This is a genomic window from Streptomyces sp. NPDC014733, from assembly GCF_043083385.1.
In the GTDB taxonomy this organism is placed as follows: Bacteria; Actinomycetota; Actinomycetes; order Streptomycetales; family Streptomycetaceae; genus Streptomyces.
This window is the reverse complement of record NZ_JBIBYO010000009.1, coordinates 135147-245556: the sequence shown is the minus strand read 5'-3', so window position 1 is coordinate 245556 and position 110410 is coordinate 135147. Positions and strand designations below refer to the sequence as shown.

General features: G+C 68.9%; 121 protein-coding genes and 3 pseudogenes (1 of these 124 running past the window's edge). 58 read left to right on the top strand and 66 right to left on the bottom strand.

Translation table 11 applies throughout. The features are described 5' to 3' along the window. Positions 1-497, top strand: the 3' portion of a protein-coding gene (cofD, locus tag ACF1BH_RS21770; RefSeq protein ID WP_391644527.1) for a 2-phospho-L-lactate transferase. The gene continues 493 nt to the left of window position 1, outside the view; only the last 497 of its 990 coding nucleotides appear in the window; its start codon lies off the left edge, out of view; the stop codon is at positions 495-497. Further along, entirely contained in the window at positions 494-1846 is a 1353-nt protein-coding gene (locus tag ACF1BH_RS21765; protein WP_391644525.1) for a coenzyme F420-0:L-glutamate ligase, read from the top strand. The genes cofD and ACF1BH_RS21765 overlap by 4 nt, the downstream gene beginning before the upstream one ends. 123 nt (positions 1847-1969) lie before the next feature. On the opposite strand, the gene ACF1BH_RS21760 is transcribed toward ACF1BH_RS21765, so the two are convergent. Together ACF1BH_RS21760 and ACF1BH_RS21755 are read right to left on the bottom strand one after the other, a co-directional pair. Continuing rightward, positions 1970-2875 carry a DNA-3-methyladenine glycosylase family protein gene (locus ACF1BH_RS21760; RefSeq protein ID WP_391644523.1) on the bottom strand — a complete coding sequence of 302 codons (906 nt, stop codon included), beginning with the start codon at positions 2873-2875 and terminating at the stop codon, positions 1970-1972. Positions 2876-3096: 221 nt separating this feature from the next. Continuing rightward, entirely contained in the window at positions 3097-4179 is a 1083-nt protein-coding gene (locus ACF1BH_RS21755; protein ID WP_391644521.1) for a sugar phosphate nucleotidyltransferase, read from the bottom strand. Between the two features lie 427 nt (positions 4180-4606). Here ACF1BH_RS21755 and ACF1BH_RS21750 point away from each other — a divergent pair, with 427 nt between their 5' ends. The 4 genes from ACF1BH_RS21750 to ACF1BH_RS21735 all read left to right on the top strand — a co-directional run bounded on the left by ACF1BH_RS21750 (position 4607) and on the right by ACF1BH_RS21735 (position 9927). After that, entirely contained in the window at positions 4607-5371 is a 765-nt protein-coding gene (locus ACF1BH_RS21750) for a TIGR03089 family protein (protein ID WP_391644519.1), read from the top strand. Between the two features lie 273 nt (positions 5372-5644). Then, on the top strand, positions 5645-6199 hold the full coding sequence (locus ACF1BH_RS21745; RefSeq protein WP_391644517.1) for a hypothetical protein: 555 nt from the start codon (positions 5645-5647) through the stop codon (positions 6197-6199). Positions 6200-6309: 110 nt separating this feature from the next. After that, positions 6310-8046 carry an LCP family protein gene (locus tag ACF1BH_RS21740; RefSeq protein WP_391644515.1) on the top strand — a complete coding sequence of 579 codons (1737 nt, stop codon included), beginning with the start codon at positions 6310-6312 and terminating at the stop codon, positions 8044-8046. Positions 8047-8115: 69 nt separating this feature from the next. Beyond that, the gene (locus tag ACF1BH_RS21735) at positions 8116-9927 is read left to right on the top strand and encodes an LCP family protein (protein ID WP_391644513.1); all 1812 of its coding nucleotides are present in this window, start codon (positions 8116-8118) and stop codon (positions 9925-9927) included. A 74-nt stretch (positions 9928-10001) separates the two neighbouring features. Here the strand turns inward: ACF1BH_RS21735 and ACF1BH_RS21730 are convergent, their stop codons facing one another. Further along, positions 10002-11024, bottom strand: a complete 1023-nt coding sequence (locus tag ACF1BH_RS21730) for a glycosyltransferase family 2 protein (RefSeq protein WP_391644511.1) — start codon at positions 11022-11024, stop codon at positions 10002-10004. 370 nt (positions 11025-11394) lie between these two features. Between ACF1BH_RS21730 and ACF1BH_RS21725 the strand changes: the two genes are divergently transcribed. Genes ACF1BH_RS21725 through ACF1BH_RS21715 form a run of 3 tightly spaced genes read left to right on the top strand, consistent with a single transcriptional unit; the run spans position 11395 to position 13810 of the window. Next, complete coding sequence (locus ACF1BH_RS21725) at positions 11395-12777, top strand: LCP family protein (RefSeq protein WP_391644579.1); 1383 nt, start codon at positions 11395-11397, stop codon at positions 12775-12777. Next, the gene (locus ACF1BH_RS21720; RefSeq protein ID WP_391644509.1) at positions 12768-13190 is read left to right on the top strand and encodes a hypothetical protein; all 423 of its coding nucleotides are present in this window, start codon (positions 12768-12770) and stop codon (positions 13188-13190) included. The genes ACF1BH_RS21725 and ACF1BH_RS21720 overlap by 10 nt, the downstream gene beginning before the upstream one ends. A 38-nt stretch (positions 13191-13228) precedes the next feature. Further along, positions 13229-13810, top strand: coding sequence for a VanZ family protein (locus ACF1BH_RS21715; RefSeq protein ID WP_391644507.1), 582 nt, complete (start codon positions 13229-13231; stop codon positions 13808-13810). Here ACF1BH_RS21715 and ACF1BH_RS21710 read toward each other — a convergent pair. After that, positions 13761-14315 carry an acyl-CoA thioesterase gene (locus ACF1BH_RS21710; protein WP_391644505.1) on the bottom strand — a complete coding sequence of 185 codons (555 nt, stop codon included), beginning with the start codon at positions 14313-14315 and terminating at the stop codon, positions 13761-13763. The genes ACF1BH_RS21715 and ACF1BH_RS21710 overlap by 50 nt on opposite strands. A 226-nt stretch (positions 14316-14541) precedes the next feature. On the opposite strand from ACF1BH_RS21710, the gene ACF1BH_RS21705 reads away from it, so the two are divergent. After that, positions 14542-15804, top strand: a complete 1263-nt coding sequence (locus ACF1BH_RS21705) for an LCP family protein (protein WP_391644503.1) — start codon at positions 14542-14544, stop codon at positions 15802-15804. A gap of 69 nt (positions 15805-15873) precedes the next feature. On the opposite strand, the gene ACF1BH_RS21700 is transcribed toward ACF1BH_RS21705, so the two are convergent. From ACF1BH_RS21700 to ACF1BH_RS21690, 3 genes are all read right to left on the bottom strand, one after another. After that, complete coding sequence (locus tag ACF1BH_RS21700; protein WP_391644501.1) at positions 15874-16422, bottom strand: MarR family winged helix-turn-helix transcriptional regulator; 549 nt, start codon at positions 16420-16422, stop codon at positions 15874-15876. After that, positions 16419-18392, bottom strand: a complete 1974-nt coding sequence (locus ACF1BH_RS21695; protein ID WP_391644499.1) for an MFS transporter — start codon at positions 18390-18392, stop codon at positions 16419-16421. The genes ACF1BH_RS21700 and ACF1BH_RS21695 overlap by 4 nt, the downstream gene beginning before the upstream one ends. Before the next feature lie 135 nt (positions 18393-18527). Beyond that, on the bottom strand, positions 18528-19700 hold the full coding sequence (locus ACF1BH_RS21690; protein ID WP_391644497.1) for an acyl-CoA dehydrogenase family protein: 1173 nt from the start codon (positions 19698-19700) through the stop codon (positions 18528-18530). A gap of 247 nt (positions 19701-19947) precedes the next feature. Here ACF1BH_RS21690 and ACF1BH_RS21685 point away from each other — a divergent pair, with 247 nt between their 5' ends. Further along, on the top strand, positions 19948-21288 hold the full coding sequence (locus ACF1BH_RS21685) for a UDP-glucose dehydrogenase family protein (RefSeq protein WP_391644495.1): 1341 nt from the start codon (positions 19948-19950) through the stop codon (positions 21286-21288). A gap of 56 nt (positions 21289-21344) precedes the next feature. On the opposite strand, the gene ACF1BH_RS21680 is transcribed toward ACF1BH_RS21685, so the two are convergent. Further along, positions 21345-21908: a CGNR zinc finger domain-containing protein gene (locus ACF1BH_RS21680; RefSeq protein ID WP_391644493.1), complete on the bottom strand. Its 564-nt coding sequence runs from the start codon at positions 21906-21908 to the stop codon at positions 21345-21347. Positions 21909-21982: 74 nt separating this feature from the next. On the opposite strand from ACF1BH_RS21680, the gene ACF1BH_RS21675 reads away from it, so the two are divergent. Continuing rightward, a complete protein-coding gene (locus ACF1BH_RS21675) occupies positions 21983-22351 on the top strand; it encodes a VOC family protein (protein WP_391644491.1) in 369 nt (122 codons plus the stop codon). Positions 22352-22440: 89 nt separating this feature from the next. Here ACF1BH_RS21675 and ACF1BH_RS21670 read toward each other — a convergent pair whose 3' ends face one another. The 3 genes from ACF1BH_RS21670 to ACF1BH_RS21660 are packed head-to-tail and all read right to left on the bottom strand — an operon-like array spanning position 22441 to position 25306. Next, positions 22441-23634 carry a dipeptidase gene (locus ACF1BH_RS21670; RefSeq protein WP_391644489.1) on the bottom strand — a complete coding sequence of 398 codons (1194 nt, stop codon included), beginning with the start codon at positions 23632-23634 and terminating at the stop codon, positions 22441-22443. Beyond that, positions 23634-24179: a 5-(carboxyamino)imidazole ribonucleotide mutase gene (purE, locus tag ACF1BH_RS21665; RefSeq protein ID WP_391644487.1), complete on the bottom strand. Its 546-nt coding sequence runs from the start codon at positions 24177-24179 to the stop codon at positions 23634-23636. The genes ACF1BH_RS21670 and purE overlap by 1 nt, the downstream gene beginning before the upstream one ends. After that, on the bottom strand, positions 24176-25306 hold the full coding sequence (locus ACF1BH_RS21660) for a 5-(carboxyamino)imidazole ribonucleotide synthase (protein ID WP_391644577.1): 1131 nt from the start codon (positions 25304-25306) through the stop codon (positions 24176-24178). The genes purE and ACF1BH_RS21660 overlap by 4 nt, the downstream gene beginning before the upstream one ends. A gap of 256 nt (positions 25307-25562) precedes the next feature. Between ACF1BH_RS21660 and ACF1BH_RS21655 the strand changes: the two genes are divergently transcribed. Next, complete coding sequence (locus ACF1BH_RS21655) at positions 25563-26084, top strand: GtrA family protein (protein ID WP_391644485.1); 522 nt, start codon at positions 25563-25565, stop codon at positions 26082-26084. 52 nt (positions 26085-26136) lie between these two features. Here the strand turns inward: ACF1BH_RS21655 and ACF1BH_RS21650 are convergent, their stop codons facing one another. Beyond that, positions 26137-27384, bottom strand: coding sequence for an ATP-binding protein (locus tag ACF1BH_RS21650; protein ID WP_391644483.1), 1248 nt, complete (start codon positions 27382-27384; stop codon positions 26137-26139). An 88-nt stretch (positions 27385-27472) separates the two neighbouring features. Beyond that, positions 27473-28153: a response regulator transcription factor gene (locus ACF1BH_RS21645; RefSeq protein ID WP_030282226.1), complete on the bottom strand. Its 681-nt coding sequence runs from the start codon at positions 28151-28153 to the stop codon at positions 27473-27475. A gap of 477 nt (positions 28154-28630) precedes the next feature. Here ACF1BH_RS21645 and ACF1BH_RS21640 point away from each other — a divergent pair, with 477 nt between their 5' ends. Beyond that, positions 28631-30160 carry a peptide MFS transporter gene (locus ACF1BH_RS21640; protein WP_391644481.1) on the top strand — a complete coding sequence of 510 codons (1530 nt, stop codon included), beginning with the start codon at positions 28631-28633 and terminating at the stop codon, positions 30158-30160. A gap of 74 nt (positions 30161-30234) precedes the next feature. On the opposite strand, the gene ACF1BH_RS21635 is transcribed toward ACF1BH_RS21640, so the two are convergent. The 6 genes from ACF1BH_RS21635 to ACF1BH_RS21610 all read right to left on the bottom strand — a co-directional run bounded on the left by ACF1BH_RS21635 (position 30235) and on the right by ACF1BH_RS21610 (position 35813). After that, the gene (locus ACF1BH_RS21635; protein ID WP_391644479.1) at positions 30235-31644 is read right to left on the bottom strand and encodes a hypothetical protein; all 1410 of its coding nucleotides are present in this window, start codon (positions 31642-31644) and stop codon (positions 30235-30237) included. 20 nt (positions 31645-31664) lie between these two features. After that, positions 31665-32774, bottom strand: a complete 1110-nt coding sequence (locus ACF1BH_RS21630; protein ID WP_391644477.1) for a hypothetical protein — start codon at positions 32772-32774, stop codon at positions 31665-31667. Further along, positions 32771-33703 (bottom strand): hypothetical protein, encoded by a 933-nt coding sequence (locus ACF1BH_RS21625; RefSeq protein WP_391644475.1) that lies wholly within the window; start codon positions 33701-33703, stop codon positions 32771-32773. The genes ACF1BH_RS21630 and ACF1BH_RS21625 overlap by 4 nt, the downstream gene beginning before the upstream one ends. 85 nt (positions 33704-33788) lie before the next feature. Continuing rightward, positions 33789-34502: an LPXTG cell wall anchor domain-containing protein gene (locus ACF1BH_RS21620; RefSeq protein WP_391644473.1), complete on the bottom strand. Its 714-nt coding sequence runs from the start codon at positions 34500-34502 to the stop codon at positions 33789-33791. A 266-nt stretch (positions 34503-34768) separates the two neighbouring features. Beyond that, complete coding sequence (locus tag ACF1BH_RS21615; protein ID WP_391644471.1) at positions 34769-35269, bottom strand: ATP-binding protein; 501 nt, start codon at positions 35267-35269, stop codon at positions 34769-34771. A 169-nt stretch (positions 35270-35438) separates the two neighbouring features. Next, entirely contained in the window at positions 35439-35813 is a 375-nt protein-coding gene (locus tag ACF1BH_RS21610) for an STAS domain-containing protein (protein ID WP_391644469.1), read from the bottom strand. Positions 35814-36061: 248 nt separating this feature from the next. Between ACF1BH_RS21610 and ACF1BH_RS21605 the strand changes: the two genes are divergently transcribed. Beyond that, a complete protein-coding gene (locus ACF1BH_RS21605; RefSeq protein WP_391644467.1) occupies positions 36062-37012 on the top strand; it encodes an RNA polymerase sigma factor SigF in 951 nt (316 codons plus the stop codon). A gap of 123 nt (positions 37013-37135) precedes the next feature. Here ACF1BH_RS21605 and hutI read toward each other — a convergent pair whose 3' ends face one another. Genes hutI through ACF1BH_RS21590 form a run of 3 tightly spaced genes read right to left on the bottom strand, consistent with a single transcriptional unit; the run spans position 37136 to position 41012 of the window. Next, on the bottom strand, positions 37136-38305 hold the full coding sequence (hutI, locus tag ACF1BH_RS21600; protein WP_391644465.1) for an imidazolonepropionase: 1170 nt from the start codon (positions 38303-38305) through the stop codon (positions 37136-37138). 47 nt (positions 38306-38352) lie between these two features. Beyond that, positions 38353-39765, bottom strand: a complete 1413-nt coding sequence (locus ACF1BH_RS21595) for a formimidoylglutamate deiminase (protein WP_391644463.1) — start codon at positions 39763-39765, stop codon at positions 38353-38355. Then, the gene (locus ACF1BH_RS21590) at positions 39762-41012 is read right to left on the bottom strand and encodes an allantoate amidohydrolase (protein ID WP_391644461.1); all 1251 of its coding nucleotides are present in this window, start codon (positions 41010-41012) and stop codon (positions 39762-39764) included. The genes ACF1BH_RS21595 and ACF1BH_RS21590 overlap by 4 nt, the downstream gene beginning before the upstream one ends. Before the next feature lie 263 nt (positions 41013-41275). On the opposite strand from ACF1BH_RS21590, the gene ACF1BH_RS21585 reads away from it, so the two are divergent. The 5 genes from ACF1BH_RS21585 to ACF1BH_RS21565 all read left to right on the top strand — a co-directional run bounded on the left by ACF1BH_RS21585 (position 41276) and on the right by ACF1BH_RS21565 (position 45656). Further along, the gene (locus tag ACF1BH_RS21585) at positions 41276-41797 is read left to right on the top strand and encodes a hypothetical protein (RefSeq protein ID WP_391644459.1); all 522 of its coding nucleotides are present in this window, start codon (positions 41276-41278) and stop codon (positions 41795-41797) included. A 28-nt stretch (positions 41798-41825) separates the two neighbouring features. Beyond that, entirely contained in the window at positions 41826-42197 is a 372-nt protein-coding gene (locus tag ACF1BH_RS21580; protein WP_391644457.1) for a transcriptional regulator, read from the top strand. Continuing rightward, the gene (locus ACF1BH_RS21575; protein WP_391644455.1) at positions 42194-43156 is read left to right on the top strand and encodes an ABC transporter ATP-binding protein; all 963 of its coding nucleotides are present in this window, start codon (positions 42194-42196) and stop codon (positions 43154-43156) included. The genes ACF1BH_RS21580 and ACF1BH_RS21575 overlap by 4 nt, the downstream gene beginning before the upstream one ends. A 110-nt stretch (positions 43157-43266) precedes the next feature. Beyond that, positions 43267-44229, top strand: coding sequence for an ABC transporter permease (locus tag ACF1BH_RS21570; RefSeq protein ID WP_391644453.1), 963 nt, complete (start codon positions 43267-43269; stop codon positions 44227-44229). Positions 44230-44294: 65 nt separating this feature from the next. Next, the gene (locus ACF1BH_RS21565) at positions 44295-45656 is read left to right on the top strand and encodes a diaminopimelate decarboxylase (protein ID WP_391644451.1); all 1362 of its coding nucleotides are present in this window, start codon (positions 44295-44297) and stop codon (positions 45654-45656) included. A 139-nt stretch (positions 45657-45795) separates the two neighbouring features. On the opposite strand, the gene ACF1BH_RS21560 is transcribed toward ACF1BH_RS21565, so the two are convergent. Together ACF1BH_RS21560 and ACF1BH_RS21555 are read right to left on the bottom strand one after the other, a co-directional pair. Further along, entirely contained in the window at positions 45796-46392 is a 597-nt protein-coding gene (locus tag ACF1BH_RS21560; protein ID WP_391644449.1) for a hypothetical protein, read from the bottom strand. Between the two features lie 271 nt (positions 46393-46663). Beyond that, positions 46664-47710: a MurR/RpiR family transcriptional regulator gene (locus ACF1BH_RS21555; protein ID WP_391644447.1), complete on the bottom strand. Its 1047-nt coding sequence runs from the start codon at positions 47708-47710 to the stop codon at positions 46664-46666. A 304-nt stretch (positions 47711-48014) separates the two neighbouring features. Here ACF1BH_RS21555 and ACF1BH_RS21550 point away from each other — a divergent pair, with 304 nt between their 5' ends. Continuing rightward, a complete protein-coding gene (locus ACF1BH_RS21550) occupies positions 48015-49433 on the top strand; it encodes a purine-cytosine permease family protein (RefSeq protein WP_391644445.1) in 1419 nt (472 codons plus the stop codon). Between the two features lie 307 nt (positions 49434-49740). Here ACF1BH_RS21550 and ACF1BH_RS21545 read toward each other — a convergent pair. Next, positions 49741-50217: pseudogene (locus ACF1BH_RS21545) on the bottom strand (CBS domain-containing protein); the annotation flags it as partial. 57 nt (positions 50218-50274) lie between these two features. Here ACF1BH_RS21545 and ACF1BH_RS21540 point away from each other — a divergent pair. After that, positions 50275-51912, top strand: a complete 1638-nt coding sequence (locus ACF1BH_RS21540; protein ID WP_391644443.1) for a recombinase family protein — start codon at positions 50275-50277, stop codon at positions 51910-51912. Here ACF1BH_RS21540 and ACF1BH_RS21535 read toward each other — a convergent pair. From ACF1BH_RS21535 to ACF1BH_RS21430, 22 genes are all read right to left on the bottom strand, one after another. Continuing rightward, positions 51890-52024 carry a hypothetical protein gene (locus tag ACF1BH_RS21535; RefSeq protein ID WP_391644441.1) on the bottom strand — a complete coding sequence of 45 codons (135 nt, stop codon included), beginning with the start codon at positions 52022-52024 and terminating at the stop codon, positions 51890-51892. The genes ACF1BH_RS21540 and ACF1BH_RS21535 overlap by 23 nt on opposite strands. 69 nt (positions 52025-52093) lie before the next feature. After that, the gene (locus ACF1BH_RS21530; RefSeq protein ID WP_391644575.1) at positions 52094-52486 is read right to left on the bottom strand and encodes a deoxycytidylate deaminase; all 393 of its coding nucleotides are present in this window, start codon (positions 52484-52486) and stop codon (positions 52094-52096) included. 5 nt (positions 52487-52491) lie between these two features. Then, on the bottom strand, positions 52492-52731 hold the full coding sequence (locus tag ACF1BH_RS21525) for a hypothetical protein (protein ID WP_391644439.1): 240 nt from the start codon (positions 52729-52731) through the stop codon (positions 52492-52494). Between the two features lie 35 nt (positions 52732-52766). Further along, entirely contained in the window at positions 52767-54605 is a 1839-nt protein-coding gene (locus ACF1BH_RS21520; protein ID WP_391644437.1) for a DNA polymerase, read from the bottom strand. Positions 54606-54640: 35 nt separating this feature from the next. After that, positions 54641-54859: a hypothetical protein gene (locus ACF1BH_RS21515; protein WP_391644435.1), complete on the bottom strand. Its 219-nt coding sequence runs from the start codon at positions 54857-54859 to the stop codon at positions 54641-54643. Then, positions 54852-55046 carry a hypothetical protein gene (locus ACF1BH_RS21510; protein WP_391644433.1) on the bottom strand — a complete coding sequence of 65 codons (195 nt, stop codon included), beginning with the start codon at positions 55044-55046 and terminating at the stop codon, positions 54852-54854. Before ACF1BH_RS21510 ends, ACF1BH_RS21515 begins: the two co-directional genes overlap by 8 nt. Continuing rightward, positions 55043-55711 carry an FAD-dependent thymidylate synthase gene (thyX, locus tag ACF1BH_RS21505; protein WP_391644573.1) on the bottom strand — a complete coding sequence of 223 codons (669 nt, stop codon included), beginning with the start codon at positions 55709-55711 and terminating at the stop codon, positions 55043-55045. Before thyX ends, ACF1BH_RS21510 begins: the two co-directional genes overlap by 4 nt. 108 nt (positions 55712-55819) lie before the next feature. Then, complete coding sequence (locus tag ACF1BH_RS21500) at positions 55820-56230, bottom strand: hypothetical protein (RefSeq protein ID WP_391644431.1); 411 nt, start codon at positions 56228-56230, stop codon at positions 55820-55822. Positions 56231-56405: 175 nt separating this feature from the next. Next, a complete protein-coding gene (nrdJ, locus tag ACF1BH_RS21495; RefSeq protein WP_391644429.1) occupies positions 56406-58448 on the bottom strand; it encodes a ribonucleoside-triphosphate reductase, adenosylcobalamin-dependent in 2043 nt (680 codons plus the stop codon). Between the two features lie 16 nt (positions 58449-58464). Further along, positions 58465-59022, bottom strand: a complete 558-nt coding sequence (locus ACF1BH_RS21490) for a hypothetical protein (protein WP_391644427.1) — start codon at positions 59020-59022, stop codon at positions 58465-58467. Continuing rightward, positions 59019-59834, bottom strand: coding sequence for a metallophosphoesterase (locus tag ACF1BH_RS21485; protein WP_391644425.1), 816 nt, complete (start codon positions 59832-59834; stop codon positions 59019-59021). The genes ACF1BH_RS21490 and ACF1BH_RS21485 overlap by 4 nt, the downstream gene beginning before the upstream one ends. Further along, positions 59831-60049: a hypothetical protein gene (locus ACF1BH_RS21480; protein ID WP_391644423.1), complete on the bottom strand. Its 219-nt coding sequence runs from the start codon at positions 60047-60049 to the stop codon at positions 59831-59833. The genes ACF1BH_RS21485 and ACF1BH_RS21480 overlap by 4 nt, the downstream gene beginning before the upstream one ends. Then, positions 60046-60519: a DUF3310 domain-containing protein gene (locus ACF1BH_RS21475; protein WP_391644421.1), complete on the bottom strand. Its 474-nt coding sequence runs from the start codon at positions 60517-60519 to the stop codon at positions 60046-60048. The genes ACF1BH_RS21480 and ACF1BH_RS21475 overlap by 4 nt, the downstream gene beginning before the upstream one ends. Further along, positions 60516-60710: a hypothetical protein gene (locus ACF1BH_RS21470; protein WP_391644419.1), complete on the bottom strand. Its 195-nt coding sequence runs from the start codon at positions 60708-60710 to the stop codon at positions 60516-60518. Before ACF1BH_RS21470 ends, ACF1BH_RS21475 begins: the two co-directional genes overlap by 4 nt. After that, positions 60707-61291: a toprim domain-containing protein gene (locus tag ACF1BH_RS21465; RefSeq protein ID WP_391644417.1), complete on the bottom strand. Its 585-nt coding sequence runs from the start codon at positions 61289-61291 to the stop codon at positions 60707-60709. The genes ACF1BH_RS21470 and ACF1BH_RS21465 overlap by 4 nt, the downstream gene beginning before the upstream one ends. Further along, the gene (locus ACF1BH_RS21460; protein ID WP_391644415.1) at positions 61188-61580 is read right to left on the bottom strand and encodes a CHC2 zinc finger domain-containing protein; all 393 of its coding nucleotides are present in this window, start codon (positions 61578-61580) and stop codon (positions 61188-61190) included. Before ACF1BH_RS21460 ends, ACF1BH_RS21465 begins: the two co-directional genes overlap by 104 nt. Then, complete coding sequence (locus tag ACF1BH_RS21455; RefSeq protein ID WP_391644413.1) at positions 61549-61698, bottom strand: hypothetical protein; 150 nt, start codon at positions 61696-61698, stop codon at positions 61549-61551. The genes ACF1BH_RS21460 and ACF1BH_RS21455 overlap by 32 nt, the downstream gene beginning before the upstream one ends. Beyond that, positions 61695-62123, bottom strand: a complete 429-nt coding sequence (locus tag ACF1BH_RS21450; protein ID WP_391644411.1) for an endonuclease VII domain-containing protein — start codon at positions 62121-62123, stop codon at positions 61695-61697. Before ACF1BH_RS21450 ends, ACF1BH_RS21455 begins: the two co-directional genes overlap by 4 nt. A gap of 45 nt (positions 62124-62168) precedes the next feature. Then, positions 62169-62960: an AAA family ATPase gene (locus ACF1BH_RS21445; protein ID WP_391644409.1), complete on the bottom strand. Its 792-nt coding sequence runs from the start codon at positions 62958-62960 to the stop codon at positions 62169-62171. 121 nt (positions 62961-63081) lie between these two features. Continuing rightward, on the bottom strand, positions 63082-63870 hold the full coding sequence (locus ACF1BH_RS21440; RefSeq protein ID WP_391644407.1) for a RecB family exonuclease: 789 nt from the start codon (positions 63868-63870) through the stop codon (positions 63082-63084). Further along, the gene (locus ACF1BH_RS21435; RefSeq protein WP_391644405.1) at positions 63867-64217 is read right to left on the bottom strand and encodes a hypothetical protein; all 351 of its coding nucleotides are present in this window, start codon (positions 64215-64217) and stop codon (positions 63867-63869) included. The genes ACF1BH_RS21440 and ACF1BH_RS21435 overlap by 4 nt, the downstream gene beginning before the upstream one ends. A 213-nt stretch (positions 64218-64430) precedes the next feature. Continuing rightward, positions 64431-64943: a hypothetical protein gene (locus tag ACF1BH_RS21430; protein ID WP_391644403.1), complete on the bottom strand. Its 513-nt coding sequence runs from the start codon at positions 64941-64943 to the stop codon at positions 64431-64433. A 420-nt stretch (positions 64944-65363) separates the two neighbouring features. Between ACF1BH_RS21430 and ACF1BH_RS21425 the strand changes: the two genes are divergently transcribed. The 26 genes and pseudogenes from ACF1BH_RS21425 (at position 65364) to ACF1BH_RS21300 (ending at position 88166) form a co-directional block, all read left to right on the top strand. Beyond that, complete coding sequence (locus ACF1BH_RS21425) at positions 65364-65687, top strand: HNH endonuclease (protein WP_391644401.1); 324 nt, start codon at positions 65364-65366, stop codon at positions 65685-65687. A 226-nt stretch (positions 65688-65913) separates the two neighbouring features. Beyond that, positions 65914-66333, top strand: coding sequence for a hypothetical protein (locus tag ACF1BH_RS21420; protein WP_391644399.1), 420 nt, complete (start codon positions 65914-65916; stop codon positions 66331-66333). Positions 66334-66350: 17 nt separating this feature from the next. Further along, positions 66351-67019, top strand: coding sequence for a hypothetical protein (locus ACF1BH_RS21415; protein ID WP_391644397.1), 669 nt, complete (start codon positions 66351-66353; stop codon positions 67017-67019). Positions 67020-67032: 13 nt separating this feature from the next. After that, positions 67033-68025 (top strand): terminase TerL endonuclease subunit, encoded by a 993-nt coding sequence (locus ACF1BH_RS21410; RefSeq protein WP_391644395.1) that lies wholly within the window; start codon positions 67033-67035, stop codon positions 68023-68025. A 9-nt stretch (positions 68026-68034) separates the two neighbouring features. Then, positions 68035-69486: a phage portal protein gene (locus ACF1BH_RS21405; protein ID WP_391644393.1), complete on the top strand. Its 1452-nt coding sequence runs from the start codon at positions 68035-68037 to the stop codon at positions 69484-69486. Positions 69487-69529: 43 nt separating this feature from the next. Continuing rightward, a complete protein-coding gene (locus ACF1BH_RS21400) occupies positions 69530-70063 on the top strand; it encodes a hypothetical protein (RefSeq protein WP_391644391.1) in 534 nt (177 codons plus the stop codon). Positions 70064-70133: 70 nt separating this feature from the next. Then, complete coding sequence (locus ACF1BH_RS21395) at positions 70134-71252, top strand: hypothetical protein (RefSeq protein ID WP_391644389.1); 1119 nt, start codon at positions 70134-70136, stop codon at positions 71250-71252. 35 nt (positions 71253-71287) lie between these two features. Then, entirely contained in the window at positions 71288-71818 is a 531-nt protein-coding gene (locus tag ACF1BH_RS21390; RefSeq protein ID WP_391644387.1) for a phage gp6-like head-tail connector protein, read from the top strand. Between the two features lie 11 nt (positions 71819-71829). Then, on the top strand, positions 71830-72156 hold the full coding sequence (locus tag ACF1BH_RS21385) for a hypothetical protein (RefSeq protein ID WP_391644385.1): 327 nt from the start codon (positions 71830-71832) through the stop codon (positions 72154-72156). Beyond that, positions 72153-72497 carry a hypothetical protein gene (locus ACF1BH_RS21380; protein ID WP_391644383.1) on the top strand — a complete coding sequence of 115 codons (345 nt, stop codon included), beginning with the start codon at positions 72153-72155 and terminating at the stop codon, positions 72495-72497. Before ACF1BH_RS21385 ends, ACF1BH_RS21380 begins: the two co-directional genes overlap by 4 nt. Beyond that, positions 72494-72880, top strand: a complete 387-nt coding sequence (locus ACF1BH_RS21375) for a hypothetical protein (protein ID WP_391644381.1) — start codon at positions 72494-72496, stop codon at positions 72878-72880. The genes ACF1BH_RS21380 and ACF1BH_RS21375 overlap by 4 nt, the downstream gene beginning before the upstream one ends. A gap of 81 nt (positions 72881-72961) precedes the next feature. Continuing rightward, a complete protein-coding gene (locus ACF1BH_RS21370) occupies positions 72962-73621 on the top strand; it encodes a hypothetical protein (RefSeq protein ID WP_391644379.1) in 660 nt (219 codons plus the stop codon). A gap of 82 nt (positions 73622-73703) precedes the next feature. Continuing rightward, positions 73704-73979, top strand: coding sequence for a hypothetical protein (locus tag ACF1BH_RS21365; protein ID WP_391644377.1), 276 nt, complete (start codon positions 73704-73706; stop codon positions 73977-73979). A gap of 125 nt (positions 73980-74104) precedes the next feature. Beyond that, positions 74105-74389, top strand: coding sequence for a hypothetical protein (locus tag ACF1BH_RS21360; RefSeq protein ID WP_391644375.1), 285 nt, complete (start codon positions 74105-74107; stop codon positions 74387-74389). 8 nt (positions 74390-74397) lie between these two features. Beyond that, positions 74398-79965, top strand: a complete 5568-nt coding sequence (locus ACF1BH_RS21355) for a transglycosylase SLT domain-containing protein (protein ID WP_391644373.1) — start codon at positions 74398-74400, stop codon at positions 79963-79965. 91 nt (positions 79966-80056) lie between these two features. Beyond that, complete coding sequence (locus ACF1BH_RS21350; RefSeq protein ID WP_391644371.1) at positions 80057-80980, top strand: phage tail domain-containing protein; 924 nt, start codon at positions 80057-80059, stop codon at positions 80978-80980. A 12-nt stretch (positions 80981-80992) separates the two neighbouring features. Next, positions 80993-82219, top strand: a complete 1227-nt coding sequence (locus ACF1BH_RS21345; RefSeq protein WP_391644369.1) for a siphovirus ReqiPepy6 Gp37-like family protein — start codon at positions 80993-80995, stop codon at positions 82217-82219. A gap of 1 nt (position 82220) precedes the next feature. Further along, a complete protein-coding gene (locus tag ACF1BH_RS21340; RefSeq protein ID WP_391644367.1) occupies positions 82221-83294 on the top strand; it encodes a hypothetical protein in 1074 nt (357 codons plus the stop codon). A 26-nt stretch (positions 83295-83320) separates the two neighbouring features. Next, positions 83321-84085 carry a hypothetical protein gene (locus ACF1BH_RS21335; protein WP_391644365.1) on the top strand — a complete coding sequence of 255 codons (765 nt, stop codon included), beginning with the start codon at positions 83321-83323 and terminating at the stop codon, positions 84083-84085. Next, on the top strand, positions 84078-84908 hold the full coding sequence (locus tag ACF1BH_RS21330; RefSeq protein ID WP_391644363.1) for a hypothetical protein: 831 nt from the start codon (positions 84078-84080) through the stop codon (positions 84906-84908). The genes ACF1BH_RS21335 and ACF1BH_RS21330 overlap by 8 nt, the downstream gene beginning before the upstream one ends. Positions 84909-84949: 41 nt before the next feature. Next, positions 84950-85438 carry a hypothetical protein gene (locus ACF1BH_RS21325; RefSeq protein ID WP_391644361.1) on the top strand — a complete coding sequence of 163 codons (489 nt, stop codon included), beginning with the start codon at positions 84950-84952 and terminating at the stop codon, positions 85436-85438. Next, the gene (locus tag ACF1BH_RS21320; RefSeq protein ID WP_391644359.1) at positions 85438-86520 is read left to right on the top strand and encodes a hypothetical protein; all 1083 of its coding nucleotides are present in this window, start codon (positions 85438-85440) and stop codon (positions 86518-86520) included. Before ACF1BH_RS21325 ends, ACF1BH_RS21320 begins: the two co-directional genes overlap by 1 nt. Beyond that, on the top strand, positions 86520-86786 hold the full coding sequence (locus ACF1BH_RS21315; protein WP_391644357.1) for a hypothetical protein: 267 nt from the start codon (positions 86520-86522) through the stop codon (positions 86784-86786). Before ACF1BH_RS21320 ends, ACF1BH_RS21315 begins: the two co-directional genes overlap by 1 nt. Before the next feature lie 63 nt (positions 86787-86849). Beyond that, a pseudogene (locus ACF1BH_RS21310) lies at positions 86850-87563 on the top strand (CHAP domain-containing protein); the annotation flags it as partial. A gap of 54 nt (positions 87564-87617) precedes the next feature. Next, a pseudogene (locus ACF1BH_RS21305) lies at positions 87618-87854 on the top strand (peptidoglycan-binding protein); the annotation flags it as partial. A gap of 45 nt (positions 87855-87899) precedes the next feature. Then, a complete protein-coding gene (locus ACF1BH_RS21300) occupies positions 87900-88166 on the top strand; it encodes a hypothetical protein (RefSeq protein WP_391644355.1) in 267 nt (88 codons plus the stop codon). A 149-nt stretch (positions 88167-88315) separates the two neighbouring features. Here ACF1BH_RS21300 and ACF1BH_RS21295 read toward each other — a convergent pair whose 3' ends face one another. The 16 genes from ACF1BH_RS21295 to ACF1BH_RS21220 form a co-directional block, all read right to left on the bottom strand. After that, the gene (locus ACF1BH_RS21295; RefSeq protein ID WP_391644353.1) at positions 88316-88552 is read right to left on the bottom strand and encodes a hypothetical protein; all 237 of its coding nucleotides are present in this window, start codon (positions 88550-88552) and stop codon (positions 88316-88318) included. Between the two features lie 196 nt (positions 88553-88748). Continuing rightward, complete coding sequence (locus ACF1BH_RS21290; protein WP_391644351.1) at positions 88749-89762, bottom strand: hypothetical protein; 1014 nt, start codon at positions 89760-89762, stop codon at positions 88749-88751. A 175-nt stretch (positions 89763-89937) separates the two neighbouring features. Next, positions 89938-91338 (bottom strand): DUF3987 domain-containing protein, encoded by a 1401-nt coding sequence (locus ACF1BH_RS21285; protein WP_391644349.1) that lies wholly within the window; start codon positions 91336-91338, stop codon positions 89938-89940. 10 nt (positions 91339-91348) lie between these two features. Then, on the bottom strand, positions 91349-91855 hold the full coding sequence (locus ACF1BH_RS21280) for a hypothetical protein (RefSeq protein WP_391644347.1): 507 nt from the start codon (positions 91853-91855) through the stop codon (positions 91349-91351). Positions 91856-91961: 106 nt separating this feature from the next. Further along, positions 91962-92186 (bottom strand): hypothetical protein, encoded by a 225-nt coding sequence (locus tag ACF1BH_RS21275; RefSeq protein WP_391644345.1) that lies wholly within the window; start codon positions 92184-92186, stop codon positions 91962-91964. Continuing rightward, on the bottom strand, positions 92183-92515 hold the full coding sequence (locus ACF1BH_RS21270) for a hypothetical protein (RefSeq protein WP_391644343.1): 333 nt from the start codon (positions 92513-92515) through the stop codon (positions 92183-92185). The genes ACF1BH_RS21275 and ACF1BH_RS21270 overlap by 4 nt, the downstream gene beginning before the upstream one ends. An 11-nt stretch (positions 92516-92526) precedes the next feature. Next, positions 92527-92910 (bottom strand): hypothetical protein, encoded by a 384-nt coding sequence (locus ACF1BH_RS21265; protein ID WP_391644341.1) that lies wholly within the window; start codon positions 92908-92910, stop codon positions 92527-92529. After that, on the bottom strand, positions 92910-93371 hold the full coding sequence (locus ACF1BH_RS21260; protein WP_391644339.1) for a hypothetical protein: 462 nt from the start codon (positions 93369-93371) through the stop codon (positions 92910-92912). Before ACF1BH_RS21260 ends, ACF1BH_RS21265 begins: the two co-directional genes overlap by 1 nt. A 135-nt stretch (positions 93372-93506) precedes the next feature. Beyond that, positions 93507-93743 (bottom strand): hypothetical protein, encoded by a 237-nt coding sequence (locus ACF1BH_RS21255; RefSeq protein ID WP_391644337.1) that lies wholly within the window; start codon positions 93741-93743, stop codon positions 93507-93509. A gap of 118 nt (positions 93744-93861) precedes the next feature. Then, positions 93862-94215 (bottom strand): hypothetical protein, encoded by a 354-nt coding sequence (locus ACF1BH_RS21250; RefSeq protein WP_391644335.1) that lies wholly within the window; start codon positions 94213-94215, stop codon positions 93862-93864. 104 nt (positions 94216-94319) lie between these two features. Continuing rightward, entirely contained in the window at positions 94320-94877 is a 558-nt protein-coding gene (locus ACF1BH_RS21245) for an antirestriction protein ArdA (RefSeq protein ID WP_391644333.1), read from the bottom strand. Positions 94878-95110: 233 nt separating this feature from the next. Continuing rightward, complete coding sequence (locus tag ACF1BH_RS21240; RefSeq protein ID WP_391644331.1) at positions 95111-95341, bottom strand: hypothetical protein; 231 nt, start codon at positions 95339-95341, stop codon at positions 95111-95113. Between the two features lie 83 nt (positions 95342-95424). Next, positions 95425-96087: a hypothetical protein gene (locus ACF1BH_RS21235; protein ID WP_391644329.1), complete on the bottom strand. Its 663-nt coding sequence runs from the start codon at positions 96085-96087 to the stop codon at positions 95425-95427. A gap of 2021 nt (positions 96088-98108) precedes the next feature. Beyond that, positions 98109-98441: an Lsr2 family protein gene (locus ACF1BH_RS21230; RefSeq protein ID WP_391644327.1), complete on the bottom strand. Its 333-nt coding sequence runs from the start codon at positions 98439-98441 to the stop codon at positions 98109-98111. 83 nt (positions 98442-98524) lie between these two features. Then, positions 98525-98746, bottom strand: a complete 222-nt coding sequence (locus tag ACF1BH_RS21225; RefSeq protein ID WP_391644325.1) for a DUF397 domain-containing protein — start codon at positions 98744-98746, stop codon at positions 98525-98527. Positions 98747-98749: 3 nt separating this feature from the next. After that, entirely contained in the window at positions 98750-99607 is an 858-nt protein-coding gene (locus tag ACF1BH_RS21220) for a helix-turn-helix domain-containing protein (protein WP_391644323.1), read from the bottom strand. Positions 99608-99997: 390 nt separating this feature from the next. On the opposite strand from ACF1BH_RS21220, the gene ACF1BH_RS21215 reads away from it, so the two are divergent. The 8 genes from ACF1BH_RS21215 (at position 99998) to ACF1BH_RS21180 (ending at position 104979) form a co-directional block, all read left to right on the top strand. Then, positions 99998-100372 carry a DUF6415 family natural product biosynthesis protein gene (locus ACF1BH_RS21215; protein ID WP_391644571.1) on the top strand — a complete coding sequence of 125 codons (375 nt, stop codon included), beginning with the start codon at positions 99998-100000 and terminating at the stop codon, positions 100370-100372. Then, positions 100369-100902 (top strand): NUDIX hydrolase, encoded by a 534-nt coding sequence (locus ACF1BH_RS21210; protein WP_391644321.1) that lies wholly within the window; start codon positions 100369-100371, stop codon positions 100900-100902. Before ACF1BH_RS21215 ends, ACF1BH_RS21210 begins: the two co-directional genes overlap by 4 nt. A 12-nt stretch (positions 100903-100914) precedes the next feature. Then, positions 100915-101109, top strand: a complete 195-nt coding sequence (locus tag ACF1BH_RS21205) for a hypothetical protein (protein WP_391644319.1) — start codon at positions 100915-100917, stop codon at positions 101107-101109. 93 nt (positions 101110-101202) lie between these two features. Continuing rightward, complete coding sequence (locus ACF1BH_RS21200) at positions 101203-101568, top strand: hypothetical protein (protein ID WP_391644317.1); 366 nt, start codon at positions 101203-101205, stop codon at positions 101566-101568. A 346-nt stretch (positions 101569-101914) separates the two neighbouring features. After that, the gene (locus tag ACF1BH_RS21195) at positions 101915-102052 is read left to right on the top strand and encodes a hypothetical protein (RefSeq protein ID WP_391644315.1); all 138 of its coding nucleotides are present in this window, start codon (positions 101915-101917) and stop codon (positions 102050-102052) included. An 11-nt stretch (positions 102053-102063) separates the two neighbouring features. Further along, complete coding sequence (locus ACF1BH_RS21190) at positions 102064-103251, top strand: cupin domain-containing protein (RefSeq protein ID WP_391644313.1); 1188 nt, start codon at positions 102064-102066, stop codon at positions 103249-103251. Next, positions 103248-104138, top strand: coding sequence for an aldo/keto reductase (locus ACF1BH_RS21185; RefSeq protein WP_391644311.1), 891 nt, complete (start codon positions 103248-103250; stop codon positions 104136-104138). Before ACF1BH_RS21190 ends, ACF1BH_RS21185 begins: the two co-directional genes overlap by 4 nt. Next, entirely contained in the window at positions 104122-104979 is an 858-nt protein-coding gene (locus ACF1BH_RS21180) for a hypothetical protein (protein WP_391644309.1), read from the top strand. The genes ACF1BH_RS21185 and ACF1BH_RS21180 overlap by 17 nt, the downstream gene beginning before the upstream one ends. 128 nt (positions 104980-105107) lie before the next feature. Here ACF1BH_RS21180 and ACF1BH_RS21175 read toward each other — a convergent pair whose 3' ends face one another. The 3 genes from ACF1BH_RS21175 to ACF1BH_RS21165 all read right to left on the bottom strand — a co-directional run bounded on the left by ACF1BH_RS21175 (position 105108) and on the right by ACF1BH_RS21165 (position 107772). Continuing rightward, positions 105108-105845, bottom strand: a complete 738-nt coding sequence (locus tag ACF1BH_RS21175; RefSeq protein WP_391644307.1) for a hypothetical protein — start codon at positions 105843-105845, stop codon at positions 105108-105110. A gap of 298 nt (positions 105846-106143) precedes the next feature. Next, positions 106144-106299: a hypothetical protein gene (locus ACF1BH_RS21170; protein ID WP_391644305.1), complete on the bottom strand. Its 156-nt coding sequence runs from the start codon at positions 106297-106299 to the stop codon at positions 106144-106146. 69 nt (positions 106300-106368) lie between these two features. Further along, entirely contained in the window at positions 106369-107772 is a 1404-nt protein-coding gene (locus ACF1BH_RS21165) for a cystathionine beta-synthase (protein ID WP_391644303.1), read from the bottom strand. 200 nt (positions 107773-107972) lie between these two features. Between ACF1BH_RS21165 and ACF1BH_RS21160 the strand changes: the two genes are divergently transcribed. Both ACF1BH_RS21160 and ACF1BH_RS21155 read left to right on the top strand, forming a co-directional pair. Beyond that, entirely contained in the window at positions 107973-109022 is a 1050-nt protein-coding gene (locus ACF1BH_RS21160; protein ID WP_391644301.1) for an SGNH/GDSL hydrolase family protein, read from the top strand. Positions 109023-109173: 151 nt separating this feature from the next. Then, positions 109174-110394, top strand: a complete 1221-nt coding sequence (locus tag ACF1BH_RS21155; RefSeq protein WP_391644299.1) for an acetyl-CoA C-acetyltransferase — start codon at positions 109174-109176, stop codon at positions 110392-110394. Positions 110395-110410 lie beyond the last annotated feature (16 nt).

The following is a 110410-nucleotide window of genomic DNA, read 5'->3' as shown; positions in this document are numbered from 1 at the left end:
TCGACGCGCTCGCGGTGGTGCCGGTCGGCGCCGAGCAGTCCGCCCCGGCGCCCGGCGTGCTGGAGGCGATCGCCGCGGCGGACGTCATCCTCCTCCCGCCGTCCAACCCGGTGGTGAGCGTCGGCACGATCCTCGCGGTGCCCGGCATCCGGGACGCCGTCGCGGCGGCGGACGCCCCGGTGGTCGGCCTCTCCCCCCTCGTCGGCGGCGCGCCGGTGCGCGGGATGGCCGACAAGGTGCTGGCCGCGATCGGCGTCGAGGCCACGGCCGCGGCGGTCGCCCGGCACTACGGCGCGAAGGGCGGCGCGGCGGCCGACGACGCACCCGCCGGGCTGCTGGACGGCTGGCTGGTCGACGAGGTGGACGCCGCGGCGGTCGCCGACGTGGAGGCGGCGGGGATCCGCTGCCGGGCGGTGCCGCTGATGATGACGGACCTCGACGCCACGGCCGCCATGGCCCGCGCGGCGCTGACGCTCGCCGGGGAGGTACGGGCATGAGCACCGCCCCCGGGGCCACCGTTCCGGGCTACCGCGTCTGGGCGCTGCCCGGCATCCCCGAGGTGCGCCCCGGTGACGACCTGGTGAAGCTCATCGCGGACGCCGCGACCGCCGACGGGATGCCCGGGCTCGCCGACGGCGACGTCCTGCTCGTCACCTCCAAGATCGTCAGCAAGGCCGAGGGCCGGATCATCGAGGCCACCGACCGGGAGGAGGCCATCGACCGGGAGACGGTCCGCGTGGTGGCGCGCCGCGGCACGCTGCGCATCGTGCAGAACCGGCAGGGCCTGGTCATGGCCGCCGCCGGGGTCGACGCCTCCAACACCCCCTACGGGACGGTGCTGTTGCTCCCCGAGGACCCGGACGCCTCGGCCCGCGCCGTCCGCGCCGGGCTGCGCACCGCGCTCGGCGTCGACGTCGGCGTCGTCATCAGCGACACCTTCGGACGGCCGTGGCGGTCGGGCCTGACGGATGTGGCGATCGGCGCCGCGGGCGTCCGTGTCCTGGACGATCTGCGGGGCGGCACCGACGCGTACGGCAATCCGCTCAGCGCGACGGTGGTGGCCACCGCCGATGAACTCACCGCCGCGGGCGACCTGGTGAAGGGCAAGGCGGCGGCGCTGCCGGTCGCGGTGGTGCGCGGACTGCCACACCTCGTGAACGCGGTCACGGGGCCGGACGACGCGGACGACGCGGGCGCGCGGGCGCTGGTGCGCGGCGGCGACGACGACATGTTCCGGCTCGGCACCTCCGAGGCGGTGCGGGAGGCGGTGACGCTGCGGCGCACGGTCCGGGAGTTCACCGACGATCCGGTGGACGGCGGCGCGGTGCGCCGGGCGGTCGCGGCCGCGCTGACCGCCCCGGCGCCGCACCACACCACGCCGTGGCGGTTCGTGCTGCTGGAGTCGGCGGAATCCCGGATCCGGCTGCTGGACGCGATGCGGGACGCCTGGGCCGCGGATCTGCAGGCCGACGGTTTCTCCGAGGAGTCCGTCGCCCGCCGGCTGCGCCGCGGCGACGTGCTGCGCAACGCGCCGTACCTGGCCGTGCCGTGCCTGGTCGCGGACGGTGCGCACCGCTACCCGGACGCGCGCCGGGCGGCGGCCGAGCGGGAGATGTTCGTCGTCGCCAACGGCGCCGGCATCCAGAACTTCCTGGTCGCCCTGGCCGGGGAGCGGCTGGGCTCGGCCTGGGTGTCGTCGACGATGTTCTGCCGCGACGTGGTCCGCGAGGTCCTGGAGCTGCCCGCGGACTGGGACCCGATGGGCGCGGTCGCCATCGGCCGCCCCGCGGCCCCGCCGCGGGAACGCCCGGCACGGGACGGCGCGGACTTCATCGAGGTGCGGTGAGCGGGAAGGGCCTTCCCGCTCACCCGTAGGGGCCGTCTTCGGCCCGTGGGGAAGCGTGTCCGTCCGTACGGGCCCGCGGGCGGCCCTTACGGGTTCACCGTCGGTCCGTGCGCCGGCCGCCGGTCACAGGCGGGCGATGTCGCCGACGGGGAAGCGCGGGGCGCGGCGTGGCGGGACCGTGCCGGAGAGCAGGATCAGCCGGGCCGCGCGGTGGCGCTGGCCCGCGTACGGCGCGAGGAGATCGAGCATCTCCGCGTCGGTGGTGCCCCGGCGGCCGGTGAGCGCATAGCCGATGATCTTCGGCAGATGGAGGTCGCCGAGGGTGAGCGCGTCCGGGGCGCCGAGGACGCGTTGCAGGGTCTCGGCGGCGGTCCACGGACCGATGCCGGGGACCGCGCAGAGCCTGCGGGTGGCGTCGGCCGGCTCCATCGCGGCGGCCTCCTCCAGCCGCCGGGCGACCCGCGCGGCACGCACGATCGTGTCCGAGCGCTTGGCGTCGACGCCCGCGCGGTGCCACTCCCAGGACGGGATCAGGGCCCAGCCACGCGGATCGGGCATCACCCGCAGCCGGTCCCAGGGGCCGGGGGCCGGCTCGCCGTGCCGCCGGAGCAGCAGCCGCCAGGCGCGGTACGCCTCGTCGCTGGTGACCTTCTGCTCCAGGACGGAGGGGATCAACGACTCCAGGACCAGCCCCGTACGACCGAGCCGGACGCCGCGGTGGCGGCGGTGCGCGGCGTGGACGAGGCGGTGGCGCGGGGTGAACGCCTCCGGGTCGTCGGCGGCGCCGAGGAGGGCGGGCAGCTGCTCCAGCAGCCAGTCGGCGCCGGGCCCCCATGCCTCGGCCTCGACGGCGCCGTCGGCGGGCCGGACCGCCAGCCGGAGGGTGCCGGGCCCCTGCGGGGTGCGGCTGGCCCGCCAGATCTCGCCGCCGCGCACCGCGAACGCGGGATCACCGGGCCCGCGCCCCAGCACGCCGAGCGTGCGGTGCAGATCGTAGGGGCCGGGCGGCACCCAGGTACGGGTGGGCATCTCGCCAGCGTAGGCGATGGGGGTGACAGCGGGGGCGGACGTGGTGCGGGCGGGGGCGGGCGGCCTGCCCGGGCCCGGCCCGGCGGAAGCTCCGTGCGGCCGGACCTCGGCGCTCCCGGTAAGCCCCGGCGGGCCCGCACGCCCCGTACGGGTCCGGCCCGGTGCCCGTACGGGTCCGGACCCGAGCCCTTACGTGAGCGGGCCCGGCCCCGGGGTGTCCCCTACTGGTCCGAGGAGAACCGCACCGACCCGTCCGGGAGGTGGGCGTCGCACCAGACGCGGATGCCGTCGCGGAGCTCGTTGTCCGCGCCGATGACCGCGCCGTCGCCGATGACCGCGCCGTCCAGCACCGTCCGGGCGCCGATCCGGGCGCCCGCGCCGATCAGGGAGTCCCGCACCACCGCGCCCTCCTCGATCACCGCGTCGCGCAGCACCGTGCTGCCCTCGACCCGCGCCCCGGCGCCGATCCGGCTGCCGGGACCGGCGACGGTACCGCCGGCCAGCTTGGCGTCCGCGGCGACCTGCGCGGTGTCCAGGACCAGCTGCTCACCGCAGCGGCCGGGGACCGCCGGGGACGGGGCGCGGCCCAGGACGAGGTCGGCGGAGCCGCGGACGAACGCCTGCGGGGTGCCCAGGTCGAGCCAGTAGGTGGAGTCCACCATGCCCTGGAGGTGCGCGCCGTCGGCGAGCAGCCCGGGGAAGGTCTCGCGCTCGACGGAGACCGGGCGGCCCGCCGGGATGGTGTCGATGACCGAGCGGTTGAAGACGTACGCCCCGGCGTTGATCTGGTCGGTGACGATCTCCTCGGGCGTCTGCGGCTTCTCCAGGAAGGCGGTGACGCGGCCGGAGCCGTCGGTGGGCACCAGCCCGTAGGCGCGCGGGTCCTCGACCCGCGACAGGTGCAGCGAGACATCGGCGCCGCTGGTGCGGTGGGTGTCGACGAGCGCCGGGATGTCGAGCCCGGTGAGGATGTCGCCGTTGAAGATGAGGACCGGGTCGCCGGGGGCGGAGTGCAGCCGGGAGGCGACGTTGCGGATGGCGCCGCCGGTGCCCAGCGGCTCCTCCTCCGTCACGTACTCCAGGTGGAGGCCCAGGTCGGAGCCGTCGCCGAAGTGCGGTTCGAAGACCTCGGCCAGATAGGACGTGGCGAGGACGATGTGCTCGACGCCCGCGGCGCGGGCCCGCGCCAACTGGTGGGTCAGGAACGGCACACCGGCCGCCGGCACCATCGGTTTGGGCGTATGCACCGTCAGCGGGCGCAACCTCGTGCCCTTGCCGCCGACCAGGAGGATCGCTTCAGTCACCTTGTCGTCTCTGCTTCCTGCTGGGGTCGGCCGATCGGCGGACCAGTGTAGGCAGACGGTTCCGCGCCCCGGCCCGGGGGCGGCGTCCGCGGTGACGTGCGGCGTTACCGGGCGGGGCACCGGCGGCGCGGCGGCGGGACGGTTCCGCCCCGGGCCCGCGCCCCGCGTCCGGGCGCCCCGGCCGCCCGCCTCCGGCGGGAACTCCGTCACCACCGCGGCGCCCCGCACCGGCTGACGCCACGTCGGCACCCCGTACGGGGCGCCGGCCGCCCCGTAGGGGTCCGCGCCCGTCCCCTACGGGATGACGGCCCGTCCCCCACGGGCCCGTGGCTCCACCCGTACGGGGCCGCTCCCCCGCCCCCGCGGGTTCACGCCCCGTCCCTCGCGGGCCCGGCCCCCGTCCGGCCGGGTCCCGTACCCTGCGACCGTGAACGCCACCGAACGCACCCCCGCCGGCCTGCTGCGTTCCGCGCTCGCCGCGGATCCGGCCCGCCCCCTCGTGACCTTCTACGACGACGCCACCGGTGAGCGCGTGGAGCTGTCCGTCGCGACCTTCGCCAACTGGGTGGCGAAGACCGCCAACTACCTCCAGGGCGATCTGGCCGCCGGCCCCGGCGACCGTCTCGCGCTGCTGCTGCCCGCCCACTGGCAGACCGCGGTGTGGCTGGTGGCCGCCTCGTCCGTGGGGGTGCTGGTCGACGTCGACGGCGACCCGGCCGCCGCCGATGTGGTGGTCAGCGGCCCGGACCGGCTGGAGACCGCGCGCGCCTGCACCGGCGAGCGGGTGGCGCTGGCCCTGCGGCCCCTGGGCGGCCGGTTCCCGCAGGCCCCGGCGGGGTTCGCCGACTACGCGGTGGAGGTCCCGTCCCAGGGCGACCGCTTCGCGCCGTTCGCCCCGGTGGCCGCGGACGATGCGGCGCTGTCCGTGGACGGCGAGGAGCTGACCGGCGCCGAGGTCGTCGACCGTGCGCTGGCCGACGCCCGCGCCGCCGGGATGCCGGCCGCGCCCCGGGTGCTGTCGAGCCTGGCGTACGACGGCTGGCCGGGCCTGTCCTACGGGCTGTACGCACCGCTGGCCACCGGCGGCTCGGTGGTGCTCTGCCGCCACGCGGAGCGGCTGGACGAGACCGCCGCCGCGGCCCGCGTGCAGAGCGAACAGGTCACCTTCCAGGCGCCGTCCGCCGCGCTCTGACCGCGGCGTCCCGACCGCTGCCCGCCGGGCGCCGGAGCACGCCCCGCCGCGCGCTCCGGCACGCCCCCCTGCGTGCGCCGCGGCCCGGCCGAGCCGCGGCTCCGGCCGTTCCCCGCGGCCTTCGCGTCCGCCGCCCACACCGTCCGTACCGTCAAGAAGTCCGCCGACAGGCGCGGCTCGATCTCCCGGCCGGGCGGCAGATCCCGCGCGGCGAAGAAGCCCCGGGTTTTTCCGCGCCGCAAGAGTCCCGGTAACGGAAGTGCCACGCAGCGTATGGAACGCGTACAGCAGTTCCTTGACCCCCGTGTGAAGAAAGTGCAGAGCAATGGTGTGGTGCGCAATCCGGCCCGCCGCTATCCGTTGCCGGATGCCGCAACGAGTTCCCGCACCACCGACAAGGCGTCGGCTTCCCTCACCGGTCTCCGCGAATTGGTCCGCGACATGCGCGCCATTCCCGCCGGACATGTGCGGTTCATGACCGTGCCGCGTACCGGGTACCGCGCCGACGCCCCTCCCGGCCGGTTGCCGCACCCCGCCGCCGACCAGCTCTTCCGTGCGCCCGGCGGCCCGGACGGCTTCGGCAACTCCGGCCGTACCCCTTCACCGAACGCCTCGGATACGGCATCCTCCGGTGAGAAGACGGCCAGTTCCCCTGCGCCGCCGACTCCTTCGTGGCCGCCCATTCCGGAACCACCGCAGCGCGCGGGATCTGCGAATAAAAATGCCGCAAAGGTCCTGCCAACGACTCGAATGGATTGGGCGGATTGCCCAGTTGTAGGGAAGTGGAATTTGTCACGGGCGGCGTTCCACGCTGAACTTGGCGGATAGTGTGAGTGATCCGGTCCGCAGACCAGCCGGACGAACGAACGTGAAACACAGGTCCGACCGTGCGCCCGAGGGGAGGCGCCGCGTGGCACCGACGGAGGATGCAGGGCACCGTGGACGCGCAAGGCCGTGGGCGGGCGGGGGACAACGTCGACCCCGCCGATCAGTGGGTACTCAACCCCAGCACCGGTAAGTACGAGCTGCGGCTCGACGCCGCACCCGAACCGGCAGCACCCGATCCCGCACCCAGACGCTCCCGGCGCGCCCCCACCGCGCCGCGGGACGACACCGACACCCGCGAACTCCCCACGCAGCGCGACCGCCGCTCCTCCGCCGCGGCGAAGGACGCGCCGCGCCCCGGTGGCCGCGCCGCAGCCCGTAAGGCCGCCCGCGGCGGCGCCGGGCCCGCCACCTCCGGCCGCCGCAAGGCCAAGCCGAAGAAGTCCGGGAAGCGCAAGGCCCTCCTGTGGACGTCCGGGGTGCTCGGCTTCGTGGTGCTGGCGGGCGGCGGCGGGGTGTTCTACCTCTACCAGCAGCTCAACGGGAACATCGCCAAGGTCGACGTCGGCATCGAGAACGACGCGGTCTCCGACGGCCCGGTGAACATCCTGATCATCGGCACCGACGCCCGCTCGGGTAAGGGCAACGAGGGCTACGGCGACAACGGCAGCGTCGGGCACGCGGACACCACGATCCTGATGCACGTCTCCAAGGACCGTACGAACGCCACCGCGTTGAGCATTCCGCGCGACATGATCACCAACATCCCGGCGTGCCCGACGAAGCAGAAGGACGGGTCGACGAAGACCATCCCCGGCGAGAGCGGGGTGCGGTTCAACACCAGCCTCGGACAGGAGGGCCGGGACCCCGGCTGCACCTGGCGGACCGTCGAGCAGCTGACCGGTCTGAAGATCAATCACTTCATGATGGCGGACTTCAACGCCGTCAAGGAGCTTTCCGAGGCGGTCAACGGCGTGGAGGTCTGCGCCGCGAAGGACATCAACGACCCCAAGTCGCACCTGAAGTTGAAGGCCGGCCGGCACATCGTCAAGGGCGAGCAGGCGCTGGCGTTCGTCCGTACCCGGCACACCGTCGGCTTCGGCAGCGACCTCAGCCGGATCGAACTGCAGCAGCAGTTCCTCAGTTCGATGATCCGGAAGATCAAGTCGGACGCGTTCAGCAGCCCGTCCAAGCTCTACGACATCAGCCAGGCGGCGACCAAGGCGCTGACCGTCGACACCGGTATCGGCAGCGCGAAGAAGCTGCTCGACCTGGGCACCGACCTCAAGCAGGTCGACATCGACAAAATTACCTTCGCCACTGTGCCCGTCCTGGACAACCCACAGGACGCCGCCACCGTCATACTCGACAAGAGCAAGGCCGAACCCCTGTTCAAGATGGTTCAGGCCGACCACATGCTCGCGAAGAAGGGCAAGGGGAAGGGGAAGAAGAAGGCACCGGTGAAGAAGGCGCCGCCGGAGCTGGTCCGTGTCGACGTCACCAACGGCGGCGGGCCACTGGGCGCGGCGCAGGAGACCGTGGACTGGCTGCAGAACGCGAAGGCCGCCAAGCTCTCCACCAACGCGGGCAACGCACCGGCGAAGCTGGCCACCACCCGCCTTGAGTACGCCCCCAACCAGGCCGACCAGGCCGCCACTTTGGCCGACTGGCTGGGTCTGCCGAAGAGCGCACTCAAGGAGTCCACCACGGACGCCGGTGACCGGGTGCCGATGAAACTGACCCTCGGCAAGGACTTCACCGCCCCCGGAACCCCTATTGAGGCGCCGACCGAAACCCCGGACGGCGTGCAGAACGTCAATGCAGATGACAAGAACGTCTGCGCCAAGTGACCTGAACGAGCAGCGGCCGCCCCGCACAGGCGCCGAGCGCACCATTTACCGACCCGGGGAGAGGGCCCGATGCGGCAGAGCAGTGTGCGCGGCGAGCGACCGCGCCGACGCCGGTCCGGAAACCGACAAGAGCAACAGCAGCCGGAGGCAGAGCAGTTGGGCTGGGACGACAGCCTCTACGAGGACGCCGGCCCGCCGCCGGACGCCCCCGGCTGGATAGCCGGCGCCGACGCCGTGTCCGCGGACGGCGCCGGCGAGGGCAAGAGCGACAAGACCGACGGCAAGACGGACGCCAAGAGCGACGGCAGAAGCATCACGGCCGCCAAAGGCGGCAAGGGGGGACGCGGCGGCCGGCGCAGAGCCGCCGAAACCTCCGCGCACGGCGGACGCCGACGCCGCCGTAAGGGCCGTGCACTGCGCTGGACCGCGCTGGGCCTGGGCTTCCTGCTCGTCGGCGGTGCCGGGGCGGGGTACCTCTACTACCAGCACCTCACCGCCAACATCCGTAAGGACAAGCTGGACCTCGGCGACAGCGGGCTGCGCAAGCCGGAGCCGAACGCCTTCGGGCAGACGCCGCTGAACATCCTGCTGATCGGCTCCGACGGCCGGAACAACGACAAGAACATCGAGCTGGGCGGCGCCGCGGAGGACCGCGACCGCAAGCCGCTGGGCGATGTCCAGATGCTGCTGCACGTCTCGGCGGACCGCAGCAACATGTCGGTGATGTCGATCCCGCGCGACACCCGCGTGCCGATCCCCAAGTGCACCGACCCGGACGACGGCCACGTCTATCCGCAGACCACCGCGGCCATCAACCAGTCACTCCAGCACGGCGGTCCGGGCTGCACCGTCGCCACCTGGAAAGAGCTGACCGGCGTCTACATCGACCACTTCATGATGGTCGACTTCGGCGGCGTGGTGGACATGGCCGACGCCATCGGCGGCGTCCCCGTCTGCGTGGACAACAACATCTACTCGCACAACCGCAGCGACGGTCACGGCAGCGGGCTGAAGCTCACCAAGGGCACCCACTCCATCAAGGGCGTCCAGGCGCTCCAGTGGCTCCGGACCCGCTACGGCTTCGAGGACAACACCGACATCGCGCGGGCCAAGGCCCAGCACATGTACATGAACTCGATGGTCCGTCAGCTCAAGGCGGGCACCAAGCTCACCGACCCGGGCAAGCTCCGCGACCTCGCCGAGGCCGCCACCAAGGCGCTCACCGTCGACGACGAGCTGGGCACCCCCATGAAGCTCTACGACCTGGCGGGCCAGCTCCGGGAGGTGCCCACCAAGCGGATCACGATGATCACCATGCCGTGGGAGTACGGCCCCGGTGAGAAGTACGTGATCCCGAAGCCGGTCGAGGCGGAGCAGACCTTCGCGCTGCTGCGCAACGACACCGGGCTGGACGGCAAGGACACCGGCAAGAAGAAGAAGGCCCCGGACCCGAAGCCGTCGATGTCCAAGGACCAGCTGCACGTCACCGTCCAGAACGGCACCCAGAGCACCGTCCTCGGCCCGGCCCCCGGCCGCGCCGCCGTGGTGCAGCAGCATCTCGCGCAGCTCGGCTACACCGCCGCGGGTACCGACTCCCAGCTGATCAGCCAGGCGGACACCACCGTCGAGTACAGCGACAAGAAGCTGCGCGGCGATGCGCTGGCGCTGGCGAAGGAGATCGGGCTGCCGAAGAGCGCGGTGCGGGAGAGCAGTTCGGCCGGCGGGCTGCGTCTGATCGTCGGCGGCGACTGGCGCACCGGCACCGCCTACCCGAAGGCCGCCGGCGACGACGGTTCCAGCAAGGCGCCGAAGAACGACAGCACGCTCAACGGCGAGGACGACAAGGCCTGCATGAAGGTCAACCCGAATTACACCTTCTGACGCCCCCCGGGCGCACACATGAGAGGGGCGGGCCGCCGTGGCCCGCCCCTCTCATGTGCGTCAGGTCCGTACCGCTACGGCGTCGCGGGCTTCACCGCCGGGCGGCGGCTGGCGATGACCTTGCGGGCCAGCGAGCGGGGGCTGGTCAGGAAGCCGACGCCCCAGGCCATGTGCATGGTGGCGAGCGCGACCGGGATCTGGGCGCGCGCCTTCAGGGAGAGGCCCTTGCCCGCCGGGACGGAGCCCGCGGTGATGGCGGCCAGATATCCGGCCGGGACGACGAAGCCCCAGGGGGTGACGGCGGCGCCGACGACGACGCCGGCGGCGATGGCGCAGACCGCGGTCGGCGGGGCGAGGTAGCGCAGGTTGATCGAGCCGGAGTGGTAGCGCGCGACGACGTGGCGCCACTTGCCGTAGTCCTTGTACTGCTTGGCCAGCGCCCTGACGCTGGGCCGGGGGCGGTACTGAACCTTCAGCTCGGGCGAGAACCACACGCCGCCGCCGGCCTCGCGGATGCGGTAGTTCAGCTCCCAGTCCTGGGCGCGGATGAACTCCTCGTTGTAGCCGCCCTGTTGCTCCAGCGCCTCGCGGCGGAAGACGCCGAGGTAGACGGTGTCGGCGGGACCGGCCTGGCCGCCGGTGTGGAAGGCGGCGTTGCCGACGCCGATCTTCGAGGTCATCGCGGCGGCGACCGCGTCCTCCCAGGCGTTCTCGCCCTCGGCGTGCATGATGCCGCCGACGTTCTGCGCGCCGGTCTCCTCCAGGAGCCGGACGGCGGTGGCGATGTAGTTCGGCGAGAGCATGCCGTGGCCGTCGACGCGGACCACGATCGGGTGGCTCGACGCCTTGATCGCGGCGTTCAGCGCGGCGGGGGTGCGGCCCGTGGGGTTCGCGACGGTCTGCACCCGCGGGTCCTCGGCCGCGAGCTCGGCGGCGATCTCCTCCGTACGGTCCGCGGACGGGCCGACGGCGATCACCACCTCCATCTCGCCGGCGTACTCCTGCTCCAGGATGTGCCGGACCGAGTTGCGCAGGTGACGTTCCTCATTGAGCACCGGCATGATCACGGAGACGGCCGGGGGCTGCTGCTGGGGCATGGTTCCTCGGGGGGACGGCCCGCGGCGGAGCCGCCGTCGCGGACGGCAGCGCTCGCCGGGAGAGTGCGATATCCCGGCTCACGTTACCGCTTATGAGTGACGGCAACGGACGGCAGGCGGGTGGTGGGGCGGCCGGGGCCCGGCGTGTAGGACTTTGCAGTAGATCGTATCGACTTACTGTGTTCCCGCAGTTTCCGCCGGATCGCTCCGCCCGCCCCGCCCGCCGTGGCAGGGCCGCGGCGGGCGGCCACCGCTCACATCCGTCCCGCCGCGGAGGTGTCCCCCGTTGACCGTTCCGTCCCGCCCCGCCCGTTCCGCAGTGCGCCGCACCGCCCGGGAGCGCGGGCGCTCACCGCGCAGGCGCTGGGGGCTGCGGATCGCCTCCGTCGCCTCGGTGCTGCTGATGACCGCGAGCGGCGTCGGGCACGCCATGGTCACCGGCGTGGAGGAGGGCATCGGGCGGGTCCACCCGTTCCAGGGGATGCCGGAGCAGGAGCGGCCGACCGGCGGGGACGGGCTGAACTTCCTGGTCGTCGGCACCGACGGCCGGGACAAGATCACGCCGGCGGAGAAGCGGAAGTACCACCTCGGCGGGGCGCCCTGTCACTGCACGGACACCCTGATGCTGGTGCACCTCTCCGCCGGGCGGGACCGCGCCAGCGTCGTCAGCCTGCCGCGCGACTCGTACGCCGAGGTGCCCGCCCACAAGGACGAGGCGACCGGGCGGCAGCGGCCCCGGCACGCCGTCAAGCTGAACGCGGCGTACGCCGAGGGCGGGCCGGGGCTGACCGTCCGCACCGTCGAGCACATGACGGGTGTGCACATCGACCACTATCTGGAGGTCGACTTCACCAGCTTCATGCGGAGCGTGGACGCCGTCGGCGGGGTGGACATCTGCACCGTACGGCCGCTGAAGGACAGCTACACCGGTCTCGATCTGCCCGCCGGGAAGGCGACGCTCAACGGCGGGCAGGCCCTCCAGTACGTCCGCTCCCGCCATATCGACGGCTCCGCGGACCTCGGCCGGATGCAGCGCCAGCAGCGGTTCCTGGCGTCGCTGATCCACAAGGTGACCTCGTCCGGGGTGCTGCTGAACCCGGTGCGGTTCCGGCAGGTCGCCGAGGCGATGCTGACGTCGGTCCGCGCCGACTCCGACTTCACCGCCGACGACCTGGTCGACCTGGGACAGGCGATGCGCGGCTTCACGCCCGCGTCGTCGGAGTTCCTGTCGGTACCGCTCGCCCGCGAGGGGGTGCGGCTGCCGGGCGGCGGGACGACGGTGCGCTGGGACCCGGTCGCCGCCGAGAAGGTCTTCCGGGCGCTGCGGGACGACAAGCCGCTCACCGCGCCGAAGAAGGCGGCGAGCGGGCCGCGGCCGACCGTGGTGGACGTCCCGCCGGACCAGATCCGGGTCCGGGTCGACAACGGCACCGACCGGCACGGACTGGCCAAGGCCGTCGCCAAGGCGCTGGGGTCGGCCGGATTCGTCCCGACGGGCGTCCCCGCGGACGCGCCGGACGGCCCGCACCCGAAGACGCTCATCTCGTACGATCCGCGCTGGGACCGCTCGGCGCAGACCCTGGCCGCCGCGCTGCCCGGCGCCGAGCTGCGCAAGGTGCCGGGGCAGGGCCCGGTGCTGCGGGTGACGGCCGGGCAGGACTACACCGGGGTGCACCCGGTGCGGGCCGAGGAACCGACGCCCGGTGCCCCGGGCATCGCGGCGGTCACCGGCGACGAGGCCGCGTGCCCGTGACCGGGCCGGTGCGGCCCCGTCGCCCGTACGCCCGGCGGGCGGGGCTGACGGCCGCGCTCTGCCTGGTGGCGACGGTGGCGGCGGCCGCCCCGCCGGCTCCGGCGGCGCCGGTCGGCTGCGGCGGTCCGACGGGCGGGCTGCTGTGTCTGCGCGGCCCGGTGGGCCGCCCCGGCGTCTACACCGCGCACTACCGGCGCGGGCGCGCGACCGCCCCCGGCGAGATCGCGGTACGCCTGGGCTACCAGCGCAAGGACTCCCGGATCACCGCGTTCCCCGGGTGGTTCGGCACCGTCCGCACCTCCGGCGGCGCGGCCACCCTGCGCGGCCGGGTGGGGATGGCGGCCGGGGAGTGCATCCGCGGAGTGATGGAGCACGGGGAGCGGGTCTACGTCACCAAGTGGAGCTGCGGCTGACCCGGAGGTCGGCGGCGGCGGGTTCCGGAGGGCGCATCGTGTGGCAGCTGATCTGGGGCATCACGCCCACGACCGTGGCGCTCCACCTGCTGGGGGCGCTGGCCCTGGGCACCGGGCTGGCGCTGTGGGAGGGCCGCGACGCGGCGGACCCGTGGCCGCGCCGGACGGCCGGGGTGCTGCTCGCCGGGTGGCTGGCGCTGCTGCTGGTGGCGACGCTGGCGCCGGTGCAGCCGGTCGGTTCGGGCGATGCGACGGTGTGGTGGCTGCCCGGCGCGGAGCTGTTCGACCCGGGCGCGCCGCTGCTGCCGGACGAGGCGCCGGTACTGGTCCGGGAGCAGCTGGCGGGCGCGGCGCTCTATCTGCCGGTGCCGCTGCTGCTGCGGTTCGCGGCGGGGCGGCGCTCGGCGGCGGGGGCGTTCGGGCTGAGCGTGGCGCTGTGTGTGGTGGTCGAGGCGGCGCAGGCGGTGATGCGGGCGGGCCGGATCGCGGATGTGAACGATGTGCTGAGCGGGGCGGCGGGGGCGGGCCTGGGCCTGGGGCTGGCGGCGCTGGCCCGGTGGGCCGCCGCCGTCATGCGTCGTTCAGGCCCTCGGCGGCGTGCCGTGCGCGCAGCTCCATGATCGCGCGACGCCGGGCGAGGCGGTGGGTGCGGCGGATCTGCGCCTCCTGGTAGCGGCGGCGGTCACGCTCGGTCTCGGTGATCACCGGCGGCACCGGGCGGGGCTTGCCCTCGGCGTCGACGGCGGCGAAGACGAGGTAGGCGGAGCCGACCTGGGTGGCCGGGGTGGACTCGTTCCACCGCTCGGCCATGACCCGGACGCCGACCTCCATGGAGGACCGGCCGGTCCAGTTGATCTGCGCCTTCACATGCACCAGGTCGCCGACGCGGACCGGCTCCAGGAAGGCCATCTCGTCCATGGAGGCGGTGACGGCGGGGCCGCCGGAGTGCCGTCCCGCGACCGCGCCCGCCGCGTCGTCGACCAGTTTCATGATCACGCCACCGTGCACCGTGCCCAGCAGGTTGGTGTCCGCGGCGGTCATGATGTGCGACAGCGTGGTGCGGGAGACGTGGGTGGGCTTGCCCGCGGGGGCGCCCTCCTCGTCGTCGGTCACGAGTTCGGTCATGCGTCCACCCTAAGCGGTGGCGGTGGCGGGCCCGCCGGGAGGACGGGCCTTCGGCTGCCGTGCGGCGCCGTCGCGGGCGTCCGTCATGCGGTTTTCCTCCGCCACGTCGGAATGGTCACATCCGTTCGGGGTCTGCGGGCCCGCTTTGCATCAGCTCTGCAACAGCCGCGCCCCGATTCCACCCCCGCCCTGTAAGACCCCGCACCGCGGCAGGCACACTCCTCGTATGAATGAGTGGCACGGGAACGGACCCTCCCGCGACCAGCGCGGGTACGGACGCGGCAGTGGCGGCGCCCGGCCGGAAGGCGCACGCGCCATGCCGCAGGTGCGGCGGGACGCCGGGCCCGGCTACGGCCGCCCGGGGACGGGAGCGGGCCCGTACCGCGGCTCCGTACCTCCGCAGCAGGCGCAGGGCTACGACGACTACGACGGCTACAACACCGGCCAGGTCTACGGCGGTGGCGGGCCCGGCGGCCCGCAGCAGGGCGGCCGGGGCTCCCGGCCGCGTCCGAACTGGGGCCGCCGCATCAAGTGGACGGTGCTGACCGTCGTGGTGGTCGTCGCGGTCGCCTCCGTCGCCACCTACTTCTGGGCCGACGGCAAGCTGCGCCGCGAGGTGGACCTGAGCAAGGTCATCGACCGGCCCGAGGCGGGCGACGGCACCAACTACCTGATCGTGGGCTCGGACAGCCGCGAGGGCATGACCTCCGAGCAGAAGAAGAACCTCCACACCGGGTCCGTCGAGGGCAAGCGCACCGACTCGATGATGATCCTGCACGACGGCAGCAACGGCCCCACGCTGATCTCGCTGCCGCGCGACTCCGGCGTGGAGATACCCTCCTTCGTCGGCTCCGAGTCCGGGAAGAAGTACCCGGGCACCGGCCGCCGCACCAAGCTGAACGCGGCGTACGCCGAGGACGGCCCCGAGCTGCTGGTGCGGACCGTCGAGTACAACACCAAGCTGCACATCGACCACTACGTCGAGATCGGCTTCGCCGGCTTCGCCAACATCGTGGACGCGATCGGCGGCGTGGAGCTGGACATCCCCAAGGCGTTCAAGGACAAGGACTCCGGCTCCGACTTCCAGGCGGGCAAGCAGACGCTCAACGGCTCGCAGGCGCTCGCCTTCGTCCGCGCCCGTAAGGCGTTCGCCACCAGCGACCTGGCGCGCACCAAGAACCAGCAGAAGTTCCTCGCCGCGCTCGCCAACCAGGCGGCGTCGCCGGGCACGGTGCTCAACCCCTTCCAGCTCTACCCGACGCTCGGCGCGGGCCTGGACACCCTCATCGTCGACAAGGACATGAGCCTGTGGAGCCTGGGCAACATGTTCTTCGCGATGAAGGGCGTCAACAGCGGTGAGGGCACCTCGCTGAACATGCCGATGTCCGGCATCAGGGACGGCTTCGTCATCTGGGACAAGCCCAAGGTCCAGCAGCTCGTCCAGCAGCTCAACAACGACGAGAAGGTCACCGTCGCGGACGGCAACTGACCGCTCCGTCCCCGTACGGCACGACGGCCCCCGGCACCGCGCCGGGGGCCGTCGCCGTACACGGAACGGTCAGCGGTCCGGGGCGGGCCGGGCACCCCGGCGCGGCGCGCGGGACCGCTCGGCCAGTTCCTCCAGCGCCGGGAGCGCCTCGCACAGCAGGCGGCGCCGGTCGGGCGGCAGGGCGGCGATCTCCAGGGCGAGGCGGCTGGTGCTCTCCCGGCGTACGGAGTGCAGCAGCGCGCGCCCGGCGTCGCTGAGGGCGAGCAGGCTGGCCCGCTGGTCCTCGGGGTCGGGGCGGCGCACGAGCCAGCCGGAGCAGTCGAGCAGGTCGGCCATGCGGGAGGTCGTGGAGAGCGCGATGTCCATCCGCGCCGCCAGCTCACCGATCCGCAGCGGCGCGTACGCGTCGAGCACCGCGAGCGCCGCGAGACGGCTCGGGGTGAGGTCGGGGTGGGCCCGGTCGCCCCGCACGAGGGGGAGCAGCCGCAACAGGGCGGCGCGGAGCCGGCCCGCGGCCTCGGCGGTGCCGGCCGGTGCGGCGGGGGACGGCGTACGCGGGGCTTCCGGTCCGCCGCCCGCCGCCGGGAGCGGCCGGTCGGCCGGATCGGCGGTAGTCATCCGGGGCCTCCCGAGGTCGGGGGCGGGGGCGTGCCACCGCCGGGCGGTGCCGCGCCCCGGCCGGGGCGCGGTGCGGGGCCGGTCGGGCGGCCGGGCGCCGAGGATCCGGCCGCCGGGGCCGGGCCGGGCGGACCGGCCGGGCCCCCGGAGCGTACGGCGGCGGGCCGCCGGGCCCCGGCCGCCGCCCCGGCCCCGGACGCCTCCCCGGCCGGGGCCGCGACCGCCCCGCGGCGCCCGGCTCCTCCCCCGGCCCGCTCGTCGTGCACATACCGCCCGCCGCGCAGCAGCGAGGCCACCGCGGCGATCAGGCAGGCGACCAGAGCGAAACCGAACGCCACCGACAGCCCCTGGGAGAACGGGCCGGAGATCAGCTGCGGGAAGAACTCCCGGCCGGTCAGATAGGCGGCGTGGCCGTGCGGCAGCCCGTCGAGGACCTGCGGGCCGAGCAGCGTACGGATCGGGTTGTAGCCCAGCAGCGAGGCGAAGAGCACGCCGACCGGTGGCAGGGCGGCGACCTTGGCGGCGTCCGCGGCCGGTACGCCCTGCGCGGTCAGGCCGTCGGTCAGGGCGTGCGGCAGGGAGGCGGCCAGCCCCGTGATCATCAGGGAGAAGAAGATGCCGATGGAGAGGACCATCGCGGAGTTCTGGAACGTGGTGGAGATCCCGGCGCCGACGCCACGCTGGTCGGGCGGCAGGCTGTTCATCACCGCGGCCCGGTTGGGCGCGGCGAACAGGCCCATGCCGACGCCGTTGAGCAGCAGGATCACGGCGAAGACGCGGTAGTCGAAGTCGACCGGCAGCCGGTCCAGCGCCACGAACGTCGCGGCCGCCAGCAGCATCCCGCCGGTGGCGAAGGTCCGGGCCCCGAACCGGTCCGAGGCCCATCCGGAGACCGGCCCCGCCACCAGGAACCCGAGCGTCAGCGGCAGCATGTAGATACCGGCCCACAGCGGGGTCTCGGTGAAGCCGTAGCCGTGCCGGGGCAGCCAGATGCCCTGGAGCCAGATGATCAGCAGGAACATCAGACCGCCGCGGCCCAGCGAGGCGAGCAGGCTGGCGAGGTTGCCCGCGGTGAACGCCCGGATCCGGAACAGCCCGAGCCGGAACATCGGCTCGGCCACCTTCGACTCGACGACACAGAAGACGACGAGCAGCGCCACCCCGCCGGCCAGCGCGCCCAGCACCCCGGGGTTGGTCCACCCCATGGTGTGCCCGGCGTAGGGCTGGATCCCGTAGGTGATCCCGGCGAGGACGGCGATGAGTCCGGCGGCGAAGAGGACGTTGCCCCACCAGTCGGGCCGGGCGGGGGTGCGGATGCCGGTGTCGCGCAGCTTCAGATACGCCCAGACCGTCCCGAAGACGCCGAACGGCACCGAGACGAGGAAGACCAGCCGCCAGTTGACCGGCCCGAGCAGTCCGCCGAGCACCAGCCCGACGAAGGAGCCCGCGATCCCGGCGACCTGGTTGAGCCCGAGGGCGAGACCGCGCTGCCGGGCGGGGAAGGCGTCAGTGAGGATCGCGTTGGAATTCGCCATCAGCAGCGCCCCGCCGACGCCCTGGAGCACCCGCATCCCGATCAGCCACAGCGCCCCGGCCGTGCCGTGCAGCCAGGTCACGGAGAGCAGCACCGAGAAGACCGTGAAGACGGCGAAGCCGAGGTTGTACATCCGGGTGCGCCCGTACATGTCGCCGAGCCGCCCGAAGCTGACCACCAGCACGGCGGTCACCACGAGATAGCTCATGATCAGCCAGAGCAGCAGCCCGGTGTTGCCCGGGCGCAGCGGATCGACGCCGATGCCGCGGAAGATGTCGGGCAGCGCGATGAGCATGATCGACATGTTGATCGAGGCGATCAGCACCCCGAGGGTCGTGTTCGACAGCGCGACCCACTTGTGGCGTGGCCCGGGAACCCACCGCGGCTCACGGCCCGCGGCGGCGCGAGGCACCGGATCGTCAGCGGAATTTCCCACGGGGACCACTCCCACCGGGACGTTCACTTGCTTGACATCAACCAATTTAGTCCCGGCCGCCGCGCACGGCCAGAGACACGGAACGGCCCCCGGGCGGGAACGCCGGGGGCCGTCATTTCCGAGTGGGGTACCGCCTTACGGCAGGTTCCGCGCCATGACGATGCGCTGCACCTGGTTGGTGCCCTCGTAAATCTGCGTGATCTTGGCGTCGCGCATCATGCGCTCGACCGGGTAGTCGCGGGTGTAGCCGTAGCCGCCGAGGAGCTGGACGGCGTCGGTGGTGATCTCCATCGCGGCGTCGGAGGCGTAGCACTTGGCGGCGGCGCCGAAGAAGGTGAGGTCCTCGTCCTTGCCGCCGGCCGAGATGCGCTCGGAGCGGGCGGCGGCGGCGTAGGTCAGCTGGCGGGCGGCCTCGACCTTCATCGCCATGTCGGCGAGCATGAACTGCACGCCCTGGAAGTCGCCGATCGGCTTGCCGAACTGCTTGCGCTCGCGGACGTAGCCCTTGGCGTAGTCCAGCGCGCCCTGGGCGATGCCCAGCGCCTGCGCGGCGATGGTGATGCGGGTGTGGTCGAGGGTCTTCATCGCGGTGGCGAAGCCGGTGCCCTCGGCGCCGATCATGCGGTCGGCAGGGATGCGGACGTTGTCGAGGTAGACCTCGCGGGTCGGCGAGCCCTTGATGCCGAGCTTCTTCTCGGGGGCGCCGAAGGACACGCCCTCGTCGCCCTTCTCGACGACGAAGGCGGAGATGCCCTTGGACCGCTTCTCCGGGTCGGTGACGGCCATGACCGTGTAGTACTCGGAGACACCGGCGTTGGTGATCCAGCGCTTCACGCCGTTGAGGACCCAGTAGTCACCGTCGCGGACGGCCTTGGTCTTCATGCCCGCCGCGTCCGAACCGGCGTCCGGCTCGCTCAGGCAGTACGAGAACATCGCGTCGCCCTTGGCCAGCGGGCCCAGGTACTTCGCCTTCAGCTCCTCCGAGCCGGAGAGGATCACCGGGAGCGAGCCGAGCTTGTTGACCGCCGGGATCAGCGAGGACGAACCGCAGACCCGGGCGACCTCCTCGATGACGATCACGGTGGCGAGCGCGTCGGCGCCGGCGCCGCCGTAGGTCTCCGGTACGTGGACGGCGTGCAGGTCGTTGGCGACCAGCGCGTCGAGCGCCTCCTGCGGGAAGCGCGCCTCCTCGTCGACGGCGGCGGCGAACGGTGCGATCTTCGCCTCGGCGAGGGCACGCACCGACTCACGGAGCATGTCGTGCTCCTCCGACGGCCGGTACAGATCGAAATCAGCGGTTCCCGCCAAGGTTTCTCACTCCCCTGAGAGCTGAGCTAACTACCGTTAAGTAACCCGTTCCGCTCCGGATTCTAGGCGCCCCGGGCCCGACGGGATACGTGAGGTTGCCGACAGACCATCCGTTCCCCGGTGGCCGGTGCCCGACGCCCGTCCACAGGGGCCCGACTATGCTCGGTCAGCGCCTTTTCGCCCGTCCGTCACCGATCCCGCACACCGCACACCGGCGCGCCGCGCCGAAAACTGGTTTGGAGCATCCATGGCCCTCAAGATCACCGTGATCGGCACCGGCTACCTCGGCGCCACCCACGCCGCCGCCATGGCCGAGCTCGGCTTCGAGGTCCTGGGGCTGGACGTCGTCCCCGAGAAGATCGAGATGCTGCGGCGCGGCGAGGTCCCGATGTACGAACCGGGACTGGAGGAGCTGCTGCGGCGCCACATCGACGGGATCGAGGGCTCCACCGGCCGGCTGCGCTTCACCACCTCCTACGAGGAGGCCGGGGCCTTCGGCGATGTGCACTTCGTCTGCGTGAACACCCCGCAGAAGCACGGCGAGTACGCCTGCGACATGTCGTACGTCGAGAGCGCCTTCACCTCGCTCGCCCCGCATCTGACCCGTCCGGCGCTGGTCGTCGGCAAGTCGACGGTGCCGGTGGGCAGCGCGGCGCGGCTGTCGCGGCTGCTGGCCGCGGCGGCACCGGCGGGCGAGGCGGCGGAGCTGGCGTGGAACCCGGAGTTCCTGCGCGAGGGGTTCGCGGTGAACGACACCCTGCACCCGGACCGGATCGTCGTCGGCGTCGAGAGCGAGCGGGCCGAGGCGCTGCTGCGGGAGATCTACGAGAAGCCGGTCGCCGAGGGCTCGCCGTTCGTCGTCATGGACTACCCGACCGCCGAGCTGGTGAAGACCGCCGCCAACTCCTTCCTGGCGACGAAGATCTCGTTCATCAACGCCATGGCGGAGGTGTGCGAGGCGGCCGACGGCGATGTGATGAAGCTGGCCGAGGCGATCGGGCACGACGAGCGGATCGGCAAGAAGTTCCTCCGCGCCGGCGTCGGCTTCGGCGGCGGCTGCCTGCCCAAGGACATCCGGGCGTTCATGGCCCGCGCCGGTGAGCTGGGCGCGGACCAGGCCCTGACCTTCCTGCGCGAGGTCGACTCGATCAACATGCGGCGCCGCGGCCACATGGTCGAGCTGACCCGGGACGCAGTCGGCGGCAGCTTCCTCGGCAAGCGGATCGCCGTCCTCGGCGCCACCTTCAAGCCGGACTCCGACGACGTCCGCGACTCCCCCGCCCTCAACGTCGCGGGCCAGATCCACCTCCAGGGCGGCCAGGTCACCGTCTACGACCCGAAGGGCATGGAGAACGCCCGGCGGCTGTTCCCGACGCTGGGCTACGCGGCCGGCGCGCTGGAGGCGGTCCGCGGTGCGGACGCGGTGCTGCATCTGACCGAGTGGCGGGAGTTCCGGGAGCTGGACCCGGCGGTGCTGGGCGAGGTGGCCGCCGAACGCCGCATCCTGGACGGCCGCAACGCCCTCGACCCGGAGCTGTGGCGGAAGGCCGGCTGGAGCTACCGGGCGCTGGGGCGTCCGCAGGCGTAACCCCGTCTTCTCCGTTCCGCCCGGCCGGGCCCGCTCCGGCCGGGCGGTCGTGCGTTTCAGCCGGATTCCGCGCGGCGGGCGCGGTAGCTGCGCATCTTCGCCCGGCTGCCGCAGACCGCCATGGAACACCAGCGGCTGCGCCCGGCCGGACTCCGGTCGTAGAACACCCACCGGCAGTCGTGGGCCTCGCACGCCTTCAGACGCGGCCAGGTGCCGTCGGCGGCGGCCGTGGCCACAGCGGCGGCCAGCAGTGCGACGAGCCGGTCGGCACCGCGCAGCCCGGCGGCCGGGCGGAGCGCGGGGGCGCCGTCGGGGGCGAGCGCGAGGACGAGCGGGCCGCGGGCCAGCAGCCGGTCCAGGGCCCGGGCGTCGGCGGGCGGCGGGGGGCCGCCCGCGGTGTGCGCGAGGCAGACGGTGCGCAGCGCCTCCCGCAGCTCGGTCAGGGCGCGCAGGGCCGCCGGGCCGCCGTCCGCGGGGGCGAGCGGGGGCAGGCCGTGGGCGGCGAGGAAGGCGTCGAGCCCGCCGTCCGCGGTCAGCGCGTCCGTGCCGGTCTCGATGTCGAGGGTGTTCACCAGGTCCTGCACCGGAAGGAGGGACGCCGGCGCTGTTCGGTCCGCCACCCTTGCCACGTTACCGGCCGACCGCCATCATGCAGTAACGCAGTTACCCGTAAACGGCTTGAGGAGGTAACGACATGGCGCTGATCGAGCTGGGTGTCGTCGCGCTGGACTGTCCCGACCCGCGGGCGCTCGCCGGTTTCTACGCCGAGCTGCTCGACTGGCGGGTGACGGGCGAGGGGGACTGGTTCGAGGCCGTCGGACCGCAGGGCCGCCGGCTCGCGTTCCAGGAGGTGCCGGACCACCGGCCACCCCAGTGGCCGGGCCAGGAGCAGCCCCAGCAGTGCCACCTCGACTTCAACGTACGGCGCGCGGACGCCGAGGCGGCGCAGGAGAAGGCCCTCGCCCTCGGCGCGAAGCTGGTCCAGCAGGACGACGCCCGGCAGAGCTGGCGGGTCTACCTGGACCCGGCCGGCCACCCGTTCTGCCTCTGCTTCGTCGGCTGACGGCGGCGCGGCCCCGCCGGCCCGGAGGCACGAAGCGCACCGGCGGGCCCCGTCCGTGACAGGGCCCGCCGGTGCGTGAGGGGGTGCGCTCAGCCGTCCAGCTGCTCGATCGTGGCGATCGACTCCGGGCGGCGGGCCTGCTCCGCGCGGGCCACGTCCTCCGCGTCCCGCAGCGTGCGGACCGCGTTGCGCCAGGTCAGCTTGGCGAGATCGGCGGTGGACCACTTACGGTCCAGCAGCTCGCCGAGCAGGTTCGGGTAGCTCGCCACATCCGCCAGGTCGGTCGGGGTGAAGGCGGTGCCGTCGTAGTCGCCGCCGAGCCCGATGTGGTCGACGCCGGCGACCTCCCGCATGTGGTCGAGGTGGTCGGCGACAATCGCCGCGGTCGCCTCCGGCATCGGGTGCGCCGCCCGGAACTCCCGCTGCACCGCCATCGCCTCGGGCGTGGTGTCGAGGTGGTGGAAGCCGTGGGCCCGCATGTTCTCGTCGGCCCGCAGCACCCAGGGGCCGACCTCCTGGTGCACGAACTTCGGCACGAAGGTCGCCATCGCGGTGCCGCCGTTGGCGGGCAGCTGCTCCAGGACGTCGTCGGGGATGTTCCGCGGGTGGTCGCAGACCGCGCGGGACGAGGAGTGCGAGAAGATCACCGGCGCGGTGGAGACCCGCAGCGCGTCCCGCATCGTCGTGGCGGCGACGTGCGAGAGGTCGACGAGCATGCCGAGGCGGTTCATCTCCCGCACGACCTCCTCGCCGAAGGCGCTGAGGCCACCGGCGCGGGGCTCGTCCGTCGCGGAGTCCGCCCAGGCGAGGCTGTCGTTGTGGGTGAGCGTCAGGTAGCGGACGCCCAGCCGGTGCAGGGCCCGCAGGGTGGCCAGCGAGTTGTTGATGGAGTGGCCGCCCTCGGCGCCCATCAGCGAGGCGATGACGCCGTCGGCGCGCGCCGCCTCCATGTCGTCGGCGGTGAAGGCGAGCCGCAGCGCCTCGGGGTGGCGGGCGGCCATCCGCCGCACCACGTCGATCTGTTCGAGGGTGGCGCTGACCGCCGTGTCACCCGCGAAGTCGGCGCGGACGTACACCGACCAGAACTGCGCGCCGACGCCGCCGGCCCGCAGCCGCGGGATGTCGGTGTGCAGGAACTCCGACTGGTCACCGGCGATGTCGCGGCGGTCCAGGTCGTAGCCGACCTGTGTACGCAGCGCCCAGGGCAGGTCGTTGTGGCCGTCGACGACGGGGTGTTCGGCGAGCAGAGCGGCGATGCGCGGGTCCACCGCGGCGGCCGTCATCACTTGCTCCCGAAGCCGAAGCCGGCCGGGGAGGCGACCTTGTTCCGCAGCCGCTTGCCCTTCTCGGTGGCCTGGTCGTTCAGCTCCTGCTGGAACTCCCGCATCCGGCCGAGCAGTTCCTCGTCGTGCGCGGCGAGCATCCGCGCGGCGAGCAGCCCGGCGTTGCGGGCGCCGCCGACGGAGACCGTCGCGACCGGCACCCCGGCGGGCATCTGCACGATGGAGAGCAGCGAGTCCATGCCGTCCAGGTACTTCAGCGGCACCGGCACCCCGATCACCGGCAGCGGCGTGACGGAGGCGAGCATGCCCGGCAGATGGGCGGCTCCCCCGGCGCCCGCGATGATCGCCTTGAGACCGCGCCCGGCGGCCTCCTCGCCGTACGCGATCATCTCGTGCGGCATCCGGTGCGCGGAGACGACGTCGACCTCGTAGGGGATCTCGAACTCGTCGAGCGCCTTGGCGGCGGCTTCCATCACGGGCCAGTCGGAGTCGGAGCCCATGACGATGCCGACGAGCGGCGCGGTGCCGGGGGAGCTGTTGGTCATTCGGTGATCGTTCCTCGCAGGTAGCCGGCGGCGTGCGCGGCGCGCTCGCGCACGTCGGCAAGGTCGTCGCCGTAGGTGTTGACGTGACCGACCTTCCGGCCGGGCTTCACGTCCTTTCCGTACATGTGGATCTTCAGCTGCGGATCGCGTGCCAGGCAATGGAGGTACGCGGAATACATGTCCGGGTAGTCGCCGCCGAGGACGTTGGCCATCACCGTCCACGGGGCGCGCGGGCGCGGGTCGCCGAGCGGGAGGTCGAGCACGGCGCGGACGTGGTTGGCGAACTGCGAGGTGATCGCGCCGTCCTGGGTCCAGTGGCCGGAGTTGTGCGGGCGCATCGCCAGTTCGTTGACGAGCACCCGCGGCTCGCCGTCGGGACCGGGGACCTCGAACAGCTCGACCGCGAGGTGACCGACGACGCCCAGCTCCGCCGCGATCCGCAGCGCCATCTCCTGGGCGTGCGCCGCGAGATCGGGGTCCAGACCGGGCGCCGGGGCGATGACCGTGTCGCAGACGCCGTCGACCTGGATGGACTCCACGACGGGGTAGGCGACGGCCTGGCCGTGCGGTGAGCGGACGACGTTGGCGGCCAGTTCGCGGGTGAAGGGGACCTTCTCCTCGGCCAGCACGGGCACCCCGGCCCGGAACGGCTCGGCCGCCTCCTTGGAGGAACGTACGACCCAGACGCCCTTGCCGTCGTAGCCGCCGCGGACCGTCTTGAGGATCACCGGGAACCCGTCGCCCTCCCCGGCGAACGCCTCCACGTCCTCGGGACCGGAGACGATGCGGTGCCGGGGACAGGGCACGCCCAGCGCGTCCAGTCTCGCCCGCATCACCCCCTTGTCCTGGGCGTGCACCAGCGCCTCGGGGCCGGGGCGGACGGGGATGCCGTCCGCCTCCAGCGCCTTCAGGTGCTCGGTGGGTACGTGCTCGTGATCGAAGGTGATCACATCGCAGCCACGCGCGAAGGAGCGCAGCGTGTCCAGGTCGCGGTAGTCGCCGATGACGACTTCGCTGACCACCTGGGCCGCCGAATCCTGCGGGGTGTCGCTGAGGAGCTTGAACTTGATGCCGAGGGGGATGCCCGCCTCGTGGGTCATACGGGCGAGCTGACCGCCACCGACCATGCCGACTACCGGGAACGTCACGCCCCCAGCGTATCCGTACGGGCGTGCCACTCCGAAGGGTGGTGTTTGGAGGATCGTCCGAGAGTGGCCGTACGGCGGGGGCAGTGTGCGGAGCGTGATCTTCCGTATCACCTCGGGCGGGCGTCGCTGCGCGCGCCCGCGCGCGGCGACGTCCGGGAAACGCTGGTTAGCATGAGGGGCGGTCCGGGACGACCGGCCGGGCCGGCCGCCACCGACAGGGAGCAAGACGATCACCATGAGTGAACGGAGCGCGCTGCGGTCGCGGCTGGAGCAGCTCCTGCGGGAGGTCGCCAAGTTCGGTGCCGTCGGCGGCGCCGGGGTGATCGTGAACTTCGCGGTCTTCAACCTCGTACGGCATCTGACGGAGCTGCCGGTCGTGCGGGCCAGCGTCATCGCGACGGTCGTGGCCACCGGCACCAACTACCTCGGCTACCGCTACTTCACCTACCGCGACCGCGACAAGCAGGGCCGCACCCGCGAACTCTCGCTCTTCCTGCTGTTCAGCATCGCCGGACTGATCATCGAGAACGGCATGCTCTACGCGGCGACGTACGGCTTCGGCTGGGACTCCCCGCTGCAGAGCAACGTCTTCAAGTTCCTCGGCATCGGCGTCGCCACCCTCTTCCGCTTCTGGTCGTACCGCACCTGGGTCTTCCGCACACCGGACGGCACCGAGCCGCTGCCGGACGCGCTGCCCCGCGAGCCCGAGCAGGCGCGGGAGCGGCAGCCGCAGGCGCACGGCGCCCCGCGCGGGTAACGGGCCGGACCCGGGCGGTCAGCGGGCCCCGGACCCGCGACGAGGCGCGCGCTCACGCCTCCGGCGGCTCCGCCTCGCGGGCCAGGAAGAGGGCGAAGACCGGCGGGCGTTGCTGGAGCAGTTCCAGCCGTCCGCCGTCCGCCTCCGCCAGATCGCGGGCGACGGCGAGGCCGAGCCCGGTGGAGTTGCGGCCGGAGACGGTCCGCTCGAAGACCCGTGAGCCGAGGTCGGCGGAGACGCCGGGGCCCGCGTCGGTGACCTCCACCACCGCCTGGTTGCCGGTGACCCGGGTGCGCAGCGCGACCGTGCCGTCGCCGTGCATCAGCGAGTTCTCGATCAGGGTGGCGAGCACCTGCGCCACCGCGCCCGGCGTGCCGACGGCCCGCAGCCCCTTCTTCCCCGAGCGGACGATGGAGCGGGCGGCGCTGCGGTAGGCGGGCCGCCACTCCTCGACCTGCTGTTTGACGATCTCGTCGAGGTCGAAGGCGACGGCGGAGCCGGACCGCGGGTCACGGGAGTTGGTGAGCAGCCGCTGGACCACGTCGGTCAACCGCTCGACCTGGGCCAGCGCGATGGTGGCCTCTTCCTTGACGGTGTCCGGGTCGTCGGTGAGCGTGATCTCCTCCAGCCGCATGGAGAGCGCGGTCAGCGGGGTGCGCAGCTGGTGGGAGGCGTCGGCGGCGAGGCGGCGCTCGGCGGTGAGCATCCGGGCGATCCGCTCGGCGCTGGAGTCCAGCACATCGGCGACCCGGTCCAGCTCCTGGACGCCGTAGCGGCGGTGGCGGGGGCGGGGGTCGCCGGAGCCGAGGCGTTCGGCGGTCTCGGCGAGGTCGGTGAGCGGCGCGGTGAGCCGGTGGGCCTGGCGGATCGCGAGCCCCACCGCGGCGACGATCGCCAGCAGCGCCACCGCCAGGATGACCAGCAGGGTGCGGCCGATCTCCTCGTTGACGGCGGCGCGCGACTCCTGGACGGTGACCTGCTCCCCGCGGTCGCCCGAGACCTGCGACTGGATGACGTCACCGGTGGGCCGGGTGCCGATCTCGATCGGCGCCTTGCCGGGCACCTTGATCCGGGCGTAGCGGTGGACGGTGATCTGTTCGGAGAGGGCGTCCGGCGTGACCTTCTCGCCGCTGCCGATCCGGCTCTCGACGATGCCGACCAGCCGCACCGCCTCGGACGCCACGCTCTCCTGGGCGCCCGCCTGGATGGTGCGGGTCTCGACGACGACGAGCGAGAGGCCGAAGACGGCGATCACGACGAGCACCACCGCGAGGGTGGAGTTGATCAGGCGGCGGCGCACGGTGCCCTCCGGGCGGGGGTTGCGGTGGTCTGTCTCGGCGTCCCGCCCGGCAGGGCCTGCCCGCGGCCGCGGCCGGGCCCCGGGTGCGTCAGCTCTTCTCGAAGCGGAAGCCGACGCCCCGGACGGTGGCGATGTAGCGCGGGTTGGCGGCGTCGTCGCCGAGCTTCTTGCGGAGCCAGGAGATGTGCATGTCGAGGGTCTTCGTCGACGACCACCAAGTGGTGTCCCAGACCTCACGCATCAACTGGTCACGGGTGACGACCCGGCCCGCGTCCCGCACCAGCACCCGCAGCAGGTCGAACTCCTTGGCGGTGAGCTGCAGCTCCTCGTCGCCCATCCACGCACGGTGCGATTCGACGTCGATCCGCACGCCGTGGGTGGCCGGCGGCTGCTGCGGTTCGGCGGTGGAACCGCGCCGCAGCAGCGCCCGGACGCGGGCGAGCAGTTCGGCGAGGCGGAAGGGCTTGGTGACGTAGTCGTCGGCGCCGGCGTCCAGACCGACGACGGTGTCCACCTCGTCGGCGCGGGCGGTCAGCACCAGGATGGGGAAGGAATGACCTTCGTTGCGCAGCCTGCGCGCGACCTCCAGGCCGTCCATGCCGGGCAGTCCCAGGTCGAGTACGACCAGATCGATGTGGTCCTGGAGGCCGGCGTCGAGCGCCGTGGGGCCGTCCTCGCGCACCTCGACTTCGTAACCCTCGCGGCGCAGTGCGCGGGCGAGCGGCTCCGAGATGGACGCGTCATCCTCGGCGAGCAGTACACGGGTCATGGCCCGATGGTAGTCCGATGCACCGTGGCCAGGGGGCGAGCGGGGCGGGCGGGACGACATATGCGACAGGGGGGCGGCGAGCTTTGCCGACCCGCCGGAATGGTTCCCTGCAACGAATGTGAGCGTTGTCTCACCCCTCCCAACGCCGGTCGAACGGGACGTATGGTGGGCCGAACGTCCATCGCACAACCGCCGGGGCCCTCGGCACCTCACGGGTGTCCGCGGTCCCCAGTTGTGTGCAGGGTGCGGTACACCGTGCCCGGTGCACAGCGATTGACCTGTCGACCGGGTCCGCCGCGCCAAGAATGACGGGGGGCGTGGATGGCGGTGTACGACCGTCCCGCCGGCTCCCCCTCGGGTGGCGTCGATCCCCTCGGACGTGGGGTTCGCGGGCAGGTCTACGCCGGTGCCGGTCATCGACCCCCATCCGGGCGTGACGTTCGACCCTCGCGTCCCGAGCAGACCAAGGAAGCACCCATGGCGTCCAGCCTGACGAAGGACACCGCCGCGCAGGGGAACCCTGCATCCGGCGGCAAGACCTTCTTCGGCCACCCCCGCGGACTGGCCACTCTCTTCATGACCGAGATGTGGGAGCGTTTCAGCTTCTACGGCATGCGGGCCCTTCTCGTTCTGTACCTGATCTCGGGCGGCACGGATGCCAAGCCCGGGGCCCAGGGCGGCGGTCTCGCGATGACGATGGCCACGGCGTCGGCGATCTACGCGGTCTACCTCGCGATGGTCTACCTGCTGGCCATGCCCGGCGGCTGGTTCGCCGACCGCGTCTGGGGCCCGCGCAAGACGGTGATCATCGGCGGTTGCGTCGTGATCCTCGGTCACCTCACGCTGGCGGTGCCCGGCACCGCGATGTTCTTCGCCGGTATGGCACTGGTCGCGCTCGGCTCCGGCCTGCTGAAGGCCAACATCTCGACGATGGTCGGTCACCTCTACGACGGTCCGCAGGACCCGCGCCGTGACGGTGGCTTCACGATCTTCTACATCGGCATCAACGTCGGTGGCTTCGCCGCCCCGCTGGTCGTCGGCACCATCGGCCAGAGCGTCAACTGGCACCTCGGCTTCGCGACCGCCGCGGTCGGTATGGCCCTGGGTCTGATCCAGTTCGCCATCGGCACCCGTCACCTCTCGCCGATCAGCAGCACCGTGCCGACCCCGCTCTCCGTCCAGGAGCGCAACTCCTGGCTGCGCAAGGGCCTGATCTGGCTGGCCGTGGCCGCGGTCTTCTACGGCATCGTCGTCGGCACCGGCACCTTCACCCTGAACTGGGCGCTGATCCCGATCGCGCTGCTCGGCCTGATCATCCCGGTCTCGGTGCTGGCGCGGATCAAGCGCGACAAGGATCTGTCCGCCGAGGAGCAGACGAAGGTCAGCGGCTACATCTGGTTCTTCGCCGCCGCCGCCGTCTTCTGGATGATCTTCGACCAGGCCGGCTCCACGCTGAGCGGCTTCGCGGAGAAGAACACCGCCGACACCGTCTTCGGCCTGCACTTCCCGTCGACGTGGTTCCAGTCCGTCAACCCGCTCTGGGTGATGGCGCTGGCCCCGGTCTTCGCCTGGATGTGGCTGGCGCTGGCCAAGCGCCTCAAGGAGCCGAGCACCACGGTCAAGTTCGCCATCGGCATGCTGATGATCGGCGTCTCGTACTTCGTCTTCATCGTCCCGATGGGGATGTCGTCGGACGGCACCAAGGTCAGCCCGATGTGGCTGCTCATGGTCTACATGATCCAGACCATGGGTGAGCTGTGCCTCTCCCCCGTCGGCCTGTCGGTCACCACCAAGCTGGCGCCGGAGAAGTACGCCAGCCAGATGCTGGGCGTCTGGTTCCTCGCCGTCACCGCGGGCGACTGCATCGTCAGCCTGCTCTCCACGGCCGGTGCCGACCTGAGCGGTACGGGCGTCCTCGCCGCGGAGGCCACCCTGGCCGTCCTGGCGGGTGTGGCGATCTGGCTGAACCGCAGGAAGATCCTCGGGCTGATGGGCGACGTGCGCTGACGCGTCCCCCGGCCCACCACGAGGGCCCGGCACACCACGCTCGGTGTGCCGGGCCCTCGTGCATGCGGGGCCGGTCAGCGGCGGGCCCGGCGCCAGGGGGTGCCGAGCAGGAGGGCGCCGCCGAGCAGCAGCACGGTGCCGGCGAAGAGGCCGAGGGCGGTCAGCCCGCCGTGGTCGCTCGCGCCGGTGTCGGCGAGACCGCCCGCCGCGCCCCCCGTGGAGCCCGAACCGCCCGTGGAGCCGGACGTGCCGCCCGCCGCGGCCGTCCCGCCGGAGGCGCCGCCGGGCCGGGCCGCGGTGTCGAGGGTCAGGGAGGCGCCCGGGTCCTTCTCCGGGGTGCAGGTGGTGGTCGTGCCCAGGGCGTTGACGGTCAGGACGCCGGGGGTCAACGTGGTGCGGCCGGTGGCGCCCGGGGTGTAGGCGCCCTTGAGGTCGGGGATCTCGATGGGCTGCCCGGACTTGATGGGCGCGGCGTTGGGCGGGCCCTCGACCTTGACGGTGCCCTTGTCCGCGCCGCCCAGCGCGACCGCCATCGACGGCTTGACCGAGCCCTTGGGGATGTCCGCGGGGCTGTCCATCACGGACTTGGCGAACTTCACCGTCAGGTCGTAGCCACCGCCCTTCGCCACCGCGTCGATCCGCACCGGCGAGGTGGCCTTCTTGTCCCCGATCGGCGTCTTGCAGGCGTACGGGACCTGCACCTGCTTCCCCTGGTGCGCGGTGCCGTCGGGCTCACCGCCGGAGCCGCCGGTGCTGCTGCCGCCTGAGCTGCCGCCGGTGCCGCCTCCGGAATCGGAGCCTCCGGTGCCGGTGCCGCCGTCCGTACCGCCGGTGGACGTCCCGCCCGCGGCCGCACCGCCGGAGCCGCCGGAGCCGCCGGACGAGGTGCCGCCCGCCGCCGTCCCTCCGGAGTCGCCGCCCCCGGTCGTACCGCCGCCGTCGGTCACCTTGATCGTGACGGCCGGTTTCACCTGCTCCTTCGGGACGCACTTGGTGTCGGTGGAGATCGGCTTGTTGACGTTGATCGTGTACGCGCCGGGGGTCAGCGTCACCTCCCCCGGCTTCTCCAGCTTCAGCGTGCCCTTCATGTCCGCCAGCACCATCGGGCTGTTCTTCGGGATCGGCGGATTGCTCCGCGGCCCCTTCATCGCCAGCTCACCGGCCTGCGCCCCGGCGAGCTGCACCACGCCGGAGGGCTGCACGGTGTCCTTGTCCAGGTCGAGGACGTCCGGGTTCTTCGAGGCGGCGGTGACCGTCTTCCACACCACCTCGATCTCCTCGCCGACCTTCGCGGTGGCCGGTGCGCTCAGCGCCACCGTGGTGGTGCCCTCGATCGGCGGCAGCCCCGAGATCGGTGGCGGGGTGCACTCCGTCCGGTACGCGGTGTCCGCCGCCTGCGCGATCGGGGCCGTGGCCACCAGCCCCGCGCCCGCGAGCAGCAGCGCCGCCCCGGCGGCCACCCCCGCTCTCCTCCGTTGCCCCATCACGCTCCTCCGTTTCCTCATCACGATGGCCCTTCCCCTGTCGGTGGTGCGGTGGATGTGGTCGCGGACGGTGCGGTGTCCGGGGTGTACCAGGGCAGTGCGGCCGGGTGGTCCGCCGCTGCGGTCCCCCCGTCCGTACCGCCACGAAGAGTGCGCAGCCGGGCGCGCCACCGGCCCGGCGCCCGGGGCCCGGTGGCCCCGCGGGCGGACCCGGCGGCGCGCGGCGCCGGTGCGGTCCGCGGCCGTACCCGGTCGACGACAGCCATCCCGGCGCGGAAGACGGCGACGGGCACCACCACGCAGAGCAGCACCCAGAACAGCGTCACGCCCCAGGGCCGCCCGACGCCCCATGCCTGTTCGACCAGCAGCTTGCCGCCGTACCTGGCCGAGACCCGGTAGTCGCCGTGGGCGCCGGCCGCCAGTTCCACGTCCAGCGCGACGCGGGCCTTCTTCCCGGCGGGCACGGTGCCGCGCCACTGCCGGTCCTCCCACTGGGGCGCGAACACGCCGTGCGCGGTGCCCACCGTGAAGACCGGGTCCTTCGCCGGTACCGCCCCGGTGTTGCCGACCGTGAAGGTCAGCCGCCGCCGCGGGGGCGCGCCGAACCAGGTGAGCAGGTTGTCGCCGCCGGTCAGTTCGGGCCCGGAGACCACGGCGAGGCGGGCGCCGGTCTCCTTCGGCAGCGGCGCGACGGGGAGCCCGGCGACCGCGAACGGCACGTCGTCGGCGGCCGCCGGGCCGGTCACCGTCGCCACGTGCACCACACAGGGACAGGGCTTGGGCGGCTCGGCCACCGGCAGCGCGGTCCGGAACGCGCCGGAGGCATCGGTGGTGACCGCCCGTCCGTCGCCGTTGGCGCAGGAGTTGGTGCCGCCGATCATGTTCTGGCCGCAGATCAGCAGGGTGAGCAGCGCCTTGGGCCGCCAGCCGCGCCCGGAGACGGTCACCGTGCCGCCGGTCCCGGCCTGTGCGGTACCGACCTCGGCGGTGGGCGCTCCCGCGGCGCTGCTTCCCGGGGCCGCGGCCGCGGCCGGCGCGTACGGCAGCAGCGCCGCGCCCAGGACGAGGACGGCGGCGGCCGCGCGGCGCAGCCGGGCCCGTACCGTACGGCGTGCCGCTCCCCGGCTCACGGTCGGTCTCCCACGCGCGTCAACTCCCTTGTCTCCGAGGTGTGTTGGTCCGGTGGTGCGGTGCGTCCGGCGCGGCGTCGGCGGCGCCACAGCGCGCCGCCCGCGCCCGCGGCGACGGCGAGCGCCCCGGCGCCGAGCGCGCCCCGGGAGAGGGGTGCGTACCCGGCGCGCGCCAAGGCGTGTGCGCCCCCGGCGGCGGTGACGGTGAGGGTCACGTCGACGGCATCCAGGGCGGGCGGATCGGACCAGGTCTCGGTACGCCGGACGCGCTGTCCGGGGGCGAGCGTCAGCGGCAGCGCGCGGGCCGGGCGGCGCAGCGCGGTCCCGAGGACGCCGTCGGCGCGGACCGCGAGGCGGGGCCGGAGCACCGTGGTGCCGCGGTTGACCAGCGTGTAGCGGATCTCCGCGCCCTCGTCGCCCCGGGCCACCGTGACATCCTCGACGGCCAGCGCGGCGAGCGCGGGCCCGGTCACCCGCAGATGGACGGGGACGCTCCGCCCGCCCCCGGGGCCGTCGGCGCGCAGTACGGCGGTGCGCTCTCCGGGTGCGGCGTCCCGGGGCACCCGGACGGTGAACGGCACGGCCGCCCGGGTCCGCGCCGGGACGCGCACCCGGTCCGCGGCGGGCGCGAGCCAGGCGGAGGCGTCCGTACCGCCCGGGGCCGGGGCGCCGCGCAGCCGGACGGTGACGGGGTGTCCGGCCGGGTTGGTCACCGCGAGCCGGTCGGCCAGGACGGTGCCGGGCGCGCCCTCCAGGTAGAAGAACGGCCGGTCGTCGCCGGTCGGGCGGCTCCCGGCGCCGGGCGCGGGCGCGGCCGACCAGCCGGGCCGGGCATCGGCCGCCGCGGCGCCCGGGGGCCGGCACACCGGCGCGGCGAGCGTCGCGAGCGTCGCGAGGGCCACGGACGCGCCACGGGTACGGAACGGCATCGACTGCTCCTGGTGCTCGTGCTCGTACGCGTACGGAAGGGGCGGCGCGGTGCGGGCGCGCGCCCCGGGGAGGTGCGACGGCGGGTCAGGCGGCGCGGCGGCGACCGAGCCAGAGGGCGCCGGCCGCCCCGGCGAGCAGCACGGTGCCGCCGAAGGTGCCGAGGGCGACGGCGGAGTCCGCGGGCCCGGTCTGCGGCAGCTGCCCGCCGGAGCCGGACGCGCCCCCGCCCGAGGAGCCGCCGGACGCGCCGCCCGACCCGCCGGAGCCGCCCTTGACGTCCAGGCTGAGCGACGGCTTGGGGCTGTTGGCGGGGGTGCAGGTGGTCGTGGTGCCGAGCGCCTTGATGGTCAGCTCGCCCGCGGTGAACGTCACCTTGCCGCTGGCCTTGGGGGTGTACGTACCGCTCAGGTCACTGATCTTGATGGGGGTGTTGGCGGGGATCGCCTGGTCGTTGGGCGGACCGGTCACCGGCACCGTCCCCTTGTCCGCGCCGCCCAGTTCGATGACGGCGGAGGGTTTCATGGCGCCCTTGCCCAGCTCGACGGGGCTGGACGAGACGCCCTTCCGGAACGACATGACGAGCTGGTACCCGCCGCCGCTCGGGGTGGACCTGATGTCGATGGGCGAGACGGCGCCCTTGTTGCCGATCGGGGTCTTGCACTGGTAGTTGACGTCGACGACCTCGGCGTGCGCGGCCGGTGCGGACAGCAGCACCGCAGCTCCGGTCAGCGCGACGGCGACGGCGGGCCGGGCCGCGCGGCGGGGGCGGCGGATCTGCGGTGCGTGGAAGCGGGCCACCTCTCGTTCCCTTCTCCCGGGTCCAGGGGCGCGGCGGGGCCCGTGCGGGCCGCGGGCCCGGCGGCCCCGTACCGTCCCTGGGCGCCGCCCGTTTTACTGACGGCGCATCAGATGGGTGGCTCAAGGTACGCCGGGGACCGCGAAGGGGGAAGGCACTGCGCGGGGCGGATCGGGGCGGAACGCACGGAGGGCGCGGACCCTCCGGTCCACGCCCTCATCTCCCGGCCGCGCCGGGCTCCCGGGCGGCGCGCGCCGCCCGTCACCGCTCAGGACGGAGCGGCCAGTTCGGCCCAGACGGTCTTGCCGGGGCCGTCGGGGTTGCGGACGACACCCCAGTCGAGGCAGAGCCGCTGCACGATGAACATGCCGTGCCCGCCGGGGCGTCCGGCGCGGTGCGGGGTGCGCGGGGCGGGCGATCCGGCGCCGAGGTCGCCGACCTCCAGTCGCAGCACCTTGGCGGTGCAGCGCAGCCGCAGCTCCTCGGGGCCCTCGGCGTGCAGGCAGGCGTTGGTGACCAGCTCGGAGACGACCAGCAGGACGTCCTCGGCGGCCGCGCGCTGATCGGCGGTGGCGGCCGGCAGCCAGCCCCAGTCCTGGAGGGCCTCACGGGCGAAGTCCCGGGCGCGCGCGACGGCCCCTCGGGTGCCGCTCAGGCGCAGCCTGCGGACCTGGCCGACCGGGGCGGCGGCCGGGGCCACGGCGGAAGCGCCGGCGCTGCCCGACTCCGGGCCGAGGTCGCCCGGCGGGTACGGCCGGGTGGTGCTCATCAGCGCTTCACCTCACCGATTCGCCTTTTCACGGAAAACGGATAACTGACAGATTCAACGGATTCAGATGTCTCCTGCCCGACCGGACCGTGAGAACACCCACTTCTTGGGAACGGAAGATGTGACGCGGACTACGCGTCCGGAATGCCGCCCCCCGGAGCATCCTCCGTCACCCTTCGCCGGCCAGTGCCGCGTCGAGTGAGTCGTGCACCGTGAAAACCGCCTCCGCGCCGGTGATCTCGAAGACGCGGGCCACCACGGGCTGCATCGCGACGAGATGGACCCCGCCCCCCGCGGCCTCCGCCTTGAGCCGGGCGCCGAGCAGGACGTTGAGTCCGGTGGAGTCCATGAATTCCAGGGGTTCACAGTCGACCACCAGGCGGGCGCGCCCCTCCGCCACGCACCCCTCCAGCGCGTCACGCAACAGATCGGCGGTGTGGTGATCCAGCTCACCCGCCGCCGTCACGACCGCGCTGGCGCCGTGATGCCGGATCGCGACGTGAAGCCGGCCCCGGCTCGCACTGCCGACCGTCCCGCGGTCCATGCGCGCGCACCCCTCTTGCTGTCTCGACGTCGTTTGCCTATGACTGCGCTCATCGAACCCTACGCCTTCGCTTCACACAGGGGTAGCTGAACAATCCGCATATAACACCAAATACGGACATCGCACACTTGCCATCTTCCAGCAAAGCCAGGTAGGCGTAGATGCAGACACATTCGCCACGGCCGGCTTTGGAGGCGCCGCACACCGCAGCTTCACGTAGAGGCATCGGCAGCCATATGCCGAGAACGATGGAGGAGACCATGTCACCCCGGCTCGACGAAATGCGCACCGACGACACCCGGCAGCACACCTCGTCGACACCCCCGTCCGACCCGACCGGACAGATCCCTTCCCAGCCGGCCGCCGCCGAACCCGAATTGCCGGTGGTGCCCGGAATCGACGGACTGCCCGAGATCCCGCCGTTCGACGAGGTGGGTCCGGTCGATGCGAGGGCCCTGTCCAAAACCCTCTTCGAGCGCCTCGAATCGCTCGAGGAAGGCACCCACGAATACGCCTACGTCCGTAACACCCTGGTCGAACTCAACCTCGCCCTGGTCAAGTTCGCAGCCTCCCGGTTCCGCTCCCGCAGCGAGCCGATGGAGGACATCGTCCAGGTCGGCACGATCGGTCTGATCAAGGCGATCGACCGGTTCGAACTGAGCCGCGGCGTCGAGTTCCCGACGTTCGCGATGCCGACGATCGTCGGCGAGATCAAGCGTTTCTTCCGCGACACCAGCTGGTCGGTGCGTGTGCCGCGGCGGCTGCAGGAGCTCCGCCTCGACCTCGCCAAGGCCGGTGACGAACTGGCCCAGAAGCTGGACCGTGCACCCACGGTCGGCGAGTTGGCCGAACGTCTCGGCATCACCCGGGACGAGGTCGTGGAGGGCATGGCGGCGAGCAACGCGTACACCGCGAGTTCGCTCGACGCCCAGCCCGAGGAGGACGACAGCGAAGGCGCGCTGGCGGACCGTATCGGCTACGAGGACCACGGACTCGAAGGCATCGAGTACGTCGAATCCCTCAAGCCGCTGATCGCCGAACTCCCGCCGCGCGACCGCAAGATCCTGTCGCTCCGTTTCGTCGCCAACATGACCCAGTCCGAGATCGGCGAGGAGTTGGGCATCTCCCAGATGCACGTCTCCCGGCTGCTCTCGCGCACCCTGGCACGGTTGCGCAAGGGTCTGATGATCGACGAGTGAGATTCCGCGGTCGCCACCGGTCCACCGGCCGGTGTCCGCCCGCGCGAAGGAGGGCCTGCCCCGGGCGACTCGGGGCGGGCCCTCCTCCGTGTCCGGGGCCCGTGCGGGCCCCTGTGTCGCGGCTCAGGCCACCCGGACGCCCTTGCGCCAGACGCCCGACACCAGCGGGACGCCGGGCCGGTAGGCGAGGTGGACGTGCGAGGGCGCGTCCAGCAGCGTGAGGTCGGCGCGCGCGCCGGGGGCGATCCGGCCCACGTCGGTACGGCGCAGCGCCCGCGCACCGCCCGCCGTCGCCGCCCACACCGCCTCGTCCGGCGTCATCCGCATGTCCCGTACGGCGAGGGCGATGCAGAACGGCATCGACGAGGTGAACGACGAACCGGGGTTGCAGTCCGTGGAGAGCGCGACGGTCGCCCCCGCGTCCAGCAGGCGGCGCGCGTCGGGCCAGGTGGCGCGGGTGGAGAACTCCGCGCCGGGCAGCAGCGTCGCGACGGTGGCGGAGTTGGCCAGCGCGTCGACATCGGCGTCGGTCAGATGGGTGCAGTGGTCGGCGGAGGCCGCGTCCAGCTCCACGCCGAGCTGTACACCGGGCCCGTAGGACAGCTGGTTGGCGTGGATGCGGGGCAGCAGGCCGCGCCGCTTGCCCGCGGTGAGGATGGCGCGGGCCTGATCGCCGTCGAAGGCGCCCTTCTCGCAGAAGACGTCGATCCACCGGGCGTGCGGGGCACAGGCGTCCAGCATCGGGCCGGTGACGAGGTCGACGTAGCCGGCCGGGTCGTCGGCGTAGTCGGGCGAGACGATGTGCGCGCCGAGGTAGGTGACCTCGTCGGTGTGCTCCCCGGCGATGCGCAGCGCGCGGGCCTCGTCCTCGACGGTCAGGCCGTAGCCGGACTTGGTCTCGAAGGTGGTGGTGCCCTGGCGCAGCGCCTCGGCGAGGTAGTGGGCGACGTTGGCGGAGAGCTGGTCGTCGGTGGCGGCGCGGGTGGCGGCGACGGTGGTGCGGATGCCGCCCGCCTCGTAGGCGCGGCCGGACATCCGGGCGTTGAACTCCTGGGTGCGGTCGCCGCCGAAGACCAGGTGGGAGTGGGAGTCGACGAAGCCGGGCAGGGCGGAGCGGCCGCCGGCGTCGACGGCGTTGTCAGTGGCGGGTGTTTTGCTGGACGGACCGACCCAGGCGATGCGGTCGCCGTCGATGACGACGGCCGCGTCCTGGATCAGACCGAGGGGGCCTTCGCCGAGGGAGGGGTCGTTGGTGACGAGCTGGGTGAGATGGGTCAGTGCGGTGGTGGTCATCGCGGTGGTGTTCTCCTTCGTCCGCTGGTTCGTCCGCTGGGGGCGCGTCAGTCGCTGGTGCGCACGGCGGCGATGGCCGCGGCGAGTTCGGTGGGCACGTCCGGCACCAGCGTGTGCACGCCGTCGCGGACGATCTGCCGGCCGCCGACGACGGTGTGCCGTACGTCGGCCGCCGTCGCGGCGAATACCGCGGTCTCCGCGGCGAGCCGGGGCGGCGGGCCCGCGGTCCGTACGGAGTCCAGCGCGATCGTGGTGAAGTCCGCGAGGGCGCCGGTGGTCAGGGTGCCCGCACCCTCCCAGCCGAGGGCGGCGTGGCCGTCGGCGGTGGCGGCGCGCAGCAGCGCGGCGGCGGTCCAGTGGCCGCGGGCGCGGGTGCGCAGCCGCTCGTTCAGCTCCATCGCGCGGGCCTCTTCGAAGAGGTCGATGACGGCGTGGCTGTCGCTGCCCAGGGAGAGCGGGCTGCCGCTCTCCTGGACGCGGACGGCGGGGCCGATGCCGTCGGCGAGGTCGCGTTCGGTGGTCGGACACATGCACACACCGCTCCCGGCGCCGCCGAGCAGGCCGATGTCCTCCTGGGTGAGGTGGGTGGCGTGCACCGCGGTGGTGGCGCGGCCGAGGGCGCCGTGGTCGGCGAGGAGGCGGGTGGGCGTGCAGCCGTGGGCCTCCTGGCAGGCGTCGTTCTCCGCGGTCTGCTCGGAGAGGTGGACGTGCAGCGGGGCGTCGCGCTCGCGGGCCCAGTCGGCGACGGTGCCCAGCTGCGCGGCGGGCACCGCGCGGACGGAGTGGATCGCCGCGCCGATGCGGGCGTGTTCCGCGCCCTTGAGGGCGGCGGCGCGCTCGGCCCAGGCGTCGGCGGTGCCGTCGGAGAAGCGCTGCTGGTGCGGGGCGGGCGGGGTGCCGAAGCCCGCGGAGAGGTAGGCGGTGTCGAGGAGGGTGATGCGGATACCGGCGTCGGCGGCGGCCGCGATCAGTGCCTCCCCCATGGCGTTGGGGTCGGCGTAGGCGCCGCCGCCGGGCCGGTGGTGGAGATAGTGGAACTCGCCGACGCAGGTGATGCCGGCCAGCGCCATCTCGGCGTAGACGGCCCGCGCGAGGGCGTGGTAGCTGTCCGGGTCGAGGCGGGCGGCGGTGTCGTACATGACCTCGCGCCAGGTCCAGAAGGTGCCGGAGCCCACCTGCACGGTGGAGCGCAGCGCCCGGTGGAAGGCGTGCGAGTGGGCGTTGGCCAGGCCGGGCAGCGTCAGTCCGCGCAGGACGACGGCGCCGGGCGGCGGGGTGGCGGTGCCGGTGCGGACGGCCGTGATCCGCCCCTGCGCGGTCTCGACGGTCACACCGGGCTCGGTGTGGGTGCCGAGCCAGGCGTGTTCGAGCCAGTAGACGACCGCGCCCCGCGGGGTGGGGCGTTCGGGGGCGGTGTCCTGCGGTGCCGTTCCGTGCGGCGTCGTGTCCTGCGGCGTCATGCGCACGCGAGCCCCTCCAGTACGTCGGCGAGTGCGGTGACCCCGGCGACGCAGTCGTCCTCGGCCGCGGTTTCGGCGGGCGAGTGCGAGACGCCGGTGGGGTTGCGTACGAACAGCATGGCGGTCGGCACGGTCGCCGAGAGGATGCCGGCGTCGTGTCCGGCGCCGGTGCCGAGGACGGGGACGGGCCGTCCGTCGCCGGCGCGGGCGAGCAGGGTGCCCAGCTCGTCGCGGAGGGCGTGGCCGAATTCCACGACGGGGGTGAAGGATTCCCGGACGACGCGCAGGTCGACGCCGTCGCGGGCGGCGCTCTCCGCGGCGGCGCGCTCGATCTCCTTGACGACGGTGTCCAGGATGTCCTGGTCGGCGGCGCGGGAGTCGAGCCAGCCGCGGACGAGCGAGGGGATCGCGTTGACGCCGTTCGGCTCGACGCTGATCTTCCCGAAGGTGGCCAGGGCGCCCGCGGTCCGGGCGGCCTCCCGGGCGGCGAGGACGGTCCGGGCGTAGCTGAGCATGGGGTCGTGGCGGTCCTCCAGGCGGGTGGTGCCCGCGTGGTTGGCCTCGCCGTGGAAGTCGAACCGCCAGCGGCCGTGCGGCCAGATGGCGGAGGCGATGCCGACCGGGTCGCCGGTCAGGTCGAGGGCGCGGCCCTGCTCGATGTGGAGCTCCACGAAGGCACCGATCCGGTCCAGCCGGTCGCGGTCGGGGCCGATCGCGTCGGGGTCGTATCCGGCGCGCTCCATGGCCTGCGGGAGGGTGACGCCGTCGCCGTCGCGCAGCTCACGCGCGTCCTCGGGGGTGAGGGCGCCGGCGCTGAGCCGGGAGCCGACGCAGGCGAGCCCGAAGCGGGCGCCCTCCTCGTCGCCGAAGTTGACGAGGGCCAGCGGCGCGCGGAACTCCGCTCCCCGGCGGCGGAGCTCGTCCAGCGCGGCGAAGGAGGAGACGACGCCCAGCGGGCCGTCGAAGGCGCCGCCGTCCGGGACGGAGTCCAGGTGGGAGCCGGTGACGACGGCCGAGCCGGGGGCGACCTCGGTGTACGAGCGGACACCGAGCCAGGCCCACTGGTTGCCGTTGCGGTCCAGCTCGTAGGCGAGACCGCGGGACTCGGCCTGGGCGCGGAACCACGCACGGCAGTCGGCGTCGGCGGGGGTCCAGGCGTGCCGGCGGTAGCCGCCGGAGGAGGTGTCGCGGCCGAGGGGCTGCAACTCCCGCCACATGGTGTGGAACGACGCGGGCCGGCCGGTCATGCGCGCACCCCCGTCGTGGGTGCGGCAGCGCCTTCGGTCGGAACGGGACGAGGTCCTGGCACAGGTGCCTCCCGGCAGCGATTGGATCGGGATATTCACATATTGACTTCGCTGAATATGCCTAGTCAACAGGACGAAGAGGGCGGCGACCGCCGCGACCGGACCGGGTGCCCGCCAGGATTCACCCCGTTTTTGACTTGCCCGCCGGGAAAGCCGGTGTTAGCTTTCCCAGTAGGCAAGTAACTCACGGGGAGGGGACGACCATGACCACACCGGTCGATGCGGAGCGCGCCTGGCAGGACCTGCAGCGCATCCGGGTGCCGCAGGAGCGGGTCTACGACGAGGTGGAGCGCTGCGCCTCCGGCGACCCGGCCACCACCTCCACCACGGCCGCACTCATGTGGCTCTTCGTCGCCAGCTGGGGCCTGGCCCTGCCCCACTGGACCTTCTGGCTGGTGACGGTGGCCTACGTCGCGCTGCTCGGCACGCTGATCGCCCTGCGCACCCGCCGCGCCCGGGTGCGGCTGCACCGCTCGCGCCACACCTGGCGCTCCGGCGTCTCCGCCCTGCTCGGCGCCGTGGTGACGCTCACCACCCTCCTGCTCTCGGGGTACCTCGCCGAGACCCTGCGGCTGCCGCTGCCCACCGTCGTCCAGGCCACCGTCTCCGCGGGCGTCTTCCTGCTCTGCGCCGGCCCGATGAACCGCTGGACGCTGACCGCACTGCGCGGCCACGGCGCCCGCCCCGCCCCGAGCGGCACCCCTGCCGCGCCGCCCGCCCGATGATCCGCCCCCGTGGTGAGGAGTACGCCCGATGAGCACCCCGACAGGCTTCGACGAACTGATCCATCCGGCGACCCGGCTGTCCGTGGTGGCGCTGCTCGCGGCCACCGAATGGGCCGACTTCCCGTTCATCCGGGACAGCCTCTCGCTCAGCGACTCGGCGCTCTCCAAGCAGCTGCACACCTTGGAGGAGGCCGGGTATCTGGAGATCCGCAAGGAGGGCGGCGGCCGTCGGCGCCGCACCAAGGTCCGGCTCACCGGCCGGGGCAGGTCCGCGTTCGAGGGCCATGTGGCGGCGCTCCGGGCCATCGTGGAGAACGCCCCGACCGCCTCCCCCGCGGCCGCCGCACCCACCGGGGAGAGCGCCGCCCCGGCGCCCGCCACCGCCGAGGCGACCCGATGACCGCGTCCACGGTGCCCGCGCGCCCCGGCGGCGCCCCGGTGATCCGGGTGCGTGAGCTGCGGATGAGCTACGGCTCCCGGGAGGTGCTGCGCGGGGTGGACCTGGAGGTGCACCGCGGCGAGATCCTCGCCCTGCTCGGCCCGAACGGCGCCGGCAAGACCACCATCGTGGAGATCCTGGAGGGCTTCCGGCGGCGCTCGGCGGGCGAGGTCGAGGTGCTGGGCACGGATCCGGCCCACGGCGACGAGACCTGGCGCGCCCGGCTCGGCCTGGTCCTGCAGACCTGGCGGGACCACGGACGCTGGCGGGTCGGCGAGCTTCTGGCCCACTTCGCGTGCTACTACCGCGCGCCGCGCGACCCGGAGGCGTTGCTGCGCCTCGTCGGCCTCAGCGACCAGGCCGGTCAGCAGGTGGCCCGGCTCTCGGGCGGCCAGCGACGGCGCCTCGACGTGGCACTCGGCATCGTCGGCCGCCCCGAACTCCTCTTCCTGGACGAGCCGACCACCGGTTTCGACCCCGAGGCGCGCCGCGATTTCCACACCCTGGTCGAACGGCTGGCCCGGGAGGAAGGGGTGACGGTCCTGCTCACCACCCACGACCTCATGGAGGCCGAGCGGCTGGCCGACCGCATGGCGATGCTGGTCAAGGGCCGGATACGGGCCTGCGGTACGCCCCGGGAGCTGGCCCGGCGGGCGGCCGCGCGGGCGGAGGTCCGCTGGACGGCCCCGGACGGCACACCGCGCCGGGAGCGGACCGCCGACCCCTCCCGGCTGGTCTGGGAGCTGCACCGGTCGGCCGACGGCCCCCTCCCCGATCTGGAGGTCCGCCGCCCGACGCTGGAGGACACCTACCTCCACATGCTGCACGGGAAGGACGGTGCAGCCGGTGCGGCCGGTGCGGCCGATCCGGCGACGGACGGGGCGCGGGGCGCCACGGACGAGGCGGCGCACGCGGCCTGATCCTGCGGCACCGCACAGACGCGCGCACGGACACGGCCACAGACGCAGACACGGCCACAGGCACGGCCGCAGACACGGACGACGAGGAACAGCACGGGGGGAATGACGCCATGACAGCTACAGGGGCGGACACAGAAGCAGGCGCGGAGACGGCTGCGGCGGGAGCGGTCGGCTGTGCTCCGGGCGGGGTTCGGGGGACCGGCCCGGGGGATGCCGGTGCGCGAGGGCGGATCCGGCGCGCCGGATGGGCGCGAGGTGTCATCGAGATACGGCATCTGCTGCGCAGCCGTAAGGAGATGGGCGGGCATCTGCTCAACGTCGTGGTCGCGCTGGTGATCGCGGGGACGCTGAGCGGCACCGTCCCCGGCACCCGGACCCCGATGGGGCATCTCACCCTCGCCGGGTTCGCCGCGTATCTGCTCTTCCAGGTGGGGCTGATCAACCTGCCGCAGATGATGGTGACCGAGCGCGAGGAGGGCACGCTGCTGCGGCTGCGGGCCACGCCGGGCGGCATACCGGCCTATCTGCTGGCCAAGTCGCTGCTGATGGTCGCGGTGGCCGTGGGCACGCTGGTGGTGCTGCTCGGGGCGGGTGCGTTGCTGGTGGACGGGCCGCTGCCGCACGGGCCGGGCGACTGGCTGACGCTGCTGTGGGTGACCACGCTGGGCCTGCTCGCCGTCATACCGCTGGGCGCCGCCATCGGCGCCGTCCTCCCCAACCCGCGGGAGGCGCTGGCGCTGCTGACGCTGCCGGTGATGGCGCTGCTGGTGACGTCGGGGGCGATGTTTCCGCTGAGCGCGCTGCCCGAGGCGGTCCAGCGGGTGGCGTCCTGTTTCCCGCTGCGGTGGATGGCGCAGGGCATACGGTCGGCGCTGCTGCCGGACGCGGCGCGGGCGGCGAAGCCCGCCGGGTCCTGGGAGCTGCCGTGGGTCGCGCTGGTGCTGGCGGCGTGGGCGGTTCTCGGGTTCCTGCTGGCCGTACCGCTGCTGCGGCGGGCCACCCGGCGGGAGTCCGGGTCGCGGCTGTCCGCACGGCGGCGGAAGGCGGAGCTGAGCGGCGCCGGGGTGGCGTAACAGCTCGGTGACCGGTCCCTGGACACCTGTGGCGTCGCACGGCAGAGCGATGATGGAGTGACGACATGACTGGCCTCACCACTGGTTCTCCGACCGTTCCGGGCCTCACGGACCGGGACCGTGCCGTACGGGCAGCCGTCGAGCAGGGGCTCGTGAGCCCCGCCGCACCCGTCGCCGGGCTGCTGGATGTCGCGGGGGTGCGGCGCTCGGCGGCCGAACTCCGTTCCGCGTTCGCCGAGTTCACCGATGCCGGGGTCCCCGTGCTGCACGCGTTCGCGGTGAAGGCGGCGTCGCTGGTGCCGGTGCTGCGGCTGCTCACCGACGAGGGGCTGGGCTGCGAGGTGGCCAGCCCCGGGGAGTTGGCGCTGGCCCGCGCGGCGCGCGTCCCGGTGCGGCGCACGGTGCTGGACTCCCCCGCCAAGACCCCCGCCGAGCTGCGGGAGGCCCTGGCGCTCGGCATCGCGGTCAACATCGACAATCCGGAGGAGCTGGCCCGGGTCGACGCGCTGGTGTCGTCGGCACCGACCGGCGCGCCACTGGGGCTGCGGGTCAATCCGCAGCTCGGCGGCGGCAGCATCGGCGCGATGAGCACCGCCACGGACACCTCCAAGTTCGGGGTGGCGCTGCGGGACGAGGGGGCCCGCGAGTGGGTGGTGTGGGCCTACCAGGACCGCCCGTGGCTGACCCGGCTGCACGGCCATGTCGGTTCGCAGGGCATGGCGTTGCCGCTGATGGCCGACGGGGTCCGGGCGCTGTTCGACCTCGCCGAGGAGATCAACGCGCGGGTGGGGCGGACGCAGGTCGACACCCTCGACATCGGCGGCGGGCTGCCGGTGAACTTCACGTCCGACCGGGTCACGCCCACGTACCGGGAGTATGTGGAACTGCTGCGGGAGCGGGTGCCGGGGCTGTTCCGGGGGCGGTACGGGCTGGTGACCGAGTTCGGCCGGTCACTGCTGGCCAAGCACGGCACCGTCGTGGCGCGGGTGGAGTACGCGAAGTCGGCGGGCGGGCGGCCGATCGCGGTCACCCACGCGGGGGCGCAGGTCGCCACCCGGACGGTGTTCGTGCCGGACGCCTGGCCGCTGCGGGTCGCCGCGTACGACGCGCGGGGGCTCCCCAAGGAGGGGCCGGCGGTCGCCCAGGACATCGCCGGGCCGTGCTGCTTCGCAGGCGATCTGGTCGCCGAGAACCGCCCGCTGCCCCTCCTGGAGTCCGGCGACCACACCGCGCTCCTGGACACCGGCGCCTACTACTTCTCCACCCACTTCGCCTACAACTCCCTGCCCCGGCCCGGGGTGTACGGCTACACGGCGGACCCGTCGGGCGAGGTCCGCTTCGCGACCGTCCGTACGCCGCAGACCCTGGAGGAGCTGACGGCGGAGAGCGGCGGGGCACACGGGGAGGGGTTGCGCACGCTGCGGTGAGCTGAGGGGCTCGGGCGGTCGGCCGAGGCGCTGCGGGCACGTATGGCGCGAGCCACCGGGCCAGGCCACGGCGGCGCGAGCCGGCGCGGCCACCCGGGACCGGCCGCCCGCAGGCGTCCCGCCCGTCCCGCCCGCCGCGCTACCGCCGCGGCGTCCCCGAGCCCGTACGGCGGCGCGGGGTGCGGGCGCCGCCCGGGGCGGCGTCGCCCGCGGCCAGGCCGGTGGTCCGGTGGCCGGGGACGGTGCGCCCCGCGGCGCCACCGCGTACCGCCGCTTCGGTACGGACCCAGAGCAGGGCGTCGTGCTCCCGTTCCCAGCGGCCGAGCCACAGGGCCTTGGCCCACAGTCCGAGTGCGGCGCCCGCCAGCAGCAGACCACCGGCCGCCGGCAGGGCGAACGACGAGGCGACGGCGGCCGGGAAGGCGAGCAGCAGCCATCGGCGGTGGGCCCGGCGCCAGGCGCGGAGGGTGACCGCCCGGTCCTGGAGGACGACGGCACGGTCGGCCCGTTCCGCGGCTCCCAGCAGGGCGTTCCAGCGGCGGCGGCGCGCGGCGTACACCGCGAACGCGACGATCAGGCCGCCCGCGATCCCGGCGAGCACCCCGATCCGCCGCCCGGTCAGCCCCGGCGGCAGCGCCCCGATTCCGGCCGCGAGCAGTCCGGACCACCACAGCCACCCGGCCGGCGCCCGGACGATCACCGCCACCCGCGCCAGCCCATAAGCCCCACGCCCCACACCGGACCTCCTCACCTCGACCACGCCGCACGGACGGCCCGGCGCGGCCTCATCCGCGTGCCGGCACGCCCGTACCGTCACGTCTGCACCGACACCCCCGTACCGGCCGCGGATCGTAGTAAGTCCGGATGAGGATTCCCTGAGACGGGAGACAGGAGGCGGGCGGCGGAGGACGGGCGGCGAGAGACGGCGAACGGCCACGACGGACCGGCCCGGAACCGCAGGCCCGGGCCCAGACCAGAGGTCCCCCGAGGCACCCGTCCCCGGGGCCTCACTCCACGAACAGCCCCCGTGCCGCCGCCTTCGCGTCGAACTCCTCCAGGCTGGCTTGGGCCCCGGGCAGGGCGTCGCACATCGCCTCCAACAGGACGCGGCCCAGGAGCATCGGGGCGCAGACCGTGTCGAAGGTCAGGCCGGTGCCGACGGGGGCGGGCAGCAGCAGGTCGGTGTGGTGGGCGACGGGGGCGAAAGCGCTGTCGGCGACGGTGACGACGGTGAGCCCGACGGCGCGCGCGTACTCCAGCGCCTCGACGACCTCGCGCGGATGACGCGGCAGCGCGAAGCAGAGCAGGGCGCTCGCCCCGGCGCGTACGGCGGCGTCGATGCGGTCGGCGAGGAGCGAGCCGCCCTCGTCGAGGAGGCGGACGTCGGGGTGGACCTTGCGGGCGAAGTAGACGAACCCGGCGGCCTGGGCGGTGGCCGCGCGCAGGCCGAGGACGGGCAGCGGGCGGGAGGCGGCGAAGAGCCGGCCCGCCCGGACGACCGGTTCCGGGTCGGCGAGGACGGCGGCGAGATGGCGGAGGTTGTCGATCTCCGCCTGGACCGCCTGCTGGTACTCGTTGGCCACGGCGGTGGCGTCCGGGGAGGTCGGGGCGGTGTCGCGCAAATGGCGGCGGAGCGCCGGGTAGCCGTCGAAGCCGAGGGCGACCGCGAAGCGGGTCACGGAGGGCTGGCTGACCCCGGCGAGTTCGGCGAGTTCGACGCTGGAGAGGAACGGCGCGTCGGCGGCGCGGCGCACCATGCAGTGGGCGATCCGCCGCTGGGTGGGCGTCAGCCGCCGCCCCTCGAAGAGCCGCTGCAACCGGGCGGCCGCCGCATCGCCACCGGCCGCACCGGCCACCGGGGCCCCGGCCGCCGCACCACCGTCTGCCGGCACCTCGACCGCACCGGCCGCCGCACCACCCTCCGCCGAGGCCCCGGCCAGACCGGCCTCCCCCGTACGCGTCGTGCCCGTCGTGCCCGTCGTCCGCATCGCACCCGTCACACCCGTGGCGCCGGCCGCACCGCCGCCGTCGTGCCCGTCCCCGTCCCCGCTCATCGCCTCTTCCTCCCGGCCCGGTCGGGGGCCATGTCGTCTACCGATCGACTCTACGGAAACTCCGGCCCCGCGACGCACCTCCGATCCCGCCGCAAGCCCGCCCTGACACCCCCGCCGTACGCCCGCCCGGGGGCCGGCGCCGGCCGGGCGCCCGAATCGGACCGCACCGGACCAGACCTCACCGAACCGGGCTCCCTTCCACCCCGTCCGGCACAGATGCCCCACTCCCACCTATTGACCTTCCATTCACTCCACCCTAATTCTGAATGAATTCATACAGGAGTCCCCCAAGGAGGTGGTGTCCATGGCCGGTGTGGTGGAAAAACGCTCGATCGATGTCGTCCCGGACGAGGAGCGGCACGGCAGCGCGTTCAACCAGTTCACGCTCTGGCTGGGCGCCAACCTGCAGATCACCGCGGTGGTCACCGGGGCGCTGGCCGTCGTCTTCGGCGCGACGCCCTTCTGGGCGCTGGCCGGACTGCTGGTCGGCAATCTGCTCGGCGGCGCCGTGATGGCGCTGCACTCCGCGCAGGGCCCCCGGCTCGGACTACCGCAGATGATCACCTCGCGGGCCCAGTTCGGGGTGCGCGGCGCCATCGTCCCGCTGCTGCTGGTCATCGTGATGTACATCGGCTTCTTCGCCAGCGGCACGGTGCTGGCCGGACAGGCGGTCGGTGAGCTGACGCATCTCGGCGACACCACCGGAATCATCGTGTTCGCGCTGGTCACAGGTGTCGCCACGGCCGTCGGCTACCGCCTGATCCACCTCCTCGGCAAGGTCGCCGGGCTGGTGTGCGCGCTCGCCTTCGTCTACCTCGGCGCCCGCCTCCTCCACCAGGCCGACCTCGGCGCGCTGCTGCATCCGCACGGTTTCGGGCTGCCCGTCTTCCTGCTCGCCGTCTCCCTGTCGGCCTCCTGGCAGCTGGCGTTCGGCCCGTACGTCGCCGACTACTCGCGCTATCTGCCGCGCCACACCTCGACCCGGGCGACGTTCTGGTGGACGCTGTCCGGCTCGGTGCTCGGCTCGCAGTGGTCGATGACGTTCGGCGCGCTGGCCGCCGCGGCCGCGCCCGCCGCCTTCGTCGGCCACGAGGTGACGTACGTCGTGGGCCTCGGTGGCACCGGGCTGATCGCCTCGCTGCTCTACCTCGTCATCGCGCTCGGCAAGCTCACCATCAACATCCTCAACACCTACGGTGGCTTCATGTCGCTGGTGACCGGCGTCAGCGGCTTCCGCGGCCGGCGAACCCTGTCGCCGCGCGCCCGGATCGCGTACATCGCCGGGATCATGGTGGCGGGCACCGTCGTCGCGCTGCTGGGGAAGGATTCCTTCCTCACCGCGTTCAAGGACTTCCTGCTGTTCCTGCTGACGTTCTTCACACCGTGGTCGGCGATCAACCTCGTCGACTACTACCTGATCTCCAAGGAGCGGTACGACATCCCCGCGCTCACCGACCCGCGCGGCCGCTACGGCGCCTGGAACGGCACGGCGCTCTCGGTCTACGCGGTCGGCGTCCTGGCCCAACTGCCGTTCCTGGCCACCGCGTTCTACACCGGCCCGCTGGTCGGCCCGCTCGGGGGCGCCGATGTCTCCTGGATCGTCGGCCTGCTGGTACCGGCCGTGCTGTACGGGATCTTCGCCCGGCGTGACACGGGGCGGCTGGTGCCGCCGGAGCCGGCCGCGGCCGTCGCCGAGGGGCCCGAACCGGCCACGCCCCGCTGAGCCCACCGCACCCAGGGAAGAGGAGCGGGGACCGCCGCACCCCGGCCGTGGCCGGGGTCGGGACGACGGCGGTCCCCGCGGGGGACGCGTTCCGGGCCAGGACCGGAGGCGGCGTCCCGGCGAAGCTGGAGGTCCGGGAGCCGCTCCGGAGTTCCGATCGCCGTGACCGACAATCTGCCGGACCCGTGTTAAGCGCGTGCTGCGTCCACATGACACATGTGCACATCTTGCGCGGCGGGGCGGCGGGTGCCGCGCGCCGGGACGGCCGGGCCCCCGCCGGCCGCCCCGCCTCACACCGGAAGGGCCGTCACTTCCCCGCTTCGCGCGCCAGGTACGCCAGCAGGTCCTGCCGGCTGACGACGCCCTTCGGCTTGCCCTCGACCAGGACGATGGCGGCGTCCGCGCCCTCCAGGACGGCCATCAGGTCGGCGACCGGTTCGCCGGAGCCGACCTGCGGCAGCGGCGCCGACATGTGCTTCTCCAGCGGGTCCGACAGCGAGGCGCGCTGGGCGAAGAGCGCGTCGAGCAGCTCCCGCTCGACGACGGAGCCGACGACCTCGGCGGCCATCACGTCCGGGTGTCCGGCGCCCGGCTTGACGATCGGCATCTGGGAGACGCCGTACTCGCGCAGCACCTCGATCGCCTGGCCGACGGTCTCCTCCGGGTGCATGTGCACCAGCGACGGCAGCGCGCCCTCCTTGTGGGCCAGCACCTCGCCGACGGCGGCGGCGCCGCCCTCCTCCAGGAAGCCGTAGTCGGCCATCCACTCGTCTGAGTCAATCCGCCAACATGTGTATAGTTTCCGACTAGCAAGTTCCGACTAGCAACTTTATCGGAGGGCATGGTGGCCGGTTCCTCGCGCAGCTTCCTCAACCCGGAGCTGGTGAGCGCCCTGAAGGAGGGACACACCTTCGAAGAGTGGCTGGATGGCCGAATACCGGGCGTGGACTACTCCCGGATCAGCGGCGACCATGCCCTCCGCTCCTCGACGCGGGCGAAGACGAGGGAGGTCGGCACCGGCGTCCGGCACCAGCACGAGGAGAACGCGGAGACGGCCGTCGAGCACGGCATCGCGATCGTCAAGTTCTTCGAGGACAACAACATCACCGCCGCCGACCCGGAGGTGGTGAGGCCGAGCTTCATCGACATGACCCGCTCGCTGCACTATCGGAAGACCTCCGAGGGTTACCCGGTGTGCGCGGTGATCTCGGTCGAGCACGAGCGGGTATGGCGCCTCCCGGAGGACTACATCAAGTTCCGGCGGGCGGTGATCGTCAAGGGCGACGGGCTCTTCATAGAGCGGCGGAAGCCCTATGACCTAGCGAGCGTCGGCGGGAACATCCTGGGCCTGGTCAACTCTGGCGTGTCCGAGGGCGAGGTCACCAAGACCAAGGAGCGGACCGAGCGCAACCTGCGCCGCAGGGCCCAGGACGGGACCTCGCCTGGCGGCCGGCGCCGGTTCGGGTGGCTCGCCCAGGATGTGCGCGAAGGCCGCGGGATGAACATGAAGCTCCACCCCGAGGAGTCGATCATCCTGCGCCACATGATCGACAAGGCCCTGGAGGGTCGAGCGTGGAACTCGATCGCTCGGGACCTCAACGAGTTCGGGATCGTCGGGGCGAGCGGGAAGCCGTGGTCAGGGGCTACGGTGCGGCAGCTCTTGATCAACCCGGTGCTGTGCGGTCAACGAGCCGTGGGTGGCAAGTTGGTGCTCGACAAGAGCGGGAACCCCGTCATGGGCAAGTGGGAGACGATCTGCACGGTCGAGGAGTCGGAGGCTCTGCGGCAGCTCTCCGTTCGCCGGGGGGCCCAGGCGGGTGGCCTCCGGAAGACGAGCCCCGGCCTCGCAGTGCCGGGCTCCCCGGAGTCGCGGACGCGGAAGTACCTGTTCTCAGGCTTCCTGCGCTGCGGCGCCCCGCGCAAGGACGACCCGTCCAAGATCTGCAACTCCAAGATGGGGGGCAATCCGCGCCCGACAAAGGCGAAGCCCGACAACTGCGTCTACGTGTGCGCGAGGCTCGACTGCGCTGGGACCTCTCGTCAGATGGCACCCGTGGACGAGTTCCTGGAGGAGCTGATCGTGCGCGCCCTTGAAGCCCGGTACAAGATGACGCAGCCCAAGAAGGTGGAGTGGGCCGGGGCGGCCATGCTCGCCGATGTCCAGGCACGACGAAGCACCCTCGAAACCAAGTGGGCCGAGGGCGCCGTGTCGGACGACTCGTTCTACCGGCTGCTTCCGGGGCTGGATGAGAAGATCGCCGGCCTGGAAGCGGACCGGCGGGACTTCCTGGATGAGCAGGCGGCGAAGAATGCTTTCTCTGGGTGGGACCGGTCGAAGTGGAAGGACATGGATCTGACGCAGAAGCGCGCGGCCATCGGCCGCATCATTCATGCGGTGATCGTCTCGCCGATCCCGAAGGGGCGGTCGCGTAGCGCTCCGTTCGATCCGGATCTGCTCAGGGTCGTTCCCCGGTCGTAGCCGGGTCTGCGAGGCCGAGGATCTGGCGAAGTTCGCGGTCGGTCTCCTCGGTCCAGGCGGGGATCTTGGCCAGTTCGCGGGTGACCCACTCTTCCTTGCTGATGAACTTCATGCGTGACGCCTCCCGGCACCGGCAGGGCCCCCGAGTTCCCTCGGGGGCCCAATTTACGACTAGCAAGTTTCAGGGCAGGAGAATGCTGCCCTGGGGCCAGATGACCCGGCTGATACCGGCGGAGCCGATCAGCTTCGAGCAGTCCCGGCAGGGGGCCCGGGTGATGTAGAGCGTCGAACCCTGGCAGTCCGCCCAGTCCGCGTACAGGAGACAGTTAGCCTCCGCGTGCGTCTCGATGCAGGCTCCGTAACCGGTTCCCGTGGGAGCGTCGGAGCGACAGCGAAGGCACCCGCCACCAAGGCACGACGGTCCCCCCGGAGGGGCACCGTTGTACCCCGTAGCCGCGATTCGCCGATCTGGGCGAACCAGGACGGCCCCCACACGCGCACGTAGGCAGTCACCGCGGACCGCAACCGCTTCTGCAATGCCGAGGAAGTACTCATCCCATCCGGGCCTGTCCACCGCGCTCACTCGTCGTCCGCGTCGGCGATGACGTACGTCGGCCCGCCGACTTCGTTGCCCCAGTAGTCCTGGGCCATCTCCTGGGCGAGGACGTGAGGGACGCCGGCCTGGATCGCTTCGAGGTAGACGAGGCCGGTGATCCGTGCGGCTGCGACCGCGAACGAGCCGCGCTTCTCCAGCCGGGCCGCGTTGAACTCGGCCTCCAGGTTCTCCATCATCTCGTTCAGACCATTTTCTTCATTCATTCATGCTCCTCGTAGGTAAGGCGTCATTCCGGCCGTCAGTGCTTGGAGTTCTCCAGCTCAAGCACGCTGCCCCAGCTCTGCTCGCCGATCTCCCCGTCCGCGGGGATGAGGAGACCCTTGAAGGTCATCTCCATGATTCGGGCCGCCTGTTCGGTCAGCTCGGCAGCCCGCTCGCGCGGGAAGCTGAATACGATCTCGTCGTGAATCGGTAGCCGCATCCATTGCGTGAAGTCAGCTCGATCCAGCTCTATGAGGGCCCGAGCCGTGATGTCGCGAGCGCTGCTTTGGATGTAGTAATTCAGGGCGGCGTATGCCCGGTCGCGGTCCACGGGGAGGCGCCGGCCGGTGGCGGTGTAGACGTATCCGGTACGCCGCGCCTCGCGTTGCAGCTTCTCGGAGAATCGCTTGACTCCCGTGTAGGTTTCCCAGAACGCCTTCACGGCCTTCTTGGCATCTGCGGGGGCGATGCCCCACTGTTCGGAGACGGCTTTCCAGCCGCCGCCGAAACACACCGTGAAGTTCGTGCCCTTGCCCGCTTTCCTCATGGGGTGCTTCTCCGCACCTTCCGGCATGGGGCCGAAGGCCGCGATGGCGGTCAAGTTGTGGAGGTCGTCACCGTTCCGGAACGCTTCCAGCATGACTGGGTCTCCGGAGGCCGCAGCCATGACCCGGAGTTCCATGTTTCCGTAGTCGATGCTGACGCTGACCTCACCTTCGTCAGCGAGGAACATTCCGCGTACGTAGCCGTCCCCTGCGGGGAAGGTCTGGGCGGGGATGGCCCCGGTGATCGACATCCGGGCCGTCCTGGCCTGGCAGCTATTGATGCTTCCGTGCACCCGGCCGTTGGCGTCCTGGCCGTTAAGGGCCCGCTCGAACCATGTCTTCCTCCACTTCCCTGCCTTCTTGGCCTTGGTCACCGCATCGGCCAAGGGATGCTTGAGGGACGACAACACGTCGTCGTCCATCGCGAATTGCCCCTGCGGATGGTTCTTGCTCGGCTTCGTCCGTTTGGTGAGGCGAATGCCGAACCCGGTGAACGCGGTGATGAGTTGCTGATTGCTGTTGACGTTCTCGACGCCGTACTTCGCTGCCTCTACTTCCCAGCGTCGCTGGTCTGCCAGCAGCTCCTTCGTCCGCTCCTGGGCGTACCGCTCGTGGAGCAGGTAGCCCGTGCGTTCCATCTTCGAGGTGACGTAGCCGAGGCGGTGTTCCCAGCTCACCAGGCCGGCCTTGCGGGACCTCGTCGGCACCTTGGGCCACAGGATGTGGAAGAGCCGGAAGGCCCAGACCGGGTCCATGCCCGCGTAGAGGAGGAAGTCCGGGTCGAAGAGTTCGACCACGGGCCATATCTCTTCCTTCTTGACCTTGTACTTCTTCGCCAGGGAGGTCATGGAGCCTTTGACCTCTTCCGCGGCCCGCTGGTCCACGTAGTACTTCAGAAGCTCTTCGAGCTTGAGACCGGGCCCGCCTTCCTTGACGGCGCGGGGATCCACGAGGTGTGCCAGGTACTTTGTGTCGAGGAGTTTGGGCGCCAACTCCTCAATGGTCGGCCCTATTCGAGCCTCGGCTACGTGCACGTCGTAGGTGCCGTTGTGGGCGATCAGGCGTTCCGCCTGCTCCAGGGCCCAGCGTGCGGCCTGCGTGAAATCTGGCCCCAGTTCTACCGGGAGCACCCACGACTCGGTTGCGTTCCCGAATTGTGCGAGGCGGCAGCGGAAGCCGTTTGCCCACCAGTCGAGTCCGGTTGTCTCGGTGTCGAAGCCGAGCACGGGGTTGTTGGTCACGAAGGTGCGGAACGGGGTGAGGTCGTCGGTGGTCTCGGCGATGTTGATGGTGATCGGCGTCCCCTTGAGGACGTAGCCGATGGTCTTCACCGATTCCCCGCTTTCGAGTTGTGGCGGGTCAGGCTCTACTCCTCCGAGGGCTCGTGGGACGCGATAGCGGCGTCCAGTGAATTCCGCAGCAGCTTCGCGGCGTCCAGACTGATTTGCCAGGAGTTCCAGCCCCGGTATCCGCTGACGACGAATGCCGCGTCGATGGTCACGGTGGGGGCCCCTTCGAAGGAGAGGCTGGGATGCGCGTCGGCTTCGACGTGGACGAAGGAGTAGTTGCGCTCGAATTCATTCATTGCCGCGCTCCACTTCGGGGGGACAGGTGTGGGCGTCTGCCGCCCTGATCAGGTCCGAGATCCGGACTTCCTGGTCTTTGCAGCAGGAGCAGCCACCCCCGCCGGCCCACTCTTCGCAGTCCAGGCAGACGACATCGACTCCGCCGTTTTCCATGCCGATGACTTCGAAGTTTTCGTAATCGTTCACGGGGCGATCCGGCCGTTCTTGTCGAAGGCGGCCATGGCGTCTGGTGCCACTGTTCGCGCGAACTGGTCGATCTGCATGGCCACGTCTTCGATCTCGGCGAGGGGGAAGGTCGGGACGGTGCTGTCCGGGTGTGCCCATCGCAGCGAGAGGAAGTTCAGGAGCGACCGGAGGTTGAGGGTCACGTAGAACGAGGTGTAGAGGTTCAGCGGCAGGACGTTGCGGGCGACTTCGCGTGCCACGCCTTCCTTCAGCAGCCAGCGGTAGTGCTCCCACGACCATCCGGCGGCGGACTTGTGCGCGGTGCTCGTCAGGCTGTGCTGCTCGGGAGTGCCGGCCTCGAAGTGGTAGGCGCCGGGCTTTCCGGTCTGACGTAGGGGGCGGTGCTCGTCGGGGGCGTAGAAGACTGGCTGCATCTCCTGGTAGCGGCCGGAGACCTCGTTATAGGAGGCCATGCGGTGCCGGAGGAATTCGCGGGCCACGAAAATGGGGCACTCGACGCGGAGTTGGAGAACGACGGCCTCAAAGGGGCTGCCGTGCCGGTCGCGCATCAGCATGTTGATCAGGCCGCGGTTCCGCTCCGGGGTTCCGGTGGTGCCTGACGAGACGCGGGCCGCGCGGGCGATGCTGTGATCGTCGCCCATGGAGTCGATCAGTTCGACGGTCATGCGGGAACGGAACTCGATGTCCACTGCACTCCTTCGGGAGGGCGGGGGGCCGGGTTCACCGACCCCCCATTTCCGACTAGCAAGTTTCAGGTCACGAAAAGGACAGAGTTAGCCCTTCACCGCGAACTTCCCGGTCTTCTTGTCCTTCCAGGCCGGAGGACACTGCTCCGACTTCTCTCGCGCGGGGCAGAACATCGCCTCCCAGGTGGCGCCGGTGCGGTGCACACGGTCACCATGGACGCAGGTGACGTCGCCCTGCGGGTCACCGCCGCCCGCGCCGGCCGAGACGACTCGACCGCCCTCGAACTTCTTCGGGCCGGAACCGGCAGCCGGAGGCTTGCCGGTGGAAGCGAAGTACCTGCCGGCCTTCGCTGCGGCGTCGATGAGCCCCTTGATCAGCTCCTTCTCATCGAGCTGGGCGAGGGCGTCTGCGACGTTCACACCGTCGATGGTGATCCAGGGGGCGTCATAGCCGGTGCCACCCTTGAGGGTCACGCGAACCTTATTGCCGTCAGTCATAGGCATATCCACCTTGCTCGGGGTATTGAGGGTCTCACTGGAGGGCCGCGGGGCCTCCGATTCCCACGGGGACTTATCCTCGAAGGGGTCCGGGTAGCTCATTCGCATTCCTTTCCTGCACTTTCAGTATGCGCAGCATTTTTACGACTAGCAAGTTTTGAAGTGGTGCCCTATTTCACACGGGGCAAGCTCCTGATGCACATATCTCGTCGTAGGAAGTGTCGGACGACTCGATGCCGAGGTCTGCCACCTGGCGCTCGTACTCATCCTTCGAGACCCGCTCGTACGGCGGCTGCTCGAACGACATCTCTGGGAAGACCGTCGTGCCCTTCAGGTGCGGCAGCCACCGCTTGAGCATCTGCGCCAGCTCCAGCGGCTCGTACTTCGCCGGGTCCACGTTGACCGTGTAGGACACGGCCTGGTCGGCCCAGAACTCCTGGTAGAGGGCCTGCACGGACAGCATGTCTTCGATCGACAACATGCCCGCGTGCTGGACGTACGAGGGGTCCATGACCCGATCGACCAGCGGGTCCTTCGTCGGGATGGCCACGACCATGGTGTTCGCCGCGTACGCGCACGGCTCTACGTGGTAGCCGGCCTGCTTGTACTCCTCGATCTTCGCGGCCTCGGTCGGCTCCAGCGCCGAGAAGCGGATCCGGCGGACGAAGAAGTCCGCGAAGGGGGCGTGGATGCCTTCACCGCTCGCGCCGGCCAGCTTGGAGATGGTGCCGGTCGGCGCGATCACCCGGGTCTTGATCGGTACGGGGATGCGCAGCTCGTTGGCGTACTCCAGGGCCGCCTTCTCCACGACCTTTGCCATGGCCGCCAGGTCCTTGCGGACGCTCGGGGTCTCGGCGGCCTCCGAGTAGAGGATGCCCTGCGTGGCCAGGTAGTCCGCGAAGCCGAGGTGTCCGACGCCGATGCGGCGGTACTTACGGATGGCCTCCGCGGACTTCTGGTCGGCCACCTCGGCGAAGGTGGCTCGGACCAGGTACCGGGTCATGAAGCGGTGGGCCCGGTGGAGCGCCTTCTTGTCCACGATGCCCAGCTCATTGACGAACCGGCCCAGGTTGATTGAGCCGAGGTTGCACGGCTCCCAGGGGGTCAAGGTCGCCTCACCGCAGGGGTTCGTGGTGTAGGTGCCGTCCACCTCTCCCATGGCCGTGAGCGAGCTGTTCCACAGGCCCGGCTCGCCGTTGCGGAGCATCCCCTTGGCGATCCGCATGAGCACCGGCCAGGAGGAGCCGTCGAACTTCCCGAGCTGCTTGAGGAAGTGCTCGTCCACCTCCACGGAGATGTTGGTCGTCCAGTGGCCTCCGTGCGCCTTGACGTCGATGAATTCATTAATGAGGGGGTCGTCCCAGCGCATGATGCTCATGCGGGCGGAGCGGCGGACGCCGCCGCTGACGATGCAGCGGGCGATCTCGTGATCGATCTCCATAGCGTCCAGGCCGTCAAGGCGGCCGGGTACGTAGGAGACCGGGGTCAGGACGCTCGACAGGCTGACCTTGGCGGCCAGGATCTCGCCGACGTTGATCAGCATCTCGGCGAACGGGGCCGGGCCGGAGGCGGTCCCGCCGAAGTTGCGCAGCGGGGCTCCCTTGGGTCGGACGCGGGAGACGTCGTAGACGCGCTGAACATGGCGAGTGTCGCCGTTGTGTGAGGTGCGGATCAGGTCGCCCAGTGCTTCGGCCCAGCCCTCACGGCTGTCCTCGACCGGGTAGGCCCCGGCCCAGTCGTGGGAGTAGTCCTCGGAGAGGAGTCCCGCGGCCTTGAGGTCGTCGTGGTCCTGGTGGGCCGGGTCGCAGACGATGTGGACGACGACGGGGATCTTGATCTCGGGGAAGTCCTTGAAGAACCGGGAGCTGTAGTTCGCTCCGACTCCCCCGCCCTCCGCCAGGCGGAGGAGGGTGAAGGTGAAGTGCTCGGCGGGATCGTCCGGGGTCCAGCCGGCGGCCCAGCAGTTGTTGAGCGCGAACGGGTTCACGCCGCTGCTCTTGATGTGGCGGCCGGCGGGCAGCATGGCGAAGGAGCTGATGAGGTTGATCAGGGCCTCGCGCTCGCCCTTCTCGATGTAGCGCTCGGGGACCAGGGCGAGGTTGCCGTCCACGACGCGCTCAACGGTCTCGGCCCACTCTTCCTGGGTGCCGTCCGGCTTGGTGCGGCTGTAGGTCCGCTGGTAGACGGTCTCGGCGGTCTCGGTGGTGAAGTCAGTCAAATGCTTTTTCCTTCGGTTACTTGGTACGGAGAACCCGGTTCATCTGCCGGGCCAGAGCTACGACCGCCCGCGAGAGCGCCACCTCGTCGGCGTTGGTCTCGATGGGCAGGCCGTAGACGTAACGGCGCAGGAGTAGGGCCTGCTGCCGCTGGGACAAGCGCTTCAGGGCGCTCTGCGCGTCCATGCGGGCCGACAGCAAGGCGTCGGTGACATCGCACCGAAGCAGGTCGTCACGGCGCCCCAGGAGTTCGGCCAGCTCCTCGTCGGTGTAAAGGAAGGTCGCCAGCGCACGCTTGGCCTCGTCGGGGGTGTAGTAGTACCGGTCGTCCATGAGGTCGCGGTAGTCGCGCTCGCGGGAGGCGTACTGCACGCCGGCCTTCTTGAAGAGCTTCCACAGGAAGTCCTCGTGCGCGTAGTACTCCTCGACCGTCGAGCGGAACTCGTATGCGTGCTTGAGGATTTCCTGCTTGACGTCGTCCTTCTCGACGATCGCCCAACTGGACGCGATGCTGCCCGCCACCTTGTCCGCGAGCTTGGAGAGATACGCCCAGTCCAGTTCCACGGTGGTGCTCATGCTGCTGCGGCCCCTTCCTTCGAGGCGAACCGGCCGCCCTTTCCTCGCTTGATCTCTCCGAACCACTCGCCCTCCACGACGAAGGAGCCGTCGTCCTCGACCGGGATGGCGTGCGGGGTGGCGCCGTACTGGCCGACGTAGAACAGGCCAAAGCCCTTCTGCCAGTTCGCGGGCCCGCCCTTGAGGTAGCTGGCCTTGCGCACGTCCATCAGGTGCCCGCACTCGAACCCGTAGATGGTGCGGAGCTTCCCGCCGTAGCCGGTGGACTCCGGGGAGATCGCGAGGCGGTGGGTGTGACCCATGACGAGCGACGTGCCGGCCTTCTTGGCCTTGGCCGCGGCCGTGCGGCCGGCGATGCCGTTCAGGCCCGGCGACTCGTGCCCGTGGATGGCGACCCATCCCGGTGCGAAGCGGTAGTACGGCTCGACCTTCCTGACTCCGAACCCGTCGAAGTCGAGCAGCACTTCGAAGTCGAAGGCGTTCGACTCGGCCAGGGCCGGGGCGTTCTTGGTCAGGTACTTCCGCGGCCTCTCGTCGTGGTTGCCCTCCAGGACGTTCACGGGCCCGTCGTAGACGGCTCGAAGGGGCTCCAGGAAGTTCCGCTTGGCGTAGTCGGAGTCCGCCAGGACGCCGCCTTCGAACTCGGCCCGGGTGCCGGCCGTCCACCGGGACGGGGCTGGGTAGTCCACGAGGTCGCCGATCTGGATCACCTCGTCGGGCTGGTAGTCGCCCACGAAGGTGATGACGTTCCGCAGGGCCCGCCGGTCTTCGTACGGAAGCTGTGTGTCACTGATAACGACTATTCGCTTCACGCAGTCTCCTCGATCTCGATGAAGTAGATCCGGTGGGCCGGAATGAACCGGGTGAGACCGGGGGTGGTGTCGTCGTAGATCCCGTTCTCCGCAGCGCTCTCGTAGAGCGGTCGGGAAACCTCGTCCAGGGAAGCGGCCACCTCGAAGGTGAAGTCCAGCTCGTCCGGGATGATCTGGCCACCGTCGCAGGTGACGGTCATGTGGAACTGCTTCACGCGAACTCCCGAATGCGCTCGATCTCGATTTCGATGTACTGCTTTGCTTTTTCCAGATCCGTGATGGCGTCGGGGTGCTTGAGTCCAGCGCGCCAGATGTATTTCATGGCGTTCCCGAGTGGGAAGTTCATGTGCTGGGTAATCTCGATGCACTCGATGCCGGACGGGTGGCTGGTGTAGTGCTCAGGGCTGACGACGGTCCGACTAGCAAGTTCAGGGGCAGCAGGAAGCCGGGGCTCGACCACGCCCTGCCCCTCCGGCCGAACGGGGGTCAGCTCGGTCTCCGCGAAGCCGAGCGGGCCACCGTTGTCGAAGGTGACCTCGTAGGGGTAGGGGTAGCCGTCCTCGGTGATGACGTTGGTGACGGTGCCCTGGCGACCCCGGTAGAGGGCATTGGCCACGGCCTGGGGCTCGTAGCCGCCGGCCTCACCGATGACCACCCGGTCCCCGGCCTTGAAGTTCGCGGTCATCCCGTCACCTCTTCCAGCTCGTCATCATGAAAATGCGCGCCCAGTTGGTACGCGTCCTCGTCCAGCAGGATCGAGGTTTCCTGGCTCCAGGAGGCGTAGCTGACCTCCTCGACGGTGCCGAGCATGTCCCCGCAGTCCTCGACTTCCGACTTGACCCGTACACGGGTGCCGGGCTTCCACTTGCTGTTCAAAGTCCGAGCTTTCCTCTCAGGGCATCGGGCCCGTATTCCTGCATGAATGAATTGGAGTCGTGGTTGTCGCCGAGGAGGATCACCTTCGCGTTGGTGAGTCGTTCGGCCAGCGTGTCCGCGAACTTGACTCCCGGCTCGTCCCCGTCGGCAACGACGTACACGACCTCGTATCCGGCGAACGCCGGGTCCCAGTGGTCCCGCCAGGCCCCCACGCCGGGGATGCCCACAGCGGGGACTCCCGCGGCTTCGAGGGTCATGGCGTCGATCTCGCCTTCGCATATCGCCACGTACGGCGACGGCACGATGAGGGCCTGGGTGTTGAACAGGCGGGGCGGGTCTGCGGGGAGGGACTTGTACTTGTTGCCGCCATGGGACTTGCAGTCGTGGTCCTCGATGCACCGGAACCGCAGAGTCGCCACGGCGTACTCGCCGCCGGCCGGGCGGAGGTAGGGGATCGCGAGCCGGCCGCCCATCCGTTCATGCCCGGTTCTCGCCGAACCGGCGAATCCCAGGCCGAACTTCTCGGCTACGGATCCCAAACCTCGGCGCCTGATGTATTCCTCGGCGGGGCTTCCACTCATCTGCGAGAAGTAGTCCCTCGCCGAGGGAACCGAATCGGCTACTGGCCCATTCTTGAGCTTGGCGGAAGCCAATCTCCCTCTCTCTCATGATTACGTCGTAGGAGTCTTCCGAGAGGCAGCACACGAAGCATTTCCAGCGGTTCAGCTCAAGGTTGACGCTGGCGCTCGGGTTGCTCTCCCGGTGGACCGGGCAGCAGATCTTTCGCCACTGGCCGGCCTTCGGTATGTGCACCTCGGGGTAGAACTCTGCGAAGAGTTCAGCGATTGGAGGCTTCGGCGTGGGACACATCGCCGACCTTCCGTACCTTGACGGGGAATTCGTAGCGGCGATGGGAGTCCACCCATGTCTTGTGATTGCCGCGCCACTCGCGGGCGGTGGAGATGGCCGTCGTCTTCTCATCGTTCACTGTGGATCCCTGTCATGGGTGAATCGGGGGCCCAGGACTTCCCAGGCCGGGTAGTGCTCCAGGTAGTCCGCTGCGCGGCGCAGTACGTCCGGTCTGTCCCTCGCCCCTCGGGCGAGCAGGTGGCCGTTGCAGCGCTGACAGAGCAGGCCGCGGATGGCTTCGGTCTTGTGGCAGTGATCGACCGCCAGGTTCTTGGTCCGGGTCTCCCGGCAGATGGCGCATCGGCCGCCCTGGTGGTCGAAGAGCAGCTGGTACTCCTCGGCGGTCAGGCCGTAGGTGGCCTGCAAGCGGGCATTGCGGGCCGAGGCCCGGCGAGTGGCCGTGCGGCAGGTGGAACAGACCTTGCCGCGCGGGGTGAAGAACCGCTCCTGCCGGTTCTTCTGGCACTTCGCGCACTTCCGGTAGCCCTTGCGGGGCTCAGCCACAGACCGACCGCCACTCTCGACTAGCAAGTTTGTGGGTAAATGAAATCACCCGAACTCAGCTTCCATGTCGGTAAGTCGCATGGTCCTTCGGTCGAAGTCGAGTGAGGCGAAGGTCTCGCCTGACGAGTCTTCAAATCCCTCGCGGTTCTTCACGGGGCTGACGTTCAGAGTCCGGCTGTCCATGCCGTCGATCTCTTTATGGATCGTCAGGATGAGGCTCGGGACGCGCGAGACCTTCCCCTTGAGGCCGGACTGCGGGATGGGCTTGAGGCCGTCTGCATATTCCCCGACGACGTGATGCATCGCCATGACATGGGATTTGGTTTCCCGAGCCATTTCGTTCAGGTATTCACACATGCCTTCCAGGCCGAACGTGTAGCTCTCGGCGTCTTTTACGTCCCCTCCGTCGAGATCGGAGAGGTTGTCGGCGACGGCCAGGTGCGGGTAGATCCCGAAGACTTCGCGGTAGCTCTCCAGGTCCCGTTCCATGTCGGCCGGCGTGGGCCGCGCCGAGTAGTTGAAGCGGAGCCACCACCGCCGACTGACGGCCTGTTCGTAGGCATCGAACCGGTCTTCCCGCAGGGCCTTCTTGATATCCCGAATGTCATCCCCGGTGAGGATGGCGGTTGCCCTGGTGAGCTGGGTGGCGGCATTGCTGTCCGCGCTCCAATAGAGGGTCGGCACGTTGCTCTGCACGGCCAGATTGGAGGCGAGGAGGCTCTTCCCGGTACCGGCCGCTGCCGCCACGATCGACAGTTCCCCTCGACGGAACTCGACTTCGAGCTTCGAGAGTCCGCGGAACGGGTGGGGTATCGGCTCTCCCGCCGAACCCTTCATTCGTGCGGACTGCGCTAGCGAGTAGACGACCCTACCTCTTTCCGACTAGCAAGTTTCTCGACTGAAAAATAGCCCGCCGAGCGGGCCCGTCCTTCAGTTCCACTTTACCACAATCTTCCGTCTAGCAAGTTTTTGAGCGGAAAGAGCAGGCGTGGGATACGTCGCAGAAGCGGCAGGAGAAGCCGGGCTTGGCGGGGAAGTCTCCTCGCTTCACGCCTTCGTCCGTGGCGGCGAACCGGGCTCCCACTTCGGCCTCGGTGACCTTGTCGAGCTTGACTGTGCGAGACAGGCCGCCACTCTTCGCGAGGTACCAGTCCCCTCGATTCACCGGCACGTCGTAGATCTTCTCAACGGCCACCTTGTACGCCTCCAACTGGAACTTGCTCTTGGTCGTACCGGTCTTCAGGTCGCGCACGCGCAACGAGTCGTCCGGCTCGACGGTGAGCTGGTCGATGAAGCCTCGCACCTTCACCCCGCCGATCTCGACGGAGAAGGCCAGCTCCAGGGCGAGCTTGTTCGCGGGGACGGTCCAGATGACAGGGCCGGCCCCCTGCGACCATTCCACGTACCGCGCCGTCTGCTCCTGGCCGAGGGCATAGCGCCTCTCAATGTCCTCACCGCCGGACACGCCGGCCGCCAGCCAGCGGTCCGTGTCCGGCTCCTGGTCCAAGGACGCGTTCACCAGGGCGGAGTACCTGTCACTGAAGCACTGGACGACTTCCTCGGCCTCCATGGTCCGGGCCGAGTTCTCGTAGTCTTCAGCCGCAGCATGGAATGCCGTGCCATGGTGCGACCAGGCCGCGGGGCGGGGGGTCACCTTCTCGACCCGCTGAAGGTAGTACCGCCAAGCGCACTTCTCGTACTGCTCGACCTGGGAAACAGATCGGGGCATTGTTGCAAGGTCACTCACGAATGAGCCTCCGGGTGAACGGTGTAAAGAATGCTATAGGTGGATCCGGGCAGCAGTCGGTTTGGGCGGCTGCACATTTCAGCTTCCAGGATTCTTCGATTCCAGGGGGCTTTCAACTCGGCGCTGAGATCATCGAGTTCTCCCCAGTCATCCTCGGTCATGACATCCGATATGACGACGTACCAGAAATCGCCAACACCTGTCCCGCGCTGCCGCGCGACGATAATTCCGTTTCCCGTTATCTGCTTGACCGTCAGAGGCTCGCAACCCCCAAGTCGCTGGATGGCCTCAATCAGATCTGCGTTACGGGCAGTGGGGACTTGGGTCCCACTGACGGACAGGTTCATGCTCCCCCTCCGGACTAGCGGTGTTGCTCCATTTCGAGCTTAGACCGGTTTCCGACGTGCAACTGCGAATTACCTGGTGAGGTAGTTCACAGGGCATCCACCTCAGGTATGACAACCAAGGGCGCAGACTACTCCGCTGGATGTAAAAATGGGCCCCTCTCACGCAAGGGGCCCGTCAGTCGCGGTAGTGATCTTCAGGTGTGTGATTTTGGATCATGAAGAACTTCCGTCGCTCTCACTTGGGTCTGGCATCTTGAACAGGTCCAAGACCTCGGCGGAAGGTGTCTCGACCTCTGCCGGCCACCGGATGATCGAGCCACCGTCCGCAGGCTGCCGATCCACCCACTTGAAGCCCTTCTCCGACTCCCTGTCGTAGTCGAGCACCAGGCTGGGGTACTTGAGGAGCCTGCGGTTGAACCGGGCGACATTGTCCTTCTGCCTCTGCGACAGCGACTCATCGTCCAGTCGGGAGCGCAGGAACAGCTTCAGACTCTCAAGCGCGTGCGCGGTGTGGTGCGTCCCCTTGCCGTATTGGAGGGTCTTCACGCTCCAGGGGATGAGGCTGCCGACATAGGTGGTCAGCTCGGCCTTCCTGCGGATACCCAGCAGGATTCTCCGGTCACACACAGCTTGGCGCGAGACTTCGTAAGTAGCGGCAATCTCGTCATCCGAGAAACCCTTAAGAATCAACTTCTTCAGAACGCTATTCTCTGGCAGCTTCGCCATGGAGCGTGCGCCCCCTTTTTCGGTGAATACCCTCAATCCGACTGACTGACACGGTACCCCCAGGGGTTTCCGACTGTCAACTTTTTACCTACTTACTCACACCTTGTGTGACCTGCCCCTCACTTAGATGCCGCACCGTAAGACTCTCTCCTACTTGCACCTACATACATAGTAGAGAACGACCAAAGGGAGTTCGAACACTTGATCTATTCACTTCCAAAATGAAAGCTTCATTAAGATTTCAACGAAGTGGGTGCCTGGAGCAACCGGTACCGTTTTCCCCCGTTCGTCTCCTCAGAATCTCTCTGCTTGTTGACCCCCCGTCGATCACCAATCCGGGGAGCGGGCCAAGCAGGGACCATGGCCCCGGCCGCCAGACCAGCAACCGGCCGGGGCCTCCGTCGTGCTTGGAGGTGCACCGTGCCCAGAGCCGCATCCATCTGTCTGAGAGACGGCTGCACCTCCAAGACCGTCCGCGACGGCCGGTGCAAGGAACACCAGCTGCGTCGGGGCTGGAACCGCCCCTCTGCCCGGAACAGGAACCGCCCCGGCGACTGGAACAGCCGAAGGGCCCGCGTCCTCGCCCGGGACCGGTTCGCCTGCCAGATGTGCAGCTCTCGGACGGAGCTGGAAGTCGATCACATCGTCCCTGTGGCCCGTGGTGGCTCGTGGGAGCTGGACAACCTCTGGGCGCTGTGCCGCCCCTGCCACCGCAGGAAGACCTACCACCACGACAGAACGTGATCCCCAGCCCCGCTCCTGCGGTGGGGGCTAATTAATTCAATCGGGAGGCCCCCATGTCCGCCGACTGCAACGGCCGCTGCGAGGACTGCCCGTGCACCTGGAGTGCCCCAGTGGCCCGCGTGCAGCCCCCCAGGGCGGCAGCTCGGCAGAACTGGAGGCAGGCCGCCCGCGCCGAGCTGGAGGAGCTGGCCGACCTGTACGGCATCGATCCGAGCGCGGTGAGGCTGTGACTCGCGGCCCCCGCCCGAAGGACAACGCCGTACGGCGCAACACGCACGAGCACGCGCAGAAGCTCACCGACACCGCCAGGGAAGGCCGGGCCCTCCCGAAGGCGCTTGGGATCACGACGGCCGGCGCGAAGAGGTTCTGGAAGACGTGGGCGTGCGCCCCGCAGACCTCCGGCTGGTCGGAGACCGACTGGGCCGAGCTGGAGATCACCACTCGGCTGGTGGACGCCTTCTACCAGGGCGACATGAAGCACGCCTCCGAGATCCGCATGAGGACCGCGAAGTGGGGCGGGACGGTCGAGGACCGGGCCAGGCTCCGAATGAGCTTCGAGCAGCAGTCTGAACGAGAAGCAGCTCAGTTTTCCCAGGAGGCTGCCGTGGACCTCGACGAGGAACTTTTCAAGATGCTCTCAGAATAGCGAAAGGCGGGTGAGCGATGCCGCTGACGGGAAACTTGCCGACCAGCATCCCCGCCCGTTCCCGAAGTCTTGGCTACGAGATCATGCGCTGGGCTGAGCGATACATCGTCCAGCCTGACGGCGAGCACGCCGGCCGCCCGTGGAGCTTCAGCCCCGAGCAGTTGCGCTTCCTGGTGTGGCTCTACGCGATCGATGACAACGGCCGGTGGGTCTACCGCACGGCGGCCCTGCGCCGCGCCAAGGGATGGGGGAAGACCCCCTTGTTGGCGGCCATCGCGATCATCGAGTTCATCGGCCCTGCTCGCTTTTCCCACTGGGCGCAGCAGGGCGAGCCCTGCTACACCTGCGGCGGCGGTGCCGGCAAGAAGCCGCACTCCGGTCCGGAGAAGCACCCCATCGCCAAGCGGGTCCCGCTGCCGCTTGTGCAGATCGCCGCGACGTCCCTGGATCAGACCGCCAACACCAGGGACATGATCCGCGGCATGCTGGCCGAGAGTCCGGCCGAGCGCGAGTTCCGGCTCGACATCGGCAAGGGCATCATCCAGTTCAAGGACGGCCGCCCCGGGCGCATCGAGCCGGTCACCTCCAGCAGTCGGGGCCTTGAGGGGGCGAGGCCCACCTTTGCCCGGCCCCGGCAGAGAAGTTTCTGCCGGGGCCGGCCCATGCCGATTTGTTGTTTGCGATGAGGTCCACCACTGGGTGGATAGCAACCAGGGCACCTACGTCTGGGAGACCCTGGACCGTAACGTCCAGAAGACAGCCGGTGCCGGCAGTCGCCTGCTGGAGACCACCAACGCGTTCAACCCGAACGAGGGCAGCATCGCCCAGCGGACCTACGAGGCCGCCATCGAGTTCGGTGCCAAGCGCATCCTGTACGACTGCCGCGAGGCGCAGCGGGACGTCGACCTCAAGGACGAGGAGGCCGTCCGGGCCGCTGTCATCGACGCCTACGGCGACTCCCATTGGGTCGATGTCGACGGCATCGTAGAAGCGGTCATGGACCCGCGCACCAGCGCGGCCATCGCCTACCGCTTCTACTTGAACAACATCCAGGAGAACGCGGACGGTTGGCTAGCCAAGGCCGCGTGGGACGCCTGCCTGGACGAGGGCGATCCGATCAAGCCGGGCGACCAGATATCCATCGGCTTCGACGGCTCCCTCCGCGGAGACGCCACAGGGCTCGTTGGCTGCCGCCTCCGGGACGGCAAGCTCTTCCTCCTGGGCCTGTGGGAGAACCCCCGCGACCCGAAGCAGCCCGAATGGGAAGTCGATGTCCTCGCGGTCGAGGCCGCAGTGAAACGTGCCTTCGAGACGTACAAGGTCGCGTGGTTCTACGGAGATCCACCGTACTGGCAGGAAGCCATTGGGCGTTGGTCCATCACCTACGGAGACGATTACGTCTTCGAGTACTGGACCAACAAGCCTATGAGGATGTGCCAGGCCACTGAAAGGCTCCATTCTGCCGTCGCAGTAGGCGACATCAAGCATGACGGGAACACGGATCTAACCCGTCACATGCTGAACGCAGTAACAAGGGAAGTCCCCCAAGGTCTCCTGATAACTAAAGACTCTCCCCGTTCCAAGAGAAAAATCGACCTGGCCGTGTGCGCCATTCTCGCCTTTGAGGCCAGGGCTGATGCTATCGCTGACGGTCGACTCAATGCGCGGAGAGGGCGCGTGGTCGGCTTTTAGCGAGGCCCCATGATAGTTCCCCCCAACGGCTATACCGCCGTAGGCCCCCCGGAAACACCCGCCGATTGGCTGGCCTATCTGCATGGCAAGCTGATGGACCAACTCCCGGACATGTTCCGGTATGCGCAGTACTACGAGGGCGAGCACCAACGGCTGGCCTTTTCTCAGGCCCGGTTCAAGGCAGAGTTCCGCGAAGTCTTCGATGCGTGGCGGGACAACTTCTGCGGGTTGATCATCGACTCGGCAACCGAGCGCATGACGGTGGACGCCTTCCGCCTGCGGGGCGTGAAGGGTACCGACACGGATGCCTGGGAGTTCTGGCAGCGCTCCAGCATGGACGTGCTCTCGAACGCCGTGCACATCGACGCCATGGTGCAGGGTCGGGCGTACGTGCTTGTCTGGGCCGACAAGGACGGTGAGCCGTCGATCCAGCCGGTGTCCGCCGAGAACATGGTCGTCCAGTACAAGCCCGGCAGCAGGACCGAGCTGGAGGCCGCAGCGCGGTTCTTCACCGACGACTGGGGCCGGCAGTGGGTCACGCTGTGGACCGAGGACTACGTCTACGAGACCAAGCGCGGCGAGACCGAGTGGGAGAACGGCGACAAAAGCCCGAATCACTTGGGTGTCGTTCCCGTCGTCCCTTTCCACAACCGGTCCCGCCTTTCCGGCGATCCTTACTCGGATCTCGCGAACGTCATACCGATCCAGGACGCGATCAACAAAACCGTCACCGACGCGCTTACCGCATCCGAGTTCGCGGCATTCCCCCAGCGCTATGTCACCGGCCTCGAAATCATTGAGGACGACCAGGGGAACCCGGTCGAGCCATTCAAGATAGCCGTGGACAAGCTCCTTCAGGCCGAGGACCCGCAGGCGAAGTTCGGGCAGTTTGAAGCCGCCAGCCTCAGTAACTATTGCGACCTGGTGGGCCTACTCCTTCAGCACATGAGTTCCATATCCCGGACCCCGAGCCACTATTTCCTGGTGAACGGCGGGACCGCGCCTTCCGGTGAGGCCATCATCAGCGCGGAAGCGGGTCTGGTCGCCAAGGTGCGTGAGCGAATGCTGCACTTCGGTGAGGCATGGGAGAAGGTAATTCGGCTGTGCTTTGCGGTGAAGCTCGACAAGCGCGCTACGGATTTCACCATGGAGACCGTGTGGCGAGATCCGGAATACCGGACAGAGGCACAGCACATTGATGCGCTCCTGAAACTCAAGCAGCTCAATGTCCCCGAGGAGCAGCTGTGGAGCGACGCCGGTTACACGCCTTCACAAATCAGTGCTTTCCGTGAAATGCGGAAGGATGACGCCCGAGCGGCGGCAGAAGTCCAGAAGCTTGGTCCGCAGCCGGAGCAGCCTGGTGCGGACGCACCGAGCGACGGGAAGGCGGCGCGCATGGCCGCGAAGACCCCGCAAGGGAATTCCGGAAACGCGAACCGGAAGCTCAGCGAAATAAATTAATCGACCGCCGTAATGGCGTGTCCCATCCGGAATGGATTGAAGTATGGAAGAGACTCGGAACACCTCTGTGCAGGATTCGGCCCACGAGGTCGAGCAGCCCGAAACGGCTGACCAGGCCAACGACGCCGGCCCCGCCGATGATGTGGAGAAGTGGCGGCGCCTGTCTCGCGAGAACGAGAAGCGCTGGAAGCAGGCATCGAAGGAGCTGGATGAGATGCGCCGCTCCCAGATGACCGAGCAGGAGAAGGCCATCGAGGCCGCCAAGGAGCAGGCCCGCAAGGCCACTCTCTCCGAGGTCGGCACCTCCCTGGTCGAGGCGGAGATCCGCGTGCAGGCGGCGTCGGCCGGCGTCACCGCGCCGACTGACTACCTCGACCTCGCGCGCTTCGTGGCCGACGACGGCCGCGCGGACCAGGAGAAGGTCAAGGAGTTCATCGCGTCCCTTCCCAAGCCGCAGGAGACGCCCGAGTTCCCTCAGCTCATGGGAGCCGGTTACCACCGGGGCGGTAACAGCCGGTTTTCCTCTATGGACCCGAATGAGCTGGCCAACTTCATTGCTGGCGATTCCTTCATCTAAGCGGGTCCTGGCCACTCTTCGTTAGCCCTCCAGCTCTGGGGGGCTTTTTTCATGCCCTCTTGGAGGCAGTATGGCGCTTACGACGCATCACTTTAACCTTGACCCGAAGCAGGTCACGATCGCCGCTCTCGGCCTTCTGGACCGACAGCTCACCCTCGGCGGAATTCCGGCCCGGTATTCGCAGCTAAATTTCACGGGCGGCCTTGGTGACGTGATCAACGTCAACCGTGAATCGCGAGGCATCCCGGTCCAGTCGGCGGGCATCACGGCCCCGATCGAGAACCCGGTCAAGGGCGACAGGAACAAGCTCGCCGCCGCGTCGGACCGGCCGCTGCCGACCGACCCGCGCCTGGCCCCGCAGGGCTTCATCAACGAGTCCCGCTTCCCGGTCCGCCTGGACACCCTTGCCCAGAACGCGACCACGCTCAGCATGGAGCAGGTCGCCTTCGACCTGAAGCAGTTCGGCTCCCAGGTGCTCAGCAAGCTCACCCGAGGCTTCGCCGAGTACTTCGACGACACCACCGCGGAGTTCATCAAGGCGAACATCACCCGCAGCGGCCTGTCCTCCGCCCAGAAGAAGGTCGTCGGCGGCGACGTCGAGGTCACCATCCCGACTGCGGACGGCACCGGCGAGAACATGAAGGCCCGCGCCCTGGGCCTGCGTACCGCACTGGTCGATGCCCGCATGGCCATGAACGTCGCCAACATCCCCGCGAGCGAACGGTACCTGATCGCCGGCCCCGAGGTCGAGGCGATCCTCCTCAAGGACCCCGAATTCGTCGCGGTCGACTACAGCGGCGACACCAACGCCCTGCGGCGCGCGGTGGTCGGCCGCATCTACGGCTTCGACATCGTGATCCATAACTCGTTCGGGCTGGAGATGTACCTCTTCCACAAGAGCGCGATGCTCCTGGTCTCGGCCTGCCCGGCGATCCCGATGGGCGCGGTGAACGGCTCGATCCAGAACATCAACGGCATCGCGACCCGGATGCTCATCGACTACGACTACGCCAAGAAGGCCGACACCATCGGCCTCGACACCATGTACGGCCTGTCCACCGTCAAGGAGGACCCGGACTACAAGGTGCGCGGCGTCTCGATCGGCGAGTCGTTCGTGCGCGGCCTGAAGGTGGCGATCACCGAGAAGGCCGTCGATCCGGCCAAGGCCGACTTCGCCCTCGCTGCGTAGGGGAGGGCACCTTGCCTCTGGCAACCGTCGGTGACGTGGCCGCCCGTCTGGGCCGCCCCATCCCCGAAGAGGAGAGGCCTCGAGTCGAAGCGTTTCTGGCTGATGCGACCGCCTTCGTGGAGGACTACTGCGGCCGGACCTTCGAGCAGCACCAGGACGAGACGTTCGCCCTGGTGCCGGTCGATGACCAGCAGCTCGTGATCCCGCCCCGCTACCTGCCGAACCTGGTGATCGGCTCCGTGCGCTTCGACCAGGACGAGCCCCTGACGGATTGGTCCTTCCGGGGGCAGTCCCTCTGGCGGTCGGCGGGCTGGGGGCGCGGCCAGGCCGTGAACGTCACCGGCTCGTGGGGCTACGTCACACCCCCGGCCGGCCTCAAGGCCGTGGTGTGTGCAGAGGTCATTCGCTGGCTCGCGGTCAGCCCCGGCGTCGTTTCGGAACGGGTCGGCGACATCGAGGTGGAGTTCGGCGCCTCTTCCGCGGCGCAGGCGCTCTCGCCGACCGCGATGACCTCGCTACGCCGCTACCGACGCAAGGCCGGGTCTCTCACTCTCCGTCGTACGTAAGGGGGTCTCCCATGCGCGCTTTCAAGGTGCGGGTTGAAGTGCACCGCGCAGAGAATGTTGCGGGTGCCTACACCAGCCATCGCGACTGGGAGAACGCTCGGGTGGTCTGGTCGGGCTGGGCATCGGTCCAGCCCGACCGGGCCTTTGAGTACCGCTCTCCCGAGCGGGAGACCTCGCAGATCCGGCAGGTGGTCTTTCTGCCACCGGACGCCGACGTTGAGGCGGTTGACCGGCTGCTGATCCGCGGCGAGATGTTCGAGGTCGAGGGCGAGCCGTTGCCCTGGCGTACCGGTGCCCTGTCCCACATCTACATCAAGGCGTGGAGGGTGAGGCGATGAGTAGGGCCGACTTCAGCTTGGAACTGGGCTGGGAGGCTCGGATGTTCCGGCAGCAGGGGATGAAGAGGGCCGTCACCGCTCCCGCGGTCAAGATCGCCGAGTATGCGAAGAGCACAGCGCCTCACCGCCGTACTTCGAAGACGTACTGGAACGAGATCAGGAAGCACATCGACGTCACCGTGGCCGCCGACGAGTTCGGGTGGAGGGCTAACGTCACGATCGAGGGTGACCCGAGGGTCCGGCACGCGATGCTCCAGGAAGCGGGCTTCACTGCACAGGGCCGCCGAGTCGAGGGCCGTCACTACCTGAAGGCCGCCTTGGCGAAGGCGAGGGCCGAATGAGGGTCGATCCTGTCGAGGTGCTGACGGCGTACCTCCGGGCCCAGCCCGATATCCCGGTCGGCAGCCCGACCGGCGACATGGCGAGCCGGGAAGCCGGGGACACCACGGTGTACCTGGAGCACAGCGGGGGGTACCGGCTCGTGCGGGACCGGATGGACCGCTTCGACATCGAGTACGACGTCTATCACCAGGACCGCGAGAAGGCCGTACAGCTCGCCTTCCGCTGCCGGGAGTTGTTCCTTGAGGAGCTGCCCGGCGAGATGGTAGGGCCAGCCGAAGTCCTCGACGTGGCCGAGATCTCCAGCCCCCGGTACTACCCGGATGCCACCTCCCGCGAGCACATGTACGGCGGAGAGATTTCGGTGTTCATCGCGGAGTCCTAATCCGCGACCTCTCCCCATCCAGGCCCTTCACGGGGCCTTCTTTTTTACCCCAAAACTTGCTAGTCGAAAGTGGGAGTCTGTATGGCGAACGATGCCGCGAAGATTCGCTTTGCCCCCAACGGGGGTCTGTTCATGGCGCCGGCCCCTGGCACGGCCGGTGCAACCACCGTCCTCCCCAGCGATGTTGGCGATGGCAAGGCGGCCCCGGAGGGCTACCAGGGCCTCGGCTACGTGGACGAGGGCGGCGTCACCATCACCCCGTCCATCGAGACGGACCCGGTGAACGTGTGGCAGAGCGCCGTGCCCGTTCTTTACAACGTGAAGTCGGCAGCCTTCCAGGTGAAGGCCACGCTGATGGAATTCAACCAGCTGACGACTGAACTCTTCTTCGGTGCGAAGTGGGTTCCCGTCAAGGACGAACAGGGCCAGACCACCGGCTCTTACCGACTGGACCTTTCGTCCACTCCGGAGCTTTCGGAGCTTTCCCTTGTCGTGGACTGGTCGCAGAAGGGCATCCTTTACCGCTGTGTTGTGCCTCGCGCAATGGTGTCCGACCGTGGAGCAATTCAGCTTCAGCGCGCGGAAAACGGAAAGTTCGAGCTGACCATTGACGCGCTCGACTCCGCCGGCCGACTCGGCTACGTCCTCACGAACGACGACGTCCTCGGCCTCGGCATCGCCCCGCCCACCGAGGGCGGTTCGGGCTCTGGACCCGAATCCGACTTCGCCCTCGCCGCGTAATTCAAAGCCTCTGCCGGGGAGGGCGAAAGTCCCCGGCTCCTCTCTCACCCCACCCCCTGCCTTCACTCATTCTGGAGTACCCATGGCTTCTGCGAAGACCAAGACCACTGCCAAGCAGGCCGAGACCGACAAGGCCCCGATCACCTTCGAGCACCGCGGAGTTGAGTTCACGGTTCCGCACCCGCTGGACATGCCTGTCGGCCTCCTTGAGTGCGAGGACGAGATCGACGCCGTGAAGCTGATTCTCGGCCTCGAACAGTGGGAGGCGTACAAGGCTTCCGGTGCCACCATCCGTGACTTCCAGGAACTCTCCCAGAAGCTCTCCGAGGCACAGGGGTTTGACGACGCGGGAAACTGATCGGAACCGTCCACGTCATTCGGGATTTCGGGGATCCACTCGAAGCGGATCTCCTCGAATTCTTCGGGGTTGATCTTCTCGACCTCTGGCGTGGACGGCTTTCCTTCCGCAGGGTTCACACCCTGATGAAGTCGTTGCTGAAGAAGCCGGGCCGCTCAACACTAATGGCCGCCATGGACGAATCTACGTCATGGTCCCCCGGCGAATACCTGATGGCTCGCGTCTCGGACGCCATGGAGCTGTCCAACTTCCTGTTCCTCAAGGCCAATTCTCCTGAGGCTGACGGGCTAGATCCGCCTTCTCCGATTCCCAGGCCCGGTGAACCCGAGCCCGAGGAACGCAAGGTCGATCACGAATTCGCTACAGGCGAGGAGTTGGCGAGCTTCTTTTCTCGCATGAGCAGTATGTAGGAGGCCACATGGCTGGTACTGATCGCAGCGCTATCAAGGTCGGTAGCGGCTATGTGGAAATCGCTCCTCGCATTGCGCGGGAAGCCCTGGCCAAGTTCCGTACGGATCTGAAGACCACCCTCGTGAAGGCGGGCGAGGAGGCCGGCAAGGGCTTCTCGCAGGCCGCGACGAAGGGCCTGTCCTCTCTACCCAAGGCCGCCGCCGCAGCGGCGAAGAAGGCCACGGCCGAGATCGAAGCCTCCGCCAAGAAGACGGCACAGTCCGTTCTCCGTGTCGAGCAGGGCCTGACGAAGCAGCTCGGCAAGGAGACCACGAAGCGGCTCCGCGACGACAAGCAGCTCGCCACGGAGCGGGGGCAACTCCACAACCAGGTGGCGCGGACCGCCAAGGAGGCCCTGGATCGCACGATGCGTGCGGAGACCCAGGCCGGGGAGCACGCCACCCGCACCCAGCAGAAGACCGAACAGGCGCGTATCCGGGAGATCGGCCAGCGCGAGCAGCGTGCCGTCGCCGCAGAGCGGGCACAGCAGACCGCCCAGCGCCAGGCCCGCGAGGAAGGCACCCGTGGTGACCGCCTGGCCGCCGACTCCAGCCGCACCATGCAGCGGCAACGGGTTCAGTCGGCCCGCGAGGCAGAGCGGGAGATCCGCGAGGAGGCCCGGCGTACCGGGCTGGCGATGCAGGCCGCCCGGCGGGCCGACCTCGAAAACCAGATCCACGCCCAGACTCAGATCTCGGCGAACCTCCGCCAGCAGATCGCGGGGTACAACCAGCACGTCCAGCGGCTTGAGGCCAACACCAATCAGTCGATCCTCCGAGTCCGCGACTCACTGAGGAAGACCGGCTCTGGGATTGACGAGGTGGGCTCATCCGCCAGTGAGGCCGGTCGCCTCATCACTCACAACCTCCTGGCCCCCCTCACCCTCGTCTCCTCGGTGCTAACCACGATCGGCGTCAAGGCCGCCGACTCGTTCAAGACCCTGGAACTCGGCCTCCAGGGCATGAAGCTGAATCAGCGCGACATCAACAACCTGTCGCGCAACATGACCAACTATGCGGTCGCCACTCCCTATTCGCTGGAGGACATGCAGAACTACTCGACGCGATTTGCGCGAGTGTTCACGTCCCATGGCTCCTCCTCCAAGGGGGCCGCGCAGAAGACCGAGCACGTCATCAAGGCGGTCGGTGACAATGCGGCAGCCTCCGGAATCCTCGACCCTCAGATGGTCGCGCGAGGTCTCTACGCCCTGACCATCATGGGTGACACGGACCGCGTGAACATGCGGAACCTGAAGCAGTTCGAGGCGTCCACCGGTATGCCGGCCGAAGAGCTGGCGACGATGATGGGCTTCGAGTCCGACAAGAAGCACAAGACGGCCTTCGCCGCGATGGCCGCTGCCATGCAGGACCCGAAGAAGTCCGGCGGTGTCTCCGGCGTCGAGTTCATCGACAAGATCATCGAGCACTGGCAGGGAAGCGACCGCGAGGGCGCCGCCGCGAAGATCGGCGCGCAAACCATCACCGGCCGTGTGCAGTCCCTTCAGGAGCGGGCGAGGCTCGGCCTCTCCGACCTGTTCATCAACCGCGGTGAGGGCGACAAGCCCAGCCAGTACACCGAACTCGGCCAGAAGCTCATGGGCGACGACGGAGTTCTGGACCAGGTCACGAAGCTCGGCTCGTCCGTCGCCAAATCAGGTGTCGCTGAAGACACGCTGAAAGCTTTCTTCGATGTGATCTCCGAGCTGACGAGCTGGGCCCAGGAGACGGTGGACTTCGTCCGGCAGCACCCGGCCATCAAGGACGCCCTCCTCATCTTCGCGAAGATCGCTGCCGTCGCGGCTCCTCTGCTCATCGGCATGGGCGTCCTGACGAAGACGGTCGGAAAGCTCACCAAGCTCGCCGGCTCCGGCCTGCGCCCTGCCGCCGCCGGGGCACGAGGTGCCCGTGGTGGTGTCCGTGCCGGGCGCCAGTTCTTCGCCGGTACGCGGTCCTGGGCGGAGGGCGGCACGTTCCGCGAGGGGTACCGCGCCAAGCGGACCGAGCTGCGGGGCGGAGACGAGCGAGGGCCGGTTCGCCGGGCCACTGACCGTGTCCGAGGCCGCAACTCGCAGGTCGAGCAGATCCAGGTGCAGACCGGTGAAGCCGAGCGTGCGCTTCGTCAGTCCGAGCAGCGCACGCAGGCGCTGCGTGACGCGCTCCAGCAGGTCAACCGGACCTCGCTCGACGGCATCGTGAACCAGCTCGCGGGCTCAGCTGGCGGCCGGTCGGTCTCGGCCGCCGCCAGCTCGGCGCAGCGTGAGGTGCGATCGGTCATCACGCAGGGCACGACTCCGCTGAACAACGAGGGCCTGGGCCGCCTCCAGGGCGAGTTCCGGCAGACGGGTACGACGGCCGAGGGCCTGAAGGGCAAGGTCTCTTCGGCGGCCCGTGAGGTGAGCCAGCTCAACGACCGGAAGCTGGTGTCCCTGCGGCTCCAGTTCGACACGACCGAGGGCACCGTCCAGGACCTCAAGGACAAGGTCCAGAATGCCGCGCTCGCGGTCTCCTCCCTCAACAAGAAGACAACCGGCGCCCTCAAGGGCCAGTTCTCGTCGCTGCGAGACGAGGTGAGCAGCACCAAGCGCTCTGTGGACTCCGCCTCCGGGCGCGTGTCCGCGCTGAACGGCAAGACCCTGTCGGGAGTCCGGTCCCAGTTCAAGGGCCTGGACAGCTCGGTCTCCGACGTGTCGAAGTCGATCGGTACGGCGAAGTCGCCCGGCTCGGTGTCCGGCCGGATCACGAACCTCAACGCCCGGTCCTTGTCCACGGTCACGGGGAAGGTCAACACGCTCAAGGCGGCCTTGAACGAGGCTGCCGAGAAGGCTGACAGGCTCGGCCGGAACATCAAGGACGTCAACGTCGCCACCGGTGTCGGTGGAGGCAGCGGCAAGGGCAAGAGCAAGGGCAAGAAGTTCGCCCAGGGCGGTGTGCTTCCCGGTTACGCACCGGGTGTGGACAACATCCCGGCGGTCCTCTCCCCCGGCGAGGCGATCCTTCGTCCGGAGGTCACGGCCCACCTGGGCGAGCACACGATCCACGCCTGGAACCAGGCCGCAGTCCGCGGCCGGCTCTCCCGCTTCGCGAAGGGCGGTGTCGCCGGAGGCCGGGGACGCGGCGGCGGCCGACGCTGGCCGTTCTCGATCCTCGACGAGCTGACCAGCAGCATCGACCTGTCCTCCGGGTTCGCGGCATTCGGGGGCGGCATCGACATGGCCGCCGCCGGTTCGAAGATCGGCGGGCAGTCCGGGTCGAACGTCCGGCGATGGGGTGCACATGCCGGCGGTGACGCGTCGGGCCGAGCAGCGAACGACCGGTTCGCGAACCTGCGCCAGTTCATGTTCTCCCGCCTTCCTGATTTCCTGAAGGCAACTCCGACAGGAATCGGAAATGTCATCGGCCTTGCGGCCGGCGCCGTTGCCCCGACTGCGGGTCAGCTCTTCTGGGATGACGTCTGGAAGGGCCAGGGGAACATCCTCCAGCGCGGAGCGAAGTTCACCAAGGACTTGCTCAGCCCGTCGAACCTCCTGGAGATGATCAAGGATCTTTTCTCGGGCGTCGCCGACATGGTGAAGGGCCTTGGCTCCCTAGCTAAGGATCTCATCACCAATCCGAAGAAGGTTCTGGACGAGGCCATATCGACCTTCACCGACCTCTTCAACGGCGTCATCGACTCTGTGAAGTCCATGATCGATCTCGTGGGCAAGATCTTGGGTAACCCATCCGAGTTCGCAGGGGAAGTCTGGGATTCTTTCTACGAGCGGGCGAAGGAAAGCCTTCCCAACACGGAGGGGCTTTTCAAGTTCGCCAGCGGCGGCATCGTCCCCGGCTATTCACCGGACGACGACCGGGTGAGGGCACTCCTCTCTCCTGGTGAGGCAGTTCTGCGCCCCGAAGCCGTAAGGGCTCTCGGAGTTCAGACCGTGATGGACCTTAACCGGAATGCGAAGCGGGGAAATCTCGGCACTTCCAAGAAGAACGAGACCTCGAAGGCGATCATCCCGGCTCCGGACGCTGAGGCGTTCGAAGACGCGGTGGACCGTATCGAGGTGTCCTTGGGGGACGGCGGCGAGGCCGTCAAGGCCATGCAGTCCCAGTTGAATTCGTCGTGGAAGGACACGGCCTCGAAGGTGCGGTCGTCGGTGGACTCCTCCATCAGGCCGGCGCTCAACCGGATGCAGCGGGAGATGGCGGGCCCCACGGCCAGCTCGCTCAAGTCCCTGACGAACACCAGCCGTTCGTCGTGGTCGTCCATTCAGGGCCAGGCGTCCACTTCTTCGCGGAACGCCATCGGGTCGATGTCGAGCTTGCAGAAGGGTGCCTCGACGGCTTCCCGGCAGGTCCGCGGATCCTTCTCCGAGATGCAGTCGGGCCTGTCCTCGCTGGAGCGGTCCTTCGATACCTCCCGCCGGAACATCGGCACGTCGATGAACAAGGTCCCCACGGCCGTGAAGTCGAACGTCCGCGAGGCGGTCAACTTCATCCAGCGGGCTATGATCAGCCCGGTCAACTCCAAGCTGCTGGCGCCCGCCAAGCTGGACAAGATCGCTGACCTGCCGAAGTACGCCGAGGGTGGAGTCCTGCCGGGCTTCGCGCCCGGACGGGACTCCATTCTTGCGGTGCTCTCGCCGGGAGAATCAATCCTGCGGCCCGAGGTGACGCGGGCTCTGGGCGCGGAGACCATCCACAGCCTCAACGGGGCTGCGATGGCCGGGCGCCTGCCTCGCTTCGCGACCGGCGGCGTCCTCTCCGCCTGGGGCAAGGCCGACGAGTCCTTCCCCGGCATGTTCGCCGACACCGCCAATCCGATCCTGAAGAAGGTGCTCGACGCCTTCTTGGATGGGATCGGTCAGGGCGACTGGGCCGGAGCGATCGGCGGAGCCGGCGCCAAGAAGAGCAAATCTGCGATATCGAAGATTCTTGAGAATCAGGACGAAAGCTTCGTCGGTGACCTGTCTGCATTTGACAGTCTTCCGGGGAATGCGGTCACCCGCTGGACTCCGCTCGTGCAGCGGGCACTCAAGGAACTCGGACTGTCCCTCAAGTACACCAACCTGATTCTTCACCGAATCCGAGTGGAGTCCGGGGGAAATCCGAAGGCCATCAACAACTGGGACATCAATGCCATCAACGGCGTTCCCAGTCAGGGCCTTATGCAGACCATTCCGCCCACGTTCGCGGCGTACGCCGGCCCGTACCGGAAGCTTGGGATCACGAATCCCCTGGCTTCCATCTACGCGGGCATCAACTACGCCACCCACCGATACGGGAAGAACTGGACCAGGGCGCTTTCGGGAACGAGTGGCTATTGGACAGGAACACTCTCTGCCTCTCCTGGTCTCAGCCTTGTCGGAGAGAACGGGCCGGAACTCATTGATTTCCGTGGAGGCGAGCGAGTCTATTCGGACCGCCGAACCCGTGACCTGCTCTCCGATCAGGACAAGCGGTACGAGATTCATATTCACGAGGCCAAATCTGAGGACACCACTCAGGCCGTTCTCCGTGCCATGCAGTACGCGGAGGCGATGTACGGCAGGTAATTGAAAAGGGAGGTTTCCTATGCCGATTCCGGCAACACGGGATCAAGTCCAAGAGGACGTGCCGAGTCCTCGGCCCATACCTCCCAAGCCGATGGACTGGGGCCTCACCTACGTTTCGATTACCGGAAGCAACGGTCAGGGGGAGGAAATCCCCCTGACCGGCTTCACCAATCGAGAGTGGCCCGCGATCTTCATGCAGGCCGGTGCGACTGGACTCGACGCGCCGCCGGTCGAGATATACACCGACGAGTCCCCCAACCTGGACGGCAGCATGTACCGCTCGTCCCGGACGGCTGCCCGCGAGGTCATGCTGCCGCTCTACCTCTACGGTATCGACCGCCGGACCCTCCGGGACCTGAAGCACAGACTGATCTCTGCGGTGAGTCCGCAGAACGGCCCCTGCATCTTGAAGTTTGTGGAAGCGGACGGCCAGCCCCGCTACCTGTCCTGCTACTACAAAGGCGGCCTCGAAGGAAATGAGGGAGGGGACAACTCTGGATTCCGCTGGATCAAGTACGGGCTCCAACTCGACGCGCTCGACCCGTATTTCTATTCCCGCAACATCCAGGTCGCCGAGTGGAGCTTCAGCGAAGGCCAAGCGTTCCTCGCCCACGGCAAGGCCCTTTACCCGCTCAGGATCTCGAAAGGCTCCCTCTCCAACTCCAAGATTCCGGTGGTGAATCCGGGAGACGTACGGGCCTGGCCAGTGTGGGAGATCAAGGGCCCGGTGAAAGCATTCCGCTTCACCAGTCCGGCCGGAGAGTCCTTCGGCATCAGCGCCCGCCCGGACGGCTCCGATGCGGTCGCCGACGGTCGGGTCCTCACCGTGGACACCCGACCCGGCTTCAAGACCCTCAAGGACGATCAAGGAATTAATTACTGGCCGCTGCTCGACGCCAACCCCTCGCTGTGGTCGATCCCTTCGGGGAAGTCCACGGCCGGTGTCGAGCTGGTGGCGGGTGCCGGCTCGGCCTCCCTCCGGTTGTCGCTGCGGCCTCGCTACGAGACGTACTGAGGCGAGGTGCGCATGGGATACCGAGTGGAGGTTCGTGACCGGAACCTGAACCGAATCGGGGAAGTGGACACGTGGATCAAGCTCGACCTGGTGATTCGGTTCTGCCAGGTCGGCACGTGGCAGCTCCTCATCAAGGACGGCACCGCGCAGGCACAGCTCTTCGACAAGGGCGGCGGGATCGTCGTCTGGCAGGACGGCGTGATCCGGCCTGTGTTCTCCGGGCAGATCGAGTCCTTCCAGAAGTACTGGACGACGCAGCAGCACACCGCGGAAGGTTCCCTCTACATCGCGGGGAAGTGCGACAACCAACTCGCGTACGACCGCTTGGCGTTTCCCGAGCCGACGTTGCCCATCGCCCAGCAGTACAAGGGCAAGGACACCCGTGCCGTGACCGGCAAGGCCGGTAGGGCCCTGTGGGACGAGTTCAACAAGGGCTTCGGCCCTGGCTCCCTGGCCGACCGGAGGGTGGCCGGCGTGGACCTGGGCACTGCCCCGTCCATCGGCCAGGACGTGTCCGCGTCCCTGCGGTACGACGTGATCGGCACGACGGCCGAGGACTGGTGCGCCAACAAGGACATCGGCTACCGGTTCGTCTACAGCCCGGACTCAAAGAAGATCGAGCTGGACATCTTCACTCCTCGGGACAAGTCGAAGGAGATCCGCTTCGCCAAGGAGCTGGGGAATCTCCGGGAGTTCGTCTACACGCTGTCCGCGCCCCGGACCACGCGCGTCGTGGTTGCCTGCCAAGGCGAAGGCAAGGAGCGCTACGTCTTCCAGAAGATCGACGCCCAAGCAGAGGCCGAGTGGGGTGTCAAGCGCGAGCAGTTCGTTGACCGCCGGGACCTCGCGTTGAAGACGGACCCCGCCACCGGAAAGCCGGTGAAGAACTCCTCGGACATGACGGACGCAGAATTCGAGACCGCGAAGAAGGCAGTCGTGGAAGCTGCGGACTCCGCCCTCAAGGAGGGCGAGAAGAACGGAAATTTCCAGATCTACCCGATCGATACTCCTCAGTGCATGTTCGGCCGGGATTACTTCGTCGGCGACATCGTGACTGTCGCCACCGATGGCACCGAGTACGTAGATGTCGTCCGCGAGGTCAACATCTCCGTTGAAGACGGAGGAAAGGTAACTGTCACTCCGAAGGTCGGCGAGCAAGGAACAGGCGAGCCTCTGAACCTATACAAGAACGTATGGGAAATGCGGGAAAAGCTCCGAAAGCTGGAAGCGAGAATGTGAAATGGCTGAGATTAGTTACCCTTTCGCCGAGACCAATGAGTCTGGCGGATCCCAGATGGTCTCCCAGGTCCAGTGGCAGGCAATGGCCAGCATGTGGGGCGGGGACCGTGTCGATTTCACTCTCGCCTCCGAGTCGTACTCCGGCTCCGTCCTCCCCTTTGCTTCTCGCGTCATCAACGGCCGGGCGGTTGAGGTCAAGCCGGGCAGGGCCTGGGTGGGCGGCTTCTACTACCAGCTGACTGCCGCAGCCACCGTGACGATCGAGGCCAACCCCACGGACAAGGCCCGCAAGGACACGATCGTGCTCCGGGCCGACGTGGTGAAGGGCTCGGTGAACCTGGCCGCGGTCAAGGGCCAGCCTTCTGCCTCCCCAATAGCGCCGCAGCCGCAGCGCAACGCCGGCCAGGTCTGGGAGATGGTCCTGTACGAGGTGGACGTGCCTGCGAAGGACGGGGCGATATCCCCCGTTAGCCGGATGCCCTTCAAGATGCCTCCCGCTATCTCGACGCCGTGGAACACGCGAGCCTCGGGCACCTTTCAGCAGGTCGGCACCTTCCTCTACGACCTCGACAACAACGGTGGCGATACCCAATATGAGGCATTTAACGGTCGCGATGGGTACGTAATCACTCGCCACTTTGGCAAGTCCCGCCCCTATACGCCTTCTCTGGTGAATGCGAAGTCCGTACCGTCCTCGGGCCTCACACTCACCGGGCGATGGCGCTGGGTCGCACCCAACGTTGTCTACTTCTCGGTGAACATTAACAACACCACCACGAAGCCGATCGAGAACACCGGAGGCACTACTGCCCTCGGATTCAAACTGCCACAGACAGCGAACGGCGACACTGGCCAGATTTTCACTGGTTTTCTGCGGAACCCAAATTACAACTCTGGCCTACCGAACTTCATGGACATCCAGGGCTACTGCTTCAAGGGCAATGGCGCGCAGCACGTGACTATGTACGTCCCCAACGTCGCCTCCCTCAAGGAGGGCCTGGACACGCTCCGAGTCATCCCCGCCAAGTCGGAGATCGCCTTCTCCGGGATGTACGAGGCGAACATCTTCGGCTGATGAATTAAATAAAAAGGAGGGTGCTCATGGCACGAAATCTCTACGGCGGCACAGCCTCCGACGTGGCCGAGGACATCGACGGCAAGCGCGTGCCCGGGGCCGTGGGGACGGTCTGGGACGGCCCCTCGGACGGTGCGGTGCAGATCACCGACCTGACCGACGCCGACGGCGTCCCGATCATCCAGCTCGTTGCCGACAACCGCGGGTTCATCCCCGCCTTCTACGGCCCGCCCGACGACACCGAGCGCGTCTGGGTGGACTTCGGTGTCGGCAAGGTGGCCCTGGTCTCCGTGACCGTGGGCGAACGGCTGAAGGGGCACCAGCAGGCCCTTGACCCGCACCAAGACCGGGCCTACACGGATGAACGCCTGGTCAACTACATGTCGGTGAGCGGTGGCGAGCTGCCCATGCCGGCTGGGCGACGCTGGCTCTCGGCCATCGTGCCGGACACAGCCGACACCTCGGGCTACGTTCTGTACCTGAAGACCGCGAGCGGGGTGGAGAAGACCCGCATTCGCAACAGCGGTGCGATCTACCTGGACACCTTGGGCAAGAAGTCCCCGCTGTGCATCGGCGCGGCCGACTTCTCCTCGGCTACCCCCGTGATCAACGTCGTGAACGGTCCTGCCTCCCCGGCCTCGGACCTCTCCCTGTTCCAGGTGATGGGCGACGGCACAGTGAACACCAAGGGCCCGATCAACGCCGCGAACATCGGAACCAGCCGCGTCTTCAGCGGCCCCAACGCACCTGCTTCTCCGAAGCCGGGGGATGTGTGGGTGCAGTATGCCTAACCAGGTCAAGGTCTGGGACGGCTCGTCCTGGGTGAACCAGACCTCTAAGGTCTGGGACGGGAAGACCTGGGCCACGAAGCCTCCGCTGTACTGGGACGGGGCCGAGTGGATGCCCTCGGCCCCAGCTCCCCGCGAGTTCCCCTCGTTCGTGGCGAGCACGAAGGGGGCGTACTCGAAGAAGGACACCGCCGAGCTGGCGCTGCCAGCAGGCACCCGGACCAACGACTTCGTGGTCTCCGTATGCGCCCAGCAGTCCGGCGAGCCGCGCGTTCCCCGACTGATCGAGCCGCCCGGCGTCGTGCCGGCCGTCTTCACCTTCCCGTCCGGCCTGCGCCTGCACGTAGCCGCGTGGCCGTGGGATCCAAGCCGGGGGGCGAAGACCCGGTGGGACGTGACCGGCAGTCCCAACACGGTGTTGATGAACCTCACCTACCGGTACGGCAACATCCACAGCCCCGGTTCACCGGTCTCCGGCATCACCGAGCACCACGGCGTGAACAAGGTCCCTCTCATGCCTGCTCAGCAGTTCACCGCGCTCTACATCGCCCTGGCAGCCTCCGACGCGCTGACTGGCTTCGCCTGGCCGCAGGGCTTCAACCCGCGCAGCCAGCATCTCGGCGCCTTCGGCCAGGAACAGGTCAGCCTCCTCGCCGCGGATACTCCCGGCGGCACTGGGTCCCCCGGCGAACTCGCGCTCGACGCGACGGTGAAGGACGCAGCCGTCTTCCTGGTGACCATCCCTGGACAGGGCGACGGACACCCGACGTGGATTCTGGGCGATTCCACCAACTCAACACTGAACACGACGACTTACGCGGGGTGACCATGCTGCCCACTATCAGGTCCTGGAGCGCCCGGGAAGTCGTGGCTCACGAGAAGCTGAACGAGCAGATCCGGGACATTCATTCGTTCCTCCTCGATCCGCCCTTCATCGCCCTCAAGCGGACGACGGCGCTGAAGATCACCGGCGGGTCCATGCAGAAGGTTCCGTGGGAGGCCGCTGACGCGGTCGGCATCACGATGAACAAGAGCGGCAGCACCATCCCGAGCGTCACCGTCACGCAGGCCGGCATGTACTACGCCGCATTCAGCCTGTGCGGTCAGCCCTCGGACGTCTCCCACTTCATGATCGACATCTGCGTCAACGGGGCGCGCGTGCTGCGAGGCGTGACCAGCGCGGAGGACAGCGGCTATCAGGACACCGCGTACTGCGCAGGGACTCTTCACCTTCGGGCGAACGACATCATCACGACTGAGGTGTACGTGACACCAAACCGCACCGCGGTTTTCACGGACGGGGCCTGGATGACGTCTGCCAGCGCCCTCCAGCTCTGCTGGAAGGGGTTGTACTGATGGCGACGACTCCAGCAACTTGGACGGCCGACGAGCACCTGGATCCCGCGCACCTCAACTCCCGGATCACAGACGTCAACATCGACCTGGCGAAGCCGCCGTACGCCACCCTGTGGGGCTCCCCCTCGTACACGTACACCGGGGCCAGCTCGGTCGGCGGCATCCGCTTCACCAGCTCCCTCGCCGACCGGATGACCGTGACCACCAGCGGTTCGAACAAGGCAGGCGTGAAGGTGGCCGAGGCTGGCTGGTACTCCATCGAACTGACCACGACAGCCGAAGTAGGTGGGGGCACGCCCGACTCGCACTTCATCGTGTTCATCACGGTCAATGGGACGTTCGTGGGCCGTGGCATTGTCACGGCCCGCAACGCCTACCAGCAGACCGCGTTCGTACACCGGCTGCTCGACCTGAAGGCCGGCGACGTGATCACGGCGAGCGTGTTCACCGACAAGGGGCGGGTCGTCACCTTCGGGTCGTCCGAGGCGATGTCCGCTGGGTGCCGACTCTCGGTCTTGCGGGTCAGCAGCAGTCCTTGGTCGAGCCCACCCGCGCTTCCCGCACTCAAGTCGTGGCAGCTCCGCGAGCTAGTCACGGCGGAAGCGTTCAACCAGCAGGTTCGGGACGTACAGAAGTGGTTGCGGAACCCTCCGCTTTTCACTGCTGCCCGCACGAAGAGCGTGACCGTCAGCGGAGGTACCGCGGTGAACCTGCCGTGGAACACGGCGGACCTCAATGGCTTCATCGCCGTAAAGAACTCATCTGGTGAAATCACTGGTTTCTCACCGAAGACTGCGGGCCGCTATCTGATTCACGGGCAGGTCTGCGGAAAGCTCGACAAGTCCCTGGGGCACCTATGCCTCTACCTGAAGGTGAACGGGACCACCAAGGGAATGGGAGTCGCCCAGTACGAGAATGCCGCTTACATGGATAGCGCCATGAGCAGCGTAATCGTCAGCCTGCGAACTTCCGATGTTATCTCTACCGACGTCTACGTCTCTTCAGGCCGCGTCGGGAACATCACCGGCACAGCAGAACAGCAGTTGGCCTCAGGGTTCCTGGGCTACCGGATTGGGGCTTAATGATGTCGCCCACCGAAATCTTCGGATACGCCGGCACGGCCGCCTCGGTCGTAGCGGCTTTCGTTCTGGTCAAAGCCGCGTGGCACACGCAGACCTCGAAGGTCTGGAAGGAGGAGGCCGAAGCCCAGCGCACACGCGCTGACCGGCTCCAGGCCGACATGGAGGAGGTCAAGGAGCGGCTGGCCCGCATCGAGGCAGAGAACCAGCGCTTGATCCAGCTCCTCACCGCGCTCGATCCCGAGCGGGTGACTTCTCTCCGACGCTGATCCATCCGCATTACTCGTACGCCGGTCTCGGACCGGCTTTTTTCATGCCCGAAAGGGGGCAGCATGAGTCAGGCTTCCAAGGTAATTTCCGTGGCCTCCGCCGAGGTCGGTTACCGCGCGCAGCGCGCGCCGGGCGAACGGCCGAGCGGTCACCAGAAGTACAGCGGCCAGGTGCCGGGTCTTGAGTGGAGTAACTACCAGCCGTGGTGTGCAACTTGGGTGAGCTGGGTTGCGATGAAGGCTGGTGTCGCCAGCCTCTTCCCGCGAACCGCGAGCGTATTCACCGCCATGAGCTGGTTTAAGCAAAAGGGCCGTTGGAGTGAGTACCCGGCGATCGGTGCCCAGGTTATCTACGGCACGTCTGGCAGCACCCACACAGGTATTTGCTACGCGTACGACTCGAAATACATCTACACAGTCGAGGGAAATACCAGCCTGACAAACGACGCCAACGGCAATGGCGTTATGAAGCGCAAGCGTCTCCGCCGGGATGCCTACGTGCACGGCTACGGATACCCGAAGTACAGCGAGGGCGTCACAACCGCCGACCCGTCGAAGAAGGGCAAGCCCGGCTTCCACTACAAGACGACGGTATCCGCGCCAGCCTCCAGCTCGGGCGGCAGTTCGAAGCCGTCGAGCGGCAAGACGAAGAGCGTCGTCGTGCGGGCCGGCCAGTCCCTCGCAACCATCGCGGCTGCTGCGGGAGTCTCCCTCGCGACAGTGATCGGCCTCAACCCGCAGATCAAGAACCCGAACCTGATCCACCCCGGCGAGAAGGTGAAGGTCCCCGAGAAGGCCCCGGCGAAGCCCAAGCCGTCGAAGCCGAAGACACCCGCGTTCCCCGGCACCTCGAAGTTCCGGTCCGGGCAGGTGAACGAGCACGTCACGCGGCTCGGTGAGGCCCTGGTGAAGAGGGGCTACGGACGCTTCTACGCGATCGGTCCGGGTCCGCGGTGGACCGACGCCGACCGCAACGCGGTGCGGGCCTTCCAGAAGGCGCAGGGCTGGCGCGGGAGCGAGGCCGATGGCTACCCGGGGCCCGACACCTGGCAGCGGCTCATGCAGTAGCCCCTCTGGCCAGCCCGTTCCATTTCCTCAAGAGGGGTGCACATAATGAATCAATTCATCAAGGACCACGGTGTCCGGCTCTTCGCGGCCCTGGCCGCGCTGGTGCCTCTGCTCGTGACCCGGTTCCCGGACGTGCCGTGGGAGGCCCTGGTCGCGACGGCCGCCACGCTGCTCGGTGTCGGTGAGTTTGCCCAGCGGCACGAGAACACCAAGACGAACGCGGCTCTGCACGAGGACTCCCCGAGGGACCGTGCGACCGAGCTGCAAGCAGAGCTGACCGCCATCGAGGCCGGTCTGAAGACTGAGGTGTAGGGGTACATCTCGGGTTCGAGAGAGAGTCCACGACGAGTGGACAAACAAGAAATGGGCCCCCGGCCTCCCTTCGCGGGAGGCCGGGGGCCCTTTCGTCATTCCGTGCCGGCCGACCCAGTGCCCGCCTCGCCGACCGCTGACGGCGTTCGCTACTCGTCCCGCGCCTTCGTCACCTTGCTCTTCTCCGCGACGCTGACCATGCGCAGCTCACCATGCGGGATGAAGGCCACGAGCCCCATCCCTTGCTGCTCGTTCTTCCGGCCACTGAACGCCAAGCCGTGTTCATCAACATCAAGTCGCCTCGCCTGGATCTCAGTCGAGGTGCCATCGCGGAAGATGACGACATACGTGGCTACGGCGGATGAGGTCGAGAGGTACCTGGTCACGCCTTCTCCCCTCCGTCCCGCCCGGCCGGCGAGTTCGTGGTGTCTCCCATGTGCGTCCTTCCTGTGAAGCACCGCTCGTCAGCGTACGTGGGCGGTGCGTCCTTCCAGATTCCGTCTCGCCACTTCAGGGCGAGTGACCAGTAGCGCCCCCGCACGAAGCAGGGGCGGGGGCGCTGCTGGGGCATGTCGAGTGGGCTCACTGGTCGGCCGGGGTGAAGCTGGTCCGGTCGTGGTTGAGCCAGCCGAGGATGGCTGTGCGCTGGAGGTTCCAGACCACCCAACCCGCTTCGGAGTGGTCTCCGAGCCAGCCTTCCGTCAGCACACCACGTCGCGCGGGCGCCTTCGGTGTGGGGGGCTCGTCGTCCTCCTGGCCCTCGTCCAGCTCGGGCCCCCGGCCGCGTATGGCCTGGGCGTAGCCCGTAGCGGTGAGCGTGCCGCTCTCGTCGGTCTCTGCTTCCTCGGTCTGGCTGTCGGCCTCATCCGGGGCAACGGACCACCAGATCGCGGTCTGCCATGACGGGCACAGCAGCGTCTCTCCGGTCTCGGCGTCGCGGACTTCGTAGCGGTGCTCGTCGGGGTTGTGGACGATGCGGGCGAGCGTGTTCTGCGTCGGCTCAGCTGACCGCTTGCCGCCCTTGCCGCCGAAGAGCACCCGCACGTTCAGCTCCGTCGAGGCGCGCATTCCGGGGATCTTGCCGAGCGGGGTGTTCTGCCACTCTCCGACCTGGGGCGGTCGGGCGCTCTCGATCGAACCGGCATCGGGGAAGAGCGTGACCCACGTCGAGCGCTGGCTGGTGCTCGTGCCGGCCAGCCCGACGAACAGCCTCCACCCCTTCGCCCGTCTTCCGTTGCGCTGCGCTGTGACGGGTTTCGGCGGGGCAAGGAGGGTGCCGACGCGGGTCACGTCGTGCCCTCGGGTGTCCACCCCTTTTGCTGTCACGTAGTCGCCCTCGGTGAAGTGGGTCAGTGTGTCCTTCAGGTCGGCGGTCATGCGTTGCTTCCTTCCTTTCGCGGTACGGGGCCGCTCGCGCTCGGGGATGTCGTCAAGCACGTGCAGGCCGGGGGCGTGGACGGTGCCGGTGCACACGTCGCAGTCGCAGTCGTGGCAGCACAGGCGGCACGTCAGCTCGTCGCAGTACGGGTCCGGGCCGTGCCAGTGGTGCTCGGGATCGGGGTCGGGGCAGTTCCACTCCGCGCAGGAGCGGTCCAAGCCCCTTGGGTGCACCAGGTGTTCGCGCGTTCCGGGGAGGCCGTGGGCCACCGGGACACCAGGGCAAGGGGTGCGGGGTCGGCCAACCGCCTCTTGGGTGAGGAAGGCGGCACGGCACCGCAAACACTGAACGCGGCCCTCGGGCCGCGTTCGTACGTCGTGCTTCATGGTCCGGTCAGATGGTCAGCAGGTGGGCAAGCGGGTTCGACGGGGCCACGGGCTCCTTCGGCTTCGGCTGGGCCTGCTTCTTGGGCTGCTGCTTCGGCGCCGAGCTGGCCGTGCGTTTCCGGGCGGGCTTCGGCTCCGCGGGCTCGACTACGCGGAGCGTGGGCCGGGCGGGGGCTCCCTCGGGGGTCTCCTCCTTTGTCTGGTCCTCGCCGCTCTGCACCAGGCGGTAGAGGATGGTCGGAGCCCCGCGGCCTCCCTTCTTCACCTTCTCGATCACCACGTCTTCCATCTCTTCCACCAGGGCCTTGAGACCGGCCGCGTTGACGCGGCTCTGCACCTTCGGCTGAAGGACGTTCGACGGGGCTTCGCCGCCGTTGGCGATCAGGGTTTCCCGGATGATCTCCGTGACCGGCTTGAGCGTGCGCTTCGGGGTGGCGGCGTCCTTCACCAACTTCTCGACGCTGGCCATGGAGTACTGCACGAACTCCCACGCCGCTTCGAGCGCCTTCTTCGTGATCTTCGTCTTCATCTCGGCGGCCGTGAGCACGGCCGCGACGCGGACCACCTGCTCGGCGGTCCGTTCCAGGTAGCAGGAGAGGGATTCGGGAAGCTCGACCATGCGGTCTTCGATGACCGACCGAAGTTCGTCGTACCGCTTGCCCGCGTCCTTGTTGAAGGACATCACCCGCGTCTTCTGCTGCGCCCAGCGGTACGCCTTTGTCAGTTCCGGGGAGCCTTCGACGTTGGGCACGTGGTCGTACGGCAGCATCTTCGACCGCTCGACCAGGACAGGGAGGATGCGGTTGAAGGACCCGCCCAGGGCCTCGTCCGAGGAGACGTACTTGGCCCACTCGCCGGGTGTGATGTGAACGTGGAAACCGAGCAGCGGCCGGTACACCTCCTGTACCGCGTCGGCGCCCTTCCCCTTCGTGGTGTTCGAGATCATCTTCCCGTCCCACGCGGTCCGGAGCTGCTGGGAGAAGGTGGGGCAGCGCCGCGACCGCTTCAGGATCGATGCCCACTCCTCCTCGATGATCAGGGCCCGACCGTCCACCCCGTTCTCGCTCCCCATGGTGTCCATCTCCAGGTTCCACAGGTGGTTGACCAGAGACGGGCCCGAGGAGATACCCGAGACGATCCGGGCCCCGAGGAATCCGCCGATGCTGGGGTCCATCACTCCGCGTGCGGTCCCGAGCGCGTATCCCTTGCGGCCGATAGCGGAACGGCCGGCGAGCGCGGTCCACACGACCACCGGGCGCCCGGACTCCATCTGGACGTGGCCGTTGATGGCTGCGGAGAACAGGGAGAGGGAGGCCGCGAAGACCCCGATGGGGTCGGCCTCGCTGTGCGGCATCGCGCGCTTCACGGCCGCGCCGATCGGGCCGTAGCTCATGGCGTCGAACTTCATGGTGTCCCTCTCAAACAGCCTGGGCGGACCGCGCGGGGGCGGTGGTGATCTTGCGCTGGGTCTTGGGCAGCGCGCCGGACGGCGTGAACTTCCCGGCGGCGATGCAGCGGCCGAACGTGCGAGGGCCGGTGGCGTCGAGGACGGGCGTCCCGTGCTCCTCGGCCTCCCGGACCTTGTGGGAGGCGGGGCGCGTGCCGCAGATGATCAGTTCCGTGTCCGCGTCCACGTGCCCGGTGACTCGGTAGCCCAGCCGACCGGCCGCTTCGCGGGCCTCCTCGGCGGTGTAACCCCGGATGTTCCCGGTGATGACCACGGTCGGCCTGGGGTCCGGCTCGGGCTCCTGGTGGGCCTTCTTGAACAGGTCGGCGAAGTAGGTCGCGAACTTCTCGTGGTGCGTCTGGCACAGGTGGTAGACCATCGCCCCCACCCGAATCACATCGACCGCTCTTTCGTCCTGGCCGATCTCAATGCAGGCGTCGCAGCTATCGTCCACGATGCGGATTTCCTTTCGGGCCATGCTCAGTCCCCTTTCGTGTGAGCACTCATGGCAAAGGCGCGCATGAAAAAGGCGGCTCACCGGTGGTGGCCGCTCGGCTTCCTGCTATTCGGTTGTGTGGGGACTGTTACCAGTCCCACCAGCCTCGAACGTCTTCGGGGCCGTCGTCGTAGTTCTCCTCGATCACCTCGTCCAGGCCGATGCCCGGTCGGTCGAGCGCGGCCATCGCGGAGTTCACGATCAGTCCGATGAGGTCGTAATCGCGGTCGTCCAGGCTGAGTTCGCCGTGGACGAGATCCGCGCCCTCGTTGACCGCGTGGGAGATCTCGTCGTAGGTGTAAGTCTTGCTCACTGCTCGTCTTCCTCGTTCTTTCGTGATCCAGGATGTCCTACATCGGGGCCGGGGCAGGCGGCTTCTGGGCACCAGTGGAGGTCAGCGAACCCGATTCCGTCCGGAGCGAGCAAGGCAGCAGCCGCCAGCCCTTGCGCGAGCCTGTTGAACGCTTCGGCGGTCTCGCCCTTTTTCTGCGAGCGGAACAGCAACCGGTCTCCGTGGGAACCGAGATGAGTTCCCGATGCCTGCGCTATCCGCGTCAGCTCCCCGGAATCCCGAGAGTCCAGCTCCATCATGCAGAGCGGCACGGCAACTCTCAGGGCCTCAACCAGCAGCATCCGATTCACCGTTGGCTCCTTCACTTGGGATCCTCTGCATTCGTCGGTTCGATGGCTTCGAGGCAGCAAGCGCGAAATCCTTCGCGCCCGTGGGCGTCGATGTCGTCCATCACCTCAGCGGACACGCCCGGATCACGGTCCTGGTTGTTCACGGGATCCTGTTCCTCGTGCATCCGACGGAGCCACCACTCGGCATCCCGCCGTGATTCGCTGCGGTGGTACTTGGCCTCACCCAGAGCGGAACCGGGCTGGGTGTACATCGCCATTCCGGCGACGCCACCGGACCACTCGACGAACGAGCCCAACCGGGGCCCGCCGCGTCCGTCCGTATAGGTGTAGGTGAACAGCGGCCGGTGCTCGTACCTGCTTTGCGGCTTCACCGCGGAAAGCCACACCTGCGGCATCAGTCGTTCCCCTTGTCGGTGCTCAACTCCTGCGGATCAGCCGCAAAGAACTTGAAGTGGAAGGCTTTGAGATTGCGACGCAGGTTCTCCCTGCCCGGCCGATTCAGGGGCTCGGGCCACACCAGGACCGCGCGGTTCAGCAACAGGTGCAATGACCGCTTCCTGATGTGCACCGCACAACGCGTGCAGGCCGACCAGTAGTCACCCATGTCCCGCAGATCGCCGCCGGGGCCTTCGTCGATAACGACCGTCCTTCGTGTGTGGAAGGTGACCGCCCCGCCGGGCTGCGCGCACAAGTCGCAAATGGGGATCAGCCGCTCGTCAATGGGTACCGGATCGGGCTGGTGGTCCCACGGTTCGGATCGGTGCGGGTGGATGTACGACATGGCCCCCGTGTTGAGGTCCAGGCGAGGGTTCAGGGATGTGAAGCACACGCAGCACATTCGCTCGGGCATCAGCACGGGATCAGCTCCCGAACGTTCTCTTCTCCGGGTCGGTATACCGCCATCAGATGGTGTCCCTTCTCGTCAGGCACGGTCGGGTGACCGGCCACCCCCACCCCCGGCCTGCTTGGGGCCAGGGGTCAGGGAGGCGGGTCACTCGCCGTCGCGAACCAGCTGCGCGTGACCGTGCATCACGGCGACCGAGGAGAGGTAGAGCACCTGCATTTCGGTGAACCGCTCGCCCGCGAGCTGGTCAGCTTCGTCAGAGGCGTCGCAGGCGTTCTTGGCCCAGACATGGAAGACCTGGGGCTCGTCGGTGCAGCGGACGTCGTCCGCCTCGGGCTCCCACCAGTCCGAGTCCCAGTCGCAGACGATGGTGTAGGGCTTCACGCACTGGCACCGGGGGTGCCGCGTCGGGGTGCCGCAGACCGCCTTGCGGGTCCGGCGGAGGATTCGAGGAAGGGTGAACATGTGGTGCCTTTCGTCGTGACGGGGTGGGGTTCGGTGGTCAGGAGTGGGCCTTCAGGAAGTCCTCCAGTTCGGCGAAGTGCGCGTTGAAATCGGCTACGGCCTTCTCCTCCGACTGCAATTCCTCCTCGATCTCCTCCTGGACGTCGTCGCAGAAGTGCGTCATGCCCCGCTCGATCAGTTGCGCAGGCTCTACGCCGTTGAGCCGGGCCAGGTGGAAGAGGTCCGCCAGCAGGTCCCCGGCGACCTCCAGCAGCACGTCATCACCGACGTCCGTGGAACCGTCGAAGTACGTCTGTCCGGTCTGCGTCCCGAAGGCTTCGAGGGCGTGGAGGGACCAGGCCGCGCGGGTCTTGTTCGCTTCGGCCGCGCCGTCCGAGTAAAGGTCGCTCATGGGGTTCCCCTTATTGGTAAGCGGTTTATGTTTGACTGCTGACAGGCCATGCGAAAGGCCCGGAAAACTGTTCTTCCGGGCCTTGGACAAAGCGGGTCAGTGGATCACACGTTGGGGTTGATGAGGTGCCATGTCCCGCACCCCTCGTAGACGGTGGCGATTTCGCCGGACAGGAGCGCATCACGCGCCATTCCTTGTGCAATGTCTCCGATGTACGGGCGGTAGTGCTCGGGAAGTTCAGAGTCTTCGCCCACTATGTCCCAGAAGTATTCCGCTACCGCGCCCTCTGCGGTGAAGTGCTCTTCGTACTCCCCGATGTAGCTTTCCTGGATCTTCTCCGCGACCTCTTCCATTTCGAAGTGGCTGTATTCGGTGAGGAAGTGCGCGACGATGCACGAGGGGAATTCATTCAGCAGCTCGGCAACTTTGCTGACTCGGTCGAAGCTGTCGTATTCGTGCAACTCAATCGAGCCGAAGTCGTCGTAGTCATGGATGGCCCACTCTTCAGCCTCGCAACCTTCTTCCTTGGCCGTGGGGGAATTGGCAAGCATGGCTTGCACTTCGTCCATGATGTCGTCAGCGCCCTGCGCGGCATCTATCCATACGCCGTGCAGTTCTCCAGCGTTGTAGTCGGGAAGGCTGGCAACGTAGATGAGCGGCATATTCTCTCCTTGGTCGGGGTGAGATTCCGGGCAAGAGAAAGGCCCCCGGCCGTCGGGGGCGGGGGCCAATCTCACGCACGGGGCGGGATTAGTAGGGACGCTTTCGTAGGTTGAGTTCTACGAATGCGGGCGGAAGGCCGTAAGAATCCGCGTAGTTCACGGCTTCTTCGTAGGTGTGGAATCGCCTGCGCCAACCGGGGCCGATGTGTGCGACGTACATGCGGGGCTCCTCATTAGTCCAGGTTCAAAAGGCTCATGAGGTCGTCAACGGTGGGTGGGCACTCGTGCGTGGCCTCCCAGACGGCGAGTGCGGCCCGCGCCACGGATTCGGTGGGCTTGTCCGTGAGGTTGAGCGCAGCCGCTATTGACTCGTCACACACGAAGTCGAGTTCCACGCCATGCCCGCAAAGGCACTGCGTACGCATGGTCTGGGTGATAATGACGGCACGGCTGAACGGAGACATGCGCTTTCCTTTCTGATGTCTGGCTCCATAGGGGTGGCCAGGCATAGAGGCACGCGGGGAATCCCGCGCACCACTAAGCCGGGTCACACAGAGGAGATGGTTAGCTGACCGGCCGCTTCAAGTTCTGCACATTCACGCTGGTAGTCCCAGTTACGAGCACGCTGCCGCCATTCGTCGTCCAGGTCGTTCCATTCACAGCAGAATTCGCAATACCACTCGTCCGCGCTACTTGAGATGTCCCCCGAAGCGATGCCAGCGGAGAGTACGCCCACGCAAAGGTGCGTGTTGGCTTCGCACGGGCATTCCGGATCCGTGGACCAGCACTGGGTCTCGATCTGGTGATTGGATTCCCATTCCAGTTCGGAGTAGTGCGCTTCGTCGGCAATCCCATAATCCGCGAGTTGAGCCACCCATTTCTGCACGGCAAGGATTGCCATAGCGTCATCACGGCGCACATAAAGCCGCTCATAAGTACCGAATCCCCAGTGCCCGAAGGAATTCACCTCCATTCCCTCGGGATGTCGCTCCATCAGATCATTGGCCACGATGACCCAATTCGACTCTTCGAGGGGTCCCGAATCTCTTGTGTGCATGATCGGGGTTGCATACCAGAGGCGGGTGAACCGGTCCCGGTCGGTGTGAAATGAGGCGCCTTCGTGCGCCTGCTTCGTGAATTCCTCCAGCTCTTCCGTGAAAGGAATTGCCTCGCGAATACGGGCGATTCTGCGGGTGCGTGCTCCGGACATTTAGCTACCTCCAAGAAGACAGGGTGATTACTTACAGGGATGCCCGAATCCATCGGCGCCATCAGCACATGCGCCATCACGGAATCCGTCGTTATAACTAGAGATTTCGACGCGCTCTACGCGCCCCTTCATAAGCGCATAAGTACATCCAATCCCCAATGCGAGAAACATCAGGGCGGGTCCGGCGACGGAAATGACCACTCGGGCTACGTACGCACGGGAAACTTCGGTGACTATCATCAACATCACTTCCGACTAGCAAGTTTTAGGGCATGGCTGTGCCCAGGATTGGGCTTTGATAGGGGCGAACCCGGCCGAGGTCAGCACACCGACCATGCAGGAGCGGCAGCGACCGTGAATCTTGCCAGTATCAGACCACGGCCCCTCATACTCTGCCGCCCTCCTGATGCTCCACATTTCACAGACCTCACAGGTCATTTGCGATATTCCTTCCTACTGGCCAATGCGAGGCGCGGGGATACCGCGCGCTTAAGGTCCCGTCATTTGGGCAAGCGAGTATCAGTCGCCTGGACCGGTACCGGGCCGGACGCACACCGCGCGCCGTGCCTCACGTAAGCAAGTAGGTAAAGCTGTGACCTATCCATGCCGGGCGGTCATGCGGGAGTCTTACGACTAGCCGCGTCCGGATATCACGCACTCTCACGTAGGGCCGTACTAGGTACCCGATTCCTGGTGTTCCCCAGGCGTCGCTTTTCCACCCCGAGGCATTAACTTGACCTCCTGGCGTGCGCTATGTGATGTCCCTAGATGGTTTCCTCCAACCCGTTTGGCGCGGGTCTTACGAAAGGACCTGTTCCAGTTCCTGTTGTGCTGTGCCGGTCTGCGCCCCGCTGCCAGTGGGGCCGGTCATTCACTTAGTGGTTTGGGGAGGTGTTCTCACTCCCGGTCACTCCGTCCTGACCCCCTCGGATCTGCGCGCCCTTTCCTCATCCCCTCTTGGAGGGCGGTACTCGGGCCGCTCCGTTCGGGGCGGTCGGTGTTGACGTTGAGAACATTACGACTAGCAAGTTCCGACTAGCAAGTTCGCGATTCACGAGATTTGGGGTGCGTATCCATAGGGAAAGGCGGCTGGGTCGTCTCTAGAAACGGGCTTATTCGGGCCAATCGCCCTACCTTATGAACATTCTGTAGTCAGGCAGACACGAATAGCTACATATTCCGTTATACGTCCGTTATCAAATAAGGCCGTTCGTGATTTCTCCGTGACCTCAAAGCTTGCTAGTCGTAACACAAATGAACATGACAATAAGCACCCTTTGCGGCAATCCAGCCAGCAACAGGCAGGCCCGCCCTAAGGCAGTCCAGAGAGGCCAGGAAGGGCCACTAGGTGGCCATCCATTCCGCCCCCTGGGGCGACGGCTAGGCGGGCAGCTCTGACCCTGCAATAGGGGTGCGTCTCTGTGTCGGTTCCCCAATATCGACCCCCTTCGTGTCCCCCGCTTACTTCATGGGCGCATGGGTGAATGAATTCACCGACGCACCCCGCTAGGGGGCATTCGGTCGAATGTGTGCCACATATCCCGTTCGGTGCCGCATGTACCCATGTGAACGTATTGATTCATTCATCGGGTACCCGTGCGTTATGTCACATGCACCCGGGGGTAATGTCTTCATTCCTTATGACAGGGACCACCGGGGGTGCCTTCCTTCAACCGTGTACGGGTATTGAACTTTCCCATGAGGGTAAGCCTCTAGGTGCCTCACAGGCGTCCTGCCGGCCTCTTTTCGCCCAGAACCCTCTTGCGACCCCAAAAGGGCCTCCTCGGGGCCTTCCTGCCCCTCCTCTTGCGAGCCCTGCGGCCTCCGGCAGCCGGAAGCGATTGAATGAATGAATTAATGGGTGACCTGTGCCACTCTTCCTGGGCTCCCCGTCATGTTTCAGGGTTAATTTCGCCTACGTTATTTGTGGGCAGGTCCCTATATAGGGGCCCTGAGACGCATAAAGCCCCCTCATCAAGAGAACGAGGGGGCTAAGCCGGCGGGACTGGTGATTCAGGAAGTCAGGAGGTCGCCTTCGCGTAAGCCTCGCGAATGCTGGCGGAGACTCGGCCCCGGTCGTTTACGTCGTGGCCGTTCTCCTTGGCCCAGGCGCGGATCTTCGCAGTGTCCTCCTGGCCGGCGGCGGGCTTTGTTACTCGGGCCTTGCCCGCAGCGCGGGTGCGACGGCCGGCCTTGAGGAACGGGCCGATGGCGTCCAGTAGTTGGTCGTAGGAGTCCGGCCCAAGGTCGATCTCGTACGTCACGCCGTCCAGCGCGATGATGTGCGTAGCCGCCTCAGAGGACTCTTCACCTGTGAGGTCATCGGTGATGACAGTGATTACTTTTTTTGCCATGCCCGGATGATACGGGGGCTAGGATGAAAAATAAAACGCCCACCTTTCACCGAAAGGTGGGCGCCTTTTGAAGAGCAAGTAACTCAGGCCAGGAGAGTCGACTGCCCGGCCTGGATGCTCTTGGTGAAAAGTTCGTAATCCGTGCGGGAAACGATCAGGACCTGCGCATCAGGGTCGCCGACGTCCTTGGAGTCGCGCAGCGCCACGACCCCATCAACGAACGCGACCTCAAGGCAGTTGTTAGTGCCATTGGACAGATGGCTCTTTGCCCACGTGGCGTTGGTGAGATCGACCTGCTTATTCATGGTTCAGTCCTGGATTATTTCGTGGATGAAGCGGCGCGATGCCTCGCTGTCGAGGGCCTGGGCGCGAAGGTGGTCCAGCGCGGTCTCGTACCGCTCGATGTCCCCATCTTCCTCCAGGTAGAGGGAGGTTGTCATCGTGTCCACCACCACGACGGGCGGCCCTGACGGGAAGTGTAGGACCTGAAAGGGGTTGTCGATGCCCGCGTGGGCCCCGCGCGCGAACGGCAGTACCTGCACTGTGACGTGCGGGTACTTCTCCGTTGCGTCCAGCAGGTGCTGGAGCTGGCCACGCATGTCGTCGACTCCACCGATCTGACGCCGGAGCGCAGATTCGTCCAGGATGCACGCCAGCCGGATCGGCTCATCCCGTCTGAGCGCCGCTTGTCTGGCCATCCTCAGCGCAACGAACCGCTCGACCTCGCGAGATGACGACCAGCCCTGCCCCGCGGCCACGATCGCCGTCGCGTAGGCCGGCGTCTGGAGCAGGCCAGGAACGATAGTGAGGTAGCTCTCTGCCTGTGCGGCAAGGCCCTCAAGGTTCAGGTACTCCTCGAAGTCGGTGGTGATGGCGCCGCGGTACTCATCCAGCAGGTTGGTGCGCTTGCCGGAAGCCGCGAGGGTTGCCAGGCTTTTGATCTTGGCCTTCGTGAACTCGTCATCAACCTTGTAGACGCTGAGAAACGCGACGAGCCCAAGCCCGGTAACCCGCTGGCGGCCGTTCTCGATCTTCGACAGTGCCGCCTTGCCCGCGAGCCCGAGCTGCGCCGCAGCCTCCTCGCCGCTGAGTCCGGCTGCGACCCGCAGCGACCGGAGCGCGGAGCCCAGCCTGCGGCGGTGGACGTTCGGTCGTGCCTCTGCCATCGCGCGTACTCCTCCTCTGGGGGCCGCAGCGTATCGCGGGCCCAGGTTTGGCATATGCCAGTTTCAGTGCAAGCAACGTTTCTTGATGCCGGTTGTTGCTAGAAACGTTGCTCGTGCGCCATGGTAGCTACCGTGAGGGCAACGCCCGGCTGGCAGCAGGGAGTTGTCTCTGTCAACGAGCTTGCTCCGGCCCCGATACGGGAAGCGGCTCGACCTCGTGGAGGGAAGAACACTCGTGACGCAGAGCAGTGATTCGCCGCCACCCGCTGACAGTCCTTCGGGTCAGGAAGCGCCGGCGCCGCCTCCTGGAGACGACCTCGGTAAGCGGGCCGACGATCTGAAGGCCGCGGTAGAAGCGCAGTTCAGGCGCCTCAGGGATGAGAGGTGAACATGTTGAGCCACGTTGCAGACCCGCTACCTGCGGCCCCCTTGGACGCAGACACCCGCGACGCGGTGTCGGCTGCCTGTGAACGCGCTCTCCTCTCACATCGGCAAATGCCCACCCCCGAGGACGTCGCGACGGTCACCGCGCTCATCACCACGCACGGCGCGGCCCTCGCCGCAGCCCTCCGCGCAAAGGGCCCCGACGCCCGCTCCGACTCCGCCGCAATCGCACTGCGCAACTGGGACGCCCTGTCGAAGGGTCCCGGTGCGGGCGCGTTCGGCACGTGGGTTCACCTGCGGGCGCTAGCCCGCGTGTGCCGCTCGCTGCTCCACCACACGGAGACAGTCCCTGACGCAATCAGCGAGTGGTTCGGCCGATGATCCAGGCGACCGAGGCGAGCGCTGTCACCCGCGCGATGACCGACTATCTCCATAAATACCCTGGAGAACAGGGCCAGCTGATGCCGTTGTACGACGCGCTGAGTGACCACGCGCGGCGCGGGCTTTGTCCGCACGGGGAGCGGTGCCCGGAGATCTACTCCGGTGGGCTGCTGCTCAACGAGGACGGACACGTACTCGTACTGCGCAACGGCGACTCATGGGCGTTCAGCGAAGGAGCCCCCGAGCCCGGTGACCTCAGCCTGCGGGACACGGCGTACGGGGTGTTGCGGGAGTACGGCGGGGTGCGGAAGGCGTGGGCACTGCCGGGCGTGGAAGGCCCAGTGATCATCGACGTGACCCCGTGCCCCCAGCGGCTTCGCGTCGGCTTCCGCTACCTCTTCGTCACCCACACCAGCTCGGTGTCCTCCACCGCCCTGGACAACGGCCTGGCGCGGTGGATCCCCCTCGGCGAGGTCGCCGACCCCATCGCCGCACGTATACGCCCGTACGTCACCGCCGCCACGACCTGAACCGGAGACCCCATGCTCAAGCACGCTGTAGGCGACATCGTCTTGGACGAGCGGACCACCCGCGTCGGCCGGGTCACGGCCATACACGGCGAATGCCTCGTCCTGGCCCGCTCCTCCGGCAAGCCCTGGAGCGCGGTGGCCGGCTCCTGCCGCACCGCCACCTCCGCCGAGGCCGCCGGGTTGAACGCCTGGCGCCCCGCCGCCTAGCCCCACGGGCCCATGCGTGCCTCTCCCCTCCTCGTCTGCCTGCCCCACCTGCGTCTCGCACCGCAGGGGGCCCAACCTCGACAAGAAGGCGCCGTGAAGACCTCGCTCCTACAGCGGGTAGCAACCGCCCTCGTAGACCACGGGATCTCCGACGACACGCGATGCGGACGCATCCCCGACGTACCCCCGGCGATGGCCCAGACCGTCCGGGACATCCTCAACAGCGAAGGCGGCGCCGAGTCCTCCGACGTCTCCTGCCTGCTTCATCCGGAGCACGCCGCCGACCAGCACATTTCCCTCCTGGCCGACCTCGGCGCCACCGGAAGAGGCGCTTGGACCCTGTGGCGGGGGCCGACCCTCCTACTGGTCCTGCTCCCCTGGTGCACCGCCCTCGACGACGAACCGTGCCCCCTCTTCGACGGACACCCCGGAAAGTGCCCACCCCTGCACCCGTCCTGACCTCATGCTCCCGCCGCGCCACCCCCGAGACGCGGCGGGCCGGCGGGCCGCCTCCCTCCTCAGTGGCCTGCACGCCGTCCCGGTCGGCCCTTGGCCGGACACCGGCCGGGACGGCCCTTGCTCCCGCCTCCGTCGCAAGTAGCTGTCCGAATTCAGCTCCCGCACGGACTAGTTATCGCCTCGGAGGCGGGGTTCCACCCCCGCCCCGGTCGCTCCCGATTAAATGGACAGGTCGAGCCGGCCGGGGCGGGCTCCAAAGACTCCCGTCCGACGGACATCGGTCGGGCGGGTGCACGACGGTCCCATGGAATCCCACGGGGCCGACCCGGAAGAGAGGACGCTCCACATGGAACAGACGACCTCGACCCAGCCCACCACCGGCTCCAGTGATCTCCTGGTGGCCCGCGCGAAGGTCACCGCGGCGAGGGCCCGGCTGCACGTCCCGTCCGACCTCACCGCTGGCAAGTCCGACGGCAACGACTGACGGGATCTGACATGACCGCATCCTCATCTGCGGTCGTCGCGCGCCTCGGCGAGGACTTCCTCGCCGAGGCGTTCGGCCGCCGTGACTTCCGCCTCTCTCGCGGTGACGCCGCTTCTGTCGCTGGGATCCTCACCTGGGCCGACGTGAACGACGTCCTCGCCCGGCACCGCATTACCCCGCCCCGTCTGCGACTCTCCACCAACGGAGCGGTCATTCCCCTTGACGCCTACAGCGTCCCCGAGGTGGGCAAGCGGCGTACCGTCAGCCACCGCATCCACCCGGCCGCCCTGCACGAACAACTCGCCAAGGGCGCCACGCTGGTCATCGATGCCGTCGATGAGCTGGTTCCCGGTGTCCAGCACCTGGCCGAGGAGCTGGAGTCCACACTCCGGGCCAAGGTCCAGGTCAATCTGTATGCCTCCTGGACGGCCGTCGAGGGCTTCGGGACTCACTGGGACGACCACGATGTTGTCGTAGTCCAGATCGACGGTTCGAAGCGCTGGAGGCTCTACGGTTCGACGAGGGCCGCCCCCATGCACCTGGACATGGAGGAGCCCGAGGAGCCGCCCGAGGAGCCGATCGCGGACTTCGTCCTCACGCCGGGAGATGTGCTGTATCTCCCGCGCGGCTGGTGGCACGCCGTATCCGCATCGGAAGGGGAGCGCTCGCTCCACCTCACGTGTGGTCTCAGTGTGTCCACGGGCGCCGACCTCATCGTGTGGCTGTCCGAGATTCTGCGCAAGCACGACATCGTGAGGGCGGACCTGCCTCGGTTCGGCACCGACGAGGAGAAGACAGAAACGGCAGAGCTGCTGCGCGCCCTCCTCTCCGACGAGCTGAGCAACCCGGACGTCATCGACCAGTTCTTCGCTCTTCGAGACGGGCGTGAGCGGGTGCGCTACCGTCCCAGCCTCCCGTTCGTTGATGGCTTACCCGCCGATCCGGAGCTGAACGCCCGCCTCCTCACCACGCGTCACCGGCTCCACCACTCCGACGACGGCACCACCACCCTCACCGCTGGCGATGAGTCATTCACCTTCGCCGCCGCCGCTCACCCGGTCCTGCGGACCCTGGCCGACAGGCAGGATCACAGGCTGGGGGACCTCGCATCCGAATCCGGACTCAGCATCGAGCAAGTCGCCGCACTGGTATACGAGTTGGTAAAGGGGCAGATCGTCGCTGTCGAGGAGGCTCGATGAGTGCAACCCTTGGACTCGGCACTTACCGGGTGCGCAACCTCCCGGAAGCAGTGAAGAGCGCCGTCTTTCACGACGTGGACTGGGTCGATACGGCCCCCGTCTACCTCCACGGCAAAGCCGAACAGCAGCTCAAACCCGCCCTGGCCACATGCCCTATGTCGGTCTCCACGAAGGTGGGGTTCTTCACCCCCTCCCAGGCAGAGCGGGCATTCGAGGAAGACGCGCTCCCCCATGCGCAGGTCAGTCACTGCCTGACCCAGCGAGCGATCCTCTGGCAGGCCGAACGGAGCCGCCGCGAACTGGGGCGCATGCCCGACATCACCTTCGTCCACAACCCTGAGCACGGGCTCCACGACATCAAGGAGCTGGAGTCCCGTCTGTACGAGGCGGTGGCCGCTCTGGAGGAGTGCGTCGATCGCGGCCTCACCAAGGGGTACGGCGTCGCCACGTGGGATGCCGTACACGACGGCCGCCTTCCCGTGGAACGCATCGCCGGCATAGCAAAGGAGGTCGGCCAGGGAGGCGGTTCCCGTCTTAAGGCGATCCAGCTCCCCTTGTCCGTCATCCACCTCGCTCCCCTCGCGGACGCCATCCGCGGGTACGGTCCCCTGATGGACGCCCAGGCGCATGGTCTCGATGTTTTCGCCTCTGCGCCGCTGCACGGCGGGGAGCTGCTTGACATCATCCCGGCGTCCGTCGCGGAAGAACTGGCGCCCGGCGCGTCGCCCCTACGCGTCGCACTCGGCCTCGTCGCCTCGGCGCCCGGAGTGACGCGCGTACTTCTCTCCGCCTCTTCTCCGAGACACTGGGCAGACGCCGCGAAGGCGACCGAAGACCCCTTGCCCGACGAGCACTTGAAGGAAATCGCACGTGCCTTCTCTCCCTGACGACCAGACCGCCGCACGCATGCGCGCGGCCCTTGAGTACGCCGTCGACACCTTCAGCTGCAAGCTGGAGGAAGCCGACGCGGAGACGTGGGGGTGGGGCGGACGTTCCCTGTCCGCCCCCGTCACCTACGAGGGCCACTCCCGCTGGATCCGCGTCGCCGACTCCCCCCGAGAGAAGGCGACTCCGGCCTCATGGGAAGGCCCCGAAGCCGCCGCCCTGCACATCCCGCCCAAGGTCCCGAGGCCGCGCTACCTCGGCATGCACCGGTGGGAAGAAGGGGCGTACGCGTACTACGCGGACCTGCACACCCGCCTGCGCGGCCGGCCCCTCTCTTCGACGGCACTCCCGCCCGAAGATCTCGATCTGCCGGATCGCTGGTGGGATCAGCTCTCCAGCGCTCTCTCTGCGATCTCCCGCGTGCCTACGTCGCGTTTCGCAGTACGCCCTGATCGCCCCACCTGGGCCATGCCGAAGTTCCTCGGCCCCGACGCTCCAACGGAGCCGCCGAGCTGGGCCACGGTCCACGGAGACATCCAGTGGTCCAACCTCGCCGGCCCCGAACTGGAAATCCTCGACTGGGAACGCTGGGGCACCGCCCCCGAAGGATACGACGTAGCAGTCCTGTACGTGTCGAGCTTGGCAGCCCCCACTGTCGCGCGACAGGTGCGCGATCGGTTCGGCAACATGCTGGACTCGCCGGCCGGGCGGTTCTCGCAGCTCTACGCTGCCTCCGAGTTCATCCAAGGATTCGGCCGGGGAGCCAATCTCCAGCTCGAACGACCAATTCGAGATCTTGTTGCCCAGCTCCTCCAGAGCAACGCTGCCACCTTGCCCAGCTAGAAAGACAGCAGCACGTTGAAAGACAAGTCCCTCGATCGCCCTTGCTAAGGGGCGGGCAGATCCATGAATGAATGAAACAGCCCCAACTGCGTCGGTGCAGGTGGGGCTGTCTTCTCAATGCTTCTGGCCTAGCTGCTTGGCTCACCTAGCAGCTTCATGGACCTGGTCATCGTCTTGGAGGCGACGTGCTCCGCCTTGTGAGGCTGGGTGACCGCGCCCGTGACTGTGGCTGCCTCCCCGTTCGCGAGGTCCGTGCTCGTCACCTCGACCGTCGCCGGGTCAGATTTGGAGGCGTGTGATGGGTCCTCCACTGCCACGTCCACGTACACGCTGCTCTGCTCGACGTTCCCCTCGGAGGGCGTAGAGGGCTTGGGCCCCTTCTCCGAGCAGTCAACGTAGGCGTTGATTACGAGCCCCCCGCCGTCGTTCATGAACACCTTCATCCTGGTGCCGGGGGTAGTGCGCTTCTCGACCTCGTAGATGATGGGGGTGGCCCAGTCCGGAATGTACTGCGCCACACCAGGAAGCAGCTCATCCAGCGTTTCCCGGACGATGCTCGGGCGGCAACCGGAGCAGTTCTCCTCTTCCTCCCGCTGGGGCTCCTTCGTCTGGACTTCCCCCTGCTGCTGTGCTGGGCGCTCGTTCTCTTCCCGCTCTCGGTAGCCCTTGGCGCCCTGTGCGGGGTCGAGTAGGGCTTCGGGAAGGTCGTCCGGCGCGGAGAGGGGCGCCCGGAGCGAGGGCTGCGTTGCCTCAGCCGGAGCCGCCGGGCCTGGCACCCGGGGCTTGATGAAGGGACGCTGCTGCTCGGTCGCGGCACCCCCGCGAGGTGCCGGGGGGACTGTGACATGTTCCTTGGTGCTCTGCACTCCGCCGTGCCCCTTAGGAGTGGCCTGGTGCTCATCGTGCGCGCGCCCCACGGCGGCGATGGGCACGGCTGCCGCCAGGATCGTGTAGCCGATTACTGCGCCTGCGGGTATGGCCTTGATGGCAGGAAAGCGCACCTGATCCCCCTACGGAACATTTGCTTCCTCCTTATCCAAGCATGCCTTGTAGGCGATCTTCAGGGGGGTTTGCCCGCCCCAATACGCTTTGAGGCCCCCTCAGTTGAGAGGGAGCCTCAGCGTTTGCCCTGGTCAAGGGGACTGTCTCTTGAGTTGATGCGCGTCAGTGCTTCGTGGGGGTCTCGGGCTGGATGACTGCCCAGACCTCGGACCAGGTGTCCTCGGAGATCGAGGGGAGCAGGAGTGCGAGCTGCTTTTCCACCCACTGCTCCTTCGTCGGTCGGCTGTCCTGCTTCTTCGTCTTCAGCATCTCTGCCATCAGGGCTCCCAGTCCTTCTCGCACTGTTGGTGGACGCGATCACCCAAGGGGCCTGCCGACCCCGAGGAGCTACAAGGGGAGTGTCTGCATGTTGCCGTTGTCGGCGAGGAAGGCGAGGACATCCTGTCGGGTGGCGATGCCGGTGGGCTTGCCGTCCACCAGGATCACTACCGCGTCCCGTCCTTCCAGTGCAGTCACCATCTTCTCCACCGGCTCTCCGGAGCCGACGACCGGCAGCGGTGCACTCATGTGCTTGTCCAGCGAATCGTTCGGCCCGGCGTGGTCGGCGTAGAGCGCGTGCAGCAGGACTCGCTCCTCCACGGCTCCGATCACCTCCCCGGCCATCACGTCGGGGTGCCCCGCTCCCGGTGCCACCACCGGCATCTGGGATACCCCGTACTCCCTCAGAATCTGGATCGCATCGCCCACGGTCTCGGTGGGGTGTACGTGCACGAAGTTCGGGATTCCCTCGGTCTTCAGCGCCAGCACGTCACCGGCCGTAGGCTCTGCGATAGCTTGATCGCTGAACCCATGTTGGCTCATCCACTCGTCGTTGAAGATCTTCGAGAGGTAGCCGCGGCCGCTGTCCGGCAGCAGGACGACCACCACGTCGTCCGGGCCGAGCCGGGAGGCGACCTCCAGGGCGGCCACCACGGCCATCCCGCAGGAGCCGCCGACCAGCAGGCCCTCCTCCTTGGCCAGCCGCCGGGTCATCTGGAAGGCGTCCTTGTCCGACACCGCGACGATCTCGTCGGCGACGGTCCGGTCGTACGCGGTCGGCCAGAAGTCCTCACCGACGCCCTCGATCAGGTACGGCCGCCCGGAGCCGCCGCTGTAGACGGAGCCCTCCGGGTCGGCGCCGACGACCTTCACCCGGCCGTCGCTGGCGTCCTTCAGATAGCGGCCGGTGCCGCTGATCGTGCCGCCGGTGCCGACGCCCGCCACGAAGTGGGTGATCTTCCCGCCGGTCTGCTCCCACAGCTCCGGGCCGGTCGTCTCGTAGTGCGAGCGCGGGTTGTTCGGGTTGCTGTACTGGTCCGGCTTCCAGGCGCCGGGGGTCTCCCGGACCAGCCGGTCGGAGACGTTGTAGTACGAGTCCGGGTGCTCCGGGTCGACGGCGGTCGGGCAGACCACGACCTCGGCGCCGTACGCGCGCAGCACGTTGATCTTGTCCGTCGAGACCTTGTCGGGGCAGACGAAGATGCACTTGTAGCCCTTCTGCTGGGCCACGATCGCCAGCCCCACGCCGGTGTTCCCGGACGTCGGCTCGACGATGGTGCCGCCCGGCTGCAACGCGCCCGACTCCTCGGCGGCCTCGATCATCCGCACCGCGATCCGGTCCTTGACCGAGCCTCCGGGGTTGAAGTACTCGACCTTGGCCAGGACGGTCGCCTGGATCCCTTGGGTGACGTTGTTGAGCCGCACGAGCGGGGTGTTGCCGACGAGCTCAATCATCGAATCGTAAAACTGCACGGTGGTCTCCGCGGTCGGGGGCACGCTGTCCAGCGCCCATCACATCAGCCTATTGCCCGCCCGTCTGCGGGGCGGCCGCGTTGCGTTCGGTGCACGACGGGGCAACAACCTGTTGTACGAGTTCTCACCGCATGTCCGGTGCACGCCGACCGGTACGGTCCGGGGCGCGCCGACGCACTGCACGGGGAGGTGCCCGGTCCATGCCGATGACGTTGTCCAGGGCGAGGGTGGCCCGGCGGATCGCCGCCGCCGCGGCGTACGGCGGCGGCGGGATCGGGCTGCTCGGGGTGGCCGCCGCCGGGGTGCTGCTGACCGAGGTCCGGCTGGCGCGCCGCACGGTCGGCGGCTCCGGCGACATCCCGCCGTGCGCCGACGGCCGCTACGGCGCCGCGTTCGGCCACGGCGCCGACCGGCCGCCGCTGCGGCTCGCCTTCCTCGGCGACTCCACGGCGGCGGGCCAGGGCGTGCGCCGGGCCCGTGAGACACCGGGCGCGCTCCTCGCCTCCGGCCTCGCCGCGCTGTCGGAGCGGCCGGTCGACTTCCGCAACGTCGCGCTGCCCGGGGCGCAATCCGACGACCTGGAGCGCCAGGTCGATCTGCTGCTGGCGGACGACGCCCCGGCCCCGGACGTCTGCGTGATCATGATCGGCGCGAACGACGTCACCCACCGGATGCCGCCTGCCCGCTCCGTACGGCTGCTGTCGGACGCGGTCCGCAGGCTGCGGGCGGCCGGCAGCGAGGTCGTCGTCGGCACCTGCCCGGACATGGGCACCATCGAGCCGGTCTACCAGCCGCTGCGCTGGGTGGCCCGGCGGCTGTCGCGGCAGCTGGCGGCGGCGCAGACCATCGGCGTGGTGGAGAACGGCGGCCGGACGGTCTCGCTCGGCGATCTGCTGGGCCCGGAGTTCGAGGCCCGGCCGCGGGAGCTGTTCGGCCCGGACAACTACCACCCGTCGGCGGAGGGGTACGCCACCGCCGCGATGGCGGTGCTGCCGACGCTCTGCGCGTCCCTGGGCCTGTGGCCGGAGGGCGAGCACCCCGAGCCCGCCCGGTACGAGGGCGTGCTGCCGGTCGAGGAGGCCGCCGTGGAGGCCGCGTCCGAGGCCGGTACCGAGGTCGCCTCGGCCCGTGCCCCCTGGGCCCTGCTCAAGCACCGCAGGCGCCGCCGGCTCCCGGCCCCGGAGGAGGCGGAGCAGCCGCCGGCGGCCCGGGGCGGGGGCGCCGTGGGCGCCGGACCCACCTCCGCATAAGCGTCCGCTTAGAAAAGAGTCCCGCATCACAGCGCGCACCCCGTGACCTCGGCGGTACGTACCGGTAACTTCCCTGGCAGTCCCGCCCGCCCGCGCCCGCCGAGGCCCCTGGGTCTCGCGCCGTCGCACGTTACGACCCCATGGAGCCGTGATGCCCGAAGCCGTCATCGTCTCAGCCGCCCGCTCCCCGATCGGCCGCGCCTTCAAGGGCTCGCTCAAGGAGCTGCGCCCGGACGACCTGACCGCGCAGATCGTCGAGGCCGCGCTGGCCAAGGTGCCCGAGCTGGACCCGAAGGACATCGACGACCTGATGCTCGGCTGCGGGCTGCCCGGCGGCGAGCAGGGCCACAACCTCGGCCGCATCGTCGCCGTGCAGATGGGCATGGACCACCTGCCGGGCTGCACGATCACCCGCTACTGTTCCTCCTCGCTCCAGACCTCCCGGATGGCGCTGCACGCGATCAAGGCGGGCGAGGGTGACGTCTTCCTCTCGGCGGGCGTCGAGACCGTCTCGCGCTCCGTGAACGGCAGCTCGGACGGGATGCCCGGCACCCACAACCCGCTCTTCGCCGACGCCGAGGCGCGCACCGCGGCCCGCGCGGAGCAGGAGGGCGCGGACTGGCACGACCCGCGCGAGGACGGCCTGGTCCCGGACGCGTACATCGCGATGGGGCAGACCGCGGAGAACCTCGCCCGGCTGAAGGGCGTCACCCGTCAGGACATGGACGAGTTCGGCGTCCGGTCGCAGAACCTCGCCGAGAAGGCCATCGCAGCCGGGTTCTGGGAGCGGGAGATCACGCCGGTGACGCTGCCGGACGGCACGGTCGTCTCGCGGGACGACGGCCCGCGGGCGGGCGTCACGCTGGAGGGGGTGCAGGGCCTCAAGCCGGTGTTCCGCCCGGACGGGCTGGTCACCGCGGGCAACTGCTGCCCGCTGAACGACGGCGCCGCGGCGCTGGTGATCATGTCCGACACCAAGGCGCGGGAGCTGGGCCTGACCCCGCTGGCCCGGATCGTCTCCACCGGCGTCTCCGGCCTCTCCCCCGAGATCATGGGCTACGGCCCGGTCGAGGCCAGCAAGCAGGCGCTGCGCCGGGCCGGTCTGTCGATGTCCGACATCGACCTGGTCGAGATCAACGAGGCGTTCGCCGCCCAGGTCATCCCGAGCTACCGGGACCTGGGCATCCCGCTGGACAAGCTGAACGTCAACGGCGGCGCCATCGCCGTCGGCCACCCCTTCGGCATGACCGGCGCCCGCATCACCACCACCCTGATCAACTCCCTCCAGTGGCACGACAAGCAGTTCGGCCTGGAGACGATGTGCGTGGGCGGCGGCCAAGGCATGGCGATGGTCATCGAGCGGCTGAGCTGAGCCGCAGCGGAGGGTG

Excerpts from the sequence above, each read along its gene's own strand:
- ACF1BH_RS21445 (WP_391644409.1), bottom strand. The coding sequence starts at position 62,960 with ATGAAGGGTTCGGCGGGAGAGCCGATACCCCACCCGTTCCGCGGACTC.
- ACF1BH_RS21215 (WP_391644571.1), top strand. The coding sequence starts at position 99,998 with ATGTTGAGCCACGTTGCAGACCCGCTACCTGCGGCCCCCTTGGACGCA.
- ACF1BH_RS21235 (WP_391644329.1), bottom strand. The coding sequence starts at position 96,087 with ATGTCCGGAGCACGCACCCGCAGAATCGCCCGTATTCGCGAGGCAATT.
- ACF1BH_RS21595 (WP_391644463.1), bottom strand. The coding sequence starts at position 39,765 with ATGACGCCGCAGGACACGACGCCGCACGGAACGGCACCGCAGGACACC.
- ACF1BH_RS21700 (WP_391644501.1), bottom strand. The coding sequence starts at position 16,422 with ATGACTACCGCCGATCCGGCCGACCGGCCGCTCCCGGCGGCGGGCGGC.
- ACF1BH_RS21710 (WP_391644505.1), bottom strand. The coding sequence starts at position 14,315 with ATGACCGAACTCGTGACCGACGACGAGGAGGGCGCCCCCGCGGGCAAG.
- ACF1BH_RS21500 (WP_391644431.1), bottom strand. The coding sequence starts at position 56,230 with ATGACTGACGGCAATAAGGTTCGCGTGACCCTCAAGGGTGGCACCGGC.
- ACF1BH_RS21355 (WP_391644373.1), top strand. The coding sequence starts at position 74,398 with ATGGCTGGTACTGATCGCAGCGCTATCAAGGTCGGTAGCGGCTATGTG.
- ACF1BH_RS21335 (WP_391644365.1), top strand. The coding sequence starts at position 83,321 with ATGGCACGAAATCTCTACGGCGGCACAGCCTCCGACGTGGCCGAGGAC.
- ACF1BH_RS21280 (WP_391644347.1), bottom strand. The coding sequence starts at position 91,855 with ATGGCCCGAAAGGAAATCCGCATCGTGGACGATAGCTGCGACGCCTGC.
- ACF1BH_RS21225 (WP_391644325.1), bottom strand. The coding sequence starts at position 98,746 with ATGAATAAGCAGGTCGATCTCACCAACGCCACGTGGGCAAAGAGCCAT.
- ACF1BH_RS21220 (WP_391644323.1), bottom strand. The coding sequence starts at position 99,607 with ATGGCAGAGGCACGACCGAACGTCCACCGCCGCAGGCTGGGCTCCGCG.
- ACF1BH_RS21540 (WP_391644443.1), top strand. The coding sequence starts at position 50,275 with ATGGTGGCCGGTTCCTCGCGCAGCTTCCTCAACCCGGAGCTGGTGAGC.
- ACF1BH_RS21670 (WP_391644489.1), bottom strand. The coding sequence starts at position 23,634 with ATGACGGCCGCCGCGGTGGACCCGCGCATCGCCGCTCTGCTCGCCGAA.
- ACF1BH_RS21705 (WP_391644503.1), top strand. The coding sequence starts at position 14,542 with ATGAATGAGTGGCACGGGAACGGACCCTCCCGCGACCAGCGCGGGTAC.
- ACF1BH_RS21465 (WP_391644417.1), bottom strand. The coding sequence starts at position 61,291 with ATGAGTGGAAGCCCCGCCGAGGAATACATCAGGCGCCGAGGTTTGGGA.
- ACF1BH_RS21185 (WP_391644311.1), top strand. The coding sequence starts at position 103,248 with ATGAGTGCAACCCTTGGACTCGGCACTTACCGGGTGCGCAACCTCCCG.
- ACF1BH_RS21170 (WP_391644305.1), bottom strand. The coding sequence starts at position 106,299 with ATGGCAGAGATGCTGAAGACGAAGAAGCAGGACAGCCGACCGACGAAG.
- ACF1BH_RS21360 (WP_391644375.1), top strand. The coding sequence starts at position 74,105 with ATGAAGTCGTTGCTGAAGAAGCCGGGCCGCTCAACACTAATGGCCGCC.
- ACF1BH_RS21320 (WP_391644359.1), top strand. The coding sequence starts at position 85,438 with ATGGCGACGACTCCAGCAACTTGGACGGCCGACGAGCACCTGGATCCC.
- ACF1BH_RS21400 (WP_391644391.1), top strand. The coding sequence starts at position 69,530 with ATGGAAGAGACTCGGAACACCTCTGTGCAGGATTCGGCCCACGAGGTC.
- ACF1BH_RS21475 (WP_391644421.1), bottom strand. The coding sequence starts at position 60,519 with ATGACCGCGAACTTCAAGGCCGGGGACCGGGTGGTCATCGGTGAGGCC.
- ACF1BH_RS21585 (WP_391644459.1), top strand. The coding sequence starts at position 41,276 with ATGACCACACCGGTCGATGCGGAGCGCGCCTGGCAGGACCTGCAGCGC.
- ACF1BH_RS21370 (WP_391644379.1), top strand. The coding sequence starts at position 72,962 with ATGGCGAACGATGCCGCGAAGATTCGCTTTGCCCCCAACGGGGGTCTG.
- ACF1BH_RS21265 (WP_391644341.1), bottom strand. The coding sequence starts at position 92,910 with ATGCCGCAGGTGTGGCTTTCCGCGGTGAAGCCGCAAAGCAGGTACGAG.
- ACF1BH_RS21625 (WP_391644475.1), bottom strand. The coding sequence starts at position 33,703 with ATGCCGTTCCGTACCCGTGGCGCGTCCGTGGCCCTCGCGACGCTCGCG.
- ACF1BH_RS21350 (WP_391644371.1), top strand. The coding sequence starts at position 80,057 with ATGGACTGGGGCCTCACCTACGTTTCGATTACCGGAAGCAACGGTCAG.
- ACF1BH_RS21205 (WP_391644319.1), top strand. The coding sequence starts at position 100,915 with ATGCTCAAGCACGCTGTAGGCGACATCGTCTTGGACGAGCGGACCACC.
- ACF1BH_RS21675 (WP_391644491.1), top strand. The coding sequence starts at position 21,983 with ATGGCGCTGATCGAGCTGGGTGTCGTCGCGCTGGACTGTCCCGACCCG.
- ACF1BH_RS21240 (WP_391644331.1), bottom strand. The coding sequence starts at position 95,341 with ATGTCTCCGTTCAGCCGTGCCGTCATTATCACCCAGACCATGCGTACG.
- ACF1BH_RS21375 (WP_391644381.1), top strand. The coding sequence starts at position 72,494 with ATGAGGGTCGATCCTGTCGAGGTGCTGACGGCGTACCTCCGGGCCCAG.
- ACF1BH_RS21380 (WP_391644383.1), top strand. The coding sequence starts at position 72,153 with ATGAGTAGGGCCGACTTCAGCTTGGAACTGGGCTGGGAGGCTCGGATG.
- ACF1BH_RS21580 (WP_391644457.1), top strand. The coding sequence starts at position 41,826 with ATGAGCACCCCGACAGGCTTCGACGAACTGATCCATCCGGCGACCCGG.
- ACF1BH_RS21735 (WP_391644513.1), top strand. The coding sequence starts at position 8,116 with ATGCGGCAGAGCAGTGTGCGCGGCGAGCGACCGCGCCGACGCCGGTCC.
- ACF1BH_RS21555 (WP_391644447.1), bottom strand. The coding sequence starts at position 47,710 with ATGAGCGGGGACGGGGACGGGCACGACGGCGGCGGTGCGGCCGGCGCC.
- hutI (WP_391644465.1), bottom strand. The coding sequence starts at position 38,305 with ATGACCACCACCGCACTGACCCATCTCACCCAGCTCGTCACCAACGAC.
- ACF1BH_RS21685 (WP_391644495.1), top strand. The coding sequence starts at position 19,948 with ATGGCCCTCAAGATCACCGTGATCGGCACCGGCTACCTCGGCGCCACC.
- ACF1BH_RS21640 (WP_391644481.1), top strand. The coding sequence starts at position 28,631 with ATGGCGTCCAGCCTGACGAAGGACACCGCCGCGCAGGGGAACCCTGCA.
- ACF1BH_RS21160 (WP_391644301.1), top strand. The coding sequence starts at position 107,973 with ATGCCGATGACGTTGTCCAGGGCGAGGGTGGCCCGGCGGATCGCCGCC.
- ACF1BH_RS21190 (WP_391644313.1), top strand. The coding sequence starts at position 102,064 with ATGACCGCATCCTCATCTGCGGTCGTCGCGCGCCTCGGCGAGGACTTC.
- ACF1BH_RS21315 (WP_391644357.1), top strand. The coding sequence starts at position 86,520 with ATGATGTCGCCCACCGAAATCTTCGGATACGCCGGCACGGCCGCCTCG.
- ACF1BH_RS21395 (WP_391644389.1), top strand. The coding sequence starts at position 70,134 with ATGGCGCTTACGACGCATCACTTTAACCTTGACCCGAAGCAGGTCACG.
- ACF1BH_RS21340 (WP_391644367.1), top strand. The coding sequence starts at position 82,221 with ATGGCTGAGATTAGTTACCCTTTCGCCGAGACCAATGAGTCTGGCGGA.
- ACF1BH_RS21635 (WP_391644479.1), bottom strand. The coding sequence starts at position 31,644 with ATGGGGCAACGGAGGAGAGCGGGGGTGGCCGCCGGGGCGGCGCTGCTG.
- ACF1BH_RS21605 (WP_391644467.1), top strand. The coding sequence starts at position 36,062 with ATGGAGGAGACCATGTCACCCCGGCTCGACGAAATGCGCACCGACGAC.
- ACF1BH_RS21195 (WP_391644315.1), top strand. The coding sequence starts at position 101,915 with ATGGAACAGACGACCTCGACCCAGCCCACCACCGGCTCCAGTGATCTC.
- ACF1BH_RS21415 (WP_391644397.1), top strand. The coding sequence starts at position 66,351 with ATGCCGCTGACGGGAAACTTGCCGACCAGCATCCCCGCCCGTTCCCGA.
- ACF1BH_RS21230 (WP_391644327.1), bottom strand. The coding sequence starts at position 98,441 with ATGGCAAAAAAAGTAATCACTGTCATCACCGATGACCTCACAGGTGAA.
- ACF1BH_RS21405 (WP_391644393.1), top strand. The coding sequence starts at position 68,035 with ATGATAGTTCCCCCCAACGGCTATACCGCCGTAGGCCCCCCGGAAACA.
- ACF1BH_RS21245 (WP_391644333.1), bottom strand. The coding sequence starts at position 94,877 with ATGCCGCTCATCTACGTTGCCAGCCTTCCCGACTACAACGCTGGAGAA.
- ACF1BH_RS21330 (WP_391644363.1), top strand. The coding sequence starts at position 84,078 with ATGCCTAACCAGGTCAAGGTCTGGGACGGCTCGTCCTGGGTGAACCAG.
- ACF1BH_RS21430 (WP_391644403.1), bottom strand. The coding sequence starts at position 64,943 with ATGGCGAAGCTGCCAGAGAATAGCGTTCTGAAGAAGTTGATTCTTAAG.
- ACF1BH_RS21765 (WP_391644525.1), top strand. The coding sequence starts at position 494 with ATGAGCACCGCCCCCGGGGCCACCGTTCCGGGCTACCGCGTCTGGGCG.
- ACF1BH_RS21490 (WP_391644427.1), bottom strand. The coding sequence starts at position 59,022 with ATGAGCACCACCGTGGAACTGGACTGGGCGTATCTCTCCAAGCTCGCG.
- ACF1BH_RS21460 (WP_391644415.1), bottom strand. The coding sequence starts at position 61,580 with ATGTGTCCCACGCCGAAGCCTCCAATCGCTGAACTCTTCGCAGAGTTC.
- ACF1BH_RS21525 (WP_391644439.1), bottom strand. The coding sequence starts at position 52,731 with ATGAATGAAGAAAATGGTCTGAACGAGATGATGGAGAACCTGGAGGCC.
- ACF1BH_RS21745 (WP_391644517.1), top strand. The coding sequence starts at position 5,645 with ATGGAACGCGTACAGCAGTTCCTTGACCCCCGTGTGAAGAAAGTGCAG.
- ACF1BH_RS21285 (WP_391644349.1), bottom strand. The coding sequence starts at position 91,338 with ATGAAGTTCGACGCCATGAGCTACGGCCCGATCGGCGCGGCCGTGAAG.
- ACF1BH_RS21565 (WP_391644451.1), top strand. The coding sequence starts at position 44,295 with ATGACTGGCCTCACCACTGGTTCTCCGACCGTTCCGGGCCTCACGGAC.
- ACF1BH_RS21385 (WP_391644385.1), top strand. The coding sequence starts at position 71,830 with ATGCGCGCTTTCAAGGTGCGGGTTGAAGTGCACCGCGCAGAGAATGTT.
- thyX (WP_391644573.1), bottom strand. The coding sequence starts at position 55,711 with ATGACCGTCGAACTGATCGACTCCATGGGCGACGATCACAGCATCGCC.
- ACF1BH_RS21570 (WP_391644453.1), top strand. The coding sequence starts at position 43,267 with ATGACAGCTACAGGGGCGGACACAGAAGCAGGCGCGGAGACGGCTGCG.
- ACF1BH_RS21365 (WP_391644377.1), top strand. The coding sequence starts at position 73,704 with ATGGCTTCTGCGAAGACCAAGACCACTGCCAAGCAGGCCGAGACCGAC.
- ACF1BH_RS21660 (WP_391644577.1), bottom strand. The coding sequence starts at position 25,306 with ATGGTCGGTGGCGGTCAGCTCGCCCGTATGACCCACGAGGCGGGCATC.
- purE (WP_391644487.1), bottom strand. The coding sequence starts at position 24,179 with ATGACCAACAGCTCCCCCGGCACCGCGCCGCTCGTCGGCATCGTCATG.
- ACF1BH_RS21155 (WP_391644299.1), top strand. The coding sequence starts at position 109,174 with ATGCCCGAAGCCGTCATCGTCTCAGCCGCCCGCTCCCCGATCGGCCGC.
- ACF1BH_RS21435 (WP_391644405.1), bottom strand. The coding sequence starts at position 64,217 with ATGAACCTGTCCGTCAGTGGGACCCAAGTCCCCACTGCCCGTAACGCA.
- ACF1BH_RS21730 (WP_391644511.1), bottom strand. The coding sequence starts at position 11,024 with ATGCCCCAGCAGCAGCCCCCGGCCGTCTCCGTGATCATGCCGGTGCTC.
- ACF1BH_RS21300 (WP_391644355.1), top strand. The coding sequence starts at position 87,900 with ATGAATCAATTCATCAAGGACCACGGTGTCCGGCTCTTCGCGGCCCTG.
- ACF1BH_RS21610 (WP_391644469.1), bottom strand. The coding sequence starts at position 35,813 with ATGGACCGCGGGACGGTCGGCAGTGCGAGCCGGGGCCGGCTTCACGTC.
- ACF1BH_RS21655 (WP_391644485.1), top strand. The coding sequence starts at position 25,563 with ATGAGTGAACGGAGCGCGCTGCGGTCGCGGCTGGAGCAGCTCCTGCGG.
- ACF1BH_RS21535 (WP_391644441.1), bottom strand. The coding sequence starts at position 52,024 with ATGAAGTTCATCAGCAAGGAAGAGTGGGTCACCCGCGAACTGGCCAAG.
- ACF1BH_RS21250 (WP_391644335.1), bottom strand. The coding sequence starts at position 94,215 with ATGAGCGACCTTTACTCGGACGGCGCGGCCGAAGCGAACAAGACCCGC.
- ACF1BH_RS21515 (WP_391644435.1), bottom strand. The coding sequence starts at position 54,859 with ATGAATGAATTCGAGCGCAACTACTCCTTCGTCCACGTCGAAGCCGAC.
- ACF1BH_RS21550 (WP_391644445.1), top strand. The coding sequence starts at position 48,015 with ATGGCCGGTGTGGTGGAAAAACGCTCGATCGATGTCGTCCCGGACGAG.
- ACF1BH_RS21645 (WP_030282226.1), bottom strand. The coding sequence starts at position 28,153 with ATGACCCGTGTACTGCTCGCCGAGGATGACGCGTCCATCTCGGAGCCG.
- ACF1BH_RS21345 (WP_391644369.1), top strand. The coding sequence starts at position 80,993 with ATGGGATACCGAGTGGAGGTTCGTGACCGGAACCTGAACCGAATCGGG.
- ACF1BH_RS21210 (WP_391644321.1), top strand. The coding sequence starts at position 100,369 with ATGATCCAGGCGACCGAGGCGAGCGCTGTCACCCGCGCGATGACCGAC.
- ACF1BH_RS21575 (WP_391644455.1), top strand. The coding sequence starts at position 42,194 with ATGACCGCGTCCACGGTGCCCGCGCGCCCCGGCGGCGCCCCGGTGATC.
- ACF1BH_RS21590 (WP_391644461.1), bottom strand. The coding sequence starts at position 41,012 with ATGACCGGCCGGCCCGCGTCGTTCCACACCATGTGGCGGGAGTTGCAG.
- ACF1BH_RS21615 (WP_391644471.1), bottom strand. The coding sequence starts at position 35,269 with ATGAGCACCACCCGGCCGTACCCGCCGGGCGACCTCGGCCCGGAGTCG.
- ACF1BH_RS21760 (WP_391644523.1), bottom strand. The coding sequence starts at position 2,875 with ATGCCCACCCGTACCTGGGTGCCGCCCGGCCCCTACGATCTGCACCGC.